General features: G+C 73.1%; 85 protein-coding genes, 1 tRNA gene and 1 rRNA gene (1 of these 87 only partly in view). 57 read left to right on the top strand and 30 right to left on the bottom strand.

Going from position 1 to position 106067, the window contains the following annotated elements:
* Together rrf and ACFYYT_RS15930 are read left to right on the top strand one after the other, a co-directional pair.
* Positions 1-93: ribosomal RNA gene (gene rrf, locus ACFYYT_RS15935) — 5S ribosomal RNA — on the top strand; the annotation flags it as partial.
* Between the two features lie 5 nt (positions 94-98).
* Positions 99-174 (top strand) — tRNA-Thr (locus tag ACFYYT_RS15930).
* A gap of 115 nt (positions 175-289) precedes the next feature.
* On the opposite strand, the gene ACFYYT_RS15925 is transcribed toward ACFYYT_RS15930, so the two are convergent.
* Entirely contained in the window at positions 290-2851 is a 2562-nt protein-coding gene (locus ACFYYT_RS15925; RefSeq protein WP_388608174.1) for a SpoIIE family protein phosphatase, read from the bottom strand.
* Between the two features lie 191 nt (positions 2852-3042).
* On the opposite strand from ACFYYT_RS15925, the gene ACFYYT_RS15920 reads away from it, so the two are divergent.
* From ACFYYT_RS15920 to ACFYYT_RS15880, 9 genes are all read left to right on the top strand, one after another.
* Complete coding sequence (locus tag ACFYYT_RS15920) at positions 3043-8529, top strand: HAMP domain-containing protein (RefSeq protein WP_351827716.1); 5487 nt, start codon at positions 3043-3045, stop codon at positions 8527-8529.
* 235 nt (positions 8530-8764) lie between these two features.
* Positions 8765-9445 (top strand): response regulator, encoded by a 681-nt coding sequence (locus ACFYYT_RS15915; protein ID WP_351827714.1) that lies wholly within the window; start codon positions 8765-8767, stop codon positions 9443-9445.
* Positions 9446-9599: 154 nt separating this feature from the next.
* Entirely contained in the window at positions 9600-12419 is a 2820-nt protein-coding gene (locus tag ACFYYT_RS15910; protein WP_351827711.1) for a DNA translocase FtsK, read from the top strand.
* A 207-nt stretch (positions 12420-12626) separates the two neighbouring features.
* Positions 12627-13523: a RodZ domain-containing protein gene (locus tag ACFYYT_RS15905; RefSeq protein WP_351827709.1), complete on the top strand. Its 897-nt coding sequence runs from the start codon at positions 12627-12629 to the stop codon at positions 13521-13523.
* Positions 13524-13648: 125 nt separating this feature from the next.
* Entirely contained in the window at positions 13649-15142 is a 1494-nt protein-coding gene (gene rimO, locus ACFYYT_RS15900; RefSeq protein ID WP_351827707.1) for a 30S ribosomal protein S12 methylthiotransferase RimO, read from the top strand.
* Positions 15139-15795, top strand: a complete 657-nt coding sequence (gene pgsA / locus ACFYYT_RS15895; protein WP_351827704.1) for a CDP-diacylglycerol--glycerol-3-phosphate 3-phosphatidyltransferase — start codon at positions 15139-15141, stop codon at positions 15793-15795. Before rimO ends, pgsA begins: the two co-directional genes overlap by 4 nt.
* 86 nt (positions 15796-15881) lie before the next feature.
* Positions 15882-16361, top strand: a complete 480-nt coding sequence (locus ACFYYT_RS15890; RefSeq protein ID WP_351827701.1) for a CinA family protein — start codon at positions 15882-15884, stop codon at positions 16359-16361.
* 109 nt (positions 16362-16470) lie between these two features.
* Positions 16471-16851, top strand: a complete 381-nt coding sequence (locus tag ACFYYT_RS15885; protein WP_007266936.1) for a helix-turn-helix domain-containing protein — start codon at positions 16471-16473, stop codon at positions 16849-16851.
* Positions 16852-17053: 202 nt separating this feature from the next.
* Positions 17054-17356, top strand: a complete 303-nt coding sequence (locus ACFYYT_RS15880) for a hypothetical protein (protein WP_388608152.1) — start codon at positions 17054-17056, stop codon at positions 17354-17356.
* On the opposite strand, the gene ACFYYT_RS15875 is transcribed toward ACFYYT_RS15880, so the two are convergent.
* The 4 genes from ACFYYT_RS15875 to ACFYYT_RS15860 form a co-directional block, all read right to left on the bottom strand.
* Positions 17304-18071: an SDR family NAD(P)-dependent oxidoreductase gene (locus tag ACFYYT_RS15875; RefSeq protein WP_351827699.1), complete on the bottom strand. Its 768-nt coding sequence runs from the start codon at positions 18069-18071 to the stop codon at positions 17304-17306. The genes ACFYYT_RS15880 and ACFYYT_RS15875 overlap by 53 nt on opposite strands.
* A gap of 36 nt (positions 18072-18107) precedes the next feature.
* A complete protein-coding gene (locus ACFYYT_RS15870) occupies positions 18108-18920 on the bottom strand; it encodes a DNA-formamidopyrimidine glycosylase family protein (protein ID WP_351827697.1) in 813 nt (270 codons plus the stop codon).
* A 225-nt stretch (positions 18921-19145) separates the two neighbouring features.
* A complete protein-coding gene (locus tag ACFYYT_RS15865; protein WP_351827695.1) occupies positions 19146-19886 on the bottom strand; it encodes a hypothetical protein in 741 nt (246 codons plus the stop codon).
* 105 nt (positions 19887-19991) lie between these two features.
* On the bottom strand, positions 19992-24584 hold the full coding sequence (locus tag ACFYYT_RS15860) for an ATP-dependent helicase (RefSeq protein WP_351827692.1): 4593 nt from the start codon (positions 24582-24584) through the stop codon (positions 19992-19994).
* 79 nt (positions 24585-24663) lie between these two features.
* Here ACFYYT_RS15860 and ACFYYT_RS15855 point away from each other — a divergent pair, with 79 nt between their 5' ends.
* The 3 genes from ACFYYT_RS15855 (at position 24664) to ACFYYT_RS15845 (ending at position 26670) form a co-directional block, all read left to right on the top strand.
* Positions 24664-25518 carry an AraC family transcriptional regulator gene (locus ACFYYT_RS15855; RefSeq protein ID WP_351827690.1) on the top strand — a complete coding sequence of 285 codons (855 nt, stop codon included), beginning with the start codon at positions 24664-24666 and terminating at the stop codon, positions 25516-25518.
* Positions 25519-25657: 139 nt separating this feature from the next.
* Positions 25658-26365: an AzlC family ABC transporter permease gene (locus ACFYYT_RS15850; RefSeq protein ID WP_351827687.1), complete on the top strand. Its 708-nt coding sequence runs from the start codon at positions 25658-25660 to the stop codon at positions 26363-26365.
* A complete protein-coding gene (locus ACFYYT_RS15845; protein ID WP_351827685.1) occupies positions 26362-26670 on the top strand; it encodes an AzlD domain-containing protein in 309 nt (102 codons plus the stop codon). Before ACFYYT_RS15850 ends, ACFYYT_RS15845 begins: the two co-directional genes overlap by 4 nt.
* Here ACFYYT_RS15845 and ACFYYT_RS15840 read toward each other — a convergent pair.
* Entirely contained in the window at positions 26639-27640 is a 1002-nt protein-coding gene (locus tag ACFYYT_RS15840) for a hypothetical protein (protein ID WP_351827683.1), read from the bottom strand. The two genes, ACFYYT_RS15845 and ACFYYT_RS15840, sit on opposite strands and share 32 nt — an antisense overlap.
* Positions 27641-27720: 80 nt before the next feature.
* On the opposite strand from ACFYYT_RS15840, the gene ACFYYT_RS15835 reads away from it, so the two are divergent.
* On the top strand, positions 27721-27915 hold the full coding sequence (locus ACFYYT_RS15835) for a DUF3046 domain-containing protein (RefSeq protein WP_351827680.1): 195 nt from the start codon (positions 27721-27723) through the stop codon (positions 27913-27915).
* A 131-nt stretch (positions 27916-28046) separates the two neighbouring features.
* Positions 28047-29135 carry an AI-2E family transporter gene (locus ACFYYT_RS15830; protein WP_351827722.1) on the top strand — a complete coding sequence of 363 codons (1089 nt, stop codon included), beginning with the start codon at positions 28047-28049 and terminating at the stop codon, positions 29133-29135.
* Here the strand turns inward: ACFYYT_RS15830 and ACFYYT_RS15825 are convergent.
* Positions 29086-29817, bottom strand: coding sequence for a Clp protease N-terminal domain-containing protein (locus tag ACFYYT_RS15825; protein WP_351827678.1), 732 nt, complete (start codon positions 29815-29817; stop codon positions 29086-29088). The genes ACFYYT_RS15830 and ACFYYT_RS15825 overlap by 50 nt on opposite strands.
* Before the next feature lie 228 nt (positions 29818-30045).
* Between ACFYYT_RS15825 and ACFYYT_RS15820 the strand changes: the two genes are divergently transcribed.
* Positions 30046-30600 (top strand): HPP family protein, encoded by a 555-nt coding sequence (locus tag ACFYYT_RS15820; RefSeq protein ID WP_351827675.1) that lies wholly within the window; start codon positions 30046-30048, stop codon positions 30598-30600.
* A 74-nt stretch (positions 30601-30674) separates the two neighbouring features.
* On the opposite strand, the gene ACFYYT_RS15815 is transcribed toward ACFYYT_RS15820, so the two are convergent.
* Positions 30675-31100, bottom strand: a complete 426-nt coding sequence (locus tag ACFYYT_RS15815) for a hypothetical protein (protein WP_351827672.1) — start codon at positions 31098-31100, stop codon at positions 30675-30677.
* A 305-nt stretch (positions 31101-31405) separates the two neighbouring features.
* Between ACFYYT_RS15815 and ACFYYT_RS15810 the strand changes: the two genes are divergently transcribed.
* On the top strand, positions 31406-32257 hold the full coding sequence (locus ACFYYT_RS15810) for a serine protease (protein ID WP_351827670.1): 852 nt from the start codon (positions 31406-31408) through the stop codon (positions 32255-32257).
* A 60-nt stretch (positions 32258-32317) separates the two neighbouring features.
* Here ACFYYT_RS15810 and ACFYYT_RS15805 read toward each other — a convergent pair whose 3' ends face one another.
* The gene (locus tag ACFYYT_RS15805) at positions 32318-32716 is read right to left on the bottom strand and encodes a nuclear transport factor 2 family protein (RefSeq protein WP_351824486.1); all 399 of its coding nucleotides are present in this window, start codon (positions 32714-32716) and stop codon (positions 32318-32320) included.
* 146 nt (positions 32717-32862) lie between these two features.
* On the opposite strand from ACFYYT_RS15805, the gene ACFYYT_RS15800 reads away from it, so the two are divergent.
* From ACFYYT_RS15800 to recX, 3 genes are all read left to right on the top strand, one after another.
* Positions 32863-33684, top strand: coding sequence for a hypothetical protein (locus ACFYYT_RS15800; RefSeq protein WP_351824483.1), 822 nt, complete (start codon positions 32863-32865; stop codon positions 33682-33684).
* Between the two features lie 102 nt (positions 33685-33786).
* Entirely contained in the window at positions 33787-34902 is a 1116-nt protein-coding gene (gene recA / locus ACFYYT_RS15795) for a recombinase RecA (RefSeq protein WP_351824480.1), read from the top strand.
* A gap of 3 nt (positions 34903-34905) precedes the next feature.
* Positions 34906-35478 carry a recombination regulator RecX gene (gene recX, locus ACFYYT_RS15790; RefSeq protein WP_351824477.1) on the top strand — a complete coding sequence of 191 codons (573 nt, stop codon included), beginning with the start codon at positions 34906-34908 and terminating at the stop codon, positions 35476-35478.
* Between the two features lie 103 nt (positions 35479-35581).
* Here the strand turns inward: recX and ACFYYT_RS15785 are convergent, their stop codons facing one another.
* From ACFYYT_RS15785 to ACFYYT_RS15750, 8 genes are all read right to left on the bottom strand, one after another.
* Positions 35582-35971: a rhodanese-like domain-containing protein gene (locus tag ACFYYT_RS15785; protein WP_385321176.1), complete on the bottom strand. Its 390-nt coding sequence runs from the start codon at positions 35969-35971 to the stop codon at positions 35582-35584.
* Positions 35968-36501, bottom strand: coding sequence for a cysteine dioxygenase (locus tag ACFYYT_RS15780; RefSeq protein ID WP_351824474.1), 534 nt, complete (start codon positions 36499-36501; stop codon positions 35968-35970). Before ACFYYT_RS15780 ends, ACFYYT_RS15785 begins: the two co-directional genes overlap by 4 nt.
* Before the next feature lie 75 nt (positions 36502-36576).
* Positions 36577-36663, bottom strand: coding sequence for a putative leader peptide (locus tag ACFYYT_RS15775; protein WP_311318651.1), 87 nt, complete (start codon positions 36661-36663; stop codon positions 36577-36579).
* Between the two features lie 32 nt (positions 36664-36695).
* Positions 36696-38282, bottom strand: a complete 1587-nt coding sequence (locus ACFYYT_RS15770) for an FAD-dependent monooxygenase (RefSeq protein WP_351824472.1) — start codon at positions 38280-38282, stop codon at positions 36696-36698.
* A 152-nt stretch (positions 38283-38434) separates the two neighbouring features.
* Positions 38435-39325, bottom strand: a complete 891-nt coding sequence (locus ACFYYT_RS15765; protein WP_351824469.1) for an amino acid ABC transporter permease — start codon at positions 39323-39325, stop codon at positions 38435-38437.
* Positions 39322-39996, bottom strand: coding sequence for an ABC transporter permease subunit (locus ACFYYT_RS15760; protein WP_351824468.1), 675 nt, complete (start codon positions 39994-39996; stop codon positions 39322-39324). The genes ACFYYT_RS15765 and ACFYYT_RS15760 overlap by 4 nt, the downstream gene beginning before the upstream one ends.
* Before the next feature lie 83 nt (positions 39997-40079).
* The gene (locus tag ACFYYT_RS15755; RefSeq protein WP_351824465.1) at positions 40080-40937 is read right to left on the bottom strand and encodes a glutamate ABC transporter substrate-binding protein; all 858 of its coding nucleotides are present in this window, start codon (positions 40935-40937) and stop codon (positions 40080-40082) included.
* Positions 40938-41036: 99 nt separating this feature from the next.
* The gene (locus tag ACFYYT_RS15750; RefSeq protein ID WP_351824462.1) at positions 41037-41822 is read right to left on the bottom strand and encodes an amino acid ABC transporter ATP-binding protein; all 786 of its coding nucleotides are present in this window, start codon (positions 41820-41822) and stop codon (positions 41037-41039) included.
* Between the two features lie 275 nt (positions 41823-42097).
* Here ACFYYT_RS15750 and ACFYYT_RS15745 point away from each other — a divergent pair, with 275 nt between their 5' ends.
* A complete protein-coding gene (locus ACFYYT_RS15745) occupies positions 42098-42802 on the top strand; it encodes a response regulator transcription factor (RefSeq protein ID WP_351824459.1) in 705 nt (234 codons plus the stop codon).
* A gap of 12 nt (positions 42803-42814) precedes the next feature.
* Positions 42815-44227 (top strand): HAMP domain-containing sensor histidine kinase, encoded by a 1413-nt coding sequence (locus ACFYYT_RS15740; RefSeq protein WP_351824456.1) that lies wholly within the window; start codon positions 42815-42817, stop codon positions 44225-44227.
* On the opposite strand, the gene ACFYYT_RS15735 is transcribed toward ACFYYT_RS15740, so the two are convergent.
* Both ACFYYT_RS15735 and ACFYYT_RS15730 read right to left on the bottom strand, forming a co-directional pair.
* A complete protein-coding gene (locus tag ACFYYT_RS15735; RefSeq protein ID WP_351824453.1) occupies positions 44217-46451 on the bottom strand; it encodes an endo-beta-N-acetylglucosaminidase in 2235 nt (744 codons plus the stop codon). The two genes, ACFYYT_RS15740 and ACFYYT_RS15735, sit on opposite strands and share 11 nt — an antisense overlap.
* Before the next feature lie 10 nt (positions 46452-46461).
* Entirely contained in the window at positions 46462-47754 is a 1293-nt protein-coding gene (locus tag ACFYYT_RS15730; RefSeq protein ID WP_351824450.1) for a glycosyl hydrolase, read from the bottom strand.
* A 317-nt stretch (positions 47755-48071) separates the two neighbouring features.
* Between ACFYYT_RS15730 and ACFYYT_RS15725 the strand changes: the two genes are divergently transcribed.
* Positions 48072-49175 carry a LacI family DNA-binding transcriptional regulator gene (locus tag ACFYYT_RS15725; RefSeq protein ID WP_351824447.1) on the top strand — a complete coding sequence of 368 codons (1104 nt, stop codon included), beginning with the start codon at positions 48072-48074 and terminating at the stop codon, positions 49173-49175.
* Positions 49176-49266: 91 nt separating this feature from the next.
* Positions 49267-50202 carry an ROK family protein gene (locus tag ACFYYT_RS15720; protein WP_351824489.1) on the top strand — a complete coding sequence of 312 codons (936 nt, stop codon included), beginning with the start codon at positions 49267-49269 and terminating at the stop codon, positions 50200-50202.
* A 19-nt stretch (positions 50203-50221) separates the two neighbouring features.
* Here the strand turns inward: ACFYYT_RS15720 and ACFYYT_RS15715 are convergent, their stop codons facing one another.
* The gene (locus ACFYYT_RS15715; RefSeq protein WP_351824444.1) at positions 50222-51217 is read right to left on the bottom strand and encodes a TAXI family TRAP transporter solute-binding subunit; all 996 of its coding nucleotides are present in this window, start codon (positions 51215-51217) and stop codon (positions 50222-50224) included.
* A gap of 126 nt (positions 51218-51343) precedes the next feature.
* Between ACFYYT_RS15715 and miaB the strand changes: the two genes are divergently transcribed.
* Both miaB and ACFYYT_RS15705 read left to right on the top strand, forming a co-directional pair.
* Positions 51344-52867 carry a tRNA (N6-isopentenyl adenosine(37)-C2)-methylthiotransferase MiaB gene (miaB, locus tag ACFYYT_RS15710; RefSeq protein WP_351824441.1) on the top strand — a complete coding sequence of 508 codons (1524 nt, stop codon included), beginning with the start codon at positions 51344-51346 and terminating at the stop codon, positions 52865-52867.
* 74 nt (positions 52868-52941) lie between these two features.
* Complete coding sequence (locus ACFYYT_RS15705) at positions 52942-53649, top strand: class III extradiol dioxygenase subunit B-like domain-containing protein (protein WP_351824439.1); 708 nt, start codon at positions 52942-52944, stop codon at positions 53647-53649.
* A 122-nt stretch (positions 53650-53771) separates the two neighbouring features.
* On the opposite strand, the gene ACFYYT_RS15700 is transcribed toward ACFYYT_RS15705, so the two are convergent.
* Together ACFYYT_RS15700 and ACFYYT_RS15695 are read right to left on the bottom strand one after the other, a co-directional pair.
* Positions 53772-54017 (bottom strand): antitoxin, encoded by a 246-nt coding sequence (locus ACFYYT_RS15700; RefSeq protein WP_351824436.1) that lies wholly within the window; start codon positions 54015-54017, stop codon positions 53772-53774.
* Positions 54018-54039: 22 nt separating this feature from the next.
* Positions 54040-54270: a gliding motility protein gene (locus ACFYYT_RS15695; RefSeq protein ID WP_351824433.1), complete on the bottom strand. Its 231-nt coding sequence runs from the start codon at positions 54268-54270 to the stop codon at positions 54040-54042.
* A gap of 164 nt (positions 54271-54434) precedes the next feature.
* Between ACFYYT_RS15695 and miaA the strand changes: the two genes are divergently transcribed.
* The 6 genes from miaA (at position 54435) to hflX (ending at position 62738) form a co-directional block, all read left to right on the top strand.
* On the top strand, positions 54435-55373 hold the full coding sequence (gene miaA, locus ACFYYT_RS15690) for a tRNA (adenosine(37)-N6)-dimethylallyltransferase MiaA (protein WP_351824431.1): 939 nt from the start codon (positions 54435-54437) through the stop codon (positions 55371-55373).
* Positions 55374-55484: 111 nt separating this feature from the next.
* Positions 55485-56063, top strand: coding sequence for a hypothetical protein (locus tag ACFYYT_RS15685; protein WP_388608171.1), 579 nt, complete (start codon positions 55485-55487; stop codon positions 56061-56063).
* A 133-nt stretch (positions 56064-56196) separates the two neighbouring features.
* Positions 56197-57072 (top strand): diaminopimelate epimerase, encoded by an 876-nt coding sequence (dapF, locus tag ACFYYT_RS15680; protein ID WP_351824426.1) that lies wholly within the window; start codon positions 56197-56199, stop codon positions 57070-57072.
* A gap of 140 nt (positions 57073-57212) precedes the next feature.
* Positions 57213-59294: an HD domain-containing protein gene (locus ACFYYT_RS15675; protein WP_351824423.1), complete on the top strand. Its 2082-nt coding sequence runs from the start codon at positions 57213-57215 to the stop codon at positions 59292-59294.
* A 218-nt stretch (positions 59295-59512) separates the two neighbouring features.
* The gene (locus tag ACFYYT_RS15670) at positions 59513-61075 is read left to right on the top strand and encodes a M1 family metallopeptidase (RefSeq protein ID WP_351824420.1); all 1563 of its coding nucleotides are present in this window, start codon (positions 59513-59515) and stop codon (positions 61073-61075) included.
* A 157-nt stretch (positions 61076-61232) separates the two neighbouring features.
* Complete coding sequence (gene hflX / locus ACFYYT_RS15665; RefSeq protein ID WP_351824417.1) at positions 61233-62738, top strand: GTPase HflX; 1506 nt, start codon at positions 61233-61235, stop codon at positions 62736-62738.
* Between the two features lie 133 nt (positions 62739-62871).
* Here hflX and ACFYYT_RS15660 read toward each other — a convergent pair whose 3' ends face one another.
* Positions 62872-64047 carry a hypothetical protein gene (locus tag ACFYYT_RS15660; RefSeq protein WP_351824414.1) on the bottom strand — a complete coding sequence of 392 codons (1176 nt, stop codon included), beginning with the start codon at positions 64045-64047 and terminating at the stop codon, positions 62872-62874.
* Positions 64048-64340: 293 nt separating this feature from the next.
* Here ACFYYT_RS15660 and ACFYYT_RS15655 point away from each other — a divergent pair, with 293 nt between their 5' ends.
* From ACFYYT_RS15655 to ACFYYT_RS15635, 5 genes are all read left to right on the top strand, one after another.
* The gene (locus ACFYYT_RS15655) at positions 64341-65696 is read left to right on the top strand and encodes a diaminobutyrate--2-oxoglutarate transaminase family protein (RefSeq protein ID WP_351824411.1); all 1356 of its coding nucleotides are present in this window, start codon (positions 64341-64343) and stop codon (positions 65694-65696) included.
* Between the two features lie 589 nt (positions 65697-66285).
* Positions 66286-68388, top strand: a complete 2103-nt coding sequence (locus ACFYYT_RS15650) for an IucA/IucC family protein (RefSeq protein WP_388608168.1) — start codon at positions 66286-66288, stop codon at positions 68386-68388.
* A 31-nt stretch (positions 68389-68419) separates the two neighbouring features.
* Positions 68420-69112 carry a GNAT family N-acetyltransferase gene (locus tag ACFYYT_RS15645; protein ID WP_351824408.1) on the top strand — a complete coding sequence of 231 codons (693 nt, stop codon included), beginning with the start codon at positions 68420-68422 and terminating at the stop codon, positions 69110-69112.
* Positions 69113-69209: 97 nt separating this feature from the next.
* Positions 69210-71066 (top strand): IucA/IucC family siderophore biosynthesis protein, encoded by a 1857-nt coding sequence (locus ACFYYT_RS15640; protein ID WP_351824405.1) that lies wholly within the window; start codon positions 69210-69212, stop codon positions 71064-71066.
* A gap of 52 nt (positions 71067-71118) precedes the next feature.
* Positions 71119-73089, top strand: coding sequence for an ATP-dependent DNA helicase (locus tag ACFYYT_RS15635; protein WP_351824402.1), 1971 nt, complete (start codon positions 71119-71121; stop codon positions 73087-73089).
* Between the two features lie 83 nt (positions 73090-73172).
* Here ACFYYT_RS15635 and lexA read toward each other — a convergent pair whose 3' ends face one another.
* Complete coding sequence (gene lexA / locus ACFYYT_RS15630; protein WP_351824399.1) at positions 73173-73964, bottom strand: transcriptional repressor LexA; 792 nt, start codon at positions 73962-73964, stop codon at positions 73173-73175.
* A gap of 509 nt (positions 73965-74473) precedes the next feature.
* Between lexA and nrdR the strand changes: the two genes are divergently transcribed.
* The 6 genes from nrdR (at position 74474) to ACFYYT_RS15600 (ending at position 81346) form a co-directional block, all read left to right on the top strand.
* The gene (gene nrdR, locus ACFYYT_RS15625) at positions 74474-74989 is read left to right on the top strand and encodes a transcriptional regulator NrdR (RefSeq protein ID WP_351824396.1); all 516 of its coding nucleotides are present in this window, start codon (positions 74474-74476) and stop codon (positions 74987-74989) included.
* A gap of 135 nt (positions 74990-75124) precedes the next feature.
* On the top strand, positions 75125-78022 hold the full coding sequence (locus ACFYYT_RS15620) for a vitamin B12-dependent ribonucleotide reductase (protein ID WP_351824393.1): 2898 nt from the start codon (positions 75125-75127) through the stop codon (positions 78020-78022).
* Between the two features lie 157 nt (positions 78023-78179).
* Positions 78180-79049, top strand: a complete 870-nt coding sequence (locus ACFYYT_RS15615) for an arylamine N-acetyltransferase (protein ID WP_351824390.1) — start codon at positions 78180-78182, stop codon at positions 79047-79049.
* Positions 79050-79081: 32 nt separating this feature from the next.
* A complete protein-coding gene (locus tag ACFYYT_RS15610) occupies positions 79082-79687 on the top strand; it encodes a YdbC family protein (protein ID WP_351824387.1) in 606 nt (201 codons plus the stop codon).
* 73 nt (positions 79688-79760) lie between these two features.
* On the top strand, positions 79761-80420 hold the full coding sequence (locus tag ACFYYT_RS15605; protein ID WP_351824384.1) for a histidine phosphatase family protein: 660 nt from the start codon (positions 79761-79763) through the stop codon (positions 80418-80420).
* A gap of 11 nt (positions 80421-80431) precedes the next feature.
* Positions 80432-81346, top strand: coding sequence for an ADP-ribosylglycohydrolase family protein (locus ACFYYT_RS15600; RefSeq protein WP_351824381.1), 915 nt, complete (start codon positions 80432-80434; stop codon positions 81344-81346).
* A 162-nt stretch (positions 81347-81508) separates the two neighbouring features.
* On the opposite strand, the gene ACFYYT_RS15595 is transcribed toward ACFYYT_RS15600, so the two are convergent.
* Positions 81509-82996, bottom strand: a complete 1488-nt coding sequence (locus tag ACFYYT_RS15595) for an MFS transporter (protein WP_388608124.1) — start codon at positions 82994-82996, stop codon at positions 81509-81511.
* Between the two features lie 206 nt (positions 82997-83202).
* Between ACFYYT_RS15595 and ACFYYT_RS15590 the strand changes: the two genes are divergently transcribed.
* From ACFYYT_RS15590 to ACFYYT_RS15580, 3 genes are all read left to right on the top strand, one after another.
* Entirely contained in the window at positions 83203-83808 is a 606-nt protein-coding gene (locus tag ACFYYT_RS15590; protein ID WP_351824375.1) for a TetR/AcrR family transcriptional regulator, read from the top strand.
* Between the two features lie 138 nt (positions 83809-83946).
* A complete protein-coding gene (locus ACFYYT_RS15585) occupies positions 83947-84657 on the top strand; it encodes a ribonuclease HII (RefSeq protein ID WP_351824372.1) in 711 nt (236 codons plus the stop codon).
* Between the two features lie 59 nt (positions 84658-84716).
* Positions 84717-85349: a hypothetical protein gene (locus ACFYYT_RS15580; protein WP_351824369.1), complete on the top strand. Its 633-nt coding sequence runs from the start codon at positions 84717-84719 to the stop codon at positions 85347-85349.
* A 381-nt stretch (positions 85350-85730) separates the two neighbouring features.
* On the opposite strand, the gene ACFYYT_RS15575 is transcribed toward ACFYYT_RS15580, so the two are convergent.
* The gene (locus ACFYYT_RS15575) at positions 85731-86360 is read right to left on the bottom strand and encodes a hypothetical protein (protein WP_351824366.1); all 630 of its coding nucleotides are present in this window, start codon (positions 86358-86360) and stop codon (positions 85731-85733) included.
* A 224-nt stretch (positions 86361-86584) separates the two neighbouring features.
* Positions 86585-88744 carry a RecQ family ATP-dependent DNA helicase gene (locus ACFYYT_RS15570; RefSeq protein WP_351824363.1) on the bottom strand — a complete coding sequence of 720 codons (2160 nt, stop codon included), beginning with the start codon at positions 88742-88744 and terminating at the stop codon, positions 86585-86587.
* A 123-nt stretch (positions 88745-88867) separates the two neighbouring features.
* Here ACFYYT_RS15570 and ACFYYT_RS15565 point away from each other — a divergent pair, with 123 nt between their 5' ends.
* From ACFYYT_RS15565 to ACFYYT_RS15535, 7 genes are all read left to right on the top strand, one after another.
* Entirely contained in the window at positions 88868-90133 is a 1266-nt protein-coding gene (locus ACFYYT_RS15565; RefSeq protein ID WP_351824360.1) for a DUF4192 domain-containing protein, read from the top strand.
* A gap of 791 nt (positions 90134-90924) precedes the next feature.
* Positions 90925-92847 carry a glycogen debranching N-terminal domain-containing protein gene (locus tag ACFYYT_RS15560; protein WP_388608117.1) on the top strand — a complete coding sequence of 641 codons (1923 nt, stop codon included), beginning with the start codon at positions 90925-90927 and terminating at the stop codon, positions 92845-92847.
* Between the two features lie 132 nt (positions 92848-92979).
* Positions 92980-93726 (top strand): NUDIX domain-containing protein, encoded by a 747-nt coding sequence (locus tag ACFYYT_RS15555; RefSeq protein ID WP_351815411.1) that lies wholly within the window; start codon positions 92980-92982, stop codon positions 93724-93726.
* Positions 93727-93833: 107 nt separating this feature from the next.
* Complete coding sequence (locus tag ACFYYT_RS15550) at positions 93834-95852, top strand: ATP-binding cassette domain-containing protein (RefSeq protein ID WP_351815408.1); 2019 nt, start codon at positions 93834-93836, stop codon at positions 95850-95852.
* Positions 95853-95999: 147 nt separating this feature from the next.
* On the top strand, positions 96000-96941 hold the full coding sequence (locus tag ACFYYT_RS15545) for a FadR/GntR family transcriptional regulator (RefSeq protein WP_351815406.1): 942 nt from the start codon (positions 96000-96002) through the stop codon (positions 96939-96941).
* A 362-nt stretch (positions 96942-97303) separates the two neighbouring features.
* Positions 97304-98875: an RNA polymerase sigma factor gene (locus ACFYYT_RS15540; RefSeq protein ID WP_351815404.1), complete on the top strand. Its 1572-nt coding sequence runs from the start codon at positions 97304-97306 to the stop codon at positions 98873-98875.
* A gap of 154 nt (positions 98876-99029) precedes the next feature.
* A complete protein-coding gene (locus ACFYYT_RS15535; RefSeq protein WP_351815401.1) occupies positions 99030-99884 on the top strand; it encodes a serine protease in 855 nt (284 codons plus the stop codon).
* Positions 99885-100084: 200 nt separating this feature from the next.
* Here ACFYYT_RS15535 and ACFYYT_RS15530 read toward each other — a convergent pair whose 3' ends face one another.
* Positions 100085-100321: a hypothetical protein gene (locus tag ACFYYT_RS15530; RefSeq protein ID WP_030239625.1), complete on the bottom strand. Its 237-nt coding sequence runs from the start codon at positions 100319-100321 to the stop codon at positions 100085-100087.
* 446 nt (positions 100322-100767) lie between these two features.
* Here ACFYYT_RS15530 and ACFYYT_RS15525 point away from each other — a divergent pair, with 446 nt between their 5' ends.
* From ACFYYT_RS15525 to ACFYYT_RS15515, 3 genes are all read left to right on the top strand, one after another.
* On the top strand, positions 100768-102888 hold the full coding sequence (locus tag ACFYYT_RS15525) for a DNA topoisomerase IV subunit B (RefSeq protein ID WP_351815398.1): 2121 nt from the start codon (positions 100768-100770) through the stop codon (positions 102886-102888).
* A 185-nt stretch (positions 102889-103073) separates the two neighbouring features.
* Positions 103074-103559: a DUF485 domain-containing protein gene (locus ACFYYT_RS15520; protein WP_351815395.1), complete on the top strand. Its 486-nt coding sequence runs from the start codon at positions 103074-103076 to the stop codon at positions 103557-103559.
* Entirely contained in the window at positions 103556-105148 is a 1593-nt protein-coding gene (locus tag ACFYYT_RS15515) for a cation acetate symporter (RefSeq protein WP_351815393.1), read from the top strand. The genes ACFYYT_RS15520 and ACFYYT_RS15515 overlap by 4 nt, the downstream gene beginning before the upstream one ends.
* A gap of 79 nt (positions 105149-105227) precedes the next feature.
* Here ACFYYT_RS15515 and ACFYYT_RS15510 read toward each other — a convergent pair whose 3' ends face one another.
* Positions 105228-105926, bottom strand: coding sequence for a response regulator (locus tag ACFYYT_RS15510; RefSeq protein ID WP_351815391.1), 699 nt, complete (start codon positions 105924-105926; stop codon positions 105228-105230).
* A protein-coding gene (locus ACFYYT_RS15505) for an ATP-binding protein (RefSeq protein ID WP_351815388.1) crosses the window boundary here: on the bottom strand, positions 105923-106067 show its 3' end. Its footprint extends 1472 nt past the window's final position; the window shows 145 of its 1617 coding nt (coding positions 1473-1617); its start codon lies off the right edge, out of view; it ends in the stop codon at positions 105923-105925. Before ACFYYT_RS15505 ends, ACFYYT_RS15510 begins: the two co-directional genes overlap by 4 nt.

Below are 106067 nucleotides of genomic sequence, written 5' to 3'. Positions count from 1 at the left end.
CGCCCGGTTTACATTCCGAACCCGGAAGCTAAGCCTTTCAGCGCCGATGGTACTGCAGGGGGGACCCTGTGGGAGAGTAGGACGCCGCCGAACAACCCGCCCTTTTAGCTCAGTCGGTAGAGCGTCTCCATGGTAAGGAGAAGGTCAACGGTTCGATTCCGTTAAAGGGCTCCAACAGAGAAGGCCCCCGCCAATTGGCGGGGGCCTTTTTTGCGTTCTGGGTCAAGAGGGGGACGCACAAGGCGGAAGCCGGCCCCGGCCCCGGCTACGGCCGGGGCCGGGGCTGGGGTCAGTCGCCTTCGCGCTGCTGGGGGACGCGGAAGGCCAGGATCGCCATGTCGTCCGAGGCGGGCTCCGCGGCGAAGCGTTCCACCGCGCGCAGGATGCGGGAGGCGACCGCGCCGGCCGTCAGGCCCGTGCAGGTGGTGAGGACCTCGGCGAGGCCGTCGTCGCCGAGCATCCGTGTGCCCTCGCGGCGTTCCGTGACGCCGTCCGTGACGCAGAGCAGGACGTCGCCCGGCTCCAGGGTCAGGGTCTGCTCGTAGAGGTCGAGGTCCTCGATCACGCCGAGCAGGGGCTGCGGTTCGGCGGCCGGGCTGACCTGGCCGTCGGGGCGCAGACGCAGGGGCAGCGGGTGGCCCGCGCAGACGACCTTCATGAGGGCGCCGCCGTCCGGCCTGGGGTGCAGCTCTCCGTACAGGAGGGTGAGGAAGCGGCTGCGGGCGCCCTCGTCGAGGATGGCCGCGTTGAGGCGCTCCAGTACCGCGGGGGCGCTCAGGCCCTCGCGGGCCAGCAGGCGCAGGGCGTGCCGGGCCAGGCCGGTGACGGCGGCCGCCTCGGGGCCCGTACCGCAGACGTCGCCGATGGCGAAGCCGTACACGCCTTCGCGGATCGGGAAGACGTCGTAGAAGTCTCCGCCCACCTCGTTGCCCTCGCCGGCCGCGCGGTAGATGACCTCGACCTCCATGCCGGGGACGGCGGGGGAGCCGGGCGGCAGCAGGCTGCGCTGGAGGGAGCGGCTGATGGCGGTGCGCTCGGAGTAGAGGCGCGCGTTGTCGAGGGCCAGGGCGGCCCGGCGCGAGAGGTCGTCGGCGAGTTCGAGGATCTCCTGGCGGAAGTGCTCCTCGCGGGGCTTGCCGAGGGTGAGCATGCCGATGACGCGGTTGCGGGCGAGGAGGGGCAGCACCACGGTCTCGCCGCCGACCGCCACGGTGGCCTCGGACCAGGGGCGGGCGCCCGCCTCGCGGACCGGATCGGGCGGGCTCACCCGGGAGAGCAGGGTCTTGAGGCCGTCGATGCGTTCCTCGTCCTCGTGCAGGACGTAGGCGAGGAAGGGGTCGGAGGCCTGGTCGGCGATGGTGTAGACGGCGCACCAGGTGGCCAGGGTGGGGACGGTCATCTGGGCCATGAGGGCCAGGGTCTGGTCCCGGTCGAGGGTGCCGGCGAGCAGGTCGGAGGCTTCGACGAGGAAGGAGAGCGAGCCGCGGCGCAGTCGTTCCAGCTCGCCGAGGCGGGCGGATTCGATGGCGAGGGCGATGCGGTCGGCGGCGAACTGGAGGCGCAGGGCCTCTTCGTTGGAGTAGCGGTCCGGTGCTTCGGTGGCGACGCCGAGGGAGCCGGTGAGGCGGCCTTCGACCTTGAGGGGGACCGTGACCACGGAGCGCATACCGGTGGCCTCCAGGAGCGGGACGGCTCCGGGGACGGCAACGAGGTCGTCGTGGACGGCGGGCATGCGGGCGGAGCCGTAGCGGCTGGTGCCGGCCTCGACGGGGACGCGGGCGAAGCGCTGGCGGGTGGAGGGCAGGCCGGTGGTCGCGCGGACCTCCAGCTCCGTCTCGTCGTCGGTGGCCAGGAGGAGGAAGGCGGCGTCCGCGTCGAGCATGTCACGGGCCCGTTCGACGGTGCGCTGGAGCAGGCCCTCCAGGTCGTCGGGGGCGGGGGAGCCGATGAACAGCTCGAAGGGGTCGGCGGCGCGCGGCTCGGTGAGCTGGCCGCCGTCGGAGGAGGGGAGACGGGTGGGGGTCTGGAGCAGGGCGCGCTCGTCGTCGTGGACGAGGAGGCAGACGATGGAGGGTTCGCCGTGGGCGTCGCGGACGCGCAGGTGGGAGGCGTAGACGGGGATGACCCGGCCGTCGGCTCCGCGGATGCCGTAGCTGCCCTCCCAGCGGGACAGGCGCAGGGCTTCGGCGACGCCGGTGCCCGTGCCGGGGGTCTGCGGCCAGGCGGCGAGTTCGGCGAGCGGGCGGCCGACGGCCTTCTCGGCGGGGTGGCCGAAGATGTGCTCGGCGTCGTCGTTCCAGGCGGAGACGGAGTCGGCGGAGTCGATCTGGAGGACGGCGACGCGGACCCGGCTGTCGGCGAGGGGCAGCAGCTGGTCGGGGACGACGGGGCCCGCGGAGCGGGTACCGACCGGACGGTCCGGGAGGTCGAGGCGGAACCACACGTGTTTGTGGGTGGCGGTGTACTCGACGCCCCAGCGGGTGGCGAGGGCGGCGCAGAGCATGAGGCCGCGGCCGCTCTCGCGGTCGGGATCGGCGTAGGGGCGCTCGCCGGGATGCTGGAGCGGGAGTTCGCGTTCGGGATACCGGTCGCCGACCTCGACGCGTACGCCGTCCTCGGTGCGCAGGCACAGGACCTCGGCCCGGGTTCCGGCGTGGACCACGGCGTTGGTGACGAGCTCGCTGGTGAGCACCACCGCGTCGTCGACGATGTCCGCGAAGCCCCAGCCCTGCAGGGTGTCGCGGACGAACGCGCGGGCGGCGGCGACCGAGCGCCCTTGAGGGTCGAAACTGGCAGCCGCCCGTGCCGTGATCACAAGTCTCCTTCGACGCGGTGGGACATCGGTAGCCAGGTTACTTACCTTCGCGGTCGCGAGGTGGCCGTGGTCCGGGATTCCACCCGCGGGGTGCGGCCGGTGTGCGATGGTGCCGGAGTGTTATGGCCTGGTTGGGCCGGGGTGAAACACTGGGCAGTCTTGGAGAGCCGGTCTTGGGTAGTCGGATGTCCGGTGGAACAGCGGTCGACCCTTTCGGGAGGGACACGGTGGAGTCTGGCGCAGCGGTGCGGCGTACGGGAGCGCGCCCGAAGGGCGGACGGTCCCGGCGGGGCGGCACGACGGAAGTCGATACCGCCGCGCTGAACCGGCTGCTCACGGCGCTGGTGTCGATGCGGGACGGTAACTTCCGCAAGCGGCTGACGGTGTCCGGCGAGGGCGTGATGGCGGAGATCGCCGCCGTCTACAACGAGGTCGCCGACCGCAATCTGCATCTGACCGGGGAGCTGTCCCGGGTCCGGCGGATGGTGGGGCGCGAGGGAAAGCTGAGCGAACGGCTGGAAACGGGTGCCTGTGAGGGCTCCTGGGCGGCGGCGATCGACGCCTCGAACCAGCTGGTCGACGATCTCGCGCGGCCGGTGTCCGAGGTGGGCCGGGTGCTGTCGGCGGTGGCCGAGGGCGATCTGGACCAGCGGATGGACCTGCGGACGCAGACCCCGGAGGGGGTCGGGCATCCGCTGCGCGGGGAGTTCCTGAAGGTCGGCCGGACGGTCAACAACCTGGTCGACCAGCTGTCGGCGTTCACCGACGAGGTGACGCGGGTGGCGCTGGAGGTGGGCACCGAGGGCAAGCTCGGTGGCCAGGCCCAGGTGCGCGGAATGTCGGGTTCTTGGAAGGACCTGACCGACTCCGTCAACACGATGGCGTACCGGCTCACCGCTCAGGTGCGTGACATCGCTCTCGTCACGACCGCGGTGGCCAAGGGTGATCTGTCGCGCAAGGTCACGGTGCACGTGGCCGGCGAGATGCTCCAGCTGAAGAACACCGTGAACACGATGGTGGACCAGCTGTCCTCGTTCTCCTCCGAGGTGACCCGTGTCGCCCGCGAGGTGGGGACGGAGGGCGAGCTGGGCGGTCAGGCGAAGGTGCCCGGGGTCGCGGGCGTGTGGAAGGACCTGACCGACTCCGTCAACACGATGGCGGGGAACCTCACGGCGCAGGTGCGCGGCATCGCGCAGGTGACGACGGCCGTCGCGAACGGCGACCTGTCGCAGAAGGTGCGGGTCAGCGCGCGCGGCGAGGTCGCGCAACTGGCCGAAACGATCAACCAGATGACCGAGACGCTGCGGACGTTCGCGGACGAGGTCACGCGCGTGGCCAGCGAGGTCGGGGCCAAGGGAACACTGGGCGGTCAGGCGCAGGTGCCGGGTGCGGCCGGGACGTGGAAGGACCTCACCGATTCGGTGAACACGGTCTTCCGCAACCTCACGACTCAGGTGCGGGACATCGCGACCGTGACGACGGCGGTGGCCAACGGGGACCTGTCGCAGAAGGTCACGGTGGACGTGGCCGGCGAGATGCTGGAGCTGAAGAACACCGTCAACACGATGGTGGACCAGCTCCAGTCGTTCGGTGCCGAGGTGACGCGCGTGGCCCGTGAGGTCGGCGTGGAGGGTGAGCTGGGCGGTCAGGCGCAGGTGCCGGGCGCGGCCGGGACGTGGAAGGACCTCACCGATTCGGTGAACACCGCCTTCCGCAACCTCACCGGCCAGGTCCGCAACATCGCCCAGGTGACGACTGCGGTGGCCAACGGCGACCTGTCGCAGAAGGTCACCGTGGACGTCTCCGGTGAGATGCTCCAGCTGAAGAACACCGTGAACACGATGGTGGACCAGCTGTCCTCCTTCGCCGACCAGGTCACGCGGATGGCCCGGGACGTGGGTACGGAGGGCCGCCTCGGCGGTCAGGCGCGGGTGGAGGGGGTGTCCGGCACCTGGAAGGAGCTGACCGACTCGGTCAACTTCATGGCCGGGAACCTGACCTCGCAGGTGCGCCAGATCGCCCAGGTGACCACGGCGGTGGCGCGGGGCGACCTGTCGCAGAAGATCGACGTGGACGCCCGGGGCGAGATCCTGGAGCTGAAGAACACCATCAACACGATGGTCGACCAGCTCTCGGCCTTCGCCGAGCAGGTGACCCGGGTGGCCCGGGACGTGGGCACGGAGGGCCGCCTCGGCGGTCAGGCGCAGGTGCCGGGCGTGGCCGGGGTGTGGCGCGACCTGACGGATTCGGTGAACGGCATGGCCGGGAACCTGACCTCGCAGGTGCGCAACATCGCGCAGGTCGCCACGGCGGTGGCGCGCGGTGACCTGTCGCAGAAGATCGACGTGGACGCCCGGGGCGAGATCCTGGAGCTGAAGAACACCCTCAACACGATGGTCGACCAGCTCTCGAACTTCGCCGAGCAGGTCACCCGGGTGGCCCGGGAGGTGGGTACCGAGGGCATCCTGGGCGGCCAGGCGGAGGTGAAGGGCGTCTCCGGCACCTGGAAGGACCTCACCCAGTCCGTCAACTTCATGGCGAACAACCTGACCTCGCAGGTGCGCAACATCGCCGAGGTGACCACGGCGGTCGCCATGGGCGACCTGTCGAAGAAGATCACGGTCGACGCGAAGGGCGAGATCCTCGAACTCGTCACCACCGTGAACACGATGGTGGACCAGCTGTCGTCGTTCGCCGAGCAGGTGACGCGGGTCGCGCGCGAGGTGGGGACCGAGGGCATCCTGGGTGGTCAGGCCCGGGTGCGCGGGGTGACCGGCATCTGGAAGGACCTCAGCGACAACGTCAACACCATGGCCGGGAACCTGACGGCGCAGGTGCGCGGGATCGCGCAGGTCTCGGCGGCGGTGGCCAACGGCGACCTGACGAAGAAGGTGACCGTCGAGGCGCGCGGCGAGGTCGCGCAGCTCGCGGACACCGTGAACACGATGGTCAAGACCCTGTCCTCGTTCGCGGACGAGGTCACGCGCGTGGCCCGCGAGGTGGGTACGGAGGGCCGGCTGGGCGGTCAGGCGCACGTCCCGGGGGTCTCCGGTACGTGGAAGGACCTCACCGACTCGGTGAACTTCATGGCCTCGAACCTCACCGGTCAGGTGCGGCAGATCGCCATGGTCACGACCGCCATCGCCAAGGGCGACATGACCAAGAAGATCGACATCGACGCGCGGGGCGAGATCCTGGAGCTGAAGACCACCATCAACACGATGGTCGACCAGCTGTCCTCCTTCGCGGACCAGGTGACCCGGGTGGCCCGCGAGGTGGGTACCGAGGGCATCCTGGGCGGTCAGGCCCGGGTGCGGGACGTGGACGGCACCTGGCGCGACCTGACGGAGTCCGTGAACGAGATGGCCGGCAACCTCACCCGGCAGGTGCGCGCGATCGCGGCCGTGGCCACCGCGGTGACCCGCGGCGACCTGAGCCTGAAGGTCGACGTGGACGCGGCGGGGGAGATCCAGGTCCTCCAGGACAACATCAACACGATGATCGTGAACCTGCGCGACACCACCCTGGCCAACAAGGAGCAGGACTGGCTCAAGGGCAATCTGGCCCGGATCTCGGCCCTGATGCAGGGCCGTCGGGAGCTGGACGACGTGGCTTCGCTGATCATGAGCGAGCTGACTCCGGTGGTCTCCGCGCAGCACGGTGCCTTCTTCCTGGTGCTGCCCACCGGGGGCGGCACCGACATCGGGACGGACGGGTCCGGGGAGGGCTCGTACGAGCTGCGGATGCGCGGGAGTTACGCGTACGCGGGCGGTCAGATGCCCATCGCGTTCCGGCCGGGGGAGGGGCTGATCGGGACGGTCGCCGAGGAGAAGCGGACGATCCTGGTCGAGAACACCCCGCCGGGCTACCTGAAGATCTCCTCGGGGCTGGGGGAGGCCCCGCCCGCGCACGTGATCGTGCTGCCGGTGCTGTTCGAGGGGAAGGTCCTCGGCGTGATCGAGCTGGCGGCCTTCCAGCCGTTCACGCAGATCCAGAAGGATTTCCTCAGCCAGATCGCCGAGATGATCGGTACGAGCGTCAATACGATCTCCGTGAACTCCAAGACGGAGATGCTCCTCAAGCAGTCGCAGGAGATGACGGAGCAGCTGCGGGAGCGCTCGGACGAGCTGGAGAACCGGCAGAAGGCCCTCCAGGCCGCGAACGCGGAGCTGGAGGAGAAGGCCGAGCTGCTGGCCCAGCAGAACCGGGACATCGAGGTGAAGAACACCGAGATCGAGGAGGCCCGGCAGGTCCTGGAGGAGCGTGCCGAGCAGCTCGCCGTCTCGATGCGGTACAAGAGCGAGTTCCTGGCGAACATGTCGCACGAGCTGCGCACCCCGCTGAACTCGCTGCTGATCCTGGCCAAGCTGCTCGCCGACAACGCGGACGAGAACCTCTCGCCCAAGCAGGTGGAGTTCGCCGAGACCATCCACGGCGCGGGCTCCGACCTGCTCCAGCTGATCAACGACATCCTCGACCTGTCGAAGGTCGAGGCCGGGAAGATGGACGTCTCGCCGACCCGGATCGCGCTGGTCCAGCTCGTCGACTACGTGGAGGCCACCTTCCGGCCGCTGACGGCGGAGAAGGGGCTCGACTTCTCGGTACGGGTCTCCCCGGAACTCCCCGCGACCTTGCACACCGATGAGCAGCGGCTCCTCCAGGTGCTGCGCAACCTGCTCTCGAACGCGGTGAAGTTCACCGACAACGGGGCGGTGGAGCTGGTGATCCGGCCCGCCGGCGGCGACGTGCCGACGGCGATCCGGGAGCAGCTGCTGGAGGCCGGTTCGCTGCGCGAGGCGGACGCCGATCTGATCGCCTTCTCGGTGACGGACACGGGCATCGGGATCGCGGCGAGCAAGATGCTGGTGATCTTCGAGGCGTTCAAGCAGGCCGACGGCACGACCAGCCGCAAGTACGGGGGCACCGGCCTCGGGCTGTCCATCAGCAGGGAGATCGCCCGCCTGCTGGGCGGGGAGATCCACGCGGCCAGCGAGCCCGGGCGGGGTTCGACGTTCACGCTGTACCTGCCGCTGCACCCCAGCGAGCTGCCGCCGCAGGGGTACGCGCCGCCGACGCCCGGCGGGGCGCGCGGGGAGTACCGCAGGCCGGCCGAGGAGGCGCCGCCGGCCGCTCAGCCGGCGGCCCCTCTGCCGCCGGCGCCGGTGCGCCAGGCGCTGCCGACGGCCGAGCCGGCCGCCGGGGGCTCGTCCGCGCTGTTCCGGCGCCGCCGCAAGCAGCTGAGCGACGCGGCGCCGCGGGCCGAGGTGCCGGGGCAGCCGTACGGGGAGCCCTGGGACCTGGACGAGCCGGTCGCGGCGGCGGCGCGGAGTTACGATTTCCACGGGGAGCGGGTGCTGATCGTGGACGACGACGTGCGCAACGTGTTCGCGCTGACGAGTGTGCTGGAGCAGCACGGGCTCGCGGTGCTCTACGCCGAGAACGGGCGGGAGGGCATCGAGGTGCTGGAGCAGCACGACGACGTGGCGGTGGTGCTGATGGACATCATGATGCCGGAGATGGACGGGTACGCGACGACCTCGGCGATCCGGCGGATGCCGCAGTTCGCGGGGCTGCCGATCATCGCGCTGACGGCGAAGGCGATGAAGGGGGACCGGGAGAAGGCCATCGACTCCGGGGCTTCCGATTACGTCACCAAGCCGGTCGAGCCCGACTACCTGCTGTCGGTCATGGAACAGCACATGCGCGGCAACTGATCGGGTGCGGGGCCGTGATCGGAGGGCATGAGGGGAACCTTCTGCCCTCCCCTCACGTTTCCGCTTCGTGCACAGTGACATCTTGGTGACAGGGTGTGGCGATCTCGGGACTGGGGCTACGATGACCGGCACAAGGACGGACGGCGCCAGGATGCCGTCCTCTGGGGCGGGGCCCGGCGCATCCGCCGGAGCCAGGAGCCGGGGAGGCCCCGTGCCGGGGCGAGGAGGACAGGGCATGGTGCAGAAGGCCAAGATCCTCCTGGTCGACGACCGGCCGGAGAATCTGCTGGCGCTGGAGGCCATCCTCTCCGCGCTCGATCAGACACTGGTCCGGGCGTCGTCGGGGGAGGAAGCGCTCAAGGCGCTGCTCACGGACGATTTCGCGGTCATCCTGCTGGATGTCCAGATGCCGGGCATGGACGGATTCGAAACGGCCGCGCACATCAAGCGGCGCGAACGGACCCGGGACATCCCGATCATCTTCCTCACCGCGATCAATCACGGTCCGCACCACACCTTCCGCGGGTACGCGGCGGGCGCGGTGGACTACATTTCGAAGCCGTTCGACCCGTGGGTGCTGCGCGCCAAGGTCTCGGTCTTCGTCGAGCTCTACACGAAGAACTGCCAGCTGCGCGAACAGGCGGCGCTGCTGCGGCTCCAGCTGGAGGGCGGCGGTTCCAACGGCGACGGCAGCAAGGAGACGGCCGGTCTGCTGGCGGAGCTCTCGGCGCGGCTCGCCGCGGTCGAGGAGCAGGCCGAGGCCCTGACGAAGCAGCTCGGCGAGGATTCCGCCGACGCCGCGGTCGTGGCCACCGCCGCGCACCTGGAGCGCAAGCTGACCGGACTGCGGCGGGCCCTGGACGCCCTGGAGCCGGGGACGGGCGGGGGAGCGGCGATGCTCCCCGCTCAGGGCTGAGTCCTCCCGTACGGCGAAGACGCCCGTCTCCGGCTCCGGCTGGGCGGGCGTCAGGTCTGCCGGGGCGTCAAAGCGCGTACGGACGGGGCGACACGAACGGGTGAAGGGGTGGGCACGCGTGTCCACCGGCGTGCGCACCGGTAACCTCGGCCCCATGGCCTCAAGTACGTCCGGCAAGGGTTCCCAGAGCACCGCGGGCACCGCGAAGGGCCGCACCGGCCGTACGACGGCGCCGGCCAAGAAGGCGGCGCCCGCGCGCAAGCCGCCCGCGAAGAGGGCCGCGGCGCCCCGGCGCGCGCCCGTCAAGAAGGTCGCCGCGAAACCGGCGCCGTCCCCCACCGGGGGCGTGCTGCGGCTGGTGCGCGCCTGCTGGCTCGGTCTCGCGCACGCCATCGGCGCGGTCCTGCGCGGGCTCGGCCGGGGTGCGAAGAACCTCGACCCCGCGCACCGCAAGGACGGGCTGGCGCTGTTGCTGCTGGCCCTGGCACTGATCGTCGCCGCGGGGACCTGGTCGAACCTGAGCGGGCCCGTCGGGGACCTGGTGACGATGCTGGTCACGGGTGCGTTCGGGCGCCTGGACCTGCTCGTGCCGGTCCTGCTCGGCGTCATGGCCGTGCGGTTCATCCGCCACCCCGAGCAGACCGACGCCAACGGGCGGATCGGGGTCGGCCTGTCCGCGCTGGTCATCGGTGTCCTCGGGCTGGTCCACATCGCCTGCGGGGCGCCCGGCCGTGACGAGGGCACCACCGCGATGCAGAACGCGGGCGGGCTCGTCGGCTGGGCCGCCTCCAAGCCGCTGATCTTCACGATGGGCGCGCCGCTGGCCGTGCCCATGCTGGTGCTGCTGACGGTGTTCGGGCTGCTGGTGGTTACCGCGACCCCGGTCAACGCGATCCCGCAGCGGCTGCGCCGGCTCGGGATCCGGCTCGGGATCATCGCGCCGAACGAGTACGACGAGAGGTACGCCGAGCAGGACGGCGCCGCCGTCCGGCCGGACCGCCACGACGCCGAGCAGTGGCGGGCCCGGTCCGGCGCCGCCGCGGGGGTTCCCGCCGACGGGGCCGAGGAGGCCGCACTGGCCCGCCGTCGCCGGCCGCGCCGCAGCGCGGCGCGGGGCGGGGAGCAGGGGATGGACGCCGTCGACGTGGCGGCAGCGGCCGCCGCGGCGCTGGACGGGGTGGTGTACGGGGGGCTGCCCCCGTCGCCGCTGGTCGCCGATCTGACCCAGGGGATCTCCGGGGACCGCGACGCGGTGGAGGTCACCGCTCCGGTGCCGCCGGCGCGGGCGGGGCGCCCCGGCGCCCCGGCGGCCCCCGCCGCCCCGGCCGCCCCGACCGTCCCGCTCCCTTCCGCGGATCCGGCCGCTCCGGAGCAGGACGGCGCCCCGCACGAGCGGACCGCCGCGGCCTCCGGCACGCTGTCGGTGCCGGACCTGACGAAGGCGCCGCCGGAGGCCCAGCCGCTGCCGCCGCGCGCCGAGCAGCTCCAGCTGCGCGGCGACATCACGTACGCCCTGCCCTCGCTGGACCTGCTGGAGAAGGGCGGCCCGGGCAAGACCCGCAGCGCCGCCAACGACGCGGTCGTCGCCTCGCTGACGAACGTCTTCACCGAGTTCAAGGTCGACGCCCAGGTCACCGGCTTCACCCGGGGCCCGACGGTCACCCGCTACGAGGTGACGCTCGGCGCCGCGGTGAAGGTCGAGCGGATCACGGCGCTGGCGAAGAACATCGCCTACGCCGTGGCCTCCCCGGACGTGCGGATCATCAGCCCGATCCCGGGGAAGTCCGCGGTCGGCATCGAGATCCCCAACACCGACCGCGAGATGGTCAACCTGGGCGACGTGCTGCGCCTGGCGGACGCCGCCGAGGACGACCACCCGATGCTGGTCGCGCTCGGCAAGGACGTGGAGGGCGGCTACGTCATGGCCAACCTCGCGAAGATGCCGCACGTGCTGGTCGCGGGCGCCACCGGCTCCGGCAAGTCCTCCTGCATCAACTGCCTGATCACCTCGGTGATGGTGCGGGCCACCCCGGAGGACGTCCGGATGGTCCTCGTCGACCCCAAGCGGGTGGAGCTGACCGCGTACGAGGGCATCCCGCACCTGATCACGCCGATCATCACCAACCCCAAGCGGGCCGCCGAGGCGCTCCAGTGGGTGGTGCGCGAGATGGACCTGCGCTACGACGACCTGGCCGCCTTCGGCTTCCGGCACATCGACGACTTCAACCAGGCGATCCGGGACGGCAAGATCAAGCTGCCGCCGGGCAGCGAGCGGGAGCTGAGCCCGTACCCGTACCTGCTGGTGATCGTCGACGAGCTGGCCGACCTGATGATGGTGGCCCCGCGCGACGTCGAGGATTCGATCGTGCGCATCACCCAGCTGGCCCGCGCGGCCGGCATCCACCTGGTGCTCGCCACGCAGCGGCCCTCGGTGGACGTGGTCACCGGTCTGATCAAGGCGAACGTCCCCTCGCGGCTCGCGTTCGCCACGTCCTCGCTCGCGGACAGCCGGGTCATCCTGGATCAGCCCGGCGCCGAGAAGCTGATCGGGAAGGGTGACGGGCTGTTCCTGCCGATGGGTGCGAACAAGCCGGTCCGCCTTCAGGGGGCCTTCGTCACCGAGGACGAGATCGCCGGGATCGTGCAGCACTGCAAGGACCAGATGGCGCCCGTCTTCCGGGACGACGTGACGGTGGGGCAGAAGCAGAAGAAGGAGATCGACGAGGAGATCGGCGACGATCTGGACCTGCTGTGCCAGGCGGCGGAACTGGTGGTCTCCACCCAGTTCGGTTCGACGTCGATGCTCCAGCGCAAGCTGCGGGTGGGTTTCGCCAAGGCGGGCCGGCTCATGGACCTGATGGAGTCCCGGGGCGTGGTCGGCCCCAGCGAGGGGTCGAAGGCGCGCGACGTCCTGGTCAAACCCGACGAACTGGACGGGGTCCTCGCCGTGATCCGGGGGGAGGACGCCCCCTAGAACGGGGGCCGTCCGGATCACCCGACCGTATGGGATCGCAGGGCAACCGTTTCCCCCGGGCGCGCGTCAAGTTGAGGGGGACGACGGTGGGTGTTTCCGGAAGCCATTCGGATGGCGTAGGTAGGGCACCCTCCGGTTGCCCCACCCTTTCGTCACCCCCCTAGACTGGGAAGCCAGCAGGTGGCTACACGCTCGAAAGGCGCCCTCGTGTCCATCGGCAACTCCAACTCCCCCGAAGAAGAGCGGCCTTCGGCCGATGACCGGTCCGAGGACCGTCTCGTCGAACGTTCCGTCGAAGGCCCGTCCATCGGGACGGCCCTCAAGAAGGCCCGGATCGCCGCCGGGCTGACAGTCGACGAGGTCAGTTCCACCACCCGCGTGCGCATCCCGATCGTGCACGCGATCGAAGAGGACGACTTCACGCGGTGCGGCGGCGACGTCTACGCCCGCGGTCACATCCGTACGCTCGCCCGCGCCGTGCACCTCGATCCGGCACCCCTGATCGACAGCTTCGACGCGGCCCACGGCGGCCGGCCGGCACCCACCCCCGCCGCGCCGATGTTCGAAGCCGAGCGGATCCGCCCCGAACGGCAGCGGCCCAACTGGACCGCCGCCATGGTCGCCGCCATCGTCGCCGTGATCGGCTTCGTCGGCTTCACCGCCTTCGGCGGCGGGGACGACTCGGGCAAGCGGCCGGTGGCGGAAGGTTCCGCCGCCCCGCAGTCCGCGCCCAAGAAGCCCGCGGGCAAGCCCGCCGTCCAGCCCCAGCAGACCCCGAAGGCCCCCAAGCCGGAGCCCTCGGACAGCGCCATCGCCGCGGCCCCCAAGGACCTCGTCACGGTCGTCCTGACGGCCGACACCGGGGAGAGCTGGATCTCCGCGAAGGACCACAGCGGCCGGCTGCTGTTCGACGGAACCCTCGCGCACGGCGAGTCGAAGACCTTCACGGACAAGGAGTCCGTCGACCTCGTGCTCGGCGACGCCGGGTCCGTCAAGCTGTTCGTGAACGGCAAGGAGATCAAGGAACGTTTCCAGCAGGGTCAGGTGGAACGCCTCACCTACACCAAGGACGATCCCCGCGAGGGCCAGGCCCAGGCGGGCTGACCAGCGCGGAACAAGAAATTCCAGATCCCCGGGATCCCGTGCGGCACCAGCCGCCGGCCCCGGGGATCTTGCTGTGGGGGGACTTGGGGCGGGGGGCGCCGTCCGGACGAAGTAGTCTTGAGTCCATGCCCGAACGCCGTACCGTCGCCCTTGTCACTCTTGGCTGCGCCCGTAACGAGGTGGACTCGGAGGAGCTCGCAGGCCGCTTGGCGGCGGATGGCTGGGAGCTCGTCGAGGACGCCGCCGACGCGGACGTAGCCGTCGTCAACACCTGTGGCTTCGTCGAAGCCGCCAAGAAGGACTCCGTAGACGCCCTGCTGGAAGCCAATGATCTGAAGGATCACGGCAAGACCCAGGCCGTCGTCGCCGTCGGCTGTATGGCCGAGCGCTACGGCAAGGAACTCGCCGAAGCGCTCCCCGAGGCCGACGGCGTGCTCGGCTTCGACGACTACGCCGACATCTCCGACCGCCTCCAGACGATCCTCAACGGCGGCATCCACGCCTCCCACACCCCGCGCGACCGGCGCAAGCTGCTGCCGATCAGCCCGGCGGAGCGCCAGGACACCGCCGTGGCCCTGCCCGGCCACGCCCAGGAGCCGGAAGCCGTCCCCGCGGACCTCCCCGAGGGCCTCGCGCCCGCCTCCGGGCCGCGCGCCCCGCTGCGCCGCCGTCTGGACAAGAGCCCGGTGGCCTCCGTCAAGCTCGCCTCCGGCTGCGACCGGCGCTGCTCCTTCTGCGCCATCCCGTCCTTCCGCGGCTCCTTCATCTCCCGCCGCCCCAGCGACGTGCTGGGCGAGACGCGCTGGCTCGCCGAGCAGGGCGTCAAGGAGATCATGCTGGTCTCCGAGAACAACACCTCGTACGGCAAGGACCTCGGCGACATCCGGCTGCTGGAGACCCTGCTGCCCGAGCTGGCCGAGGTGGACGGCATCGAGCGCGTCCGCGTCAGCTACCTCCAGCCCGCCGAGATGCGGCCCGGGCTGATCGACGTACTCACCTCCACCCCCAAGGTCGTCCCGTACTTCGACCTCTCCTTCCAGCACTCGGCCCCCGACGTGCTGCGCGCCATGCGCCGCTTCGGTGACACCGACCGCTTCCTGGAGCTGCTGGACACCATCCGCTCCAAGGCTCCGCAGGCCGGCGTCCGGTCCAACTTCATCGTCGGCTTCCCCGGCGAGAAGGAGTCGGACTTCGCCGAACTGGAGCGCTTCCTCACGCACGCCCGCCTCGACGCCATCGGCGTCTTCGGCTACTCCGACGAGGACGGCACCGAAGCCGTCACCTACGACGGCAAGCTGGACGCGGACACCATCGCGGAACGCCTCGCGCACATGCAGCGCCTCGCCGAGGAGCTCACCTCGCAGCGCGCGGAGGAGCGGATCGGGGAGACCCTGGAGGTGCTCGTCGAGACGGTCGTCCCGTTCGACGAGGCGGAGGAGGGCGAGGGCGCCTACGGGCGCGCCGCGCACCAGGCTCCCGAAACCGACGGCCAGGTCGTCTTCACGGACGGCGCGGGCCTGGTCCCGGGGCGTATCGTCACCGCGAAGGTGGTCGGGACGCTGGGTGTGGACCTGGTGGCCGAGGCCCTGGACGTGGACCTTGAGGAGGCGGCCGGATGACCGGTGTCCCGGCACCAGCGGCGGGCGGGACCGGCCGTCGGCCCGCGCCCGGCGCGAAGCTCGGGACCGCGGCCGTCAATCAGGCCAGCCTGTGGAACATCGCCAACATCCTGACGATGGTCCGGCTCGTCCTCGTGCCGGGATTCGTCCTGCTGCTGCTCGCCGACGGGGGCTACGACCCCGTCTGGCGGGCGTGGGCGTGGGCGGCCTTCGCCGTCGCCATGATCACGGACATCTTCGACGGGCACCTGGCCCGGACGTACAACCTGGTCACGGACTTCGGGAAGATCGCCGACCCCATCGCCGACAAGGCGATCATGGGGTCGGCTCTGGTGTGTCTGTCCTGGCTCGGCGACCTGCCCTGGTGGGTGACGGGGGTGATCCTCGGGCGCGAGCTCGGGATCACGCTGATGCGCTTCTGGGTGATCCGCTACGGCGTGATTCCGGCCAGCCGGGGCGGCAAGCTGAAGACCCTCGCCCAGGGCACCGCCGTGGGCATGTACGTCCTCGCGCTGACCGGACCGCTCGCGACCCTGCGTTTCTGGGTGATGGCGGTCGCCGTCGTGCTGACGGTGGTCACCGGTCTGGACTACATCCGGCAGGCCGTGGTGCTGCGCCGGGCCGGGCTCGCCGCGGAGCGGGCCGCGACGTGACACACGGGGCGGGGGAGCGGCCGGAGGTTTCCGGTGCGGCGGAAGCGGGTGCGTCGGCGGCCGCTCTGGCCGGGGACGTACTGAGGATGCTCGCGGAGCGTGACCAGACGCTCGCGGTCGCGGAATCCCTGACCGGCGGGCTGGTCGCCGCGGAGATCACCGCGGTGCCCGGGGCCTCTCGCTCCTTCCTCGGCTCGGTCACGGCGTACGCCACTGAACTCAAGCACCGCGTCCTCGGGGTGGACGCGGAGCTGCTCGCGGCGGAAGGCGCGGTGAACGCGCAGGTCGCGGCGGAGATGGCGGCCGGAGTGCGGCGCGTGACCGGTGCCACGTGGGGGATCGCGACCACGGGTGTGGCCGGTCCGGACCCGCAGGACGGCCGGCCGGTGGGCACGGTCTTCATCGCCGTGGCCGGTCCGGCGGGCAGGAAAACCGCCCCGTTGAGGTTGAACGGCTCCCGTACGGAAATCCGTAGGGAGAGTGTACGGACAGTGCTCGAACTGCTCTCGAGCGAACTCCGCGAGAATCTGCGGGGGCAGGATACGGAACAGAACGGGGGGATTTGATGTTTGCAGCCCTGAGTGAACACGACATCGCTCCCCGCACGGCCGCGGCGCGAGGCGGTACGGTGGGGCGTGAAGGTTACGGCTACACGGTCAGAGGAGGGAGCCACCGATGATTCTGCTCCGTCGCCTGCTGGGTGACGTGCTGCGTCGGCAGCGCCAGCGCCAGGGCCGTACTCTGCGCGAAGTCTCCTCGTCCGCCCGAGTTTCGCTCGGCTATCTCTCCGAGGTGGAGCGGGGGCAGAAGGAGGCATCCTCCGAGCTGCTCTCCGCGATCTGCGACGCGCTGGACGTACGGATGTCCGAGCTGATGCGCGAAGTCAGCGACGAGCTGTCGCTGGCGGAGCTTGCGCAGTCGGCCGCCGCAAGCGAACCGGTGCCGGCACCGGTGCGCCCGATGCTCAATTCGGTCTCCGTGGCTTCGGTCACGGGCGGACCCGAGCGGGTGACCATCAAGGCACCCGTGGAAGCGGTGAATGTCGTAGCCGCTTGAGCGTGACGACAAGCATGTGAGCGTGGCGGGAGCCCCGGGTGGTGCGTGAAGCGCCGGCCGGGGCTCTTTGCCGTCTCCAGGTCACCGGCGCGGCGCGGCGGGCGTTCTGGGTGCGGGGGGCGGGGTCCTGCGGGAGGATGGGGCCGTTCGGGATCCCGCCCTCCCCCAGAATCCGTCCGGGGGGACCCCCGTGGAGGTGGCCGTGCGGAGGTTGCTCATACCCCTCGCGCTGACGGTGGGCGTGCTCTGGTGGTGGGCCGTGCTGCGGCTGGCCCTGGTGCCGGAGAGCGCCGGGGCGGTGGAGGGGGCCGTGGCGGTGGGCGGCTGGGGGCTCGGGCTGTTGCCGGTGCACTGCACGGCACGGGTGCCCGTCCGCAGGGCGCGTGCGACCGGCGCGGAGGGCGAGGGGGACGAGGAGGGCGCGGGAGGCGTCGGGGGGCCGCCCGCCGGGGCTACCAGGGCATCGACACTCCGCCGTTCGGGCGCAGGATCTGGCCCGTCATGAAGGAGGAGGCGTCGCAGGCCAGGTAGAGCACTGCCTGGGCGATGTCCTCGGGCCGTCCGACCCGGCGCAGCGGGGACATCCGGACCATGGCCGCCTCGGTCCGCTCCTGGACCCCGGCGCCGTGCCGGTCCGTCATCGGGGTGCGGATCCAGCCCGGGGCGACGGCGTTGACGCGGATGCCGTGCGGCCCGGCCTCGGTGGCGAGGGTCTTCGTCAGCTGGACCACGGCCGCCTTGGCGGCGCTGTAGCAGAGCAGGCCGGGCTGGGCGGCGTCCACGGCGCCGGAGGCCATGGTCACGACGGATCCGGGGCGGCCCGCGGCGATCATGGAGCGGACGGCCTCCTGGCAGGTGCGCAGGACGCCCTTGAAGTTGATGTCCAGGACCCGGTCGAGGTCCTCGTCGGTGGTCTCCAGGACGCTGCTGGTGTGCATCACCCCGGCGATGGCGGCGGTGATGTCGAGGGGGCCGGCCGCGGCGACCGCGGCGCGCAGGGCGGCGCGGTCGGTGACGTCGAGGGGGTGGGCGGTGGCGGCGCCGCCGGCCCCGGCGATCAGGGCGGCGGTCTCGGCCAGGCCCTGCTCGTCGCGGTCCGCGCAGTGCACGGCGGCTCCGGCCCCGGCGAGCAGCAGGGCGGTGGCGCGGCCTATGCCGCTGGCGGCTCCGGTGACGAGCGCGGTGCGGCCGGTGAGGTCGTACGCGGTGGGTGTGGGCATGCGGGGACCGTACGAGTGGACCTGACGGGCCGTCAACTATCCCGTCGGGCCCGGACCGGACTGGCAGCTCGGACACCAGTACGTCGGGCGGCCGTCCTGCGGGGACTCGCGGACGGGGGTGCCGCAGCGCAGGCAGGGGCGGTGGGCGCGGCCGTAGACGAAGAGTTCCTGGCCGGGGCGGTGGCGGCCGGTGGTGTTGCGGTGCCGGGGGCGGGCGGCGTCGCCGGTGTTCGCGGCCAGCAGGCGCCGGGCGGCCTCGGCCAGCCGGGGGACGGTGGTCTGCGGGTCGGGGAGGGCGCCGACCGGGGTCCAGGGGGTCGCCTGGGCCAGGAAGCAGAGCTCGGCCTTGTAGATGTTGCCGATGCCCGCCAGGTTGCGCTGGTCGAGCAGGGCCTCGCCCAGCGGGCGCCCGGGGGTGGCGAGGAGGTTGGCGGCCGCAACGGCCGGATCCCAGTCGGGGCCGAGGAGGTCGGGGCCGAGGTGGCCCACCACGCGGTCCTCGTCGGCGGTGCGGAGCAGTTCGAGGACGGGGAGCCGGTAGCCGACGGCGGTGGCGTCGGCGGTGCCCAGGACGGCCCGGATCTCGTAGGAGGGGCCGCCGCGCCACTTCTCGTCCGGACGGAAGACGTACCAGGCGCCGTCCATGCGCAGGTGGCTGTGGAGGGTGAGGCCGCCTTCGAGGCGGGTCAGGAGGTGCTTGCCGCGCGGAGTGACGTCCAGGGTGGTGCGGCCGGTGAGGTCGGCGGTGGCGAAGCGGGGGACGCGCAGGTCGGCGCTGGTCAGGGGTTTGCCGGCGAGGGCGGTGTGGAGGCGGGCCGCCGCGCGGTGGACGCTGTCTCCTTCGGGCATGGCCCCATTGTCGCCCGGCGGGGGCCGGGGAGGGGGGAGCGCGGGGCGGGGGCGCCGGCGGGGGCCGGCCGGGCGCCGGACGGGCGGGGCGGGCGTCGCGGGGCAGACGTCGCCGGGCGGGGTGGGGCGGGCGTCGCCGGGTGGTGCGGGACGGGGCGAGCCCCCGCGCCGGGGCGGCGGTGCGGGGGCTCGTCGCGGTGCGGGCGCGGGGTTGCGCGCCGCCCGTCACTTCCAGGTCAGGCCCTCCTTGAGGGTGAACGGGTCACCCCAGTACTTCGCGCCGGCGACCTTGGTGTCGGCCGAGGGGGCCAGGGCGACCGCGCAGCTGGACTGCGTCTGGCCGTTGGTGAAGCCCTTCGGCAGCGAGTCGTCCTTGCACTTGTCGAACTTGCCGATGATGTAGAGGTCCTCGGCCTCGGAGCCGTCGCCGAGCAGGCCCTTGATGTGGCTGACGGAGGTGAAGGAGAGGTCCGTGGTGCCCGTGTTCTTCACCGTGTAGTGGATGTAGTAGGGCACCTTGCCCTTGGCCTTGTCGCCGAGCTTGAGTACATCCAGGTCCGCGGCCTGGCCCTGCTCGATCTTGGTGACCGAGAGGGCGATCTGGCCCTTGGTGCTGCCGGAGGTGAACGGGAACTCGGCCGCCTCGCCGATCTTGTACTGCTGGCCGGGCTTGGCCGCGCCGGCGGCGCCGCCCGGGGCCGGGGCGGCGGGCGAGGACGGGGCGCCGCCGTAGCCGCCGGAGGCGCTCGCGCTCGGCGAGGCGGGGGTGCCCGGCTGGGAGGCGGGGGCGGAGGCGGACGGGGCCGCCGGGGCCACGTCCTCGTTGCCGTCCTTGCAGCCCGTGAGGACGAGGGTGGAGGCGACCGCGAGGCCGGCCGCGGCCAGGGTGGTTCTGCGCATGCCGAAGGTGCTCATTTTCTGTTCCCCCATGAAGGTGACGTGCACGCCGATGACGTGTGTGATCACCTTGATAAAGCATGAATAAGCGTTTCCGGCCATCGAGGGGCGTCCGGCGGCCGTTTCGTGACATGCCCAAGACATAAGTGGCGTGCCTGAGACGGCCCCGGACGCTCAGCGGCGCAGCCGCAGCCCCCTCGGGGTGGCGTGGAAGCCGGCTTCCTCCAGGGCGCGGCCCAGCGGGGAGGTCAGGGCCGCGGCGGCGTTGATCCGCTCCACCGTGAGGTCCGGGAGGGTGCCCGCCCGCGACGCCGCGGCCAGCGCCTCCGTCGCCGCGGCCAGGCGCGGATCCTCGGCGTCGGGCCAGGCCAGCAGGGTCTTCCCGCCGCGCTCCAGGTACAGGGCGAGGTCTCCGTCGACCAGGACCACGAGAGAGCCCGCCTTGCGGCCCGGCTTGTGGGTGGCGCCGCCCGGGGGCTCCGGCCAGGGCAGGGCCGCCCCGTACGCGTTCGCGGGATCGGCTGCGGCCAGCACCACCGCCGCCAGCGGGGGCGGCGTCCGCTCGGCGGCCCGCAGGCGGTCCACCGCGCCGTCCATCGCGAACTGGGCGGCGCCCAGCCCCTCCACCACGTAACCCCGGCGGGCCTGCCCGCTGTCCTCGAAGGCGGACAGGATCCGGTACACCGCGCTGAACCCGCCCTCGATCCCCTCGGCGGCCACGGCCCCGCGGGTGACCACCCCGTGCCGGTCCAGCAGGGTCCGGGCGAGCGCGTGGGCGCGGTGCGTCGGATCGGGCGCGGGGGGCGGGAGCAGCGACCAGCGCCCCGAGACCGTGGGCGGGCCCGTACGGGACGTGGTGGCGGTGAGGGATCCGTACCGGCCGCGCGGCACCGTACGGCGCGCCCGGTGCGCGGTGGCGCCCGCCGTGCGGCCCGAGCCCAGCAGGGAGCGCAGCGGGGCCAGGGTGTCGTTCGTCACCCGGCCCGACCAGGCCAGGTCCCACAGGGCCGCGGACAGCTCCAGGTCGGAAGCCTGCGCGAGACCCGCGCGGACGGACTCCGCCAGCTGCCGGAAGAACAGGGCGTGCCCCGAGGAGAGGGCCTCCAGCACTTGCTGGTGCAGCGGGCTGAGCTCCAGCGGGTGGGCGGGCGGCAGCAGCAGGGGCGCCGCGTCCGCCAGGTAGAGGGAGATCCAGCCGTCCTTGCCGGGCAGGGCCCCCGCGCCCGCCCAGACCACTTCGCCGGTCGTGGTCAGCTCGTCGAGCAGGGCCGGGGAGTAGCCCGCCACCCGTGAGGGCAGGATCAGCCGCTCCAGCGCCGAGGCGGGCACCGGGGCCCCCTGGAGCTGTTCGACGGCGCGGGCCAGGCCGTCGATGCCGCGCAGGCCGCCGCCCAGGTGCTGCCACTGGGGCAGGAAGGTGGCCAGGGCCGCCGGGGGGACCGGCTCCAGCTCCTGGCGCAGCGCCGCCAGCGAACGGCGCCGCAGCCGGCGCAGCACCGCCGCGTCGCACCACTCCTGCCCGATGCCCGCCGGATGGAACTCGCCCTGGACGACCCGGCCCGCCGCCGCGAGCCGGTGCAGGGCGCCCTCCGTCACCGCCGCGCCCAGGCCGAAGCGGGCGGCGGCGGTGGCGGTGGTGAACGGCCCGTGGGTCCGCGCGTGCCGGGCGAGCAGGTCGCCGAGGGGGTCCTTGACGGGCTCGGTGAACGCCTCCGGTACGCCGACGGGCAGCGCCGTGCCCAGCGCGTCCCGCAGCCGACCCGCGTCCTCCACCGCCGCCCAGTGGTCCGTGCCGGCGATCCGGACCCGGATCGCGCGGCGGGCCGCCGCCAGCTCCGGGGCCCAGCCGGGCTCCGCGCCGCGCGCCGCCAGTTCCGCGTCGGTCAGCGGGCCCAGCAGGCGCAGCAGGTCGGCCACCGACTCGGCGTCCTTGGCCCGCCGCTCCGGCGTCAGCCACTGGAGCTCGCGCTCCAGTTCCTCCAGCACCTCGGCGTCGAGGAGTTCGCGCAGCTCCGCCTGGCCCAGCAGTTCGGCCAGCAGCCGGGAGTCCAGCGAGAGGGCCGCCGCCCGCCGCTCCGCGAGGGGGGAGTCCCCCTCGTAGAGGAACTGGGCGACGTAACCGAACAGCAGGGAGCGGGCGAAGGGGGAGGGCTCGGGCGTGGTGACCTCGACCATGCGCACGCGCCGCGCCTCGATGTCGCCCATCAGCTCCGTCAGCCCCGGCACGTCGAACACGTCCTGGAGGCATTCCCGTACGGCTTCCAGCACGATCGGGAAGGAGCCGAACTCCGAGGCCACCTGGAGCAGTTGCGAGGCCCGCTGGCGCTGCTGCCACAGCGGGGTGCGCTTGCCCGGACTGCGGCGCGGCAGCAGCAGCGCGCGGGCCGCGCACTCGCGGAACCGGGAGGCGAACAGGGCCGACCCGCCGACCTGGTCGGTGACGATCCCGCTCACGTCGCCCTGCTCGAAGATGACGTCGGCCGCGCCGAGCGGGGCCTGTTCGTCATCGAAGCCGAAGCCGGCGGCGGGCGCCGCCGGATCGTGGTCGAGGAGGTCCATCGAGAGCAGGTCGGCATCCGGCAGGCGCAGCACGATCCCGTCGTCGGCATGCATCACCTGGGCGTCCATGCCGTACTTCTCGGCGAGGCGGGCGCCGAGGGCCAGCGCCCAGGGGGCGTGCACCTGCGCGCCGAAGGGGGAGTGGACCACGACCCGCCAGTCGCCGAGCTCGTCGCGGAACCGCTCGACCACGATGGTCCGGTCGTCGGGCACGTGTCCGCAGGCCTCGCGCTGTTCGGCGAGGTACGCGATGACGTTCTGGGCGGCCCGGGCGTCCAGACCGGCCGCCAGCAGCCTCAGCCGGGCGTCCTCCTCGGTGAGGGCCCCCAGCTCGCGCAGGAACGCGCCGACCGCGCGGCCCAGTTCGAGGGGCCGGCCGAGCTGGTCGCCCTTCCAGAACGGGAGCCGGCCCGGCACGCCGGGGGCGGGGGTGACCAGGACCCGGTCCCGGGTGATGTCCTCGATCCGCCAGGACGTGGTGCCCAGGGTGAACACGTCCCCCACGCGGGACTCGTAGACCATCTCCTCGTCGAGCTCGCCGACCCGGCCGCCGCCCTTCTTGGGGTCCGAGCCCGCCAGGAAGACGCCGAACAGCCCGCGGTCCGGGATCGTGCCGCCGGAGGTGACCGCCAGGCGCTGCGCGCCGGGCCGGCCCGTGACCGTCCCCGCGACCCGGTCCCACACCACCCGGGGCCTGAGCTCGGCGAAGGCGTCCGAGGGATAGCGGCCCGCCAGCATGTCCAGCACCGCCGTGAACGCCGACTCGGGCAGCGCCGCGAACGGCGCGGCCCGCCGGACGAGCGCGAGGAGGTCGTCCAGCTGCCAGGTGTCCATCGCCGTCATTGCGACGAGCTGCTGGGCCAGCACGTCCAGCGGGTTGGAGGGGACGCGCAGGGACTCGATCGATCCCGTGCGCATCCGCTCGGTGACCACCGCCGCCTGGACCAGGTCCCCTCGGTACTTGGGGAAGACCACGCCGGTGGAGACCGCGCCCACCTGGTGTCCGGCGCGGCCGACGCGCTGGAGTCCGGAGGCCACCGAGGGCGGCGACTCCACCTGCACTACCAGGTCGACGGCGCCCATGTCGATGCCGAGTTCGAGGCTGGAGGTGGCCACCACGGCCGGCAGCCGGCCCGCCTTGAGGTCCTCCTCGACCAGGGCCCGCTGCTCCTTGGAGACCGAACCGTGGTGCGCGCGGGCCAGCAGCGGCGGGGCTCCGAGCGCGGCGCCCGCCTGGGCCATGATCTCGGCGGGCGGCGAGCCGTCCGGCATCGGCTCGCCCATGGCCCGCTCGTAGGCGATCTCGTTGAGCCGGTTGCACAGCCGCTCCGCGAGACGGCGGGAGTTGGCGAACACGATCGTGGAGCGGTGCGCCTGCACCAGGTCCACGATCCGCTCCTCGACATGGGGCCAGATCGACGGCTTGTCGCCGCCCTCCCTGCCCTCCGTGGCGGGGGAGCCGCCCAACTCGCCCATGTCGTCCACCGGGACGACCACCGACAGGTCGAACTCCTTGTCCGACGGCGGCTGTACGATCTCCACCCGGCCGCGCGGGGCCAGGTAGCGGGCCACCTCCTCCACCGGCCGGACCGTCGCCGACAGGCCGATCCGGGTTGCCGGGCGCGGCAGCAGCTCGTCCAGCCGCTCCAGGGACAGGGCCAGGTGCGCCCCGCGCTTGGTACCCGCCACGGCGTGCACCTCGTCGAGGATGACCGTCTCGATGCCGGTCAGCGCCTCCCGGGACGCCGAGGTAAGCATCAGGAACAGCGACTCCGGGGTGGTGATCAGGATGTCCGGCGGCCGGGTGGCCAGCGCGCGCCGCTCGGCGGGCGGGGTGTCGCCGGAGCGGATCCCGACCCGGATGTCCGGCTCCGGCAGGCCCAGGCGCGCGGACTCCTGGCGGATGCCGGTCAGCGGGCTGCGCAGGTTGCGCTCCACGTCCACCGCGAGGGCCTTGAGCGGGGACACGTACAGCACGCGGCAGCGCTTCTTCGGCTCGGCGGGCGGTGGCGTGGAGGCGAGCCGGTCGAGGGCGGCGAGGAAGGCGGCCAGCGTCTTGCCGGACCCGGTGGGCGCCACCACGAGCACGTCGGAGCCCTCCCCGATCGCCCGCCACGCCCCCTCCTGGGCGGGCGTGGGTGTACGGAAGGCCCCCGCGAACCACGAGCGGGTAGCGGGGGAGAACGAATCGAGCGCAGCGCCTGCCATGCCCCCATCGTGCACCCGGCCACTGACAACGGGCCGGACCTGCGCGGACGCGGTCGCGGGCGGCGCGCAGAATGGGGTCATGGGAACGGACGGGAGCGGCGGCCGGCGCGCCGGGCGCAAGGAGTGGGCACGGCACTGGCAGCCCGCCCAGCTGCCGGGGCTGGACCTGCTGCGCGCCCACTACGTGCGCCACACCTTCCCCCGCCACACGCACGAGGGCTACGTCATCGCCGCCGTCACCGGCGGCATCGAGGAGATCGGCCTGCCCGCCGGCACCCTGCGGGCCGGGCCGGGCAGCGTGGTGCTGATCAACCCCGAGGTGGCCCACACCGCCCGCGCCGGGGTGCCCGAGGGCTGGGCGTACGCCACCCTGTACCCCTCCCGGGACCTGATCGCCGAGGTCGCCGCGGAGGTCGCGGGCCTGCGCGGCACCCCCGGTTTCACCGCCGACATGGTCTGCGACGCGGACGCCTCGCGGATGATCACCGAGGTGCACGGGGCCGCCGAGGCCGGCAACGCGCTCGCCGCCGACACCCTGCTGCGGGGCGTCGTCGCGCGCATGCTCGCCCGGCACGCGGGCCCGCTGCCCGCCCGTACGGTACGGCGCGCGGGCGCCGCCGACGCGGAACGGGCCCGGAGCGTACTGGAGGAGCGGATGGCGCGGCCGCCCTCGCTGGAGCAGCTCGCGGCGGAACTGGGCACCAGCCCCTTCGCCCTGCTGCGGGCCTTTCGCGACCGGTACGGGATGCCGCCCCACACCTGGCTCACCGATGCCCGGGTGCGCCGGGCGCGGCTGCTGCTGGAGGCGGGCACCGCGCCCGCCGAGGCGGCCGTCACCGTCGGCTTCACGGACCAGCCGCACCTGAACCGGCACTTCACCCGGATCGTGGGCGTCCCGCCCGGCGCGTACCGGCGCGAGCGCGCGGCGGGCTAGGGGCCGCGCACCGGGGGAGACCTCGCGGGCCCGGCCCGGGGCCGGGCGCCGGCCCCCGGACCCCGCCGGACGTGCAAGAACGTACAAGACCCGGCCGCACCCGCCCGCGTACGTTCGCCGGGTGGGAGAACATCGAGTGGTGACAGCACAGGCCCGCCCCGACGACGCGGGGCCCGGCCCCGGGCGGCCGCGCGCCGCCGTCGTGCGCGACGCGCTCGGGGTGGGAGTGGCCGTCGGGCTGTCGGGGTTCGCCTTCGGGGTGACCGCCGCCGGCGCCGGGATCAGCGTGCTCCAGGCCTGCGCGCTGAGCCTGCTCGTCTTCACCGGAGCCTCGCAGTTCGCGCTGGTCGGCGCGCTCGCGGCGGGCGGCAACCCCTTCACCGCCGCCGCCGGGGCCTTCTTCCTCGGCACCCGGAACGCCTTCTACGGGCTGCGGCTCTCGCGGCTGCTCGCCCTGCCCCGCGCGGTGCGCCCCCTCGCGGCGCACTGGGTGATCGACGAGACCACCGCCGTGGCGCTGGCCCAGCCCGACCGCAAGTCCGCCCGGCTCGGGTTCACCGTCACCGGGCTCAGCCTCTACCTGCTGTGGAACCTGACCACCCTGCTCGGCGCGCTCGGCGCGGAGGCCATCGGGGACACCTCCGCCTGGGGGCTGGACGCGGCCGGGCCCGCCGTGTTCCTCGCGCTGCTCGCGCCGATGCTCAGGACGGGCACCGAGCGGGCCGTCGCGGCCCTCGCCCTCGTCCTCGGACTGGGCTTCCTGCCCGTGCTGCCCTCCGGGGTGCCCGTACTGATCGCCGCGCTGGCCGCGCCCGCCGTGCTGTGGCTGAAGGGACGCCGACCGTGAACGTCTGGATCGCCATCGGGATCACCGTCGTCGGCTGCTACGCGGTCAAGCTCGCCGGACTGCTGGTGCCGGCCGGGGCCCTGGAGCGGCCCGCCGTGCGCCGGCTGTCCGCCCTGCTGCCGGTCGCGCTGCTCGCCGCGCTCACCGCCCAGCAGACCTTCAGCACCGGCCACGAGCTGGTCCTCGACGCCCGGGCCGCCGGCCTCGCCGCCGCCGGGCTCGCGCTGCTGCTGCGCGCCCCCTTCCTCGTCGTGGTCGCGGCCGCGGTGCTCGTCACCGCGGGCGTGCGGGCGCTGGGGGGCTGACCGGGCCCAGCGGCCTCCCGTAGGCGCGCAGCGTCAGCAGCGCCTCCAGGGTGGCGATCGGACGCCGCTCCAGCGAGCTGCCCGGCGCCCAGGCCCGGCGGTGCACCGGCCAGCCGCCGTCGGGCTGCTGCTGTGCGGCGAGGAAGTCCAGCGAGCGGCGCATCTCCTCGTCGGTGAACCAGCCGCGGGCCAGGGACCCGGGCCGGGCCGCGTAGTCGTACGGGAAGAGCCGCTCGCCCGCCGCGTAGCCGGGGGCGGGCGGGTACTCCTCGCGCCGGTCGGGGTCGAGCACCGCCAGGCGCCGCTCGCGCACCAGCCGGCCCAGCCGGTCGGCGGCCGCCGCGGCGCGGGGGCGGTCGGGGGCGCCGTCGAGGAAGGCCACCGCGCTCTGGACCTCGTACGGGTGCCAGTGGCGCAGCGTCTCGATCCGTTCCCAGCAGAAGTCCGTGGCCCGGAACAGCCAGGCGTGCCAGATCCGGTTGCGGTGCAGGAGCCCGACCACGGGGCCGGTGGTCAGCAGCTCGCCCGGCGGGTCGTCGTGCACCGGGTGGTACGGGGCGCCGGGGTAGGCGCGCGGGCCCGGCAGCGCCAGCGGGAGCGCGCCCTCGGGGGTGGAGACCCGGGTCAGGTGGCGGCAGAGCCGCTCGATGCGCTGCCCGGAACAGCGGCCGAGGCCGTCCAGGACCCGCAGGGCGTGCGCGGTGTGCAGGGGCTGGCTCAGCGGGCCGCGCAGGTCCGGGTCGAGCGCGTGGCCGTAGCCGCCGTCGGCCCCCAGATAGGCGCCGAGCGCCGCGTCCACCGCGTCGGCTTCCCCGCCGAGGAAGTGGAAGGAGAAGCGCCGCTGCTCCAGCACCCGGGCCGTGAGCCAGATGAAGGGTTCGGCGCGTGCCAGCGGGGCCGGCGGGGCCGGAGGGGCCGGAGGGGCCGCAGGGGCGGACGGGGCCGGCGGGGGAGATGCGTCTCCAGGCATGCGTGCCACCGTAGGGCGCCCGGCCGCAGGGGCGGAGGCCAACGGGGCGGGTGCACTCTCCCGGGCGGGATACTGGAGGCATGCGGTTGACGACTTTCTGGGAGCGGATGGCGGAGCACTTCGGTGCGGGCTACGCGGACTCCTTCGCCCGGGACCACGTGATGACGGAGCTCGGCGGACGCACGGTTCACCAGGCGCTGGAGGCCGGCTGGGAGGCCAAGGACGTGTGGCGCGCGGTGTGCTCGGCGATGGACGTGCCGGCCTCGCTGCGCTGACGGGGGCACCGCTTCGCGGTTCGCGGGGCGGGCCGGGCAGACTGGGCGTCGTGGCAGCCAGTGATGAGACGACGACCGACCCGACCGCGGACCCCGGGGAGGGTCCGCCGCCCCCGGCGGCGGACGCGCGGATGCCGCGCTGGCTGCCCCGCGCGGTGGTCCTCGTACTGGCCCTGGTCGCCTGTTTCCAGCTCGGCAGCTGGGCCTTCCACCAGCTGACCGGGCTGCTCGTCAACATCCTGATCGCGTTCTTCCTCGCGCTCGCGATCGAGCCCGCCGTGGCCAGGATGGCGGCCCGCGGGATGCGCCGCGGGCTCGCCACCTTCCTGGTGTCCCTCGCCGTGTTCGTCGCGACCGCGGGTTTCCTCGTGCTGCTCGGCTCGATACTCGCCGGTCAGATCGTCGACATCGTGGAGGGCTTCCCCGGCACCCTCGACTCGGTCATCAGCTGGATCAACACCACCTTCCACACCGACCTGTCCCGGCTGGACATCCAGGACAGCCTGCTGCATTCGGACTGGCTCCAGAAGTACGTGCAGAACAGCGCGTCCGGCGTGCTCGACGTGTCGACGACCGTGCTCGGCGGCCTCTTCAAACTGCTGACGATCGGCCTGTTCGCCTTCTACTTCGCCGCCGACGGGCCCCGGCTGCGGCGCGCGCTGTGCTCCGTGCTGCCGCCCGCGAAGCAGGCCGAGGTGCTGCGGGCCTGGGAGATCGCCGTCGCCAAGACGGGCGGCTACCTTTACTCCCGCGGCCTGATGGCGCTGATCTCCGGCATCGCGCACTACGTCGTCTTCGTGTTCCTCGACGTGCCGTACGCGCCCGCCCTCGCGGTGTGGGTGGGGCTGGTCTCGCAGTTCATCCCCACCATCGGCACCTACCTGGCGGGCGCGCTGCCGATGCTGATCGCCTTCACGGTCGACCCCTGGTACGCCGTGTACGTGCTCGGGTTCGTGGTGGTGTACCAGCAGTTCGAGAACTACGTGCTCCAGCCCAAGCTGACCGCGCGGACGGTGGACATCCACCCGGCGGTGGCCTTCGGATCGGTGATCGCGGGCACCGCCCTGCTGGGGGCGGTCGGCGCGCTCATCGCGATCCCGGCCGTGGCCACCCTCCAGTCCTTCCTCGGCGCCTACGTCAAGCGCTACGAGGTCACCGACCCGGAGCCGGTCAGGACTGCTCCTCGGACCCGCCGAGTACGGTGGCCAGGAGCGCGGTGATGCGGGCCTCGGCCTCCGCCTTGTCGAGCCCGAGGCCGCTCAGCACGCCGTCGCCGTCCTCCAGTTCGAGCAGGGCGAGCAGGACGTGTTCGGTGCCGACGTAGGCGTGGCCCATGCGCAGGGCCTCGCGGAAGGTCAGCTCCAGGGCCTTCTTGGCGCCGGCGTCGAAGGGGATCAGGGCCGGCAGGGGGGTGGCCGAGGGGCCGGGCAGGGCGGTCGTGACGGCGGCGCGCACGTCGTCGACGGTGAGCCGGTGGGAAGCGAGGACCGTGGCCCAGACGCCCTCGGGCTCGGCGAGCAGCCCCAGGGCCAGGTGCTCGGGGCGGATCTCGGCGTGACCGGCCGCGCGGGCCTCGTTCTGGGAGCCCACCACGACGTTGCGGGCGCGGGGGGTGAAGCGCGCGAAGCCCTGGCTCGGGTCGAGGCCGGGCTCGCCCTCCTTGTCGGCCTTGGGTACGAAGCGCTTCTGCGCGGCCTGGCGGGTGACGCCCATGCTGCGGCCGATGTCGGTCCAGGAGGCGCCGGAGCGGCGGGCCTGGTCGACGAAGTGTCCGATCAGGTGGTCGGCCACGTCACCGAGGGCCTCGGCGGCGACGACGGCGCCGCTGAGCTGCTCCAGGGTGTCGGAGTGGACCTTCTTGATGGCCTCGATCAGATCGTCGAGGCGCACCGGATTGGTCATGCGGACGGGTTCCACGGGTGCCGCGGGTGCTGCGGATCCCTGGGGTTCCACTGAGGGGTTCGTCATGAATGCAACCCTAGGTTGACAGTTCCGAAGGTGTCAACCGTTGGTTGTCAGTCCATGCGCCCCGGCGCGCAGCCCGTCGGCAGCTCGATCGACGCGTATCGATCGACGCGTATAGGGCCGGGATGTGGGCCGCCGGTACACCTGACGGCCATGAGCGTGGAGATGAGTACCCAGCAGAGCGCCCCGCCGGCGGCCCGCCCCGGCCGGCTGTCCGCCCTGCGGCCGCTCGCGGGGCGGGCCCCGGCCCCCCTCGCGCCCGCCCGGGTCACCGCCCTGCACAGCGGCGGGGTGGCGGCGGCCGCGCTGCTCGTGCTCGTCGGCGCCGGTGCGCTGCTGCGCGAACCCGTACTGATCCCGCCCATCGCGGCGAGCGCGGCCATCGTCTACGGGGTGCCCGCGCTGCCGCTGGCCCAGCCGCGCAGCGTCGTGGCGGGGCACCTGCTGTGCGCGGCGGTCGGCTATCTGGCGCTGGCTCTGTTCGGGCCGGCCCCGTGGGTGGCGGCGCTCGGTGCGGGGGTGGCGGTGGGGGTCATGACCCTGGCCCGGACCCCGCATTCCCCGGCGGCGGCGAGCACCGTGGTGGTGGTGCTCCAGGCGCCGGACCCGGTGTGGTTCGTACCGCTGCTGGCCGGGGCCGCGGCGGTGCTGGTGCTGGCGGGAGCGCTCTCCTCGCGGCTGCGGCCGAAGGCCGTGCGGTACCCCGTGTACTGGTGGTGAGGCGGACGGGCGGTGTGCCGGCGGGCGGAGGGGCGGGGACGTGTCCCCCTCCGCCCGCCGGCCCGGAGTCACCGTCAGGCGGCGGGCTGGGTCTGCCCGGTCAGCAGGCCGAGCAGCTGGTCCATCTCGCCCCGCCAGAGGCGGTGCACGTTCATCCGGGTCGGCGAGGTGTGGCCGGGGAGCTGGATGCGGAACGAGCTCCAGACGGCGTTGCGCCGGACGTCGGTGATGGTGCCGACGGCCTGGTTCGGCGGTATCGCGAAGACGATCTCCTGCGGACGGTTGCTCATCCGGCTCGCCTTGTGGAGGACCACGGCCTGCTCGGTCACGGTGACGAAGTAATAGGTGAGGAACGCCTGGCCGATGAGGCCGAGCATGCTCATCAGCCACACGCTGGGGCCTGCGATGGCCTGGATGGTGACGATGGGCCGGTCGGTGGGGTTCGCCTGGGCGAGGGCGGCTGCCACCTGCTGCTGGATCGTGGCCTTCTTGATGGCCATGGGTCCTCCTGAGCGGAATCACGCGGCCCCCGTCGTCGGGGGCACCGCAGGGTACCGGCCATGGAAGAGCGGTTTTTCGCCAGGTGGGGGCCGCTGCCCATGCGTCCCGGTATGCGGTTCCGTGCCCGCCTCGGGGGTGTTGGGGCGATTGCGGGGAGAAGCGCCAGAAGAAGCGTCAGAGGCCGTGAGGGGCGCCGCTTCCTCAACCGGCAAGGCCCTCTTGTGAGTTGACTCCGGTCAACTGAGAATGCGCATGACAACCGAAGGATCTTCGGTCGCATTCGTCACCAGAGGGGAACCCCCACATGAACAAGCCTCTCGCCGGCCTCGCGCTGTCCCTGCTCCTCACAGGAGCCGCGGCGGCACCGGCCGTTGCCTCGGCGCCCCGGGACACCGCCGCGCCGACGGCCACGTCCGCGGCTGCCGCCGTCACCTACGCGGGCACCGTCGCGCTCAGCAACTGTTCCGGCTCGGTCGTCCGCGCCCCCGGCTCACAGCCGGGCGACCCCGCCCTCGTCCTCTCCAACGGACACTGCCTGGAGACCGGCTTCCCGGCGGCCGGCGAGGTCCTGCTGAACCGGTCCTCCAGCCGCTCGTTCTCGCTGCTGGGCGCTTCCGGCTCGGCGGTCGGGACGCTGCGCGCCAGCAAGATCGCGTACGGGACGATGGCGGACACGGACGTCTCGCTCTACCAGCTGACCAAGACGTACGCGCAGATCCAGAGCCAGTACGGCATCAGCGCGCTCACCCTCAACGACGCCCACCCCGTCCAGGGTTCGTCGATCAAGGTGGTCTCCGGGTACTGGAAGCGCACCTACAGCTGCAACGTCGACGGGTTCGCGTACCGCCTCAAGGAGGGCGCCTGGACCTGGAAGGACTCGGTCCGCTACACCTCGTCCTGCAACACCATCGGCGGCACCTCCGGCTCGCCCGTCATCGACACGGCCACCGGCAAGGTCGTCGCCGTCAACAACACGGGCAACGAGGACGGCCAGCGCTGCACGGACAACAACCCGTGCGAGGTCGACCAGAACGGCAACGTGACGGTCCGCCAGGGCATCAACTACGCGCAGGAGACCTACATCCTCGTCCCCTGCATCGGCCCCGGCAACCAGATCGACCTGAACCGCCCCGGCTGCACCCTGCCCAAGCCGTAGCCTCCCGCGCCGCCCCCGCGCCCGGCCCGGCCGCCGCCCACGCGGCGGCCGGGCCGGGCGTCATTGCGGCACGGTGTCGCCGTGCCGGTGGGCCACCCGCCAGGCGCCGCCCTCGCGGCGGTACACCTGGGTGGCCCGCAGCGTGTAGGCGCGCGGCTCCCCGTCGACCGAGACGGCGAGGTGCTCCAGGCCGGCCGTGTAGGCGGCGTCGCCCACGACGTCGTACGCCAGCAGCTCGAACCCGTAGGACGTGCACCGCGAGAAGCTCGCGCCGAGGGCGGTGAAGAGCGCGTCGACCTCCCGCAGTCCGACCGCGTTGCGCCAGGCCCCCAGTACGCTGACCGGCTCCTCGCGCGACCACAGCGCCCGCCGGGGCTCCGGGTCGCCGTTGTGCAGCGCGACCTCCGCCCCGTACAGCTCGTTCCCGACCCACGCCAGGAAGTCCTCGCGGTCTCCCATGGCTCCATCATGCGTCCGTCCGCGCGGGGCTGCACCGGGTTGCCGGGGGACGGCAGCCCGGCGGGGGTGCGGCTGCCGCGGCCCGGCCTGGCGGGCGGCCGGCGCGCTGTGGCCCACTGGTTCCGAGGCGAGGGGGGCGAAGGACATTGGCGGGGCGTACGGGGGAACGGGCGGGGCCGGACCGGATCCGGTGGGGGTGGTGTCGCGCGGGGGCGTGGGCGCTGCTCGCACTGGCGCTGTCGGCGGCCACGGCGCCGGCGGCCCTGGCGCTGCCCGGGGTGGTCGCCGACGAGAGGGCCTTCGCGCGGGCCCGGCCCTGCGGCGGGGACGGGGCGACGGCGGCCCGGGACGCGGCGGCCGCGGCAGCGGAGTCCGCGGACTGTCTGCGGACGGTCAGGGCGACGGTGCTCTCCGCCGGGAAGGTCAAGAGCGGCCGGGCCACGGTCTTCCGCGTACGGCTGCGGCCGCCCGTCCCGCCCCCCGCCGACCGGCCGGTGCACCTCACCGCGGGCGGAGCGCTGTCGGAGCTCGTCCGGCCCGGGGCCGAGGTGGAGGTCACCGCCTGGCGCGGGGTCCAGGTCTCCGTCGCGCGGGGCGGGACCGTCGAGAGGCTCCCCGGGCTGCCCGACGAGGGGGCCGCCATGGACACCGGGGTCGCGCTGGTGGGCGTCTGGTCGGGGGGCCTGGCCCTGATCGCCGCGTTCGGCGCCGCTCGCCGGGCCCGCTGCTCCGCCGCCGGCCGGACGTACGTTCCGCGGATCCGGTTCGGCCCGGCGAAGGGTGCGGGCGTGCTGCTGGTCCCGCTCGCCGCGGGGTTCCTCGCCCGCCGGCTCGCCGACGGCTGGGTGGCCGTGGCCCTGACGGTGGTCCTCTGGGCCCTGCTCGCCGTCCCCGCCACGATCGCCGCCCTGTGCTGGGACCGCCCCCGGCGTGGTGCGCTTGACAGGGAAATCGAACATCCATTCTGATGAGTTATCCACAGCCGAACCGGGCGTGGGAGCGCATTGTCAGTGGCAGGCGTTAGCGTCAATGGCGTGAAGCGATCGACTCAAGCAAACCGGGTGGAACCCATGGCAGGCACCGACCGCGAGAAGGCCCTCGACGCCGCGCTCGCACAGATTGAACGGCAATTCGGCAAGGGTGCGGTCATGCGCCTCGGCGACAAGCCGAACGACCCCATCGAGGTCATCCCCACCGGGTCGACCGCGCTGGACATCGCCCTCGGCGTCGGCGGGCTGCCGCGCGGCCGTGTGATCGAGGTGTACGGACCGGAGTCCTCCGGTAAGACCACCCTCACCCTGCACGCCGTCGCCAACGCGCAGAAGGCCGGCGGCACCGTCGCCTTCGTGGACGCCGAACACGCGCTCGACCCCGAGTACGCCAAGGCCCTGGGCGTCGACACCGACAACCTCATCCTGTCGCAGCCGGACACCGGCGAGCAGGCGCTGGAGATCGTGGACATGCTGGTCCGCTCCGGCGCGCTCGACCTGATCGTCATCGACTCCGTCGCGGCGCTCGTGCCGCGCGCGGAGATCGAGGGCGAGATGGGCGACTCGCACGTGGGTCTCCAGGCCCGCCTGATGAGCCAGGCGCTGCGCAAGATCACGGGTGCGCTCAACCAGTCCAAGACCACCGCGATCTTCATCAACCAGCTCCGCGAGAAGATCGGTGTGATGTTCGGCTCGCCCGAGACGACCACCGGTGGCCGCGCGCTGAAGTTCTACGCCTCCGTACGTCTCGACATCCGCCGTATCGAGACCCTCAAGGACGGCACGGACGCGGTCGGCAACCGCACCCGCGTCAAGGTCGTCAAGAACAAGGTCGCGCCGCCGTTCAAGCAGGCCGAGTTCGACATCCTCTACGGCCAGGGCATCAGCCGCGAGGGCGGCCTGATCGACATGGGCGTGGAGCACGGCTTCGTGCGCAAGGCCGGCGCCTGGTACACGTACGAGGGCGACCAGCTCGGCCAGGGCAAGGAGAACGCCCGCAACTTCCTGAAGGACAACCCCGACCTCGCCAACGAGATCGAGCGGAAGATCAAGGAGAAGCTGGGCGTGGGTGTCCGCAAGGACGCGGCCGCCCCCGCCGGCGACGAGGCGGCCGCCGCGCCGGCCGACGCCGCTGCCGTGCCCGCCCCGGCGTCGAAGGCCAAGACGACGGCCAAGGCCGCCGTCGCCAAGAGCTGACCCGTGCGGGAGCAGGAGAGGGGCGGCGGGAACGGCGGCCGTGAGGGCCGCCAGGAGCTGCCGCCCCAGAGTCCCGAGGAGCAGGCACGGGCGATCTGCCTGCGCCTGCTCACCGGGATGCCGCGGACCCGGCGCCAGCTCGCGGACGCCCTGGAGAAGCGGGGCATCCCCGAGGAGGTGGCGCAGGAGGTCCTCTCCCGGTACGAGGAGGTGGGCCTGATCGACGACGCCGCCTTCGCCGGTGCCTGGGTCGAGTCCCGCCACCGCGGCCGGGGCCTGGCCCGGCGGGCGCTCGCGCAGGAGCTGCGGACCAAGGGGGTGCACACCACCCTCGTGCAGGAGGCGCTGGAACAGCTGGACTCCGACCAGGAGGAGCAGACGGCCCGGGAGCTCGTGGACCGCAAGCTCCGCTCCACCCGGGGCCTGGAGCGGGAGAAGCGGATCCGGCGGCTCGCCGGGATGCTCGCCCGCAAGGGATACCCGGAGGGCATGGCCCTGCGGGTGGTCCGGCGCGCCCTGGAGGCGGAGGGCGAGGACACCGAGGACCTCGGGTACCCGGGGTACCCGACGGGCTGAGGCAGCGGGGCTGCCGGGCGGAGCCGGTGGCTCCGGGCCGACGGTCCGGAGCGGGTCCGGTACGGCGGCCCGAAGCCGGGGCCCGAGGGGAGGGCCCGCCGCGTCAGGGAGCGGAGACGGGGAGCCCCGCCGCCTTCCAGGCCTGGAAGCCGCCCGTCAGGTCCGTCGCCCGGTGCAGCCCCAGGGCGTGCAGGGAGGCCGCGGCCAGGGTGGAGGCGTACCCCTCGTTGCAGATCACCACGATCCGGAGGCCGTGCCCCGTGGCCTGCGGGAGCCGGTGGGAGCCCTGAGGGTCGAGGCGCCACTCCAGTTCGTTCCGCTCCACGACCACCGCGCCCGGGATCAGCCCGTCCCGCTCGCGCAGCGCCTGGTAGCGGATGTCCACCAGGAGGGCCCCCGCCAGCGAGGCCTCGTACGCGGCCTGCGGCTCGACGCGGGTGTAGCCCGCGCGGACCCGCTCCAGCAGCTCGTCGATGCCGACCGGGGCGCTCACTGCCAGTCCGCCGGACGCTCGACCTGCTCCAGGGTCAGGACCGGGCCGCTGCGGCTATACCGGCGGATCAGCGGCAGCGGCGGGTAGTACGCGTGGACGGAGATCGCGTGCTCGGAGGCGGAGTCGTTGAGGACCTCGTGCACGTGATGCTCGCCGAAGGCCCGCCCGGTGCCCGCGCCGAGGCTGCGGGTGCGGTCCACCTCGGGAGCCAGCCGCAGGGACTGCCAGCCCTCGGACGGCAGCCGGACGCTCAGCGAGTGCTCGGTGAGCCGGCCCCGGGCGGTGGCGAAGGCGCCCCGGGACTCGGCGTGGTCGTGCCAGCCGGTGCCGGTGCCCGGCGGCCAGCCGATCAGCCAGGCCTCACTGCCGCCCGGACCGTCGAGCCGGGTCCAGGTGCGGCCCCGCGGGTCCAGCGGCAGGGAGTCCACGACCGCCGGGTCGGCGGCGGTGCGCAGGGCGAAGGCGAGGAGTTGCGCCGCCGTCGGCGCGGCGGTGCGGGCAGGTGCGTGCGTGAGCGCGGGGGCAGACATGGGGTGACCGTCCTGGGAGTTCGCGAAGGTGCGCGCGGGCCGACGGGGGCACGGGGCGCGCGGAGGGAAGGCGAATCAGCAGGAAGGGCGACACACGCAGCCCGCGTAGCGGAGCAGGTCCATGTGAACCCTCCGCCACAGGCGTACGTCGTTGCCGGTCATGTCGGTGAGTGAACCACGAGTGCCCGGGAGCGTCAATCGATCACCGCTGTGGGCGTGGTGGAGGGACGGTCCGCCGGAGCGTCCGCCGGGGCGCCCGCCCGGACCGCGTCCGCCGCCTCGTACAGCTCCGCCGGGCGGACCCCCTCGAAGGTGGCCGCCAGGTGTCCGTCGGGCCGTACCAGGAGCACGGTGTGCGCCGGAGCCCCCGGGTAGGCGTCGGCGACCAGCAGTTCGGCCCGGACCGGCAGTGCGGTGACCGCCGCCGCGAGCCGGGGCATCAGCCCGGCGCCCGCCCAGTGCCGCCGGTCCCACACCCCCGTGCCCGGCGCGACGAGGAGCACCAGCAGCCGGCCCCGGCCCAGCAGGTCGCGCAGCGGAACGGTCGCCCCGTCGGGCGCCGTCACCGCTACGTTCGCCACCGGCCCGCCCGGCTCGGTCGCCGTAGGGACCTCCTGTACGGCCACGGGCGGGGCGTAGACCGGCTCCGCGCCGAGCGGCCCCCGTCCCAGGTGTCCGTCGGTGAGCAGGGCTTCGGCGGACCGGGCGGCCCCGGGCACCAGGGTGCGCAGTGCGCTGCCGCCCCGCAGCGCGGGCATGGCCTGGTCGGCGGCGCGCAGCCGGGCGGCGACGGCGGTGCGGCGTTCGTCCTCGTAACTGTCGAGCAGGGCCTCGGAGGCGCCCTGGTGCCAGGCCAGGGCCAGCTTCCAGGCGAGGTTCTCCGCGTCGCGCAGCCCCTCCTCCACCCCCTGGGTGCCGAGCGCGCCCAGCAGGTGCGCCGCGTCCCCGGCGAGGAAGGCCCGGCCGTCGCGCCAGCGCCGGGCGAGCCGGTGGTGCAGGGTGTGCACCCCGGTGTCGATCAGGTCGTACGGGGGAGTCGTGCCCCCGCACCAGCCCGCCAGGGTGTCCCGGATGAGCGTCACGAGCGCGTCGGGGGTCACCAGGTCCCCGCGCGGGGGCAGCAGCCAGTCCAGCCGCCACACTCCGTCGGGCAGCGGCCGGGCGGTGACCTCCTCGGGTCCGGCGGGCGGGCTGCGGTGGAGCAACGCCTCCCCGGGCCAGGGCAGTTCGGCGCGCAGGGCGGCCACGGCGCACCGCTCCACGGCGGTCCGGCCGGGGAAGCGGATGCCGAGCAGCTTGCGCACGGTGGAGCGGGCCCCGTCGCAGCCCACGAGGTGGCTGCCGCGCCACCAGGTGGTCTCGGCGCCCCGGGTGTGCGCGGTGACGCCGTGGCCGTCCTGCTCCAGGGAGTCCAGCTTGCAGTCGGTGACCAGCTGGACCAGGGGGTGCGCGGCGGCGGCGTCGCGCAGCCCGCGCGCGAGGGCGTGCTGCGGCAGGTGCAGGGGTGCGGGCCGGTCCTCGAAGGTGATCCGCCGGGCCTCCTGACGACGCCTCATGGTGCGCCAGGCCGCGAAGTGGGCCCCCTCGTCGCGCAGGGTGGCGCAGCCGAGGCGGTGCGCCATGGCGGCGGTGTCGGAGTGCAGGACGACCGAACGGGCGGGCCGGGGCTCGTCCTTGCCGGGCCCTTCGTCGAGCAGGACGCAGGGCACGCCGTGGCCGGCCAGGGCGAGGGTCAGGGACAGCCCGACCGGTCCCGCGCCGACGACGATCACCGGGTCCATGGCAGGGCTCCCGATGTCCGGTATGTGATCACAGAACGTATGCAACCCACTGGAGGTGCCTGCGTCAAGTGACACCCGTGCCGACAACGCGGTGTGGTGCGGCGGAAGGCTCCGCCGCACCACACCGGTTGTGCCGTGTCACTGACCCGCCGTCAGGCCACCTGACCGGCGGCCACCTCGCCGGTGGCCATCTCACCGTCGGCCGCGCCGACCACGGCTCCGGTGCTCTTGGTGGACTTGCGCAGCCGTCCCTCCAGCCAGGAGGCGAAGGTGGTCAGGGCGAAGTTCACCGCGATGTAGATCAGTGCGATCACCACGAGCGAGGCGATGGTGTTGCTGTAGTTCGCCGAGATCTGCCGGTTCATCGAGAGCAGCTCGCCGAGGCCGAGCAGCGAACCGCCGAGCGCGGTGTCCTTGAGGATCACCACGAGCTGGCTGACCAGGGCCGGCAGCATCGCCGTGACGGCCTGCGGGATCAGCACGTGGGCCATGGTCTGGCCCTTGCGCATGCCGATCGCCTTGGCCGCGTCGGTCTGGCCGCGGGGCAGGGACTGCACGCCCGCCCGGACGATCTCGGCGATGACCGCGGCGTTGTACAGGACCAGGCCGGTGACCACCGCGTACAGCGGCCGGTCGTCGGAGGGCACGTCCGTGAACTGCACGAAGAAGGCCGAGCCGAAGATCATCAGCATCAGCACGGGGATCGCGCGGAAGAACTCGACGACCGTGCCGACGGGGACGCGGACCCAGGCGTGGTCGGAGAGCCGGCCGATGCCCAGCAGGGCGCCGAGCGGCAGCGCGATGACCATGGCGATCACGCCGGCCTTCAGGGTCTCCAGCAGGCCGGGGAGCAGGAAGGTCGTCCAGACCTGGCCGTCGGTGACGAAGGGGGTCCACTTGGCCGCGTCGAGCTGGTGCTTGTCGGCCATGGCGGCGAGGACCCACCAGGCGACGAGGGCGAACAGGACGACGAACACGCCCGCGTATATCCAGTTGCGCGCCTTGGCCTTGGGGCCGGGGGCGTCGTACAGCACGGAGGTCATCGCTTCACCGCCACTCGCTTGGCCACCCAGCCCAGCAGCAGCCCGGTGGGCAGGGTCAGCAGACAGAAGCCGAGCGCGAAGACGCCGAAGACGGCGAAGAGCGCGTCCGACTCGTTCTCGACCATTTCCTTCATCAGCAGGGCCGCTTCGGCCACGCCGATGGCCGCCGCCACCGTGGTGTTCTTGGTGAGGGCGATCAGTACGTTGGCCAGCGGCGCCACGACCGCCCGGAAGGCCTGCGGGAGCACGATCAGGGTGAGCACCTGGACGAAGTTCAGTCCCAGCGCGCGGCCCGCCTCGGCCTGGCCGACGGGCACGGTGTTGATGCCCGAGCGCAGCGCCTCGCAGACGAAGGTGCCGGTGTAGGCGGTCATGCCGAGGACCGCGAGCCGGAAGCCGATCTCCTTGAAGGTGCCGCCGCCCAGGGTGATCTGGAGGGTCTGGTTGAGACCCAGCGAGCAGCCGATGATCAGCAGGGTCAGCGGGGTGTTGCGGACCAGGTTGACGTACGCGGTGCCGAAGCCCCGCAGCAATGGGACGGGGCTGACCCGCATCCCGGCCAGGACGGTCCCCCAGATCAGGGAACCTATCGCCGAGTAGAGGGTGAGCTGAACCGTCACCCAGAAGGCTCCGAGCAGGTCGTACTGCCCGGAATCAAGAAAGTCGAACACGTTGCCCTGCGCTCTCCCCAGGATGGCCGGTGAGGAGCGCCGCCGCCCGCACCCGGCGGGCCGCGACGCTCCTCACCGGGAAATCAGCTGCCTTCGGTGATCTGCGGGGCCGGCTCGTTCTTGTAGTCGGCGGGGCCGAAGTTCTTCTTCACGGCCGCGTCCCAGGAACCGTCCGAGACCATCTTCTTGAGCGCGGCGTTGATCTTGGTCTGGAGGTCCTTGTCGCCCTTCTTCAGACCGATGCCGTACGGCTCGTTGCTCAGGTTCAGCCCGACGAGCTTGAACTTGCCCTTGTTCTTGTCCTGCGCGGCGTAACCGGCCAGGATCGAGTTGTCCGTGGTCAGCGCGTCGACGGACTTGTTCTCCAGGCCGGTCAGGCACTCGGAGTAGCCGCCCTGCTGGAGCAGGTCGGCCTCGGGGGCCAGCTTGGTCTTGACGTTCTGGGCCGAGGTCGAGCCCGTGACCGAGCAGAGCTTCTTCTTGTTCAGGTCCTCGGCCTTGGTGATGCCGGACTCCCCGGCGCGCACCAGCAGGTCCTGGTGGGCGAGGAAGTACGGACCCGCGAAGTCGACCTTCTCCTTGCGCTTGTCGTTGATCGTGTAGCTCGCGACGACGAACTTCACGTCACCGTTCGAGATCAGGTTCTCGCGCTCGGCGCTGACGGCCTGCTTCCACTCGATCTTGTCGGGCTGGTAGCCCAGCTCCTTCGCGACGTACGTCGCGACGTCCACGTCGAAACCGCTGAACGTGCCGTCGGGGTTCTTCAGACCCAGACCCGGCTGGTCGAACTTGATGCCGATGACGACCTTGTCCGACTTGCCGCCACCCGACGTGCCCGCGTCGGACGCGCCGTCCTTCTTGTCGCCGCCACCGCACGCGGTCGCGGTCAGCGCGAGAACGAGGGCCGTGGCGACGGCCGCACCGGTCTTGAGAACCTTCATGTGAACTTCCCTCGGATGAGACGTTGTTGGACGACGAGCGGAATCACGTCGCGGGGCGACGGCGCGCGCCGTCGACCGGATCACTACCAGACGCGGGCGTCAGTGGTGCAGGATCTTCGACAGGAAGTCCTTGGCGCGGTCGCTGCGCGGGTTGCTGAAGAACTGGTCGGGCGTGGCCTGTTCGACGATCTTTCCGTCGGCCATGAAGACCACCCGGTTCGCCGCGGAGCGGGCGAAGCCCATCTCGTGCGTGACGACGACCATCGTCATGCCCTCGGCCGCGAGCTGCTGCATGACCTCCAGCACCTCGTTGATCATCTCGGGGTCCAGTGCCGAGGTGGGCTCGTCGAAGAGCATCACCTTCGGGTCCATCGCCAGCGCGCGGGCGATGGCCACGCGCTGCTGCTGGCCGCCGGACAGCTGGGCCGGGTACTTGTCGGCCTGCGAGCCCACGCCCACCCGGTCCAGCAGCGACTTCGCCTTCTCCAGGGCGGCCGCCTGGTCCGTCTTGCGGACCTTGAGCTGACCCAGCATCACGTTCTGCAGCACCGTCTTGTGCGCGAACAGGTTGAACGACTGGAAGACCATGCCCACATCGGCGCGCAGCCGGGCAAGTTCCTTGCCCTCGGCGGGCAGTTCCCTGCCGTCGACCGTGATGGTCCCCGAATCGATCGTCTCCAGCCGGTTGATGGTCCTGCACAGCGTGGACTTGCCCGATCCCGAAGGACCGATCACCACGACGACCTCACCGCGGGCAATGCTCAGATCGATGTCCTGAAGCACGTGCAGCGCGCCGAAGTGCTTGTTGACGTTGCTCAGTACGACCAGGCCGTCCGCGGCACCCGCCGCGTCCTGCACGTCCTCGGTCACTGATACTCCGCTCATCGGCTTCTTGCTCCGTCCTCCGTCGGTTGGGAGGACAGTAGTGAGCGGGTGCGCACAGCGTCACCACATCTGAGGGAGAATTGAGGATAACGATCCGGCCTCGTGCCGATACGCTCCGTGCGCACCGCTCGTCCCGGGCCGCCGTACTCGTACCGGGTGGATAACAGAAGACGCGCCGGACCGGAACCCCCTTGACGTGGAACTCTTGATGAGCGTGGATGCAGGGTGCCCGTGTACACATCCAGGGGTCCGGGAAAGCCAGGAAGGAGGACGCCATGAGGCTGCTGCTCGTCGAGGACGACGACCACGTCGCCGCAGCGCTGTCGGCGATCCTCGCCCGCCACGGTTTCCAGGTCACCCACGCCCGCAACGGCGAGGAGGCCCTCCAGGCGCTGCTGCCGGCCGGCGCTCCGCCCTTCGGCGTGGTCCTGCTCGACCTCGGCCTGCCCGACCAGGACGGCTACGAGGTCTGCGGCAAGATCCGCAAGCGGACGTCGACGCCCGTCATCATGGTGACCGCGCGCGCCGACGTGCGCTCGCGCATCCACGGCCTGAACATGGGCGCCGACGACTACGTGGTCAAGCCCTACGACACCGGTGAGCTCCTCGCCCGCATCCACGCCGTCGCCCGCCGCACCGGCGCCTCCGAGGAGGCCGCCGCCACCGGCACCGGCACTCCGGACCTCGTGCGGCTCGGCCCCGTCGCCGTCGAACTGCCCACCCGCAGGGTCAGCGTGAACGGCACCGACGTACCGCTCACCCGCAAGGAGTTCGACCTGCTGGCCCTGCTCGCGCAGCGGCCCGGCGTGGTCTTCCGCCGGGAGCAGATCATCAGCGAGGTGTGGCGGACCAGCTGGGAGGGCACAGGCCGGACCCTTGAGGTGCACGTCGCCTCGCTGCGCTCCAAGCTGGGCATGCCCGCGCTCATCGAGACCGTCCGCGGGGTGGGCTACCGGCTCGTCACCCCGGCCGCGCCCTAACGGGGGCCCGTCGTGCGCGCCCGGCTCCTCCCGCTCCTCGTCGTGCTCATGGCGGGGGTGCTGCTCGCGCTCGGTTTCCCGCTCGCCGTCAGCCTGGCCGCCGCCCAGCAGCAGAAGGTGGTCGTCGACCGGATCGACGACAGCGCCCGCTTCGCGGCCCTCGCCCAGTTCGTCATCGACGCCGAGGGCTCCGGCTCCACCGGCGCCGACGAGCGCCGCGAGACCCTCCAGCTCGAACTCGCCCGCTACCACGACCTGTACGGCATCCGCGTCGGCATCTTCTACCGCGACGACAACGCGATGGTCCGCGCCCCCGGCTGGTGGCAGCTCCCGGAGTCGGGGGAGGGCCGCACGGCCTTCGACGAGGCGCTCGCCGGCCGCCGCAGCCACGACCCCGGCCAGGTGTGGCCCTGGCAGACGCACGGAAAGCTCCTCGTGGTCTCGCCGGTCGTCCTCGACGGCGACGTCGTCGCCGTCGTCGCCACCGAATCACCCACCGAACAGATGCGCGGCAAGATCCTGCGGGGCTGGCTGATCATCGCCGGCGGGCTCGCCGCCGCCATGCTGGCCGCCTTCGGCGCCGCCCTGCGGCTCACCAGCTGGGTCCTCAAGCCCGTCGGCACCCTGGACGCCGCCGCCCACGGCATCGCCACCGGCCGCATGAACTCCCGCGTCGCGGCCTCCGGCGGCCCGCCGGAACTCCGCCGCCTGGCCCGGTCGTTCAACGAGATGGCCGACAACGTCGAAGAGGTACTGGAGCAGCAGCGGGCGTTCGTCGCCGACGCCTCCCACCAGCTGCGCAACCCGCTCGCCGCGCTGCTCCTGCGGATCGAACTCCTCGCCCTCGAACTCCCCGAGGGCAACGAGGAGATCGCCTCCGTGCGCACCGAGGGCAAGCGCCTGGCCCAGGTCCTGGACGACCTGCTGGACCTGGCGCTGGCCGAGCACGCCTCCGCCGAGATCAGCCTCACCGACATCGGCGCGCTGGCCGCCGAGCGGGTCGCGGCCTGGCGGCCGTACGCCGAGGAGAAGGGCGTACGGCTCACCGGGACGGGCCGGACCGCCGTCACCGGCTGGGCCGACCCGATCGCCCTGTCCAGCGCCCTCGACGCCGTCATCGACAACGCCCTGAAGTTCACGCCCGAGGGCGAGGAGGTCCAGGTCTCGGTCAGCGCCGAGGGCCGCAGCGCGCTCGTCGTCGTCGCCGACCGGGGGCCCGGGCTGACCGAGGAGGAGCTGCTGCGCGTCGGCGACCGCTTCTGGCGCAGCGGCCGCCACCAGAACGTCAAGGGCTCCGGGCTCGGCCTGTCGATCTCCCGGGCCCTGCTCGCCTCCGGCGGCGGGACCCTCACCTACGCGGCGAACCCGCCGCACGGGCTGCGGGTCACGGTGGCCGTCCCGCGCACCGACCCCGTCACCGGCTGACCGGGCCGGGCCGCCAGGGCAGGGCGGTGCGGGCCGGCGCCGAGACGGCGTACACCTCGTCGACGGCCCGCAGCTCGAAGGCCGCCGCCGCTTCGCCGCCCGCGCGGGTGAGCGCGGGGAGGTGGAGGGCGGTCCCGCAGGTGCCGCCGAGGAAGCGGCGGGTGCCGTCCGGGAGGAGGCGGTGGAGCTCGTAGTGCCGGACGGGCCCGGCTGCCCGGTCCCAGGCGAGGCGGAGCTCGGCCTCCGCGCCCCGCCGGGCCGCGGCCGTCACCCTCAGGCGGACGGGCCGGGCCGGGGGCCGCCGCGCGGCGGTGTCGCGTACCGTCAGGGCCCCGAGGCGCCAGGACTCCGCCGCCGTCCCGCGTCCGGTGATCCGTACCGCCAGGGCGTACGCGGTCTCCCCGGCCAGCGCCGCGAGGGGGACTCGGGAGGTCCGCCAGCCGGAGCCGCCGCCGTCCGCCGCGGGGGCCGGCAGCCAGGTGTACGGCACCGGGGCGCCCGGGGCGGGGGCCTCGCGGACCGCGACGCCGAGCTCGACGCGGACCCCGCCGCTGTGGACCAGCTCCGCGACCGCCGTCCGGGGCAGCGGCAGCCGGGTGCCGTGCAGGCCGACGGTGACGGGCGCGGCCGGGACACCGGTCACGAGCAGGCTGGAGCCGCCGCGCCAGGCGTCCGCGAAGTCCAGGGTGACGGCGGGCGGCGTCGACGGCCGCTCCCCGGCGGTGTCCACCGCCCAGCGGCGGCCCGGGAGGCGGTCCTGGAGGCCGAGGTGGTTCCAGGGCGCGTCGGAGGTGACCGCGCCCCCCTCGTACCAGCGCAGGCCGTGCCCGGTGTTGAAGGAGCAGCCGAAGGGCAGGCCGCTCACGGTGGACCGGTCCGCCACCGCCGTGGCCGGGGCCCGCCAGCCGGAAGGGGGCTCGGGCGCGGGCCGCGCCGGGTCCAGGGAGGCGCCCGTCCAGAACCGGTCGTCGGCCCGGTGGAAGGCGCCGGGGGAGCGGTCGGTGAGGTGGTCGCGGGTCCACTCGGGGCGGTAGAGGCCGAGGCTGACGACGTGGTCGCCCTCCCGGGGGACGATCGCGTCCCAGGGCACCTGTGCGTCCCAGCCGCGGGACTCCGTGTCCACGGCCGCCCACAGCTCGTGGCGGGAGCGCCCGAGCCGTTCGGCGAGCGCCCCCGAGTCCGCCAGGCTCCGCGCGGTCCAGCGGAAGTCCACGAACACGCTGTCCGCGACCGTCCCCGTTCGGTCCTCGAAGAACTCCTGGTTGAGGGCGTTCAGGGCGCCCTGCCAGCCGACCTTGCCGGTGCTGTTCATGGCGTCGTACCAGGTGGTCCGCAGCCCGTGCGGGGCGCCGGCCGTCCGCAGGGCGTGCAGGAACTCGCGCATCAGGCCGGCCAGCGCGCTGTCGCCGCCGTCGGTCTCGGCGTTGACGAACCAGCCGTCGAACCCGTACGTCCGGGCCACCTCGACGAGTCGGCCGGCGAGCGGGAAACGGCCCGAGGGGTCGCGGCGGACCAGGTCGCGCGTCCACTGGAGGTCGCCGCCGTAGGCGACGGGCGGCAGGAAGACGTTGCCGAGGACCGGGACGCCGTTGCGGTGGGCGGCGTCGATCACGGGCGCGTTCGGGGCGAGCACGATGCCCTCCCCGGCGGAGCCGCCCCAGAAGACCAGCTCGTCGAGGTACGCCCAGTGCGTGAGGGCGTAGTGGTCGGCGGTCGCCGAGCCCTGGGAGGGGTTGAGCGCGGTCGGCCCGAAGGAGACCAGCGCGGCGATCCGCGCCTGCCCGGCCCGGGCGGTGCGGTTCGCCGGGACGGGGGTGAAGCGGGGGGCCAGCGGCACGGTCGCGGTGTTGTGGGCGAGGTCCGGATCGGAGCCAGGGCTCCAGGCGGCCAGCGACCGCCACACGATGCCGGGCCCAGGCTTGCCCGGGGGGAGGGAGTCCGGGAACCAGTAGGAGGCGTACGGGGCCAGGCCGGCCGCCGCCGGGTCCGGCTCCGGGCCGGCCGCCGGGGCGGGCCGGGTCAGCGCGGCGGGCCCGGCGGTCGCGGGCCCGGCGGCCGCAGCGGTCGCGGCTGCGGCTGCAGCTGCGGTCAGGACGGTGCGCCGGGCCGGTCGTGGGGCGGCTGGGGCGGCCGGGGAAGGGGTGCAGGTAGGGGAAGCAGGGGAAGCAGGGGAAGCAGGGGCGGTACGAGGATCGGCGCCGTTGCCGTTGCCGGTCTCGGACATGCGGGGCTCCTCACGAGGGGGAAGGGGGTCGGATCACGTCGCGCACGCGCAGCACCTCCGTGATGCCGCGCGCGGCCAGCCGGGCCGGGTTCCCGGCGTGCTCCTCCAGGACCACCGCCGGGCGCACCCCCCGGGCCGCGAGCACGGCCCAGGCTTCGAAGAACGCGCCGCCCGGGGCGCAGGCCGCCCGCCCGGAGGTCCCGTCGGCGGGGGTGGGGCCGGCGCCCGCGTCCAGCGCGAGCGCGGTGGTCCGTACGGCGGGGCGGTGCTCCCGGCCGCGCCAGGCCCGCGCGACCTCGGCGACGGCGGCACCGACGGGCTTGGTCCGGCGGTCGTTGGTGAGCAGGCCGAGGCCGTACTCCAGCTCGGGGAAGTCGGCGAGGTCCCGGGACACGTCGTGCGAGCACCACCAGGTGACCCCCCAGAGGTCCGGGCAGTCCAGCGCGGCGGCCAGGGTGGTCCGGGCGAACTGCGCCGCGTGCTCGGGCCCGATCAGCGGCGCGGGCGCCCCGACCTCCTGGAGCCACACCGGGCGGTGCGGATCCAGGGCCCAGGCCTTGGACAGCTCGATCAGGTACGCGGCGTGCTGTCCGGTCGCCGTCCCGGTGCGGCCGTGGCGCTGCGCGGTGCCGTTGAACACCCACGAGTGCACGGCGGTGGCCCCGCCGAGGCGGGCCGCCTGGGCGGGGGTGAAGGGGTGCCCGTCCCGGTACCAGGCGGCGTCGTACTCGGCGTGCAGGTGCAGCCGTCCCGGCGCCCCCCGCTCGCAGGCGGCGAGCATCCGCTCCAGCCAGCGGGCCGCCTGGGCCGGGGTGATCCGGTCGGGGTCGGGGTGGGGGTCGCCGGAGAACTGGTTGATCTCGTTGCCGACGGTCATGCCGAGGAAGTTCGGCCGGCCGGCGAGGGCGGCGGCCAGCGTCCGCAGGTACTCCTCCTGCGCGGCCGTCACGTCCGGATCGCTGAAGATGTTGCGCCGGTGCCAGGTCCCGGTCCAGGCGGGCAGGAAGTCGAAACTGGACAAGTGCCCTTGCAGACCGTCCACGTTGACGTCGAGGCCGCGCTCGGCGGCCGCGTCGGCGAGCGCGACGAGCTGCTCGACGGCGCGCGGCCGGATCAGGGTGCGGTTGGGCTGGAACACCGGCCACAGCGGAAAGACGCGTACGTGGTCCAGGCCGAGCGCGGCGATCGAGTCGAGGTCGGCCCGGACCTCGTCGAGGTCGAAGTCGAGCCAGTGGTGGAACCAGCCCCGGGTCGGGGTGTAATTCGCGCCGAAGCGGAGGGTTCGAGCGGCGGGCTGGCGCATGAAGATCCTGGAGTTCAGGGGAATTCACCGGATGCGCACAACCTGCCGGGCCTTGCGGGGGAAAGTCAACAGGGCCTGCGCTGGGGCGTTTCAGGGCATTCGGCGGTGGGGTGGTGGGTAGGGAGCCTTGAGGGACTAATGCGCTTTAGTTCCGGGCGGGTCACGGCATTCGCCGTGCGCGGAGGCGGGTGGGAAAGGGCAGAAAAGGAAAGCGGAATTCCGGTCACGTCGGGGCGGGATCGCGTACGGTCCGCCCCACGCAGTGCACGCAGTCCACGCAGACCACGCAGTCCACGCCGGCGAGGGATGAGACAGGGATGGCCCGCAGACCCACCATCAAGGACATAGCCCGCCGCGCCGGGGTGTCGCAGAGCGCCGTCTCCTTCGCGCTCAACGGCCGCCCCGGCGTCTCGGAGCACACCCGCGGCCGGATCCGCCGGGTCGCCGAGGAACTCGGCTGGCAGCCCAACAGCGCCGCCCGCGCCCTGTCCGGCGAACGCTCCGGCGCCGTAGGGCTGGTCCTCGCCCGCCCCGCGCACACCCTCGGCGTCGAGTCCTTCTTCCTCCAGCTGGTCTCCGGCATCCAGGAGGTGCTCTCCGCCGGGCGTACCGCCCTGCTCTTCCAGGTGGTCGAGGACATCGACGCCGAATGCGCCGTCCACCGCCGCTGGTGGGCCGAACGCCGGGTGGACGGGGTCCTCGTCGTCGACCCGCGTACGCACGACCCGCGCCCGGAACTCCTCGCGGAGCTGGGCCTGCCGGCCGTTCTGATAGGCGGCACGGACGCGGACGCGGTACCGGGCGCCGGGGCGGCGACCGGCACGGGCGCCGGCACGGGCACCGCCGGCACGGGCACCGCCGCCGCGGCCGTGTCCCGGGTGTGGGCCGACGACGCCCGCGCCATGGCCGAGGTGCTGGACCACCTCCACGGGCTCGGTCACCGCCGCATCGTCCACATCGCGGGCCTCCCCGGCCTCTCCCACACCGCCCGCCGCATCGCCTCCCTGCGCGCCGAGGCCGAACGGCTCGGGCTCCCCGCCGGGCGGGTCCGTTCCGTCACCACCGACTACTCCGACACCGAGGGCGCCGCCGCCACCCGCCGGGTCCTCGCCGAACCGGAGCCGCCGACCGCGCTCGTCTACGACAACGACGTGATGGCGGTGGCCGGCAGCGCGGTCGCCGCCGGGCTGGGCATCCCCGTGCCCGGCCGGCTCTCCATCGTGGCCTGGGACGACTCCGCCCTCTGCCGGGTCACCCACCCCCGGCTGACCGCCCTGGTCCGCGACACCGCCGGATTCGGCCGGCTCGCGGCGGAGGAACTCCTCGCCGTCCTCGCCGGAGGCCCCGCCCGGGCCCGGGAGGGCGAGCTGCCCCGGCTCGAACCCCGCGAGAGTACGGCCCCGCCGTCGGCCGCATACTGAAATCCGACCCCTCCCTGGAGCGCTCACCGTGATCACCCCCACCTCAGCCTTCCCCGCGCCGCGCACCGCCGCCGAGGTCAGCGGTCCGACCGTGGCGATCGACATCGGCGGCACGAAGATCGCCGGGGCGCTGGTCCACCCCGACGGCACCATGACCGCCACCACCCGGCGCCCGACCCCGCGCGGCGCCGACGCCGAGGCGGTCATGGCGACGGTCGGCGAGGTGATCGCGGAGCTGTCCGGGGCCCCGCTGTGGGAGCAGGCCGTCCGCTGCGGCATCGGCAGCGCCGGCCCGGTCGACACCTCGCGGGGCACGGTGAGCCCGGTCAACATCGGCGCCTGGCGGGGCTTCCCCGTGCAGGCCCGCGTCACCGCCGCGCTGGCGGCGCACGGCGCCCGGATCCCGGCCGTCCTGGCGGGCGACGGCGTGGCCATGACGGCGGCCGAACACTGGCTCGGCGCGGCCCGGGGCCATGCGAACGCCCTCTGCATGGTGGTCTCCACCGGCGTCGGCGGCGGCCTGATCCTGAACAACCAGCTCCACCCTGGCCCCACCGGCAACGCCGGTCACATCGGCCACATCAGCGTCGCCTTCGACGGCGAGCCCTGCGCCTGCGGGGGCCGCGGCTGCGTGGAGGCCCTCGCCTCGGGCACCGCCATCGCCCGCTGGGCCCTCGACCGGGGCTGGACCGGCCCCGACCCGACCGCCGCGGGGGTCGCCGCCGCCGCCGAAGCCGGCGATCCGGTCGCCGTGGCCGCCTTCGACCGGGCCGGCCGCGCCCTGGCCGCCGCCATCGCCGCCACCGCGACCCTGGTCGAGACCGACATCGCCGTCATCGGGGGCGGGGTCGCCGCCAGCGGGGACACCCTCTTCGCACCGATCCGGCGGCACCTGGCCTCGTACGCGGCCCTGTCCTTCGTCCGGGACCTCCAGGTCGTCCCGGCCGCCCTCGGCACCCACGCCGGCCTGATCGGCGCGGCCGCCGCCGCGATGATGCTCCTGCCGGGCGGCGCCGCCACGGCCTGAGCGCCGGGCGCCGGGTGCGTTACGGCTTGACCGAGCGGTAGTAGCGCCGGGCACCCTCGTGCAGGTCCAGCGGGTCCGTGTAGATCGCCGTCCGCAGGTCCACCAGCTGCGCCGCGTGCACCTCGTGCCCGATCCGGTCCCGGCTGAGGATCACGGTCCGGGTGAACTGCTCCGTCAGCCGCTCGCTGGTGTCCTCGCGGGTCACCAGCAGGTTCGGCACCGCCAGCGTGGACACCGAGGAGGTGTTGCGGGCCCGCGCGTACGCGTCCTGCGGCATCACCGCGGCCCGGTAGTACCGGGCCGGGCTCCCGCTGCCCTGGAGCGCCTCCACCAGGTCGCCCAGCTGCACCAGCCGGATCTCGAACCGCTCCGACAGCTCGCGCACCGCGCTCGTCGGCAGCCCGCCCGACCAGAAGAAGGCGTCGATCCGGCCCGCCTCCAGCTCCGCCGGCATGGTGTCGATGCCGATCGGGACCGGGGTGATGTCCCGCGTGGGGTTCAGCTTCGCCGCCGACAGCAGCCGGTCCGCGATCAGCCGGACCCCGGAACCGTCCTGGCCCACCGCGACCCGCTTGCCGCGCAGGTCGCGCGTCGACTGCACCGGCGAACCGGCGGGCACCACGAGCTGCACGTAGTCGTCGTAGAGCCGGGCGACCCCGCGCAGCCGGGTCGCCCCGGGCTTGCCGTCCAGCCGGTACTTGGACACCGCGTCCGCCGTCGCCACCGTGAAGTCCGCCTCACCGGCGGCCACCCGCTGGAGGTTCTGCTGCGATCCCTCGCTGGTCTCCAGCCGGACCTTGACGCCCGGCAGGTCCTGCGCGAGCTCCTGTTCCAGCAGTTGCCCGTACCGGTGGTAGACGCCCGTACGGACCCCCGTGCTGAAGGTCAGGTCACCGGTCACCTCCGGCTCCCCGAAGGGGCTCAGCCACACCAGCAGCCCCACGAGCACCGCCAGCACGGCGCCCGCGCCCATGAGGACGCGGCGGCGGGCGGTGCGGGCGGGTACGAGGGGCATATCGGCGATCCTGCCACCCGTCCGGCGTCCTGTCACGGCGCCCCCGGCCGGCCCCGGACCACGGGGTTCCGCCGGGCCGCCCGCACACGGGAACGAGGGCTCCCGGGTACCGCCTACCCTTGTTGCATGACCAGCAGCAGCGACCGGAGCCCGGCAGTGGACCCCAAGGGAACTTACGAGGTGCGCACCTACGGGTGCCAGATGAACGTGCACGACTCCGAGCGACTCTCCGGTCTGCTGGAGGACGCGGGCTACGTCCGTGCGCCCGAGGGCTGCGACGGCGATGCCGACGTCGTCGTCTTCAACACCTGCGCGGTGCGCGAGAACGCCGACAACAAGCTCTACGGCAACCTCGGCCGCCTCGCCCCGATGAAGACCAAGCGTCCCGGCATGCAGATCGCCGTCGGCGGCTGTCTCGCGCAGAAGGACCGCGACACGATCGTCAAGCGGGCCCCCTGGGTGGACGTGGTCTTCGGCACGCACAACATCGGCAAGCTGCCCGTCCTGCTGGAGCGCGCCCGCGTGCAGGAGGAGGCCCAGGTCGAGATCGCCGAGTCGCTGGAGGCCTTCCCCTCCACGCTGCCCACCCGCCGCGAGTCCGCGTACGCGGCCTGGGTCTCGATCTCCGTCGGCTGCAACAACACCTGCACCTTCTGCATCGTCCCGGCCCTGCGCGGCAAGGAGGAGGACCGCCGGCCCGGCGACATCCTCGCCGAGGTCGAGGCCCTGGTCGCCGAAGGCGTATCCGAGATCACCCTGCTCGGCCAGAACGTCAACGCGTACGGCTCCGACCTCGGCGACCGCGAGGCCTTCTCCAAGCTGCTGCGCGCCTGCGGCCAGATCGAGGGCCTGGAGCGCGTCCGCTTCACCTCACCGCACCCGCGCGACTTCACCGACGACGTGATCGCGGCCATGGCCGAGACCCCGAACGTGATGCCGCAGCTGCACATGCCGATGCAGTCCGGCTCCGACCCGATCCTCAAGGCGATGCGCCGCTCCTACCGGCAGGAGCGGTTCCTCGGGATCATCGAGAAGGTCCGCGCCGCCATCCCGCACGCCGCGATCTCCACCGACATCATCGTCGGCTTCCCCGGCGAGACGGAGGAGGACTTCCAGCAGACCATGCACGCCGTGCGCGAGGCCCGCTTCGCGAACGCGTTCACCTTCCAGTACTCCAAGCGCCCCGGCACCCCGGCCGCCGAGATGGAGGGGCAGATCCCCAAGGAGGTCGTCCAGGACCGCTACATGCGCCTGGTCGCGCTCCAGGAGGAGATCTCCTGGGAGGAGAACAAGAAGCAGGTCGGCCGCACCCTGGAGGTCATGGTCGCCGAGGGCGAGGGCCGCAAGGACGGCGCCACCCACCGGCTGTCCGGGCGCGCCCCCGACAACCGCCTGGTCCACTTCACGAAGCCGGACGAGGAGGTGCGCCCCGGTGACGTCGTGACCGTCGAGATCACCTACGCCGCCCCGCACCACCTGCTCGCCGAGGGCCCGACCGGCGCCGTGCGCCGCACCCGCTCCGGGGACGCCTGGGAGAAGCGCAATGCCGCCCCGGCGCAGCCCGCCGGGGTCATGCTGGGCATCCCGACCCTGGGCGTACCGGCCCCGCTGCCGGTCGCCGCGTCGGGCTGCGCCGTCCCCTCGGCCTGACCGCGGGCGGGGCGGGCCCGGACGCAGCGGGGGACCGCCCCCGCGTCCGGCCGGCGGGGGCTAGGCTGCGGATCATGCTCGTAGCCGCCGCCGTCTGCCCCGCACCGCCGCTCCTCGTGCCGGAGGTCGCCGCGGGCGCCGCCGCCGAACTGGACGGCGCCCGTACCGCCTGCTCCGACGCCCTCGCCGTGCTCGCCGCCTCCCGGCCCGACCTGCTGGTCGTGGCCGGCCCCGCCGCCGCCGACCACCTCGGGGCCTACCCCCAGGGCTCGCGGGGCACCTTCCACGGCTTCGGCGTCGAGGCCGGCGTCCGGCTCGGCGAAGGCGAGGAGGGCCCCCGGCTGCTCCCCGCCCCGCTGGCCGTGGGCGCCTGGCTGCTGGGCCGCGCCGGCTGGGGCTCCGCCCCCGTCGAGGGCCTGGGCGTGGCCGAGGACGCCGCGCCCGAGGAGTGCCTGCGCACCGGCCGGGAGCTCGCCGCGCGCGACGCCCGGGTCGCGCTGCTCGTCATGGGCGACGGCAGCGCCTGCCGCACCCTGAAGGCGCCCGGCTACCTCGACGAACGCGCCGCCGCCTTCGACGCCGCCGCCGCGCGGGCCCTGGGCGCCGCCGACACCGGGGCGCTGGCCGCGCTCGACCCCCGCCTGGCGGCCGAGCTCCAGGCCGTCGGGCGGGCGCCCTGGCAGGTCCTCGCGGGCGCCGCCGAGGGTGCGGGGCTCGACGGGCGGCTGCTGTACGAGGACGCCCCGTACGGCGTTGGGTACTTCGTGGCCGCCTGGTCCTGAACCGTGGGGGCGGGTCCGGGCCGTGCGGTTGGGGCCGTCCGCTTTCGGGCCGTGATGTCCCGGACACGGCGAAGGGGCGCGGCACCGGCTTTCCGGTCCCGCGCCCCTTTCCGTACGCCGCGTCAGGGAGCGGCCGGCGGCGTCGGCCCGCCGGGCGTGTCCTTGTGCGCGATCTTGCCCAGGGCGTCCTTCGCCTTGTCAGCTCCGCTGGTGATCCGGTCGCTGTACTTGCCGTGGGTCTTGGAGTCCACGGCCTTGGCGACCTTGTCCAGGTTCTCGCCAATCTTGCCCTCGTGCTGTTGCGCGAGGTCGCCGACCTTTTCCTTGGCCGGAGCGAGCTTGGCCTTCAGATTGTCCAGCAGGCCCATGGGTCACCTTCCGTGGCGGTAGCTACTTGAGGGCGCCCTCGCCGGTCTCGCTGTCCGCGGCTGCCTCCGCCGACTGCTGCTTCGGAATCTCCACGGCCTCCGCCGCCCCGGCCTCCGCCGCGGACGGCTCGGGCCCGGCGTCGGCCCCGGCCTCCTCGGCCGCGGACTCCGGCTCCGCCTTCAGGGTCGAGGCCGCGGCCTCCTCGGCCACGGCCTCGTCCTTGCGACGAAGAAACCGACTGAAAACACCCATGTCTACTCCCATAACGTTACGCGTGCGGGTGAAGTTCCGCCTGGTCCGGCCCGGCCTCCGCCGGGCGTACGCCCGGCCCGAACCTCTTCAGGGCAACGACCCCCGACCAACGCCGTCACGTAACCCGATCGGGTAAGCGGCGTTCGGTTTGCGAGACTGGTCCGGTGAGCAACGCAGCCCCCGCCCCGCGGGTCATCGCCGTCGTCGGTCCCACCGCGGCCGGAAAGTCCGACCTGGGCGTAGCCCTGGCCCGCCACTTCGGCGGCGAGGTCGTCAACGCCGACTCCATGCAGCTCTACCGGGGGATGGACATCGGTACCGCGAAGCTGACGCCCGAGGAGCGCGGCGGCGTCCCGCACCACCTCCTCGACGTCTGGGACGTGACCGAGACCGCCAGCGTCGCCGAGTACCAGCGCCTCGCCCGCGCCGAGATCGACAGGCTGCTCGCCGAGGGCCGCACCCCGGTCCTCGTCGGCGGGTCCGGCCTCTACGTCCGCGGCGCCCTCGACGCCATGGAGTTCCCCGGCACCGACCCCGAGGTCCGGGCCCGGCTGGAGGAGGAGGCGACGCTGCGCGGCCCCGGCGCCCTGCACGCCCGCCTCGCCGCCGCCGACCCGGCGGCCGCCGCCGCGATCCTGCCCAGCAACGGCCGCCGCATCGTGCGGGCCCTGGAGGTCATCGAGATCACCGGCCGCCCGTTCACCGCCAACCTGCCCGGCCACGAGTCCGTCTACGACACGGTCCAGATCGGCGTCGACGTGGCCCGCCCCGAGCTCGACGAGCGGATCGCGACGCGCGTGGACCGGATGTGGGAGGCCGGGCTGGTGGACGAGGTCCGCGCCCTGGAGGCCCTGGGCCTGCGCGACGGCGTCACCGCCTCCCGCGCCCTCGGCTACCAGCAGGTCCTGACCGCCCTCGCGGGGGAGTGCACCGAGGAGGAGGCCAAGGCCGAGACCGTACGGGCCACCAAGCGCTTCGCCCGCCGCCAGGACTCCTGGTTCCGCCGCGACCCCCGCGTCCACTGGCTCAGCGGGGCCGCCGCGGACCGTGGGGAACTCCCCGGACTCGCGCAGTCGTTGGTCGAACGAGCGGTTACAGCCTGATCACGTGATGGCATCGGGACGCCCCGGGCGCCCGTCCGGGGCCCGGGACCGTGCCATCATCAAACTTCTGAACAGCGGCGTACGAAGTCCGAGTGGGGAGGGCGCGTGGCTATGGAGGCCGGCCCTCGTGACACCGGGCGGGACGACACCCGGCAGGAAGCGGACCCGATGCTTCTCAGCGGCCCCGCAGACCCCGTCGGGCCGGGCGGGTCCGCCAGTCCCCTCGGGATCGGCGCCCCGGGCACACCGGGCACACCGGACGCGGTCGACGGCCTGGGCCTGCCCGCCGACCCCGCGCGCCTGACCACCGACGGGCCCGACGCCCCCGAGCCGGGCGCGGAGGCCTCCGGCCCCGCCGTCGAGGTCGAACTGCGCCCGCAGCGCCGCCTGAGGCTCTGGCAGATCGCCCCCATCGTGATGCTGGCCGCCGCCGGATCGCTGATGTTCGCCTTCCCCCTCGCCTTCGAGTTCGGGGACGGCGGCGCCGTCGTCGCCATGCTCGGCTTCCTCATCAGCTCCTGCGCGGGCGGCTGGGGCATGATGGCCGCGCGCCGCGTCGGCTACACCTGGCCCGGGCTGCCGCCGCGCGGCAGCGGCCGCCGCCCCGACTGGCGGATGGCGGGGCTGTACGCGCTGGTCGCGCTGGCCGTCGTGGCACTCGCCGTCTTCCGGGTGGCCCGGCTCCGCTAGGCCCCGTCGTCACGTGGGCCCCGTCGTCACGTGGGCCGCCGCCGCCCGGCTCGCCGCGCCGTCCGGGCCGGGGCCGCTGACACCACGCTGACCTGCCCCGACCCGGTCGGCGACCGCTCGGTACCATGGGCGGGTGACGTACACCACCCTCTCCTTCCTCAAGGGTCACGGGACCGAGAACGACTTCGTGATCGTCCCCGACCCCGACAACGCCATCGAGCTGCCCGCGAGCGCCGTCGCCGCCCTGTGCGACCGCCGCGCCGGCATCGGGGCCGACGGTGTGCTGCACGTGGTGCGCTCCGCCGCCCACCCCGACGCCGCGCACCTCGCGGACCAGGCCGAATGGTTCATGGACTACCGCAACAGCGACGGCTCCGTCGCCGAGATGTGCGGCAACGGCGTGCGCGTCTTCGCCCGCTACCTCCACCACGCCGGCCACATCGAGCCGGGCGACCTCGCCGTGGCCACCCGGGGCGGCGTCAAGCGGGTCCACCTCGACAAGACCGGCGACGTCACCGTCTCCATGGGCCGCGCCGAGCTCCCCGAGGGGGAGGTCACCGTCTCCGTCGGCGAACGCAGCTGGCCCGCGCGCAACGTGAACATGGGGAACCCGCACGCGGTCGCGTTCGTTGAAAGCCTCGACCACGCCGGGGACCTGTACGGCCCGCCGCCGTTCAGCCCGGCCTCCGCCTACCCCACCGGGGTCAATGTCGAGTTCGTCGTCGACCGCGGCCCCCGGCACGTCGCCATGCGCGTCCACGAACGCGGCTCCGGCGAGACCCGCTCCTGCGGCACCGGCGCCTGCGCCGTCGCCGTGGCCGCCATCCGCCGAGACGGCGCCGACCCCGCCGTCACCGGCGAACCGGCCAGGTACACCGTGGACCTGCTCGGCGGCACCCTCGTCATCACCGAGCACCCCGACGGGGGAATCGACATGACCGGACCGGCCGTGATCGTGGCCTCCGGGGAGTTCGAGGCGGCCTGGCTCGCCGAAACGGCTTTCGCCTGAAGATTCCCTCTCATGGGTGATCCGTTTCACGCTGAGCGAGAGGTGGACTGCGCCACGTGGTGGGGTCGGTAACATCAGGCACCGGCCCTGAGGGCTCACCCCATGCCCGCCACCGCCGGTCGAAGCCGTCGGAGGTGCCCATGAGTGCAGAGGCCACGAACCCCGAAGCACATGCCGAAGTGCGCCCTGAGCTGCGCAGACGGGGCCGTACGCGGCTCGATCTGCGCCGCCTGGGGCGGGCGGCGCTGCTCGGGCCCGCGTCCCGGGACCGGTTGCCGGACGCGATCGGACACGTAGCAGAAGCGCACCGCGCCCACCATCCGGACGCCGATCTGTCGATCCTGCGCCGGGCCTACCTCCTCGCGGAGACCTCCCACCGCGGTCAGATGCGCAAGAGCGGTGAGCCGTACATCACACATCCGCTCGCCGTCACGCTCATCCTCGCCGAACTCGGCGCCGAGACAACGACCCTGACGGCCTCTCTGCTGCACGACACCGTCGAGGACACCGACGTGACCCTCGACCAGGTCCGCGAGGAGTTCGGCGAAGAGGTCTGCTTCATCGTCGACGGCGTCACCAAGGTCGAGAAGATCGACTACGGCGCCGCCGCCGAACCCGAGACCTTCCGCAAGATGCTCGTCGCCACCGGCAACGACGTCCGCGTGATGTCCATCAAACTCGCCGACCGGCTGCACAACATGCGCACCCTCGGCGTGATGCGCCCCGAGAAGCAGGCCCGCATCGCCAAGGTCACCCGGGACGTCCTGATCCCGCTCGCCGAGCGGCTCGGCGTCCAGGCCCTCAAGACCGAGCTGGAAGACCTCGTCTTCGCGATCCTCCATCCCGAGGAGTACGAGCACACCCGCGCGCTCATCGCCGCCCACGCCGGGGAACGCGACCCGCTCCCCGCCATCGCCGACTCCGTGCGCGCCGTCCTGCGCGACGCCGGTATCGCCGCCGAGGTAGTCGTACGGCCGCGGCACTTCGTCTCCGTCCACCGCATCTCCCGCACGCGCGGCGAACTGCGCGGCTCCGACTTCGGCCGCATCCTCGTCCTCGTCGCCGAGAACGCCGACTGCTATGGGGTCCTCGGCGAACTGCACACCTGCTTCACCCCGGTCGTCTCCGAGTTCAAGGACTTCGTCGCCGCCCCGAAGTTCAACCTCTACCAGTCCCTCCACACCGCCGTCGCCGTCCCCGAGGGCTACGTCGCCGAGGTCATCGTGCGCACCCGCCAGATGCACCGGGTCGCGGAGGCGGGCGTCGTCGCCCTCGGCAACCCGTACACCACGGGCGAGAGCGCCGACAGCGACGAGGAGCGCGTCGACCCCACCCGCCCCGGCTGGCTCTCCCGGCTCCTCGACTGGCAGCAGTCCGCGCCGGACCCCGACACCTTCTGGAGCGTGCTGCGCGCGGAGCTGGCCCAGGACCGCGAGATCACCGTGTTCCGCGAGGACGCGGGCAGCAGCGGCACGATCAGCCTGCCGGCCGGTGCCAGCTGTATCGACGCCGCCTACGCGCAGTACGGCGAGGCGGCCCACGGCTGTATCGGCGCCCGCGTCAACGGGCGTCTCACCTCCCTCTCCGCCCCGCTCTCCGACGGGGACACCGTCCAGTTGCTCCTCGCGCACGACGCCTCCTCCGGGCCCGGCGCCGACTGGCTGGAGCACGCCAGGACCCCCGCCGCGCGGATCGCCATCAGCAGCTGGCTCGCCGCCCATCCCGACGGCGCCGGGCCCGCCGCCGCGGCCCCCCGGGCCCCGCTCTCCGTGACCGGGCTGCGGGGCGGCGGGGGCAACGCCGTCGTGGACCTGCCCGACGCCCACGTACGCCTCGCCGGCTGCTGCACCCCGGTACCGCCGGACGCGGTCGAGGGGTTCGTCGTCCGGGGCGGGGCCGTCACCGTGCACCGGGTCCACTGTCCGGGGGTCGCGCAGATGCGCGCCGTGGGGCGGACCTCCGTCGCCGTGCACTGGCGGGCCACCGCGGACTGCCGCGTCACCCTGCTCGCCGAATCGTTCGGCCGCCCGCACCTGCTGGCCGACCTGACGGAGGCCATCGCCCGTGAGGGGGTCGAGGTGGTCTCCGCGACCGTGGAGCCGCCGGTCGAACAGCGCGTCCGGCACTCGTACACGCTGCAACTGCCCGACGCGACGGGACTGCCCGCCCTGATGCGCGCCATGCGGGACGTACCGGGTGTGTACGACGTCAGCAGGGTCTAGCGGGGTCTGGCGGGGTCTGGCGGGGGCCGGCCGGGTCTGGCTGGGTTCGGGGCTTCCGGGGGGCGCGGGGGGACGCGGGGGATGTGGGGGCCGGCGCGGCGCGTGGGGGCGTGCGCCGGGAGCGTGCGTAGGCCGGTACGGGGCCGGGGCGACACGTTCGGGTGGAGCCGTCGCGCGTCGCTCGCGGGGTTCCGGCGGGCGCTGGTAAGCGGTGGTGGATGCAGCTCTCCTCCCCGCGCCTGCGCGCCGCCCTGCTCGCGGCCGCCTCCCTCACCCTCGTCGCCGCCGTGCTGCCCCCGCCGAAGCCGCTGGGCATCGGCGACCGGCTGTTCCCCGAGCTCGGCAACCCGGGGTACGACGTCCTCGCGTACGACCTGTCCCTCACGTACAAGGACAACAGCACCCCCCTCGACGCGGTCACCCGGATCGAAGCCCGCGCCCTGGAGCCGCTGGAGCGGGTCAACCTGGACTTCGCGGGCGCAACGGTGGCTTCCGCGGAGGTCAACGGGGAGCCCGCGCGGTTCGAGAGCGCCGGGGAGGACCTCGTCCTGACCCCCGCGCACGCCGTGGCCGCCGGCACGACGCTGCACATGACCATCCGGCACACCAGCGACCCGCGCGGCCGCGCCGACGGCGGCTGGGTGCCCACCGAGGACGGCCTGGCCATGGCCAACCAGGCCGACGCCGCCCACCGGGTCTTCCCCTGCAACGACCACCCCGCCGACAAGGCGTACTTCACCTTCCACGTCACCGCCCCCGCCGGGCTGACGGCCGTGGCCAACGGCGTGCCCAGCGCCCTCCCCGCCGCTCGCGCCGGCGGAGGGGCGGAGTGGACGTACAAGACCCTGCACCCGATGGCCACCGAGCTGGCCCAGGTCTCGGTCGGCCGCTCCGCCGTCCTGCACCACACCGGACCGCACGGGCTCCCGCTGCGCGACGTGGTGCCCGCCGCCGACCGGGAGCGGCTGGAGCCCTGGCTCGCCAAGACCGGGGGGCAGATCGAGTGGATGGAGCAGCGGGTCGGCCGCTACCCCTTCGAGAACTACGGCGTGCTCATCGCCCGGGCGAAAACCGGCTTCGAGCTGGAGACGCAGACCCTCTCCCTCTTCGAGCACGGCCTGTTCGCGGGGGAGGGCTACCCCGAGTGGTACGTGGAGTCCGTCATGGTCCACGAGCTCGCCCACCAGTGGTTCGGCGACAGCGTCGCCCCGCGCACCTGGTCCGACCTGTGGCTCAACGAAGGCCACGCGACCTGGTACGAGGCCCTCTACGCGGACGGGCTCGGAAAGTACTCCCTGGAGCGGCGCATGCGCGAGGCGTACCAGCGCTCCGACCAGTGGCGGGCCGCCGGCGGCCCGCCCGCGGCCCCCAAGGCGGCGGCCCCCGGCGAGAAGATCGGCCTGTTCCGCCCGGTGGTCTACGACGGCTCCGCGCTGATCCTCTACGCCCTGCGCCAGGAGGTCGGCGCCGAGGCCTTCGACCGCATCGAGCGGAGCTGGGTCGCGGAGCACCGGGACGGCGTCGCCGACACCCGGGACTTCGTACGCCTGGCCTCGCGGGAGGCCGGGCGCGACCTCGGCGCCTTCCTGGAGCCGTGGCTCTACGGGAAGACCACCCCGCCGATGCCGGGCCACCCGGAGTGGAGCGCCCCGGCGGCCTCCAAGGCTCCCAAGGCCCCCAAGGCCCCCGCCCCCAAGGCCCCCGCTCCAAAGGTCGCCGCCCCGCAGGCGCCGGCCCCGAAGGCCCCCGCCGGGAAGGGACCGGCCGGGAAAACGGTATGACGGGCCGGGAACGGGCATGTCACCATCGACAGGGCCGGCCGCCCCATCGGGAATCACCGGGCGGGGTGACGCGTTGGACGTGACAGTGTTATGTCACGCGCAGCGGTACCTTTGGCCTTAGCCGGCGCGGACGCAATCGAATCGACGTAAGGATCCAATGACCTCCTCTTCTTCCCCTTCCCAGGACCCGCAGGACACGCAGGACGTGCGTGACCCGCAGAGCTTCACCGAGAGCCTTCGGGCCGATGCCCTGATGGAAGAGGACGTCGCCTGGAGCCACGAGATCGACGGAGAGCGGGACGGCGACCAGCTCGACCGCTCCGAGCGCGCGGCCCTGCGCCGCGTGGCCGGGCTCTCGACCGAACTCGAGGACGTCACCGAGGTCGAGTACCGACAGCTCCGCCTGGAGCGCGTGGTACTCGTCGGCGTGTGGACCTCCGGGACCGTGCAGGACGCCGAGAACTCCCTCGCGGAGCTCGCCGCCCTCGCGGAGACCGCGGGCGCCCTCGTCCTCGACGGTGTGATGCAGCGGCGCGACAAGCCCGACCCGGCCACCTTCATCGGCTCCGGCAAGGCCCGCGAACTGCGCGACATCGTGCTGGAGAGCGGCGCCGACACCGTCGTCTGCGACGGGGAGCTCAGCCCCGGCCAGCTCATCGCCCTGGAAGACGTCGTCAAGGTCAAGGTCGTCGACCGGACCGCCCTGATCCTCGACATCTTCGCCCAGCACGCCAAGTCCCGAGAGGGCAAGGCGCAGGTCGCGCTCGCGCAGATGCAGTACATGCTGCCGCGCCTGCGCGGCTGGGGCGCCTCGCTGTCCCGGCAGATGGGTGGCGGCGGCGGTGGCGGCATGGCCACGCGCGGTCCCGGTGAGACCAAGATCGAGACCGACCGGCGCCGCATCCGCGAGAAGATGGCGAAGATGCGCCGGGAGATCGCGGACATGAAGACCGGCCGTGACATCAAGCGGCAGGAACGGCGCCGTAACAAGGTGCCCTCGGTCGCCATCGCCGGCTACACCAACGCCGGCAAGTCCTCCCTGCTCAACCGCCTCACCGGCGCGGGCGTCCTGGTGGAGAACGCGCTGTTCGCCACCCTCGACCCGACCGTGCGCCGCGCCGAAACCCCCTCCGGCCGGGTCTACACCCTGGCCGACACGGTGGGCTTCGTCCGGCACCTGCCCCACCACCTCGTCGAGGCGTTCCGCTCCACGATGGAGGAGGTCGGCGACTCCGACCTCATCCTGCACATCGTGGACGGCTCCCACCCGGCGCCGGAGGAGCAGCTGGCCGCCGTACGGGAGGTCATCCGCGAGGTCGGCGCCGTCAAGGTGCCCGAGATCGTGGTGATCAACAAGGCCGACGCGGCCGACCCGCTGGTGCTCCAGCGCCTGCTGCGGATCGAGCGGCGCTCCATCGCCGTCTCGGCGCGCACCGGCCTGGGCATCGAGGAGCTCCTCGCGCTCATCGACGCCGAGCTGCCGCGGCCCGAGGTCGAGGTGGAGGCCCTGGTGCCGTACACCCTCGGCTCGCTGATCGCCCGGGCGCACGCCGAGGGCGAGGTCCTCTCCGAGGAGCACACCCCGGAGGGCACCGTCCTCAAGGCCCGGGTCCACGCGGAACTGGCGGCCGACCTGGCACCGTACGTACCCGCCAAGCGGTAGGGCGGGCGGCGCCGGGGACCGTATTCGGTACGCGACCCGCACCGGCTCATGACCGAGGGCCCCTCGCAGAGGCGAGGGGCCCTCGGTCATTTCGCGACGCGGGGCGCGGGTCCGCCCGCGCCCCGCGCGCCGGCTACTTGAACTTGCCGCTCACCGCGCTGTAGATGCCCTTCGCCTCCGGGCCCAGCCTGGGTCCGGCCAGCCAGCCCGCCTTGGCGGGACCGATCGAGGTGTTCGACACCAGCGCCGGCTTGCCGTCGGCGCCCGCCGCGACCCAGCCGCCACCGGAGGAACCGCCGGTCATCGTGCAGCCGATGCGGTACATCACCGGATCGGCCTGGTTCAGCGCCAGCCGGCCCGGCTTGTCCGCGCACTGGTACGCCTTCTGCCCGTCGAACGGCGCCGCCGCCGGGTAGCCCGTCGCCGTGATGCTCGCGACCTTCGAGACCGCCGGAGCGTTGAACTCCACCGGGAGCGCCGAACCGACCGTCTCCTCCAGCGACTTGCCGCCCCCCTTCTCCGGGGTCACGTGCAGCACCGCGAAGTCGTACGGGGCGCCCGCGCCGCCCGTCGGACCGCCGCTCGCGATCCACTGGTCCGAGGTCTGCGCCCAGTCGCTCCACCACACGCCGTACGGAGCCACCTGCTCGCGCGGCGCGCCCTTGAGCTGCGCCGACGGCTTGCCCGCGTTGTTGTACGAGGGGACGAAGGCGATGTTGCGGTACCAGCCGCCGGCCTTGCCCGCGTGCACGCAATGGCCCGCCGTCCAGACCAGGTTGGACTTGCCCGGATGCGCCGGGTCCTTCACCACCGTCGCCGAGCAGACCATCGAGCCCTCGGGACCGTCGAAGAAGACCTTGCCCGACGCCGGCACGCTGGAGTGGTACGGCGCGGTCGCCGGCTTGGCCGACACCGGAACCGGCGTCGGGTCCGTGACGCCCTGGTCCTTGCCCGCGTCCGGATCGACCGCCGGGGGCTGCGGCTGCTCCGCGTCACGCATCCGGTCCGGGTCCCACAGACCGTCGATGATGGGGTTGACGTAGTCACCGGCCTCCCGGAGCCAGTCCTCCCTCTTCCAGTTCTTCCACGCGCCCCCCTTCCACTTCTCCATGTCGAACCCGTGCTCCTTGAGCTTGTCCTTCAGCTCCTGCGGGATCTTGATCCCGTCGACGGCGCCGGAGGGCACGGGCGCGGCCACGGTCGGCTTGGCGTCGCCGCCGGCCTCACCGTCGCCGGGCCCGCACGCCGTGGCGGTCAGCGCGAGCGCGGCCACGCACAGGATCGCGGTGACCGGTCGGTTCGGTCGCATGTCGTAAGTCCCCCTGGTGTTTCGAGGTGTGGTGGCGGTGTCGTCCGGGTGGAGCGCAGCCCCCCACTATGCCGCCGTGGTGGAGGACGGCCGTCCCCGGGTCGGTGGTTCCGGGCTCCGCGCACCTGCGCCCCCTCCTCTCCCCGCCCGTTGGGGCGCGGGCGGCCAAGGATCTTCCGCGGACCCGTGATCCTCCGCCGTCGCCGTCGTTGGTACGTACGGGGGACAGGACAGCAGCGTTCATGTTCGAGACGCAATCCGGAAGATGCATCCGTGCGGGAGGACCGACAGTCGTGGCCCTGACCGAGCCGGCCGCAGCAGCGGCACAGATCCCACCGCAGGGCGGCCGGGGACCCGCCGTGGCCGAGGGCATCCTGCGCAGGCAGGCACTGCGCGAGTCCGCCGCGCGGACCTACGCCCGCTCCCTGCCCGTCGTCCCCGTGCGCGCCCGGGGGCTGACGATCGAGGGCGCCGACGGCAGGCGCTATCTCGACTGCCTCTCCGGCGCGGGCACCCTCGCCCTCGGGCACAACCACCCGGTCGTCCTCGAAGCCATCCGCGGGGTCCTCGATTCCGGGGCTCCGCTGCACGTCCTCGACCTGGCGACCCCCGTCAAGGACGCCTTCACCACCGAGCTGTTCGCGAACCTGCCCCCCGCGCTGGCCGCCGATGCCCGCGTGCAGTTCTGCGGCCCCGCCGGGACGGACGCCGTCGAAGCGGCGCTGAAACTGGTCCGCGCCGCCACCGGGCGCTCCGGGCTGCTGGCCTTCACCGGGGCCTACCACGGCATGACCGCCGGAGCCCTGGACGCCTCCGGCGGCGCCACCGACGTGCGCGTGACCCGGCTGCCCTACCCGCAGGACTACCGCTGCCCGTTCGGCGTCGGCGGCCCCGAAGGCGCGCGGCTCGCCGCCCGTTGGACCGAGAGCCTCCTCGACGACCCCAAGGGCGGGGTCACCGCGCCCGCCGGCATGATCGTCGAACCCGTCCAGGGCGAAGGCGGCGTCCATCCCGCCCCCGATGACTGGCTGCGCCGGATGCGGGAGATCACCGCCGCCCGGGGCATCCCGCTGATCGCGGACGAGGTCCAGACCGGTGTCGGGCGCACCGGGGCCTTCTGGGGGGTCGACCACGCGGGGGTGGTCCCGGACGTGATGGTCATGTCCAAGGCCATCGGGGGCAGCCTGCCGCTCGCCGTCATCGTCTACCGGGCCGAGCTGGACGTCTGGGCCCCCGGAGCGCACGCCGGAACGTTCCGGGGCAACCAGCTCGCCATGGCCGCGGGCACCGCCACCCTCGCCTACGTCCGCCGCAACGGCCTCGCCGAACGCGCCGCCGCCCTCGGCACGCGGATGCTCGCGGCCCTGCGCGGCCTGGCCGCCGACCAGCCCTGCATCGGGGACGTCCGCGGCCGCGGCCTGATGATCGGCCTCGAACTCGTCGACCCCGAGACCGGAGCCGCGGCCCCCGCCCTCGCCGCCGCCGTGCGCCAGGAGTGCCTGGACCGGGGGCTGATCGTCGAGCTCGGCGGCCGCCACTCCAGCGTCGTGCGCCTGCTGCCGCCCCTGACCCTGACCGACGAGCAGGCCGACGCCGTCCTGGACCGTCTGGCCGCCGCCCTCCCCGCCGCGGTCCGCCGCCCCCTCTGACCGCCCGCGAAGGACTCCGATGCCCGACCCCACCCCGCACCCCGACCCCACCCCGCACCCCGATCCCACCCCGCACCCCGACCCCACCCCCGACCCGAGCCCGGCGCCACCGCCTCCCGTCCGCCTGGGCTCCCCCCTCCTGCGCGCCCCCTCCCCCACACCGACCCCCCTGCCGCCCGCCGGCCCGCCCCCGACGGCGCCGGCGGCCCAGGGCCCGACCCCGGCGACCCCGCCGCCGCCGACCCCGGCGGCCCACGGCCCGGCCCCGGCGGTGCTGCCCCCGCCGACCCCGCCGACCCCGCCGGAGCCGCGCACCCGGCAGTGGCCCGCGCCCCCGCACCCCACCCCGGCCCCGGACGCCACGGCCGCGCCCCCGCTCGGCACCGTCACCCCGCCCCCGGTGTCGGCCACACCGGCGGAGCCGGTGGCCGGGCGGCCGACAACAGCCGGCTCCCCGGCCCCGGTGTCGGGGGCTCCGGTGTCCGCCGCCCCGGTGGAGGGGACGACCCTGGATGCGGCCTGCCCCCCGGCTCCGGCGCAGGACGTGCGCAACCCGTCGGGTCCGGCCCCGCTCCCGGACGCCGTCCCGATGCCGGTGGCGGACGCCCCGGCCGGGACCGACCCGGAGCCGGGGGAGGGCGCCCCATCCACCGAGGGGGTCATCCGGGACCCCGCCGCCACGGCCGGCGTCGCCACGACGCAGGGGGACGGCCAGGGCCCGGCCCTCCCCGACCGCCCGGAGGCCGGACCGGCCTGCGGGCCCACCCCCGGCTTCGCCCGGCCGCCCCGGGAACCGGCGGGAGGCAGCCCGGAGCCTGGGCACACCGCACCGCAGGCCCCGGCGGCTACGGGCTCCGCACCGGGCTACGCCCCGCCCGGCACCGTCCCCCGGCAGAAGGACGGCACTCTCCACTCCCGCGTCGGCGGAACCGGACCGCTCGGCCCCGAGCCGGCCGCTCTGCCCGACCTGCTCGACCACCCCGACCCGGCCATCGCCGCCGAAGCAGCGACCGTGGAGAACCTGCTGCGGTGCTGGGTCCGCGAGAGCGGCGTCGGCCGCCCCGACGGGCCCGCCGGAACCCTGCTCCGCATCCCCCTCCCCGCATCCGGCGCCGCCCTGCTCGTCCCCGTCCGCCACTGGTCCCCGGCAGGCTGGCACCGCTTCGCCCCCGCCCGCCTCGAAGGCGCCCCTTCCCACGCCCCCGCCCTGGACGCCGTCACCCTCGCCGCCCTCATCGCCCGCGAGGGCACCGGCCGCGGCGGCGCCGACCTCGTCGGCCGGGTCGCCGACTCGGTGCGCCGCACCACCGAGTTCATCGCCGACCGGCGCCAACGCCCGCACGCCCCCGCCCCCGTCGCCGGGGACCGCTTCCTCACCGCCGAACAGTCCCTCCTCCTCGGTCACCCCCTCCAGCCGGACCCGAAGAGCCGCGAAGGACTCTCCGAAGCCGAAGTACGCCACTACTCACCCGAACTCCACGGCTCCTTCCCCCTCCACTGGATCGCCGTGGCCCCCGCCGCCCTCGCCACCGACTCCGCCTGGACCGAACGCGGCCGCCCCGTCTCCGCCGCCCAGCTCCTCTCCCGCCTCGACCCCGACCTCCCGAGGCCCGCCGGCACCACCGCCCTTCCCCTTCACCCCTGGCAGGCCCGCGACCTCCTCCAGCGCCCCGCTGTCACCGCCCTCCGCGACGCCGGACTCCTGACCGACCTGGGCCCCCACGGAGCCCCCTGGTACCCCACCTCCTCCGTCCGCACCGTCCACCGCCCCGGCGCCCCCGCGATGCTCAAGCTCTCCCTCGGCGTGCGCATCACCAACTCCCGCCGTGAGAACCTCCGCAAGGAACTGCACCGCGGCGTAGAGGTGCACCGCCTGCTCCGCACCGGACTCGCCGAGCAGTGGCAGGCGACCCACCCCGGCTTCGACATCGTGCGCGACCCGGCCTGGATCGCCGTCGACGCCCCGGACGGCACCGCAGTCCCCGGACTCGACGCCCTCCTGCGCCACAACCCCTTCCGCTCCGACGACGACGCCCTCTGCATCGCCGCACTCACCGCACTGCGCCCCCGGCCCGGCCACGCCACGATGCGCTCCCGTCTCGCCGAGACCGTCTCCCAGCTCGCCGCCACCACCGGACGTCCCACCCCCGCCGTGGCCGCCGAGTGGTTCCTGCGCTATCTCGACCACGTCGTCCTGCCGGTCCTCGCCTTCGACTCCCTCGCCGGCATCGCGCTCGAAGCGCACCAGCAGAACACCCTGGTCCTCCTCGACGAGGCAGGCTGGCCCGCCGGCGGGCGCTTCCGCGACAACCAGGGCTACTACTTCCGCGAATCCCGGCGCACGGAACTCGAAAGCCGACTCCCCGGCATCGGCAGCGCCAGCGACACCTTCGTCTCCGACGCCGTCACCGACGAACGCTTCGCCTACTACCTCGGCATCAACAACGTGCTCGGTCTCATCGGAGCCTTCGGATCCCAGCGTCTCGCCGACGAGCGCGTCCTCCTCGCCGCCTTTCGCCGCTTCCTCGGCAAGGCCGCGGGCCTCGGCCCCGTCCCGGCGCAGCTGCTCGACTCACCCACACTCCGCTGCAAGGCCAACCTCCTGACCCGCCTCGGCGGCCTGGACGAGCTCGTGGGACCCGTCGACACGCAGTCCGTCTACGTCACCATCACCAACCCCCTTCACGACTGACACGCCCCCACCGACCCGGAGAAGAGCCCCGATGCCCTCCACCGATACGACCGTCGACCCCGTTCGCCTCACCGCCTCCACCACCGGACCCGGCCTCTACCGGCCCACCGAACTCCGCCTCACCGCAGCCCTGCTGCCCCTGCTGGCCGAGGTGGACCTCCTCGACTCGCCCGCCGACTGGGGAGCCGCCTCCACCCCGGCCGGAGCCTTCCGCCTCGAACCCGTACGGCCGGGCCGGGATCTGGAGCTCCTCACCGGCTGGATGAACGACCCCGAAGTGGCTGCCTATTGGGAACTGGCCGGCCCCGCCGCCGTCACCGACACCCACCTGCGCACCCAACTCGACGCCGACGGCCGCAGCATTCCCTGCCTCGGTCTCCTCGACGGCACCCCGATGAGCTACTGGGAGATCTACCGAGCCGACCTCGACCCGCTTTCCCAGCACTATCCGGCGCGCCCCCACGACACCGGTATCCACCTGCTCATCGGAGACCGCACCGACCGCGGCCGCGGCCTGGGCACCACACTGCTGCGAGCCGTCGCCGACCTCGTCTTCGACCACCGACCCCGCTGCACACGCGTCATCGCGGAACCGGACATCCGCAACACCCCCTCCGTATCAGCCCTTCTGACCGCCGGTTTCCGCTACTCAGCGGAAATCGACCTCCCCGAGAAGCGCGCGGCCCTGATGATCCGGGAGCGGTCGCTGCGCAATCTCCTCTGATCGCCGCACCGCGCCCCGGTCGTCGCCGACCGTCCAACGCCTCTCCCTTCGAAAACTCTGCGTCACGCAGCAAAGTTCCCGATCCTCGAGGAGTCCCGTGCCGAATTTCCCCGCAGCCCCCGACTCCGTCGAGCCCACCCTGCCCCCCTCGCCCCAGCACCCGTGCACCCCACCCGAACTCAACCGCCCGACCTGGGACTTCGCGGCCCGACGGCTCCTGGCGAAGATGATCGGCGAGTTCGCGTACGAGGAGATCGTCAGCCCCGTCCCCGCCCCGGCCGCCTCGGGTGACGCCTGGACCTTGACCCTCGACGACGGCAGCAGTCTCGGCTTCCGCGCCCGCCGCCGCTCGTACGGCAGCTGGCAGGTCGCCCCCGACACCGTCACCCTCACCCCGCCGCCCCCCTCGACCGCCACGCCGACCGCCTTCGGGGACCCGTTCGCCTTCCTCGTCGCCGCCAGAACCCTCCTCGGCCTCGACGGGTCGACCCTCGGCCACCTCGTCCACGAGCTCAGCACCACCCTCGCCGCCGACGCGCGCATCGACCACCACGCGCTCACCGCCGACGTGCTGGCCGACCTGGACTACGCCGAGCTCGAAGGGCACCAGACCGGCCACCCCTGGCTCGTCCTCAACAAGGGCCGCATCGGATTCTCCGCCGCCGACACCGCCGCCTGGGCCCCCGAGGCCCGGCTCCGCCAGCGGCTGCCCTGGCTCGCCGCCCACACCTCGATCGCCGAGTACCGCGGCACCGTCGGCCTGGAGGACCCGGGGCGCCTCTACTCCGCCGAGCTGGACTCCGTCACCCGCGCCGTCTTCGACCGGGCCCTGCGCGACCGCGGCCTCGACCCCCGGGGCTACCTCTACCTCCCCGTCCACCCGTGGCAGTGGGACGAGATAGTGCTGCCCCTCTTCGCCCCGGCCCTCGCCTCCGGCGCCCTGGTCCCGCTGCCCGCGGATCCCGACGTGCGCCTGCCCCAGCAGTCGATCCGCACCTTCCTCAACCTCACCCACCCCGGCCGGCACACCGTCAAACTGCCGCTCTTCGTCTTCAACACCTCCGTCTGGCGCGGCCTGGCCGGCGACCGCACCCTCGCCGCCCCCGCCGTCACCGCCTGGATCCACTCCCTCCGCGACGCCGACCCCTTCCTGCGCGACGAATGCCGGGTCGTCCTGCTCGGCGAGGTCGCCTCCGTCACCGTCCGCCACCCCGTCTACGCACAGCTCCCCGAGGCCCCGTACCAGTACAAGGAGCTCCTCGGCGCGATCTGGCGCGAGCCCCTGGCCGGGCAGCTGGCCCCCGGCGAACGCGCGCGCACCCTCGCCTCGCTCCTCCACACCGATCCGCGCGGCCGCTCCTTCACCGCCGAACTGGTCGCCCGCTCCGGCCTCACCCCCTCCGCCTGGCTCCAGCGCCTCTTCGCGACGCTGCTGCCACCGCTGCTCCACTTCCTCTACCGCTACGGCACCGTCTTCTCCCCGCACGGAGAGAACGTGATCGTGATCTTCGACCAGAGCGACGTCCCCGTCAGAGTCGCGATCAAGGACCTGGTGAGCGAGGTCCACCTCAGCCGCGAGGCGCTCCCCGAACACGACTCCCTCCCCGGCGACGTCCGCGCGGCCCTGCCGACCGAGCCGCCCGCCTTCCTCACCCAGTTCATCCATTCCGGGCTCTTCGTCGGCGTCTTCCGCTATCTGTCCGCGCTCTGCGAGGACCGGCTCGGCACGGCGGAGAGCGAGTTCTGGTCCCTCGTACGGGCGGAGATCATCCGCCACCAGACGCGCTTCCCCGAGCTCAAGGAGCGGTACCAGCTCTTCGACCTGCTCACCGAGCGCATCGACCGGCTCTGCCTGAACCGGAACCGGCTCCACCAGGACGGATACCGCGACCGCCCCGACCGCCCGCGCGCCGTCGTCCTCGGCTCCGTGCCCAACCCCCTGTACGAGCCGTGACCGCGCTCGGATGCGGCCACTGTCAGCGGCGCCCCGTAGGGTTGGCACTGCTATGACGAAGCCCTCCCTCCCCGACCTGCTGCATGCCGCCGTCTCCGCCGTCGGCGGCACGGAGCGGCCCGGCCAGGTGGCCATGGCCGAAGCCGTCGCCGAAGCGATCGACGACAACTCCCACCGGCTGATCCAGGCCGGCACCGGCACCGGCAAGTCCCTCGGCTACCTGGTGCCGGCCCTCGCGCACGGCGAGCGCGTGGTCGTGGCCACGGCGACGCTGGCGCTCCAGCGCCAGCTCGTCGAGCGCGACCTGCCGCGTACGGTCGAGGCGCTGCATCCGCAGCTGCGCCGCCGGCCGCAGTTCGCCATGCTCAAGGGCCGCTCCAACTATCTGTGCCTGCACCGCCTCCACGAAGGCGCGCCGCAGGACGAGGAGGAGGGCCTCTTCGACCAGTTCGAGGCGGCCACCCCCACCAGCAAGCTCGGCAAGGACCTCCTGCGCCTGCGGGACTGGGCGGACGAGACCGAGACGGGCGACCGCGACGACCTCACCCCCGGCGTCTCCGACAAGGCCTGGGCCCAGATCTCCGTCTCCTCCAGGGAGTGCCTGGGCGCCACGAAGTGCGCGTACGGCGCCGAGTGCTTCGCGGAAGCGGCCCGGGAGCGGGCGAAGCTCGCCGACGTGGTCGTCACCAACCACGCGCTGCTCGCCATCGACGCCATCGAGGGGGCCCCGGTCCTGCCGCAGCACGAGGTGCTGATCGTGGACGAGGCCCACGAGCTGGTCTCCCGCGTCACCGGAGTGGCCACCGGGGAGCTCACGCCCGGCCAGGTCAACCGGGCCGTGAAGCGCGCGGCCAAGCTGGTCGACGAGAAGACGGCCGACTCCCTGCAGACCGCCTCCGAGAGCTTCGAGCGCGTGATGGAGCTGGCGCTGCCCGGCCGCCTGGAGCAGCTTCCCGAGGACCTCGGCTACGCGCTGATGGCACTGCGGGACGCCGCCCGGAACGTGATCTCCGCGATCGGCGCCACCCGCGACAAGTCCGTCCACGACGAGGACGCCGTGCGCAAGCAGGCACTGGCCGCGGTGGAGAGCGTCCACGGGGTGGCGGAGCGGATCGTGAACGGCTCCGAATACGACGTCGTCTGGTACGAACGCCACGACCGCTTCGGCGCCACCCTCCGCGTCGCACCGCTTTCGGTTTCCGGGCTGCTGCGCGAGAAGCTCTTCGAGGACCGCTCGGTGGTCCTCACCTCCGCCACCCTGAAGCTGGGCGGCGACTTCAACGGCGTCGCGGCCTCGCTGGGCCTCTCCCCGGAGGGTGTCGAGGGCGACGGAGTTCCGGTCTGGCAGGGGCTGGATGTCGGCTCCCCCTTCGACTACCCCAAGCAGGGCATCCTCTACGTCGCCAAGCACCTGGCCACCCCGGGCCGTGAAGGCACCCGCGGCGACATGATGGACGAGCTGGCGGAGCTGATCGAGGCGGCCGGTGGCCGTACCCTCGGCCTCTTCTCCTCCATGCGCGGTGCGAAGGCGGCCGCCGAGGAACTGCGCGGCCGGCTGGAGAACCCCATCCTCCTCCAGGGGGAGGAGACGCTGGGCGAGCTGATCAAGACCTTCGCGGCCGATCCGAAGACCTGCCTGTTCGGGACGTTGTCGCTCTGGCAGGGCGTGGACGTCCCCGGCCCCAGCTGCCAGCTCGTGATCATGGACCGCATCCCCTTCCCGCGACCCGACGACCCGCTGATGAGCGCGCGCCAGAAGTCCGTCGAGGAGAACGGCGGCAACGGCTTCATGGCGGTCGCGGCCACGCACGCCGCGCTGCTCATGGCGCAGGGCGCGGGCCGGCTCGTCCGGGCCTCCGGCGACAAGGGGGTCGTCGCGGTGCTGGACCCGCGCCTGGCCACCGCCCGGTACGGGAGCTTCCTGCGGGCCACCCTGCCGGACTTCTGGTACACCACGGACCGCAACCAGGTCCGCCGCTCGCTGGCCGCGATCGACGCGAGCGCCCAGGCTGACGGCAAGTAGCTCTGGGCACGAGCCCACCCCGGACATGGAACAGCTCCGGGACCGGCGCAGTAGGTCCCGGAGCTGGCTGAGGGGCAGCGGCGTCAGACCCGGCGCAGGACCGCGACGACCTTGCCCAGGATGGTCGCCTCGTCGCCGGGGATCGGCTGGTACGCGGAGTTGTGCGGGAGCAGCCAGACGTGACCGTCCTCCCGCCGGAAGCGCTTGACGGTGGCCTCGCCGTCCAGCATCGCGGCGACGATGTCGCCGTTCTCCGCGACCGGCTGGCGGCGCACGGTGACCCAGTCCCCGTCACAGATCGCGGCCTCGATCATCGAGTCGCCGACGACCTTGAGCACGAACAGCTCGCCATCACCGACCAGCTGCCGGGGGAGCGGGAAGACGTCCTCGACCGACTCCTCGGCCAGGATCGGGCCGCCGGCCGCGATCCGGCCGACGAGGGGGACGTAGGAGGCGGCGGGCTTGCCGGTGGTGTCGGTGGGCTGCGAGCTCGGCTGGTCCGAGCCGCGCACCTCGTAGGCGCGGGGCCGGTGCGGGTCGCGGCGCAGGAAGCCCTTGCGTTCCAGGGCCATCAGCTGGTGCGCGACGGACGAGGTGCTGGAGAGGCCGACGGCCTGGCCGATTTCCCGCATCGACGGCGGGTACCCCCGGCGCTGGACCGAGTCACGGATGACCTCGATGACCCTCCGCTGCCGATCCGTGAGTCCGGAGCTGTCGGCGCGGATGCCTGGAGGTCGCCCTGGCAGCGAGCGTGCGGGGCGTACGGGCTCCGCCTCCGGGTTCACACTTGCGTCGTTCATGGCATGCACCGGCTCAAGTCGGCTCTGGGAGCGGTTCTGGGCAGTGATGGTGGCACTGTCTGCGGTGGTGGTCACGTCGGCCCCTCTCGAAATGTTCTCCCTAGCTGGACAACGGTAGTAGCTTTCGAAAGGTTGCGCCAAACACACGTTCGAGTGAAAAATCGTGGATCGCCCACCTGGGCTATATCGGCGGGTGTATGGACGGACGTCAAAAGCGGCGCTGTCGGCCGCCGGGTGCTCCGCCGTCCCGTTTTCCCGAACGCGGGTTCGGCTCCGCGTCCGGTGCTTACGGTAGCCTTCCCCGTCGTGCCGCCGCCTCCCGGGCCGGCTCCCAGTGTGGCAGCGGGAGGCCCCGTATCCGGCCATCGGACACCACGACACGCTGGGCGGTCCAAATCCGTGCCAACCCAAGATCTAGTGGTTGGATGGGCGCGGCCACCCAGAAGTTGTGGTCCTCGGTCCGCCGGGGCTCCCGACATCGCATATGCTTGTGGCTGCTTCACGAGCCCCCGACAGAGCCCGTCCCTGTCGTTCAGGGGCGTCGTGGGGTGATTCAGTCGTGCCGAAAGAAGGGTGAGAAATCCATGCACTGCCCCTTCTGCAGGCACCCCGACAGCCGCGTCGTCGACAGCCGCACCACGGACGACGGCACGTCGATCCGTCGGCGCCGTCAGTGCCCCGACTGCTCCCGTCGCTTCACGACGGTGGAGACGGCCTCGCTGATGGTGATCAAGCGCAGCGGGGTGACCGAACCCTTCAGCCGTACCAAGGTCATCTCTGGCGTCCGCAAGGCGTGCCAGGGGCGGCCGGTCACCGAGGACGCCCTCGCCAAGCTCGGCCAGCGGGTCGAGGAAGCGGTGCGCGCCACCGGGAGCGCCGAGCTGACCACCCACGACGTGGGTCTGGCCATACTCGGCCCGTTGCAGGAGCTCGACCTCGTCGCGTACCTGCGGTTCGCATCCGTTTACCGAGCGTTCGACACCCTTGAAGACTTCGAGGCCGCCATCGCGGAACTGCGCGATTCGCAGCCTCACCCCCATGAGCGCGAGCCCGGAGGGACCGCTTCGGTCGTCCCCGTGCCCGCCTCCGCCACCGGCTGACCGGGCAGGCCGCGCCTCGGCGCGGCACGGCCGGCCCCGGCAGGGCGAAATTCGTAGACACAAGACACACAGCACCGTGCCGCGCGGAATATCGCTGGCACTTTAGGGCGTTTTTGCCCAGGTATGGGAGGCGGCATGACAGAGACGGCGAGCGGCTCGGCGCGAGGTTCCCGCACCAAGGGGACCAAGGCTGCCAAGGGCGGCCTGCGGATCGAGCGCATCCACACCACCCCGGGCGTGCACCCGTACGACGAGGTGAGCTGGGAGCTCCGTGACGTCGTCATGACCAACTGGCGCGACGGCTCGGTCAACTTCGAGCAGCGTGGCGTCGAGTTCCCCGACTTCTGGTCGGTGAACGCGGTCAACATCGTCACCAGCAAGTACTTCCGCGGCGCGGTCGGCACGCCGCAGCGCGAGACCGGCCTGAAGCAGCTCATCGACCGGATCGTGAAGACGTACACGAAGGCCGGCGACGACTTCGGCTACTTCGCCTCCCCGGCCGACTCCGAGATCTTCGAGCACGAGCTCACCTACGCGCTGCTGCACCAGATCTTCAGCTTCAACTCGCCGGTGTGGTTCAACGTCGGCACGCCCCAGCCGCAGCAGGTCTCCGCCTGCTTCATCCTGTCCGTCGACGACTCCATGGAGTCGATCCTCGACTGGTACAAGGAAGAGGGCATGATCTTCAAGGGCGGCTCCGGCGCCGGCCTGAACCTTTCCCGGATCCGCTCCTCCAAGGAGCTCCTCTCCTCCGGCGGCAACGCCTCCGGCCCGGTCTCCTTCATGCGCGGCGCCGACGCGTCCGCAGGAACGATCAAGTCGGGCGGCGCCACCCGCCGCGCGGCCAAGATGGTCGTCCTGGACGTGGACCACCCGGACGTCGAGGACTTCATCGCCACCAAGGTGAAGGAAGAGGAGAAGATCCGCGCCCTGCGCGACGCGGGCTTCGACATGGACCTGGGCGGCGACGACATCACGTCCGTCCAGTACCAGAACGCCAACAACTCCGTCCGGGTGAACGACGAGTTCATGACGGCCGTCGAGAACGGCACCGAGTTCGGCCTGCGCGCCCGCATGACCGGTGAGGTCATCGAGAAGGTCGACGCCAAGGCGCTCTTCCGCAAGCTCGCCGAGGCCGCGTGGGCCTGTGCCGACCCGGGCATCCAGTACGACGGTGTGATCAACAACTGGCACACCTGCCCCGAGTCCGGCCGCATCACCGCGTCCAACCCGTGCAGCGAGTACATGCACCTGGACAACACGTCCTGCAACCTCGCCTCGCTCAACCTGATGAAGTTCCTCGACGACGACGGCAAGGGCAACCAGTCCTTCGACGCCGAGCGCTTCGCCAAGGTCGTCGAGCTGGTCATCACCGCGATGGACATCTCGATCTGCTTCGCGGACTTCCCGACGCAGAAGATCGGCGAGAACACCCGCGCCTTCCGCCAGCTCGGCATCGGCTACGCCAACCTGGGCGCGCTGCTGATGGCGACCGGCCACGCGTACGACTCGGACGGCGGCCGCACCCTCGCCGCCTCGATCACCTCGCTGATGACCGGCACCGCGTACAAGCGCTCCGCCGAGCTGGCCGCCATCGTCGGTCCGTACGACGGCTACGCCCGCAACGCCGACTCGCACAAGCGCGTCATGAAGCAGCACGCCGACGCCAACGCCGTCGCGCCGCGCACCGAGGACCTGGACAAGGCGATCTGGGCCGCGGCCACCGAGGCCTGGCAGGACGTCGTCCGCCTGGGCGAGACGAACGGCTTCCGCAACGCGCAGGCCTCCGTCCTGGCGCCGACCGGCACCATCGGGCTCGCGATGTCCTGCGACACCACCGGTGTCGAGCCGGACCTGGCCCTGGTCAAGTTCAAGAAGCTCGTCGGCGGCGGCTCGATGCAGATCGTCAACGGCACCGTTCCGCAGGCCCTGCGCCGCCTGGGTTACCAGGAGGAGCAGATCGAGGCGATCGTCACCCACATCGCCGAGCACGGTGTGGTCGTCGGCGCCCCGGGCCTGAAGACCGACCACTACTCGGTGTTCGACTGCGCCATGGGCGAGCGCTCCATCTCCGCGATGGGCCACGTCCGCATGATGGCCGCGATCCAGCCCTGGATCTCCGGCGCGATCTCGAAGACGGTCAACATGCCGGAGACGGCGACCGTCGAGGAGATCGAGGAGATCTACTTCGAGGCGTGGAAGCTGGGCGTCAAGGCGCTCGCGATCTACCGCGACAACTGCAAGGTCGGCCAGCCCCTCTCCGCCAAGAAGAAGGAGGAGGAGAAGGCCGAGTTCACCGAGAAGGCCGAGGAGACCATCCGCACGGCGGTCGAGAAGGTCATCGAGTACCGTCCGGTCCGCAAGCGCCTCCCCAAGGGCCGCCCGGGCATCACCACCTCCTTCACGGTCGGTGGCGCCGAGGGCTACATGACCGCCAACTCCTACCCGGACGACGGTCTGGGCGAGGTCTTCCTGAAGATGTCCAAGCAGGGTTCGACCCTCGCGGGCATGATGGACGCCTTCTCCATCGCCGTCTCGGTCGGTCTGCAGTACGGCGTCCCGCTGGAGACGTACGTCGCGAAGTTCACGAACATGCGCTTCGAGCCGGCCGGTATGACGGACGACCCGGACGTGCGGATGGCGCAGTCGATCGTCGACTACATCTTCCGTCGCGTGGCGCTGGACTTCCTGCCCTTCGAGACCCGCTCCGCCCTCGGCATCCACTCCGCCGAGGAGCGCCAGCGCCACCTCGACACCGGCTCCTACGAGCCGATGGAGGGCGAGGAGCTCGACACCGAGACCCTCGCCCAGTCGGCGCCGCTCGCGTCGGTCCCGGCCGCTTCCGCCCCGAAGCCGGTCGAGATCGTCCCCGTCCCGGCCCCGAAGACGGCGCACTCCAGCGCCGAACTGGTCGAGATGCAGCTCGGCGTCTCCGCTGACGCTCCGCTCTGCTTCTCCTGCGGTACGAAGATGCAGCGCGCGGGCTCCTGCTACATCTGCGAGGGCTGCGGCTCCACCAGCGGCTGCAGCTGACGCGGCACCGCATAGCTGACGGAGCGGGGACCGGCACCATGCCGGTCCCCGCTCCGGCGTTCGCGCTCCGGCGATGCCGGTTGGCGTGGGGGGCCGTCACACCGATCATGGTGAGGGTGCGGGCGTGAGCCCGCGGGAGACGGGGAGACGGGGAGCCATGTGGCACGGTGACGAGCTGGACCTGGACGCGTACCTGGCGAGGATCGGGCTGGGCGGCGGAACAGGAACAGGAGCAGCCGGAACAGGGGCAGGGGGAGGCGCCGGGGAACTCCGCCCGGACCTCGGCACGTTGTACGCGGTGCACCGTGCCCACACCGCCGCCATCCCCTTCGAGAGCCTGGACGTCCTGCTCGGTCACCCCGTCGCGCTGGATGTCAAGGCCGTCGAGGACAAGCTCGTTCACGCCCGCCGGGGCGGCTACTGCTACGAGCAGAACTCGCTGCTGGCCGCCGCCCTGGAGCGGGTCGGCTTCGAGGTCTTCGGACGCGGTGCCCGCAACCGCACCCGGGGGGACGCCCTGCTGCCGGTGACGCACGCGGTCCTCGTCGTCACCGTCGACGGGCAACCGTGGCTCTGCGACGCCGGATTCGGCTACGTGGGCCCGCGCGAGCCCGTCCCGCTGGTGCGCCCGGGCGCCGAGGTGCGGCAGGGGGCGTGGACGTATGCCGTCCGCGCGGAGGAGGACGGCGTCCTCGCGCTCCGGACCCGCATCGGGGGCGTCTGGCGGGACCTGTACGCCTTCTCCCCGCAGCGCTACCACCCCGTCGACTACGTCCTGCTCAACCACTACAGCTCCTCGCACCCCCTCTCCTCCTTCGTGGGGCAGATGATCGTGCAGCACCCAGGCGAAGACGTCCGCGTACGACTGGTGGGACGGGAGCTCACCCGCCTGTACCCGGACGGGCGGACCGAGCGCGAGGAGGTACACCCCGACGAGCTGCTCACGCTGCTCGACCGGGAGTTCGGCATTCGGCTGTCCGGGCGGGATGGGGCGGAACTGGTACGGATCCACCGCTCCGGGGACTGACCCGGGCCGCGCCGGGCCCGTACGATGGCGCGGTGCTGGTCAAGTGGATTCGCTGCACGGTGACGGACCGACGCGGGTTCGAGCGCGGACAGCGAAAATGGGCGGGGCTACCCGGGGAACCGGGATTCCGGGGGCAGGGCGGCGGCTGGAGCCGGGGCCGGCAGGGGGTCGCGCACGTCTTCGCGTTCTGGGAGAGCCGTTCCTTCTACGACTCCTTCATGGCCCGCTCCCATGACCGGCTCGCGGCCTCGCAGAACGGTACCTTCACCGATGCCCGGGTCACCCTCTTCGACCACCGCTTCGATGTGAAGACCGGCTTCGAGCCGCGCTTCAGCGACGCCGACGTGGTCCGGGTCGCGCACACCCGGGTGCGGGAGGGGCGTGACGAACACTTCGCCCTCATGCAGGAGAAGGTGTGGAATCCGGCCATGGCCGGGTCCCCCGGAATGATCCGCGGCCTCTTCGGCGAGGCCCCCGGCCGCGAGTTCCTCGTGCTGTCGATGTGGCTCGCGGCGGGCGAACACGGCAAGTACCGGCAGGAACGCGTCGAGCGTCTCTCGCTGCGCGCCCAGACGGAGGCTGACGTCGAGGCGCTCACCGGCGATGTCGTCGACCTCGAACCCGCCTGGACGGTATGACCGTACGACGACCGGCGGCCCGACCGGCGTGCCCCGTGAGGTGTGCGCCCCCATGGCCGAATAGGGTCGTGGAATGGTACGACCACGGCGCATCGTCCTTGTCCGGCACGGGGAATCGGAAGGCAACGTCGACGACACCGTCTACGAGCGGGAGCCCGACCACGCCCTGCGGCTGACCCGTACGGGCCGCGAGCAGGCGGCCGAGGTCGGGCACCGGTTGCGCGCGCTCTTCGGCGAGGAGCACATCAGCGCGTACGTCTCCCCCTACCGCCGCACCCTGCAGACCTTCCGCGAGCTGCGGCTCGACCCCACCCGGGTACGGATGCGGGAGGAGCCGCGGCTGCGCGAGCAGGACTGGGGCAACTGGCAGGAGCGGGAGGACGTGCGCCTCCAGAAGGCCTACCGAGACGCCTACGGGCACTTCTTCTACCGCTTCGCCCAGGGCGAGTCGGGCGCGGACGTCTACGACCGGGTCGGTTCCTTCCTCGAAAGCCTCTACCGCAGCTTCGAGGCCGCCGACCACCCCGAGAACGTGCTCCTGGTGACGCACGGTCTTACCATGCGGCTCTTCTGCATGCGCTGGTTCCACTGGTCGGTGGCCGAGTTCGAGGCCCTCTCCAATCCAGGGAATGGTGAATTCCGGATACTGCTGCTCGGTCCGGACGGCCGCTACCGGATGGACCGCCCGTTTGAGCGGTGGACCACACCCGAGCCTTATGACCTGGACGGCTAAAGTGACGCGCGATGACAGCTGACTCCACTCCCGAAAGGCGCTACGCACGCGCCACGTCCAGCCTCATGGGGCTGGCCCTGGGGGACGCCCTGGGCTCCCAGTACTTCGTTCCCGTGAACTACCCGCTGCTCAAGCGGCGCGAGCTGCCGGCCGGCAGCTCGCAGTGGCAGTGGACCGACGACACCGAGATGGCGTGCTCGGTGGTGGCCGTGCTCGCCCGGCACGGACGCATCGACCAGGACGCGCTGGCCTCCTCCTTCGCCGAGCACCACGACTTCGACCGCGGCTACGGTCCCGCCGTCAACCGGATGCTGCGCCTCGTCCGGGAGGGCGCGGACTGGCGCACGCTCGCCGCCGAACTGTTCAACGGCCAGGGCTCCTGGGGCAACGGCGCCGCGATGCGGATCGCCCCCCTGGGCGCCTGGTACGCGGACGATCCCGAGCAGGCCACCCATCAGGCGGAGATCTCCGCCTACACCACCCACCAGCACCGTGAGGCGGTGTGCGGGGCGATGGCGGTGGCCGCCGCAGCCGCGCTGGCGGCCTCCCCGGACGGCCCGCCGTCGGCAGCGGACCTGCTGGACGGGGTCATCGCGCTGGTGCCGCGCAGCGCCGTGGGCGCGGGCGTGCGCCGGGCGCGCGACATGCTGGACTACGGCGACGCGACCACCGTCGCCGCCGTACTGGGCTGCGGGCGGCGCACCAGCGCCCACGACACGGTGCCGTTCGCGCTGTGGTCGGCGGCGCGGTCGCTGGACGACTACGAGCGGGCGTTCTGGACCACCGCACAGGTGGGCGGCGACGTCGACACCACCTGCGCGATCGTCGGCGGGGTGCTGGGCGCGCGCGGGGACGCGGTGCTGCCGGGAGCCTGGCTGGCGCGGATCGAGGCCCTGCCGGCGTGGCTGCCGGAGTCGGCTTCCTGAGCCTCCGGGGCCGCCTGAGCCGCCGGGGCCTCCGGGGCTTCCGGGGCTTCCGGGGACAGCGCAGGCGGGCTGTGCGGACGGCCTGAGGGTGGCGCCGCGTGCGGAGAGGCCCGGTCGCGGAGGTGGATTCCGGGACCGGGCCCCTCGTACGGGACCTCGTGGTCAGGCGGCCGGACCGGCCTGAGCGGCGGCTCCGTTGAGGGCCTCCAGGTCGCTCTTGCGCACCCGGATCACGAACAGCGCGGTGATCAGGGCGAGGCCCGCCATGGCGACGGCGGCGGTGAAGGCGCTGGAGATGCCCTGGGCGAGGACGAGGTCCCCCCAGGGGTCGGGCAGCCGCCCGGTCTGCTTGAACGCGGCCAGCTGCGCCGGATCGGCCTGCGCCATGAAGGCCGGGACCTGCTTCTCGGCCTCCTCGCGGCTGGCCGTGCCGAAGACGGTGACCAGGATCGACAGGCCGAGTGAACCGCCGACCTGCTGACTGGCGTTGAGCAGCCCGGAAGCCGCTCCCGCCTCCCTCGGCGACACCCCGGAGACCGCGGTGAGGGTGAGGGTCACGAAGTTGAGGCCCATGCCGAAGCCGAAGAGCAGCATCGGCCCCAGCACGCCGGAGACGTACGAGCTGTCGGTGTCGATGAAGCTGAGCCAGGCCAGCCCGGTCCCGGTCAGCGCGGAGCCGGTGATCATGAACGGCTTGGGCCCGAAGCGGGGCAGGAGGCGCTGGGAGAGCCCGGCGGCGGTGCCGATGGCGGCGGTCACCGGCAGGAAGCCGAGCCCGGACTGGATCGGGGAGAAGCCCAGCACGTTCTGTACGAACTGGACGATGAAGAAGAACATGCCGAACATGGCGGCGGCCAGCCCGAGCATGATCAGGTAGGTACCGGCCCGATTGCGGTCCGCGAACATCCGCAGCGGGATGATCGGATCGGCGGCCCGCGACTCGACCAGCACGAAGGCGCCGAGCAGGACGATGGCGGCGGCGAAGGAGCCGATGGTCAGGGAGTCCCGCCAGCCGTCCTCGGACGCGCGGATGAACCCGTAGACGAGGGCGGTCATACCGCCGGTGGAGGTGAGGGCTCCGGCGGCGTCGAACCGGCCGGGGTGGCGTTCGGACTCGTTGATGAACAGCGGCGCGAGGGCGGCGATGAGCACGCCGATCGGCACGTTGACGAAGAGGACCCAGCGCCAGTCGAGCCACTCCGTGAGCATGCCGCCGGCCAGCAGGCCGATCGCGCCGCCGCCGGCGGAGACGGCGGCGAACACGCCGAAGGCGCGGTTGCGTGCCGGGCCCTCGGCGAAGGTGGTGGTGATCAGTGCCAGCGCCGTCGGCGAGGCGATGGCGCCGCCGACGCCCTGGAGCGTCCGGGCGGCCAGCAGCTGCCAGGGCTCCTGGGCGAAGCCGCCGAGCAGGGAGGCCAGGGTGAAGAGCAGGATGCCGGTCATGAACACGCGGCGCCGGCCCAGGATGTCGCCCGCGCGGCCGCCGAGCAGCAGCAGGCCGCCGAAGGCCAGGGTGTAGGCGCTGATCACCCAGGAGAGGTCGGTGGTGGAGAAGGAGAGGGCGGTCTGGATGTGTGGGAGCGCGATGTTCACGATCGTCGCGTCGAGGACGACCATGAGCTGGCAGGCCGCGATGACGGCGAGCGCCATTCCCGGGCGCCCGGGCCGTCGAGCGGCCCCCGGTATCCGAGGAGTGTCGAGACGTGTGCTTGTCACTGTGGGTCCCCCGAAGTGAAATAGTGAACGCAATCGTTCACTGCGGGTCCAAGGTAGGAGGCCCCCGGTTGGGAACGCAAGCGTTCACTAGGGCTGAAAATACGTGCGAGGTGCGCGCGGGCCGGTCGGAGGTAGGGAGCATGACGGGTTCTGGCTGGTCGGCGGGGTCGGCTCCGGCGCGCAGACGCGGGCCGGAGCTCGAACGGGCGATTCTGGACGCCGCCCTGGAGCAACTGGGCACGGTCGGCTGGAGCGCCGTCACCATGGAGGGCGTCGCGGCCGGGGCGCGCACGGGCAAGGCGGCCCTCTACCGCCGCTGGTCCTCGAAGGCGGACCTGGTCGCCGACGCGCTGCGGGAGGGCCTGCCCGAGCTGGGCCCGCTCGCGGACCACGGTTCGGTGCGCGAGGACCTCTACCGGCTGTGCGTGCGGATGCGGGAAGTCATGCGTTCACCGGCGGGCGAGGCGCTGCGGGCGGTGCTTCACGAATGCGACCACACTCATGCCGACCGGTTCCGTGAGGTGATCCGGAAGGGGCTGCACGAGCCGGCGCACCGACTGACCCGTGAGGTCGTGGACCGTGGAATCGAGCGGGGGGAAGTCCGTCGGGACGCCGCCGAGCCGATGGTCGCCGATGTGATTCCGGCTCTGTTCATGTACCGGTCCAAGATGTGCGGGAGCGAATGGCCCGACGCGGAAATCGCCGAGATGATCGACGCGGTGATGGTGCCCATGCTCCGCGCCTGAGGAGCGCGCGGGGGGTGCGAGCGGGGTGCGCGCGGGGTCGTCTGGGGGGCGTGTGCGACGGGGCGGGCGTCCTGCGGTCCTGCTGGACATGGGCCGGGGTGTGCAGGCGGCCCGGGGCGGCGTACCCTTGCTGGCGCCATGCCGTACGAAGCACCCACCCACACCGTCGAGCGCTCCCTCCGTGCAACCACCGGCGCCAAGATCATCGCCGGGGTCGACGAGGTCGGACGAGGAGCCTGGGCCGGTCCCGTCACCGTGTGCGCCGCGATCACCGGTCTGCGCCGCCCGCCGGCCGGACTCACCGACTCCAAGCTGCTCACTCCCAAGCGCCGCGACGCGCTGCTCGACGTTCTGGAGGACTGGGTCACGGCGCACGCCCTCGGGCACGCGTCCCCGGAGGAGATCGACGCGCTCGGGATGACCGCGGCCCTGCGGCTCGCGGCGGTCCGCGCGCTGGAAGCCCTTCCGGTGCGGCCCGAAGCGGTGATCCTCGACGGCAAACACGACTACCTCGGCTCGCCGTGGCGCGTCCGCACGGTGATCAAGGGCGATCAGTCCTGCGTCGCCGTCGCCGCGGCCTCGGTGATCGCCAAGGTCCGGCGCGACCGGATGATGGCCGAGCTGGGCGCGGGCGATGACGGGATCACGGACTTCGCTTTCGCCGCCAACGCCGGTTATCCCTCGCCCGTGCACAAGGCGGCACTCGAAGAGCGCGGGCCCACCGCGTACCACCGGCTCTCGTGGTCGTACCTCGACGCGCTGCCCCGGTGGCGCCACTTGAAGAAGGTGCGCCGCAGCGAGGAATCGGTGGAGCTGGAAAACGGAGGCCAACTCGGCTTCGATTTCTGATCGCACCCACGTGCCACCCACCGGTACGTTTCGTACCGGTGTTTGATAGACATCAACTCATGCCTCTCACCCCCGCCATCGAGGAGCCTCAGATTCACGAGAGTGCCCAGGGTCCCCGCGTCACGCCGGCCGCGAGCCGCACCGCGCAGACCCCCCGCCCCGTACCTGGTCCGCGTCCCGCCGCCGTACCCCGGCCCGGACGCCCCGGTCCCGTCCGGCCCGCCCCGCCCGCCCAGCGCGCGGCGCAGCCTGCCCCCGGACCCGTTCCCGCAGCCCCCGCCGCGCCGTCCGTCTCGGCGGCCGTGCCCCAGGTCCAGCTGATCCCGGCGTCCGCCGAGGGTGCGCTGGACGCGGCCGAGGAGGCCGTGGACCTGCTGCTCGACACCGGGCGCGCGCCCGGCGACATCCTGGTGCTCACCACGGGCGACCCGCACCCGTGGGCCGCGCACGAGCTGTCCTTCGGCGAGGCGCCCTACTGGGCGCAGCACGATGCCGGGGACGACGTCTTCTACGCGGACGCGGCGCAGGTGCAGCGCGCCGCCGGCCGTCCCGTCGTGGTCTTCGCGGTCAACGGCGGACCGGCCGGTACCACCGCGACCGCACTGCCCGCCGCGCTCGAGCGCGCCGGTGCCCTGCTGATCGTGTGCGGTGACGCGGCCGAGATCAACTCCGTTCTGGGTGCGAGCGTCTGACGCCCCGTATCCGGCACGGACGAGGGGCGGGGCGTTGAACCCCCGTCGCAGTCCGGGGCCCGACCGGCCGTAGGCCCTCCCGGGGAGTGCGGCCGTGAGGGCCGCTCCCGTGGTGTGGCGGTCCCGCCGGGCCGGGTGCGCGCCGCGGGTCCGTCCTGCGGCGCCGGGTGGTGCCGTGTCCGTACGCCCGTTCGCGTACGCACGCGCGCACCCCTCCGGGCCGCGGGAAGCCGCCCCGCGCGCCGGGCGGGTGACGTGGCGTCAAGAGGGTTCGGCGCCACGCCGGTTACTCCTGTGGCGCCGGTACCGCTGGTTCCGCTGGTTCGCCGGTTCCGCCGGGTTTGCTGGTTCCGCCGGTTCCGTGTCGGGGCGCTTCGCCGCTCAGCGGGCGGCGGTACGGCGCAGCGGCTCGGCGGCGCCGCCGGCGGTGCTCACGGTCGTCGGTGCGAACTCCGCCTGTACGGAGCCCAGGCGTTCGGGCCGGGACTCCGAGCCGGGGCTGCGCCCGCCGCGGCCCTCGCCCAGTACCTGCCAGCCGCCGCGTGTCAGCGTGATGTACGCGCCGCAGCGCAGCCCGTGCAGGGTGCAGGCGTCCCGCAGTCCCCACATCCAGGCCCCGTCCTCCTCGGTCCACCGCTCGTCCCCCTCGCGGCAGTACAACAGCACCGCCGTGCGCACCGGGGTCCGCCGCCGCAGGTCGTGCGGGATCACCCTGCGCAGCCGGGAGAGCAGGGCGTTGCGGTACTCCCAGCCGTCCGCCGCATTCGACCCGTGTACGAAGGACGCGCTCGCCACGAGCTGTTCCTCCGGGCCGAGCACGGCGATCACGGCGGTGGAAGGGGTGGGTCTGTGCCGCGCGTGCAGGCCGTTGACCACCTCGCGCGGATCGCGCAGCAGGGGAATGCCGGCCGCGGTCCACTCGGCGGGTTCGAGAAGCCGGCCGTGACGGCTGGCGCCGCCGGTGGCCGTGGTCAGGGACGTGGTCGAGGGCGGGGCGAATCCGAAGGTCACGGTCCTCCCTTCGGGTACACGCCCGCGAACGGGCGCGGCTGGAATGTGGGCGCGCTGCGACACGGCCCTGGAGTGCCGGTGCGCCGAGCGGGAGCCCTCCGATTCTCGCGTGGCGCCCGAGGGTGGGGCAATGAGCATTTGGAGCCGCGGACCGGAATTCGCCGGTATGCCGTTCATATCCTTGCCCCCTTGGAGCCCCCTCACGCCGGAGATGACTCAATCGCCTACGGCTGGAGCGCGAGCACCAGCGGGAACACCCCCTTCGCGCCCGCCCGGCGCAGCAGGCGGGCGGCCACCGCGAGGGTCCAGCCGCTCTCCGCGCGGTCGTCGACGAGGAACACCGGACCCGGCGCCTCGGACAGGCTGGCCGCGAGGGCTGGCGGGACGGTCAACGCCTGGTGGAGTCCCCGCACCCGTTGGGCGCTGTTCGAGGACGGAAGCCCGAACTCCGGTGCCTGGTCGGTGTACTCCAGGGTGCCGAGCAGCGGGATGCGTCCCACCTCCGCGATCCGCGAGGCCAGGGAAGCGACCAGCTGGGGGCGGGAACGCGAGGGCAGCGCGACCACGCCGACGGGCCGGGCGGGGGCGCCTTCGGCCCCGGATGCCCAGCCGCCCGGGCCCCGCGCCCAGTCGGCGAGGACGGCCACCACGGCCTGGGCGACATCGTCGGGGACGGTCTGGTCGGGGGTCTGCGGGGCCAGCATGGGACGCAGCCGGTTGCCCCAGCCGATGTCGGACAGCCGGCCCAGACCCCGGCCGGTGAAGGCCTGTTCCCCCGCGGGGATCCGGCCCTTGAGGTCCACGCCGACCGCCGCTAGCCCGGTCGGCCACATCTTGCGGGGCTCCAGTTCCACGCCGGGCCGGCCCAGTTCACCCCGGGCGGTGTCCAGAGCGGTGCTGGAGACGTCCGCGGTGAAGCGGGCCCCGGCGCAGTTGTCGCAGCGGCCGCAGGGCGCGGCCTCCTCGTCGTCGAGCTGGCGGCGCAGGAACTCCATCCGGCAGGCGGTGGAGGCCGCGTAGTCCCGCATCGCCTGCTGCTCGGCGGAACGCTGCCGGGCGACCCAGGCGTAGCGCTCGGCGTCGTACACCCAGGGTTCGCCGGTGGAGGTCCAGCCCCCCTTGACGCGGTGGACGGCTCCGTCCACGTCGAGCACCTTCAGCATCGTCTCCAGCCGGGTGCGGCGCAGGTCGACCAGCGGTTCCAGGGCGGGCAGTGAAAGGGGACGTCCCGCCTGGGCCAGCACGTCCAGGGTGCGGCGCACCTGCGCCTCCGGGGGGAAGGCCACCGAGGCGAAGTACTGCCAGATCGCCTCGTCCTCGCGGCCGGGGAGCAGGAGGACCTCGGCGTGTTCGACGCCGCGGCCCGCGCGGCCGACCTGCTGGTAGTAGGCGATGGGGGAGGAGGGCGAACCCAGGTGCACCACGAAGCCCAGGTCGGGCTTGTCGAAGCCCATGCCGAGGGCGGAGGTCGCCACCAGGGCCTTGACCCGGTTCGCCTGGAGGTCGTTCTCCGCCTGTTCGCGGTCGGCGTTCTCGGTCTTGCCGGTGTACGAGGACACCGTGTGCCCGCGGTGGCGGAGGTAGGCGGTGACCTCCTCGGCGGCGGCCACGGTCAGCGTGTAGATGATGCCGGAGCCCGGCAGATCGGTGAGGTGGTCGGCGAGCCAGGCCAGCCGGTGCGCGGCGTCGGGCAGGGTCAGCACGGCCAAGCTCAGGCTCTCGCGGTCCAGCGGGCCGCGTAGCACCAGGGCATCGGTGCCCGCTCCGGTACCGAGCTGTTCGGCGACGTCGGCGGTCACACGGGCGTTGGCGGTGGCGGTCGTCGCCAGGACGGGGACGCCCGGGGGGAGGTCCGCCAGCATGGTGCGCAGCCGGCGGTAGTCGGGGCGGAAATCGTGCCCCCAGTCGGAGATGCAGTGCGCCTCGTCGACCACGAGCAGGCCGGTGGCGGCCGAGAGCTTGGGGAGCACCTGGTCGCGGAAGTCGGGGTTGTTGAGCCGCTCCGGACTGACCAGCAGGACGTCGACCTCGCCCGCCGCGACCTCGGCCTGGATGCCCTCCCACTCCTCGGGGTTGGCGGAGTTGATGGTGCGGGCGCGGATGCCCGCCCGGGCGGCGGCCTCGACCTGGTTGCGCATCAGGGCGAGCAGCGGGGAGACGATGACGGTCGGGCCGGCGCCGCTCGCCCGCAGCAGGGACGTGGCCACGAAGTAGACCGCGGACTTGCCCCACCCCGTGCGCTGGACGACCAGGGCGCGCCGCTTGTCCGCGACGAGGGCCTCGATCGCCCGCCACTGGTCCTCGCGCAGCCGTGCGGTGCCCGTGGGGTCGCCCACGAGGCGGGCGAGTACGGAATCGGCCGAGGACCTCAGGTCTGCGTTCATGCCCCCATGCAACCCGATGGCTCGGACATCGCGCCAATGCGGCTCTCAGCCTGTGGATATTGAAGATTCAACGAGTTATCCACAGGGGTTTCCGGATCGGACCGCGCACGGGACCGTCGGGGCATGACGACGAACCACGAATCACGCAGTCCGTCCGGACGGCCGTCCACCGGCCCCTCCGGAGCACCCGACCCCTCCCGGATCACCCTGCGCAGCCCCGCCGAACTGGCCGACGCGCTGCCCTACATGCTCGGCTTCCACCCCACCGACTCCCTGGTCATGGTCGCCGTCCACGGCGAGGGCGGACGTTTCGGCGGCCGCCTCCGCGTCGGGATCCCCACCGCGCACACCGAGTGGGAGGACACCGCCCGGCAGGTCGCCGAATGCCTCGTGCGGGGCAGCGAGCGGCGCGGCGACAAGCCCGACGGCATCGTGGTGTTCCTCTGCCAGGACCCGCGGGGCGCGGAGAGCGGGCAGCGGGTCATGACCCGGCTGCGGCCGCTCGCCCAGCGGCTGCGGGTCGCCTGCGGGGCACTGGACGTGCCCGTCCTGGAAGCCCTGTGCCTCTCCGGCAGCCGCTACTGGTCCTACACCTGCGCCGAGTCCGGCTGCTGCCCGGCCGAAGGCACCCCGCTCGCGGCGCCGGGCACCTCGGTGATGGCCGCGGCGGCGACCTTTGCCGGGCTCCAGGTGAGGGGTTCGCTCAAGGAGATCGAGGGCCGCCTGATGCCCACGCGCGGCGGCGCCTGGGCCGTCGAACAGGAGGACGCCCTCGGGCGGGCCGCCGCCGCACTGGTCCCCAAGATCCTCGACGGCGCCACCCGGGAGCAGGTCGGCGCCCAGACCATCACGCTCGCCAAGACCCTGATGCGCCGGCTGGCCCTCGCCGCGCCCGCCGAGGGCGGTCGCCGCGCCGACGACCGGGACGACGCCCTGCTCGGACACGACGAGGCGGCCGCCGTGATCCTCGGGCTCCAGGACCGGGAGATCCGCGACATCGCCGCCGAGTGGATGGAGGCGGAGGAGGCGGCGCCCGCCCTGCGGCTGTGGCGGGCCCTGGCGCGGCGCTGCGTCGGCGCCTACGGGGAGCACGCGGCGGCCCCGCTCACCCTCGCGGGCTGGGTCTCCTGGTCCAGCGGGGACGAGCCGACGGCGCGGATCGCCTTCGGGCTCGCCCTGCGGGCCGACGCCGAATACCGCTTCGCCCAGCTCCTGCACCACGCCTGCAACGAGGGCATCGATCCGGAGGGGCTGCGGCAGTGCCTGCGGGAGGAGCGCGAGCGCCGCGAACCCCGCCGCAAGCGGCCCGGCGCAGTCACCCGGCCGCCCGGCCGCCCCGCCCCGCGGAGCCGCCGCACGGCCCGCCGCGCCGAAGGGAGCGGGCAGTGACCCCGCGTCGGGCCCCCGGCGGCCCGTCCCCCGTACGCCGGCTCCCCGGCGTCCCGCGCACCCCGCGTGGGCTCCCCGGGCGAGCCGCCGCGCGGCGGCTCCGGAGCGCCGTGGGCGCGGCCGCGCGCCGCAGGGCCGCCCCCCGGTGCGGGCAGCCGCCACCGCTGCCCGTGACCCGGGCGGGGGTGGTGGCGTTCAGCTGGGGGGTAGTGGGCGCCCGGCCGCGCCGCCGCCCAGCAGAACCGGCCGGAGCGCAGACAAGGCGGCACATGGCTCCCCCCGCACCTGAAACCGACCCGTCCGGGGCCCTCCCGCCCACCAGCCCAGAGCGCCGGGACGGCTCTGGCTCCGCCGCCCCGGCCGCGGGGCGGGGGCCCTCGGCCGGCCACCCCGCCGCTCCTCCCGCGGGCGCGACCCACGCCCGGCCGGCCGCGGGTGACGCGGAGCGCATGCCCGGCGGCCCGGCGGACCGCACGGCCGGGCCCCCGCGCGGACCGGACCCCGGCCCCCGGCCACCCGGCCCGGCCGGCCGGCCCATCGGAGCGGTGCCGGGCCAGCCCGCGGGCGCGGTGCCGGGCCAGCCCGCGGGCGCGGTGCCGGGCCAGCCCGCGGGCGCGGTGCCGGGCAGGCCCGCGAGCGCCGCCCCCGGCAGGCCCACGGGTACGGTGCCGGGCAGGCCTGCGGGCGCGGTGTCCGGCAGGCCTGCGGGCGCGGTGCCCGGACGGCCCGCGGGTGCGGTGCCCGGCCAGGCGTCCGGGGCAGGGACCGCGCCCAGGGCCGAGCTGCCTCCCGTGCACGGAGCCGTCATCTGCGTCGCCGCCCCCTGCCTGGTCATCTCGCCCGAGCACGGCCAGCTCACCGGGCGGGGCATCGACGGGATCTACCGGGCCGGGCGACGCCTGCTGTCCCGCTGCGTGCTGCGCGTGGCCGGCCGGGATCCGGTCGCGGTCCGGACACGCAGCCTCGGAGCCGACCGGGCCTCCTTCAGCGCCACCGTCCGCACCGGGGTCGAGGCCGGCCCCGACCCCGACATCGGCGTCGAGCGCGTCCGGCACGCCGACGGCACGGAGCGGATCACCCTGCGCAGCTTCGCGGTCCGGCCGCTGCGCCTGCCCGTGGAGGTCTCCCTCGGCACCGACCTGGCCGAACTCGGCGCCGTGGCGGCGGGCCGGGCCGGGCCCGAGCTGCCCGCCGGGGTCCATGCCGCCGGGCTGCGGTGGAGCACCGGGGACGCCTACGCCGTCACCACCGCCGAACCGGCCCCCGACGACGCCCTCGCCTCGGCGGGACTGCTGCGCTGGCAGCTCGAACTGGGCCCGGGGGAGTCCCGCAGCATCGAGCTGCGGACCACGCGGGACCGGTCCGCACGGGCCCCCGCCGGACAGGTCGCGAACCCCCTGGCGGCCGCCCGGGCCGAGGGGGACGACCCGAGGGCCGACGCCTGGTTCCGGACCAGCCTCGACGATCTGCGCGCGCTGCTCCTGCGGGACCCCGAGGAACCCGCGGACGCCTTCGCGGCGGCGGGAGTGCCGTGGCGGCTCGGACTGGCCCCGGCCGAGTCGCTGTGGGCCGCTCGGATGGCACTGCCGCTCGGCACCGGGCTGGCCGCCGCCACGCTGCGGACCCTGGCCCGCGGCCAGACCGGGGGACGCGGCCCCGGGGCCGGCAAGATCCCGGGACCGCTGCGCGCCGCCGGGCCGCAGCTGCCACCGGGGTGCACCGGGACGGAGGCCACCCTCGGCTTTCCGGCGGTGCTCGCCGAGGCCCGCAGGTGGGGGCTGCCCGAGGAGGAGGTGGCCCGGCTGCTGCCCGTCGCGGAGCGCTGCCTGGACTGGCTGCGCGGGGCCCTGGCGGAGGACGGCTTCCTGGCCGACCCCGATCCCGGTCCGCGCCGCTGCGAGACCCAGGCCCACGCACACCGGGCCGCGCTGCTCGGCGCCGACCTGCTCGCCGACTGCGGGCGGCCCGGAGCCGCCGAGTGGCGCGAATGGGCTGGGGCGCTGCGGGAGAGGTTCCGGGCCCGGTTCTGGATCGACGGTCCGGACGGGGGCCGCCCCGCCGCGGCCCTGCATCCCGACGGGAGACCGCTGCCCCGGCTGACGGGGGCGGCGGCCCACCTGCTCGACACCGGCCTGCTGGGCGGGGGCGGGCTCGCGCCCGGGCTGCTGGACCCGGTCCGTACCGAGCAGCTCGCCCGGCTCTTCGGGGCCCCGGCCATGGATTCCGGATGGGGGCTGCGCAGCATGGCGGCCCGCGAACCGGGCCACAACCCCTTCGGCCACCGGTCGGGCGCGGTCCGGGCCCACGAGAGCGCCCTCGCCGTGTCGGGCCTGGCCCAGGCCGGCTTCGAGAAGGAGGCCGCCGGGCTGCTGCGGGGCCTGCTCGACGCGGCGGAGACCTTCGGGTACCGGCTACCGGAGATGTACGCCGCCGAGCAGCGCACCACCGGCAGCGCGCCGCTCCCGCACCCGGCGGCGTGCAGGCCCGCCGCCGTCGCGGCCGCCGCAGGGATCCACGCCCTCGTCGCACTCGCCGGAATCCGCCCGGACGCCCCGGCCGGGACGGTGGCCGTCACCCCGAGAGCGGGCGCCCCCCTCGGCGCCCTGCGGCTCTCCGGGCTGAGGGTGGCGGGGGAGCCGTTCACCGTCCGCATCAGCCGCCTCGGCGTCGGCATGGTGGAGGAGGCCGCCGATGTGCTCCAACTTCGGGCCTAGGCCGGCTTCCGGATTCCGTCGGGTGGGCTCCGGGCGCCCCGGGTCCGGCATGATCCGGTGCGCGTTCCAGATCACCGTCTCCGGGATCACCAAAGCTCTGTTTATCGTCAGGCAGACGACTATGATCGCGGCATGTCGCCCTACGACCCGTCGGCCTTCCCGCCCTTCGCCGTCACCGTCGACCTGGTCGTGCTCACCGTGCGGCGCCACGCGCTGTGCGCGCTGGTCGTGCGCCGGGGAGAGCAGCCGTTCCAGGGGCGCTGGGCCCTGCCCGGCGGCTTCGTCCGAGCGGACGAGGACCTGGGGGCGGCCGCGGCCCGGGAGCTCGCCGAGGAGACCGGGTTGTGCGCGCACGACGCGGCCGGGCCCGGCCCGGACAACGGGGCGCACCTCGAGCAGCTCGCCACCTACGGGGACCCGCAGCGCGACCCCCGGATGCGGGTCGTCAGCGTGGCGCATCTGGTCCTCGCCCCCGACCTGCCCGCGCCCAGGGCCGGCGGAGACGCCAACAGCGCTCGCTGGGCTCCCGTCGACGAGCTCCTGGAGGGCCCCGACCAGCCCTCTGCCGGGCTGGCTTTCGACCACGCGCGGATCCTCGCGGACGGGGTGGAGCGGGCCCGCTCGAAGATCGAGTACTCCTCCCTGGCCACCGCCTTCTGCCCGCCGGAGTTCACGGTCGGAGAGCTGCGCCGGGTCTACGAGGCGGTGTGGGGCGTGGCCCTGGACCCGCGCAACTTCCATCGCAAGGTCACCGGCACCCCCGGCTTCCTGGTGCCGGCCGGCGGTACGACGACCCGTCAGGGTGGCCGGCCCGCACAGCTGTTCCGGGCCGGCGGGGCGACCCTGCTCAACCCGCCGATGCTGCGTCCGGAAGTCTGACCCGCCACCGGCACGGACCGGTTGCGTAGTAAATCGGACATATCGCGTTATCTTGCTTGCGGTATTCACGCTGCCGCAGAGCGGTCTCACCCCCCGCGAGAGAAGCGATGCTCCAGGCCATCGGACTCACCAGCTCCCCCCGTCGACACCTCCCGCCCCTCGTGAACGACCTCACCTTCGAGGCCCGAGCGGGGTGCGTGACCGCCCTGCTCGGCGAGCCGGGCGCGGGCAAGACCACCGCCCTGCGCCTCATGCTCGAGCTCGAACCGGGCCGGGGCGTCACCTACTTCCGCGGCCGCCCGCTGCACCGGATCCCGCATCCCGGGCGCGAGGTCGGAGTCCTCCTCGGCGATGTCCCCGGACATCCGGCGCGGACGGTCCGCAACCAGTTGCGCATGCTCACCGCGGCCGTCGGCGTTCCGGCCTCCCGGGCGGACCTCATGATGGAGGTCGTCGGCATCGGCGGGCTGCGCGACCAGCGGCTCGGTTCGCTCTCGGCTGGCATGGAGCGCCGCGTCGCGCTCGCGGCGGCCCTGCTCGCCGACCCCTGCACACTGCTCCTCGACGAGCCCGGCGCGGGGCTCCCCACCCGCGAGCGGACCTGGCTCCACGGCCTCCTGCGCGGGCACGCCTCCCTCGGCGGGGCCGTGCTGTTCACCACCGACGACGCAAAGGAGGCCGCCCGGTACGCCGACCGGGTCGTGTCCATCGCCGACGGCCGCCTCGTCGCAGATCAGGACGCGGCGGACTTCGCCCGCACCCGGCTGCGGCCGCGGGTCGCCGTGCGCACCCCGCACGCCGCCCGGCTCGCCGACGTACTGGGCCGCGAGGCCCGGTCCGCCCAGCGCGTGGTGGAGATCGTCGAGGAGAGCGGCAGCAGGCTGTCGGTGTACGGCAGCAACTGCGCCGAGATCGGCGAGGCGGCGTTCCGGCACGGCGTGCTGGTCCACCAGCTCGCCGACGAGACCGGTGACGCCGGAGCGCCGGCCGCACCCGTGCCGCCCGTGCCGCCCGTGCCGCAGGCCCGGACCCGGGGCGGCGCCACGTCCCTGCCGGAGGCGCGCGTCGAGGCTTCGCTCCAGGTCCGCCCCGCGACGGGATCCGTGGTGGTCCACGGGTCGGGCCTCCCGGCCGGGGCGCAGGTTCCGGCCCACGGGGAGCCGCGCCCGGAGCCCCGTGCGACGTCCCCCGCCGGGGCGGTGCACACCGGCGGCCCGGGGTCGGGCTCCGGAGTGGCCTGCGACCCCGCCGGTCTCCCCGCGCCCGCCGGAGCCGCGGCCGACTCCCCGCGGGGACCCGTCGCCGGGCCGGGCCACGCCCCTGCCGGGCGCCCGGGCTCGGGGGTGCGCCGCGTAGGCGGTCCGCTGTGGCCGCTGCGCTACGAGGTGCGCCGCATGTTCGGCACCGCCACCCCGCTGCTGACCACCGCCGTCGTGGCCGCCGTCTCCGCGCTCATCTCCCTGGTGCTCGCGCGAGCCGGCCACACCCCCCAGAACCGGCTGCTCGCCGCCTGGCCCGAGCTGTTCCCGCTGCCGCCCGCCGCACTCGGCGCGGGACTGCTCGGATCCCTGGCCTTCGGCGAGGAGTACCGCTACCCCGCACTCGCCGCCGACCGGGGCACGGTGCCGCGCCGGATGGGGCTGCTCGCCGCCAAGCTCGGGGTCTGCGCCGCCTTCGCCCTGGTCCTCGGCCTCCTCGCGGTCGCCGCCGATGTCGCCGCCCTCCGGCTCGTCTTCGGCGCCGGGCCGCTGAGCGCACCGGGGGAGTGGATCGCCCCCGCCGCGAGCTGGGCCGGACTGCTCATCGGCTGCGCCTGGGCCGGGGTCCTGGCCTCCGGCGTCTTCCGGGCCGCCTCCGCGGGCATGGCCGCGGTGCTCGCCGTACCGGTGATGGTGGTACCGCTGGTGCGCAAGGCGCTGGAGGGGCCGTCCGCGTACCCCGTCACCGGCCTCGCCTCGCGGCTGCGCGGCCTGAGCCGGGCGCCCTGGCCGCCCGAGGCGGACCGGATCGTACGGGGAGCCCTTCGGGTGATGGCCCAACCCGTGGGCACGGCACTGGTGTTGTCGCTGATGGTCTTGTTGTGCGCCTATGCGTTGACAGCACTGCGCGGCCGAGTCCGTTGGTGATCGTTCCGATGCCGGAGGCGACTTCGGCGGGACCGTAGAAGTCCACATCGGGCCGCAGCACCCGAAGCGGACCGCAACTCCGCGCAAAAGGCCCGGATCTTTACGATAAGTCGTCAATTGCGTGGGTGGTACCGATCACCCTTTCGTGTGCTTTTCACCAAAGACCTCAAGGGTGAAGGAGGCACGGCCGACAAAGGATTCGTGAGTACCCTTGCGCACACCATGATGACCGCCGCCCGCCATGCCGACTCCGGCCTCGCCGGCCCGGGCGAACTCGACCGCTACCCCTACCCGGAGGCTTCCGGGTCCGATCGCGTCGGATTGCCCCACTGGGACGGGGGCGACGTCGAGTTGAGCCGCGTCGGCCGCCGGGCGGCGGGCAGCCGCGGACGCGGACTGCACGGCCAACTCGTCCAGCAGCTCGGCCAGATGATCGTCTCCGGCGACCTCGGAGCGGACCGGCCCCTGGTCCCCGAGGAGATCGGCCAGCGCTTCGAGGTCTCCCGCACGGTCGTCCGCGAATCCCTGAGGGTCCTGGAGGCCAAGGGCCTCGTCAGCGCCCGCCCCAACGTGGGCACCCGGGTCCGGCCGGTCGCCGACTGGAACCTGCTCGACCCCGACATCATCGAGTGGCGCGCCTTCGGGCCCCAGCGCGACGACCAGCGCCGCGAACTCAACGAACTCCGCTGGACCATCGAGCCGCTGGCCGCCCGCCTCGCCGCCGGACACGGCCGCCCGGACGTCCAGCAGCGCCTCGCCGACATGGTCGAGATCATGGGCCACGCCCTCGGGCAGGGCGACTCGCTCACCTTCGCGCGCGCCGACAACGAGTTCCACTCGCTGCTGATCCAGGTCGCGGGGAACCGCATGCTGGAGCACCTGTCGGGCATCGTCTCCTCCGCCCTCCAGGTGTCCGGCAGCCCCGTCGCCGCCTGTGACCGTCCCAGCGAGGCCGGCGTCGCGCACCACGCCCGGATGGTCGAGGCGCTCGCAGCCGGTGACGCCACGGGTGCCGAGAACGCCATGCGCCAGTTGCTGACGGTGCATCCGGAGGTCGAGCGCGTGGTCCCCGCCCCGCGCGAGCACTGACGCCCCGACGCGCGGGGGCGCGGGGGTGCACCACCGGTCGCCGGGCCCGTTTTCGGGCTCGGCGACTCCGGCGTGCGGGGGCTTGCGGTGCCTGCCGTACGCGTACGTACGACCACGAAACGGGCCCGGTCGGGACCCGGGTGTGATTCGGGCCACGAAGATTGGGCGTAACGCTCCGCGACGTCACGCGATGACGTAGGAGGTGATGGCCGACGGAGGGAAGACAGCAGCCCTTGGGGATGCTGTGCAGCTCCCCGGCCCCTGCCCGCGCCCCCCGGCCCATCCCCCGTCGGTGGTCGTCGGCTCCGGTCCAGCACCAGACCGGGGTCGGAAGCCGTTCCCATCGTTCCGAGAGGTTGTTCGTGTCGGCCAGCACATCCCGTACGCTCCCGCCGGAGATCGCCGATTCCGAGTCTGTGATGGCGCTCATCGAGCGGGGCAAGGCCGAGGGGCAGATCGCCGGCGATGACGTGCGTCGGGCCTTCGAGGCTGACCAGATTCCTGCGACCCAGTGGAAGAATGTTCTGCGCAGCCTCAACCAGATCCTCGAGGAAGAGGGTGTGACGCTGATGGTCAGTGCCGCGGAGTCGCCCAAGCGCACCCCCCGCAAGAGCGTCGCTGCGAAGAGCCCCGCCAAGCGGACGGCGACCAAGACCGTGGCGGCGACGACGGCCGCCGCCCCGGCCGTGGCCGACACCGTCCCCGACGCCGGGACGACGGATCCGGACGTCGTGGACGCCCTGGGCGAGGAGCCCGCCGCCGAGCCCGCCGCGAAGAAGACGGCCGCCCGCAAGACGGCGGCGAAGAAGGCCGCGCCGGCCAAGAAGACCGCCGCGAAGAAGACGGCCGCCAAGAAGACCGCCGCCAAGAAGGGCGCGGACGACGGCGACGAGGAGACGGCGGACGAGGGCCCCGACGCCGTGAAGGCCGAGGCCGACGAGGAAGAGGAGGGCGGGGAGAACAAGGGCTTCGTCATCTCGGACGACGAGGACGACGCCCCCGCCCAGCAGGTCGTCGTGGCCGGTGCCACCGCCGACCCCGTCAAGGACTACCTCAAGCAGATCGGCAAGGTCCCGCTGCTCAACGCCGAGCAGGAGGTCGAGCTCGCCAAGCGCATCGAGGCGGGCCTGTTCGCCGAGGACAAGCTGGCGAACTCCGACAAGCTGGCGCCCAAGCTCAAGCGCGAGCTGGAGATCATCGCCGAGGACGGCCGCCGCGCCAAGAACCACCTCCTGGAGGCGAACCTCCGCCTCGTGGTCTCCCTGGCCAAGCGCTACACCGGTCGCGGCATGCTCTTCCTGGACCTGATCCAGGAGGGCAACCTGGGTCTGATCCGCGCGGTGGAGAAGTTCGACTACACCAAGGGCTACAAGTTCTCCACGTACGCGACGTGGTGGATCCGGCAGGCGATCACGCGTGCCATGGCCGACCAGGCCCGCACCATCCGCATCCCGGTGCACATGGTCGAAGTGATCAACAAGCTCGCCCGCGTGCAGCGCCAGATGCTCCAGGACCTGGGCCGCGAGCCCACTCCGGAGGAGCTGGCGAAGGAACTCGACATGACCCCCGAGAAGGTCATCGAGGTCCAGAAGTACGGCCGCGAGCCGATCTCCCTGCACACCCCGCTCGGCGAGGACGGCGACAGCGAGTTCGGTGACCTCATCGAGGACTCCGAGGCGGTCGTCCCGGCGGACGCCGTGAGCTTCACGCTGCTGCAGGAGCAGCTGCACTCGGTCCTCGACACCCTCAGCGAGCGCGAGGCCGGCGTGGTCTCGATGCGCTTCGGTCTCACCGACGGCCAGCCGAAGACCCTCGACGAGATCGGCAAGGTCTACGGGGTCACCCGCGAGCGCATCCGCCAGATCGAGTCGAAGACGATGTCGAAGCTGCGCCACCCGTCCCGGTCGCAGGTCCTGCGCGACTACCTGGACTGACCGGAGCGCGACCGGACGGGAGCGCGAGCGGATCCCTGCCGGACCTCGACCGGCAGGGCGCGCGGGGGCGTGCGAGGGCGGTCGCGCGGGTGCGCACGGCCACCGCGCGACCCACTCTGGGTGGAGCCATGCACACTCAGAGTCAGGAGGCCCCATGCGTCGTCCCTTCGCCCGTGCTCTGGCGGGCGCGCTGACCCTGGTGGCGGGGGCGGCGGCGCTGCCGCTGTCCCAGGCCCCCGGGGTGGCCGCAGACAGCATCGTCATAGGCGGGAGCCCGGTGAGCGTCGCCGACAGCCCGTGGGTCGTGGCCCTGGCCAGCCGTGACCGGTTCGGGGGTACCCGGGACGGGCAGTTCTGCGGCGGAGTCGTCGTCGCCCCCACCACGGTGGTGACGGCGGCCCACTGCCTGGGCCGCCAGGTGCTGGGCGGCACGGTCGAATCCGTCGCGGACTTCCGCGTGATCACCGGGCGTACGGAGCTCCGCGCCGAGGACGGCCGCGAGATCGCGGTGCGCGCGGCCCGGGTGAATCCGGCCTACGACCCCGGGAGCAACGCCGGGGACCTGGCCGTACTGGAGCTGGCCGAGCCGGTCGAGGCGCGGTACGTGCTGCCGATGGCCGCGGCCGGTGACCCGGCGTACGGGGCGGGGACCGAGGCGGCCGTGTACGGCTGGGGCGATACGAGCGGGTTCGGTGACTACGCGTACGGGCTGCGGGCCGCGCGCGTCACGGTGCTGGCGGACGATGTCTGCCGACGGGCCTACCCGGGCGATGCGGACGGTCAGTACCGGCCCGACTCCATGGTGTGCGCGGGCGACCGGGACGGCGGCAAGGACGCCTGCCAGGGGGACAGCGGCGGGCCGCTGGTGGCGCGGGGGCGGCTGATCGGGCTGGTGTCCTGGGGGCGCGGCTGCGGGCGTGCCGACAGCCCGGGGGTGTACACCCGGATCGCCCCGCTGATCGGCTTCGTGAGCGGCGCCGAGAGGGCCGCGCGGCCGGTCGGGGAGTAAGGAGCCGCGCGGGGTGCCCGGAGGGGCTCCAGGCGCCCCGTACGGCCCGGCACGGGGGTGCGGGGGGCTGGACGCGGAGCCGGGAGTGGTGCGGAGTGCCCCGGACGTGAGGACGGGCGGCTTCCCTGGGTCTCAGGGAAGCCGCCCGTCGACCGGCCTGGCCGGTCCTGGCTCGTCGGATGCGAGGTATAGGCCTTGTGTCAGCGGTCCTCGGTGTCGGCAGCGTTTGCGGCCGGAGCGGACGTGAGCCGCTCGGTCTCATCCTGTATTTCCGCGGCGATCTTCTTGAGTTCCGGCTCGAACTTACGCCCGTGGTGGGCGCAGAAGAGCAGTTCACCACCGCTCAGGAGAACGACGCGCAGATATGCCTGGGCGCCGCAACGGTCGCATCGGTCAGCGGCCGTCAGCGGGGTCGCGGGTGTCAGAACAGTAGTCACGTCGCCTCTTCTCTAGCTCGACGAGCTGTCGTACCAGGGTCAACATCCAACCAGGCCGAAAACGTTCCCGCTCGCGGCTTTTCCTCGAAACTTCCTTCCGAAGCTGGCCGGCTGCTGCCGGTTGGCGGCGAAGGAGCCGTATTGCAGTGCTTTACGGTTTCGCGTTGTCAGTCGTTCGCTTGTAGCAGTTCGCGTCCTCCCCGGCGTGAGTGCCGGTGTGCATGAGGACGTGCCCGAACACTAAATGGTTCATGCGTCGAAGGGAACGTGATGTTTGCTTCACCCTGACGGGGGATCGAACACCCGTACGCATCTGGACTAGGCTGAGGAAGCGACGAGGGTGGCGTTGCATCGGCTCTACCAGGCCTCGGTACCCTCTGACCGGTACCCGAGCCACCCCTGCGCCCGACCGGGCCAGAAAAGAAATTCAGCGAGGAGCGAACTGCGTGACCGCCGACACGTCCGTGCCTTCCAGCGCGCTGCTGTCCGGAGCAGACCGGGACGGTTCCAACTACACCGCGCGGCACCTGCTCGTCCTCGAAGGCCTCGAGGCCGTGCGCAAGCGCCCCGGGATGTATATCGGCTCCACCGACAGCCGAGGCCTGATGCACTGCCTCTGGGAGATCATCGACAATTCCGTCGACGAGGCCCTGGGCGGCTACTGCGACCACATCGAGGTGATCCTCCACGAGGACGCCTCCGTCGAGGTCCGTGACAACGGCCGCGGCATCCCCGTCGACGTCGAGCCCAAGACCGGCCTGTCCGGGGTCGAGGTCGTCATGACCAAGCTGCACGCCGGCGGAAAGTTCGGCGGCGGCTCCTACGCCGCCTCGGGCGGTCTGCACGGCGTCGGTGCCTCCGTGGTCAACGCCCTGTCGGCCCGTCTCGACGTCGAGGTCGACCGCGGCAGCTCCACGCACGGCATCAGCTTCCGCCGCGGCGTCCCCGGGATGTTCACCGAGCAGGGGGCCGACAGCCCCTTCGACCCCTCGGGGGGCCTGCGCAAGATCAAGCGCATCGCCAAGGGCAAGACCGGCACCCGGATCCGCTACTGGGCCGACCGCCAGATCTTCCTCAAGGACGCCCGGCTCAATCTGGAGACGCTCTACCAGCGCGCCCGCCAGACCGCCTTCCTCGTGCCCGGCCTGACCCTGGTGGTCCGCGACGAGCGGGGCCTCGACGGGGCCGGCAAGACCGAGGAGACCTTCCGCTTCGACGGGGGCATCAGCGAGTTCTGCGAGTACCTCACCCAGGACAAGGGCGTCTGCGACGTACTGCGCCTGACCGGCACGGGCACCTTCAAGGAGACCGTCCCCGTCCTGGACGACCTCGGCCACATGACCCCCACCGAGGTCACCCGCGAGCTGGGCGTGGACATCGCCCTGCGCTGGGGCACGGGGTACGAGACCAATGTCAGGTCCTTCGTGAACATCATCGCCACCCCCAAGGGCGGCACCCACGTCTCCGGCTTCGAACGCTCGGTCGCCAAGACCGTGAACGAGGTCCTGCGCTCGGCGAAGCTGCTGCGCGTCGCCGAGGACGACGTGGTCAAGGACGACGCGATGGAGGGCATGACGGCGGTCGTCACCGTCCGCCTCGCCGAGCCGCAGTTCGAGGGCCAGACCAAGGAGGTGCTCGGCACCTCCGCGGCGACCCGCATCGTCGCGGCCGTCGTGGCCAAGGAGCTCAAGGCCTTCCTGACCTCCACCAAGCGCGACGACAAGCAGCAGGCCCGCGCCGTGATGGAGAAGATCGTCGCGGCCGCCCGGACCCGCATCGCGGCCCGCCAGCACAAGGAGGCGCAGCGCCGCAAGACCGCGCTGGAGTCCTCCTCGCTGCCCGCCAAGCTCGCCGACTGCCGCAGCGACGACGTGGACCGCAGCGAGCTCTTCATCGTCGAGGGCGACTCGGCCCTGGGCACGGCCAAGCTCGCGCGCAACTCCGAGTTCCAGGCCCTGCTGCCGATCCGCGGCAAGATCCTCAACGTCCAGAAGTCCTCGGTCTCGGACATGCTCAAGAACACCGAGTGCGGGGCGATCATCCAGGTCATAGGAGCCGGCTCCGGCCGTACCTTCGATCTCGACGCCGCGCGCTACGGGAAGATCGTCCTGCTCGTCGACGCCGACGTAGACGGCGCGCACATCCGCTGCCTGCTGCTGACGCTCTTCCAGCGGTACATGCGGCCGATGGTCGAGGCCGGCCGGGTCTTCGCGGCCGTGCCGCCGCTGCACCGGATCGAGCTGGTCCAGCCCAAGAAGGGCCAGGACAAGTACGTGTACACGTACTCGGACAACGAGCTGCGCCAGACCCTCCTGGAGTTCCAGCGCAAGAACATCCGCTTCAAGGACGGCATCCAGCGCTACAAGGGCCTCGGCGAGATGGACGCGGACCAGCTCGCGGAGACCACCATGGATCCCCGCTTCCGCACCCTGCGGCGGATCAACATCGGTGATCTGGACTCCGCCGAGCAGGTCTTCGACCTCCTCATGGGCAACGAGGTGGCTCCGCGCAAGGAGTTCATCACCAGCTCGGCGGCGACCCTCGACCGCTCGCGCATCGACGCCTGACCCGTCCCGCCGTGCCGGCCGGCCCCGGCGGGCACGGCGGGGCCCGGCACGCGGTCCGGCACACCAATGCTCTGCACTCCATCACCTGAAGGAGTGAAGAACACCGGGACAACCACCCAGAAAACGACCTTCGCACACATCCTTGTGGACACGCGGCCAATGCGGCAGCGGACAAGGAGAGTTCGGTGGACAAGGACGAAGGCCGTGATGCCGGAACGATCCGGCTCGACGACCCCTGGTACGACGCGCTGGCCGTGGGCTGGGGCGAGGGTGCGGAAACGGTCCCGCCACGCCCGGTGACGGCGGGTCGGGCCGCGCCCGCGGCGTCCGACATCTACCTGGAGGTGCAGCGGAGCGCCGCCTTCCAGGAAGTGCGCGGCCGCTACCGGAGGTTCGTCGTTCCCGCGACCGCCGGCTTCTTCCTCTGGTACGTCGCCTACGTGCTCGCGGCCACCGCGGCGCCCGGGCTGATGGCCCGGCCGGTCGTCGGCTCGGTCAACGTGGCGCTGCTCGCGGGGCTGGGGCAGTTCCTCACCACCTTCCTCCTGACCTGGGCGTACGCCCGGCACGCCCGGCTCCGCCGGGACCGGGCCGCGCTCGACCTGCGCTGGACCGTCTTCGAGCAGGAGCGCGGCCAGGAGCGCGCGCGGGCGCGGGGGGAGGAGCGGTGACCACCGAGCACCAGACCCTCGCGCTGATCCTCTTCAGCCTCTTCATCGCCGTCACGCTCGGCATCACCACATGGGTCAGCCGCAACCGGCGCGGCTCGGCCGAGGAGTTCTACGCCGGCGGCAGGCTCTTCTCTCCGATGGAGAACGGATTCGCCATCGCGGGCGACTACATGTCCGCCGCCTCCTTCCTGGGGATCTCCGGGCTGATCGCCCTGTTCGGCTACGACGGCCTGCTGTATTCGGTGGGCTTCCTCGTCGCCTGGCTCGTGGTGCTGTTCCTGGTCGCCGAACTGGTCCGCAACTGCGGCCGCTTCACCCTCGCCGACGTGGTCGCCGCCCGGATGAGCGAGCGGCCCGTGCGGATCGCGGCCGGGACCTCCTCCGTCGTGGTCTCGGTGCTCTACCTCGTCGCGCAGATGGTCGGCGCGGGCAGCCTGGTGGGCTTGTTGCTGGGAAGTTCGAACGCCTCGGCCCGGACCCTCACCGTGATCGGCGTGGGCGCGCTGATGGTGGTCTACGTGTCCTTCGGCGGGATGCGGGCCACCACCTGGATCCAGATCGTCAAGGCCGTGCTGCTGATGGGCGGCGCCGTCACCCTGACGGTGCTGGTCCTGCTGCGCTTCCACGGGAACTTCGACCAGCTGCTCAGCACCGCCGCCGAACGCAGCGGGCACGGGATCCGCTTCCTCGCGCCCGGCCTCAAGTACGGGGGCGACTGGACGGCCCGGTGCGACTTCATGAGCCTCGGTCTGGCGCTGGTCCTGGGCACGGCGGGGCTGCCGCACATCCTGTCCCGCTTCTACACGGTGCCCACGGCGCGGGCGGCCCGCCGGTCGGTGGTCTGGGCGATCGCGCTGATCGGCGGCTTCTACCTGATGACCATCGTGCTCGGCTTCGGGGCCGCCGCGCTGCTCGGGCCGCAGCGGGTGCGGGCCTCCAACGCCGCGGGCAACACGGCCGTCCCGCTGCTGGCGGCCTTCCTCGGCGGGGGCGCCGATTCGACCGGGGGCGCGGTGCTGTTCGCCTTCGTGGCCGCCATCGCCTTCGCGACCATCCTCGCGGTGGTCGCCGGGATCACCCTCGCCTCCTCGGCGTCCGTCGCGCACGACCTCTACGCCTCGCTCAAGCGCCGGCACGCCCGTCAGCGCAGCGAGGTGGCCGTGGCGCGGGTCGCCGCCGTCGGGATCGGGGCGGTGGCGATCGCCCTCGGGCTGCTCGCCCAGAACCTGAACGTGGCCTTCCTGGTGGGGCTCGCCTTCGCGGTGGCGGCCTCGGCGAACCTGCCGGTGCTGCTGTACTCGCTGTTCTGGCGGGGGTTCACCACGCGGGGGGCCGTCTGGTCGGTGTACGGGGGGCTGGTCCCGGCCGTGCTGCTGGTCGTGCTGTCCCCGGTGGTCTCGGGCAGCCCCGAGTCGCTGTTCCCCGGGGTGGACATCCAGTACTTCCCGCTCCAGAACCCGGGGATCGTGTCGATCCCGCTCGGCTTCCTGTCGGGCTGGCTGGGGACGGTCACCTCCGCCGAGGAGGCCGACGAGCGCAAGCACGCCGAGACGGAGGTGCGCTCCCTGACGGGGGCCGGGGCGGTCTGACGGGGGCCGGAGCGGTCGGTGCCGTTCCGGCCGGTGCCGTTCCGGCCGGGTCCGTCCAGGTCCTGCCGGACCAGGCGCCTCAGGGGCCCGCCGAGGGCACCCAGGCGTAGCGGTGTTCCGGCCGCCCGGTCTCTCCGTAGCGCAGGGCCAGGGACACGCGGCCGGCGCGGTCCAGGAGCTTGAGGTAGCGCTGGGCGGTCTGCCGGCTGATCCCGGCGCGGTCGGCGATCTGCTGGGTGGACAGCGGGCCGTCGGCGCTGCGCAGGACCTGGCGGACCAGCTCGGCGGTGGTGGGGGAGTGCCCCTTGGGGAGCTCGTTCGCGCTGCCGGCGGCGGCGAGGGCGCCGAAGATCCGGTCCACCTCGGCCTGTTCGGCCTCGCCGCCGCCGGAGAGGGAGCGGTGGAGGGAGGCGTAGGCCTCCAGCCTGGCGCGCAGTCCGGCGAAGGTGAACGGTTTGACCAGGTACTGGAGCGCGCCGAGGCGCATGGCGGCCTGGACGGTGGCCAGGTCGCGGGCGGCGGTGACCATGATGACGTCGGCGTGGTGGCCCAGCTGGCGCAGGCGGCGCACCAGGTCGAGGCCGTTCTCGTCGGGCAGGTAGTGGTCCAGGAGGACCAGGTCCACGGGGTGGGCGGTGACGAACTCCAGCGCCTCGGCGGCCGAATGGGCCCGGCCGGACACGCGGAACCCGGGAACCTTGGCCACGTACGCCGCGTTGATCCTGGCAACACGCATGTCGTCGTCGACGACCAATACGTGGATCGGGGTCTCGTTCATCGCAGGGCCTCCGGGAGTACGACGGAGAATTCCGCCCCTCCGTCCGCTGCCCCTCCGGCCCGGGCGCTGCCGCCCTGCCGCTCCGCGAGGCGGCGTACGAGGGCGAGGCCGAGCCCGCGCTCGCGGTGGGCCTCGGGCTGC

The organism is Streptomyces sp. NPDC002032 (assembly GCF_042890765.1).
Classification (GTDB): domain Bacteria; phylum Actinomycetota; class Actinomycetes; order Streptomycetales; family Streptomycetaceae; genus Streptomyces.
Note: the sequence above shows the minus strand (reverse complement) of the source record. Positions and strands in the feature narration are given on the sequence as shown.

Coding starts and splice junctions, on each gene's coding strand:
- ACFYYT_RS15915 (WP_351827714.1), top strand. CDS start 8,765: ATGGTGCAGAAGGCCAAGATCCTCCTGGTCGACGACCGGCCGGAGAAT.
- ACFYYT_RS15910 (WP_351827711.1), top strand. CDS start 9,600: ATGGCCTCAAGTACGTCCGGCAAGGGTTCCCAGAGCACCGCGGGCACC.
- rimO (WP_351827707.1), top strand. CDS start 13,649: ATGCCCGAACGCCGTACCGTCGCCCTTGTCACTCTTGGCTGCGCCCGT.
- pgsA (WP_351827704.1), top strand. CDS start 15,139: ATGACCGGTGTCCCGGCACCAGCGGCGGGCGGGACCGGCCGTCGGCCC.
- ACFYYT_RS15890 (WP_351827701.1), top strand. CDS start 15,882: ATGCTCGCGGAGCGTGACCAGACGCTCGCGGTCGCGGAATCCCTGACC.
- ACFYYT_RS15885 (WP_007266936.1), top strand. CDS start 16,471: ATGATTCTGCTCCGTCGCCTGCTGGGTGACGTGCTGCGTCGGCAGCGC.
- ACFYYT_RS15875 (WP_351827699.1), bottom strand. CDS start 18,071: ATGCCCACACCCACCGCGTACGACCTCACCGGCCGCACCGCGCTCGTC.
- ACFYYT_RS15870 (WP_351827697.1), bottom strand. CDS start 18,920: ATGCCCGAAGGAGACAGCGTCCACCGCGCGGCGGCCCGCCTCCACACC.
- ACFYYT_RS15860 (WP_351827692.1), bottom strand. CDS start 24,584: ATGGCAGGCGCTGCGCTCGATTCGTTCTCCCCCGCTACCCGCTCGTGG.
- ACFYYT_RS15855 (WP_351827690.1), top strand. CDS start 24,664: ATGGGAACGGACGGGAGCGGCGGCCGGCGCGCCGGGCGCAAGGAGTGG.
- ACFYYT_RS15840 (WP_351827683.1), bottom strand. CDS start 27,640: ATGCCTGGAGACGCATCTCCCCCGCCGGCCCCGTCCGCCCCTGCGGCC.
- ACFYYT_RS15835 (WP_351827680.1), top strand. CDS start 27,721: ATGCGGTTGACGACTTTCTGGGAGCGGATGGCGGAGCACTTCGGTGCG.
- ACFYYT_RS15830 (WP_351827722.1), top strand. CDS start 28,047: ATGCCGCGCTGGCTGCCCCGCGCGGTGGTCCTCGTACTGGCCCTGGTC.
- ACFYYT_RS15825 (WP_351827678.1), bottom strand. CDS start 29,817: ATGACCAATCCGGTGCGCCTCGACGATCTGATCGAGGCCATCAAGAAG.
- ACFYYT_RS15820 (WP_351827675.1), top strand. CDS start 30,046: ATGAGTACCCAGCAGAGCGCCCCGCCGGCGGCCCGCCCCGGCCGGCTG.
- ACFYYT_RS15815 (WP_351827672.1), bottom strand. CDS start 31,100: ATGGCCATCAAGAAGGCCACGATCCAGCAGCAGGTGGCAGCCGCCCTC.
- ACFYYT_RS15810 (WP_351827670.1), top strand. CDS start 31,406: ATGAACAAGCCTCTCGCCGGCCTCGCGCTGTCCCTGCTCCTCACAGGA.
- ACFYYT_RS15805 (WP_351824486.1), bottom strand. CDS start 32,716: ATGGGAGACCGCGAGGACTTCCTGGCGTGGGTCGGGAACGAGCTGTAC.
- recA (WP_351824480.1), top strand. CDS start 33,787: ATGGCAGGCACCGACCGCGAGAAGGCCCTCGACGCCGCGCTCGCACAG.
- ACFYYT_RS15780 (WP_351824474.1), bottom strand. CDS start 36,501: ATGTCTGCCCCCGCGCTCACGCACGCACCTGCCCGCACCGCCGCGCCG.
- ACFYYT_RS15775 (WP_311318651.1), bottom strand. CDS start 36,663: ATGACCGGCAACGACGTACGCCTGTGGCGGAGGGTTCACATGGACCTG.
- ACFYYT_RS15770 (WP_351824472.1), bottom strand. CDS start 38,282: ATGGACCCGGTGATCGTCGTCGGCGCGGGACCGGTCGGGCTGTCCCTG.
- ACFYYT_RS15765 (WP_351824469.1), bottom strand. CDS start 39,325: ATGACCTCCGTGCTGTACGACGCCCCCGGCCCCAAGGCCAAGGCGCGC.
- ACFYYT_RS15755 (WP_351824465.1), bottom strand. CDS start 40,937: ATGAAGGTTCTCAAGACCGGTGCGGCCGTCGCCACGGCCCTCGTTCTC.
- ACFYYT_RS15750 (WP_351824462.1), bottom strand. CDS start 41,822: ATGAGCGGAGTATCAGTGACCGAGGACGTGCAGGACGCGGCGGGTGCC.
- ACFYYT_RS15745 (WP_351824459.1), top strand. CDS start 42,098: ATGAGGCTGCTGCTCGTCGAGGACGACGACCACGTCGCCGCAGCGCTG.
- ACFYYT_RS15735 (WP_351824453.1), bottom strand. CDS start 46,451: ATGTCCGAGACCGGCAACGGCAACGGCGCCGATCCTCGTACCGCCCCT.
- ACFYYT_RS15730 (WP_351824450.1), bottom strand. CDS start 47,754: ATGCGCCAGCCCGCCGCTCGAACCCTCCGCTTCGGCGCGAATTACACC.
- ACFYYT_RS15725 (WP_351824447.1), top strand. CDS start 48,072: ATGGCCCGCAGACCCACCATCAAGGACATAGCCCGCCGCGCCGGGGTG.
- ACFYYT_RS15715 (WP_351824444.1), bottom strand. CDS start 51,217: ATGCCCCTCGTACCCGCCCGCACCGCCCGCCGCCGCGTCCTCATGGGC.
- miaB (WP_351824441.1), top strand. CDS start 51,344: ATGACCAGCAGCAGCGACCGGAGCCCGGCAGTGGACCCCAAGGGAACT.
- ACFYYT_RS15705 (WP_351824439.1), top strand. CDS start 52,942: ATGCTCGTAGCCGCCGCCGTCTGCCCCGCACCGCCGCTCCTCGTGCCG.
- ACFYYT_RS15700 (WP_351824436.1), bottom strand. CDS start 54,017: ATGGGCCTGCTGGACAATCTGAAGGCCAAGCTCGCTCCGGCCAAGGAA.
- ACFYYT_RS15695 (WP_351824433.1), bottom strand. CDS start 54,270: ATGGGTGTTTTCAGTCGGTTTCTTCGTCGCAAGGACGAGGCCGTGGCC.
- ACFYYT_RS15685 (WP_388608171.1), top strand. CDS start 55,485: ATGGAGGCCGGCCCTCGTGACACCGGGCGGGACGACACCCGGCAGGAA.
- ACFYYT_RS15675 (WP_351824423.1), top strand. CDS start 57,213: ATGAGTGCAGAGGCCACGAACCCCGAAGCACATGCCGAAGTGCGCCCT.
- ACFYYT_RS15670 (WP_351824420.1), top strand. CDS start 59,513: ATGCAGCTCTCCTCCCCGCGCCTGCGCGCCGCCCTGCTCGCGGCCGCC.
- hflX (WP_351824417.1), top strand. CDS start 61,233: ATGACCTCCTCTTCTTCCCCTTCCCAGGACCCGCAGGACACGCAGGAC.
- ACFYYT_RS15660 (WP_351824414.1), bottom strand. CDS start 64,047: ATGCGACCGAACCGACCGGTCACCGCGATCCTGTGCGTGGCCGCGCTC.
- ACFYYT_RS15650 (WP_388608168.1), top strand. CDS start 66,286: ATGCCGGTGGCGGACGCCCCGGCCGGGACCGACCCGGAGCCGGGGGAG.
- ACFYYT_RS15645 (WP_351824408.1), top strand. CDS start 68,420: ATGCCCTCCACCGATACGACCGTCGACCCCGTTCGCCTCACCGCCTCC.
- ACFYYT_RS15635 (WP_351824402.1), top strand. CDS start 71,119: ATGACGAAGCCCTCCCTCCCCGACCTGCTGCATGCCGCCGTCTCCGCC.
- nrdR (WP_351824396.1), top strand. CDS start 74,474: ATGCACTGCCCCTTCTGCAGGCACCCCGACAGCCGCGTCGTCGACAGC.
- ACFYYT_RS15620 (WP_351824393.1), top strand. CDS start 75,125: ATGACAGAGACGGCGAGCGGCTCGGCGCGAGGTTCCCGCACCAAGGGG.
- ACFYYT_RS15615 (WP_351824390.1), top strand. CDS start 78,180: ATGTGGCACGGTGACGAGCTGGACCTGGACGCGTACCTGGCGAGGATC.
- ACFYYT_RS15605 (WP_351824384.1), top strand. CDS start 79,761: ATGGTACGACCACGGCGCATCGTCCTTGTCCGGCACGGGGAATCGGAA.
- ACFYYT_RS15600 (WP_351824381.1), top strand. CDS start 80,432: ATGACAGCTGACTCCACTCCCGAAAGGCGCTACGCACGCGCCACGTCC.
- ACFYYT_RS15595 (WP_388608124.1), bottom strand. CDS start 82,996: ATGGCGCTCGCCGTCATCGCGGCCTGCCAGCTCATGGTCGTCCTCGAC.
- ACFYYT_RS15590 (WP_351824375.1), top strand. CDS start 83,203: ATGACGGGTTCTGGCTGGTCGGCGGGGTCGGCTCCGGCGCGCAGACGC.
- ACFYYT_RS15585 (WP_351824372.1), top strand. CDS start 83,947: ATGCCGTACGAAGCACCCACCCACACCGTCGAGCGCTCCCTCCGTGCA.
- ACFYYT_RS15580 (WP_351824369.1), top strand. CDS start 84,717: ATGCCTCTCACCCCCGCCATCGAGGAGCCTCAGATTCACGAGAGTGCC.
- ACFYYT_RS15570 (WP_351824363.1), bottom strand. CDS start 88,744: ATGAACGCAGACCTGAGGTCCTCGGCCGATTCCGTACTCGCCCGCCTC.
- ACFYYT_RS15565 (WP_351824360.1), top strand. CDS start 88,868: ATGACGACGAACCACGAATCACGCAGTCCGTCCGGACGGCCGTCCACC.
- ACFYYT_RS15555 (WP_351815411.1), top strand. CDS start 92,980: ATGTCGCCCTACGACCCGTCGGCCTTCCCGCCCTTCGCCGTCACCGTC.
- ACFYYT_RS15550 (WP_351815408.1), top strand. CDS start 93,834: ATGCTCCAGGCCATCGGACTCACCAGCTCCCCCCGTCGACACCTCCCG.
- ACFYYT_RS15535 (WP_351815401.1), top strand. CDS start 99,030: ATGCGTCGTCCCTTCGCCCGTGCTCTGGCGGGCGCGCTGACCCTGGTG.
- ACFYYT_RS15510 (WP_351815391.1), bottom strand. CDS start 105,926: ATGAACGAGACCCCGATCCACGTATTGGTCGTCGACGACGACATGCGT.